The organism is Alkalihalophilus pseudofirmus, assembly GCF_029094545.1.
Classification (GTDB): Bacteria; Bacillota; Bacilli; order Bacillales; family Bacillaceae_D; genus Alkalihalophilus; species Alkalihalophilus pseudofirmus.
The window spans coordinates 57672-173014 of sequence record NZ_CP117835.1; the positions used below are offsets into that span (position 1 = coordinate 57672).

The 115343-nt window shown below is 42.8% G+C and carries 116 protein-coding genes, 15 tRNA genes, 9 rRNA genes and 2 other annotated features (1 of these 142 only partly in view); of the genes, 137 read left to right on the top strand and 3 right to left on the bottom strand.

Annotated features, from left to right (window positions below; genetic code table 11):
• Nucleotides 1–43: 43 nt before the first annotated feature.
• The 127 genes from veg (at nucleotide 44) to PQ478_RS00895 (ending at nucleotide 106333) form a co-directional block, all read left to right on the top strand.
• Nucleotides 44–307 (top strand): biofilm formation stimulator Veg, encoded by a 264-nt coding sequence (veg, locus tag PQ478_RS00265; protein ID WP_012957064.1) that lies wholly within the window; start codon nucleotides 44–46, stop codon nucleotides 305–307.
• 173 nt (nucleotides 308–480) lie between these two features.
• On the top strand, nucleotides 481–666 hold the full coding sequence (locus tag PQ478_RS00270) for a small, acid-soluble spore protein, alpha/beta type (protein WP_012957065.1): 186 nt from the start codon (nucleotides 481–483) through the stop codon (nucleotides 664–666).
• 148 nt (nucleotides 667–814) lie between these two features.
• Nucleotides 815–1669 (top strand): 4-(cytidine 5'-diphospho)-2-C-methyl-D-erythritol kinase, encoded by an 855-nt coding sequence (gene ispE, locus PQ478_RS00275; protein WP_075684072.1) that lies wholly within the window; start codon nucleotides 815–817, stop codon nucleotides 1667–1669.
• Between the two features lie 67 nt (nucleotides 1670–1736).
• Nucleotides 1737–2588, top strand: coding sequence for a pur operon repressor (purR, locus tag PQ478_RS00280; protein WP_022627960.1), 852 nt, complete (start codon nucleotides 1737–1739; stop codon nucleotides 2586–2588).
• Nucleotides 2585–2959 (top strand): RidA family protein, encoded by a 375-nt coding sequence (locus PQ478_RS00285; protein WP_012957069.1) that lies wholly within the window; start codon nucleotides 2585–2587, stop codon nucleotides 2957–2959. The genes purR and PQ478_RS00285 overlap by 4 nt, the downstream gene beginning before the upstream one ends.
• A gap of 176 nt (nucleotides 2960–3135) precedes the next feature.
• Nucleotides 3136–3429 carry a septation regulator SpoVG gene (gene spoVG, locus PQ478_RS00290; RefSeq protein WP_012957070.1) on the top strand — a complete coding sequence of 98 codons (294 nt, stop codon included), beginning with the start codon at nucleotides 3136–3138 and terminating at the stop codon, nucleotides 3427–3429.
• Between the two features lie 242 nt (nucleotides 3430–3671).
• Entirely contained in the window at nucleotides 3672–5030 is a 1359-nt protein-coding gene (gene glmU, locus PQ478_RS00295) for a bifunctional UDP-N-acetylglucosamine diphosphorylase/glucosamine-1-phosphate N-acetyltransferase GlmU (protein ID WP_075684070.1), read from the top strand.
• A 70-nt stretch (nucleotides 5031–5100) separates the two neighbouring features.
• Nucleotides 5101–6051, top strand: a complete 951-nt coding sequence (locus tag PQ478_RS00300) for a ribose-phosphate diphosphokinase (RefSeq protein WP_012957072.1) — start codon at nucleotides 5101–5103, stop codon at nucleotides 6049–6051.
• Between the two features lie 138 nt (nucleotides 6052–6189).
• The gene (locus PQ478_RS00305) at nucleotides 6190–6825 is read left to right on the top strand and encodes a 50S ribosomal protein L25/general stress protein Ctc (RefSeq protein WP_289236918.1); all 636 of its coding nucleotides are present in this window, start codon (nucleotides 6190–6192) and stop codon (nucleotides 6823–6825) included.
• 89 nt (nucleotides 6826–6914) lie between these two features.
• A complete protein-coding gene (pth, locus tag PQ478_RS00310; RefSeq protein ID WP_290428914.1) occupies nucleotides 6915–7472 on the top strand; it encodes an aminoacyl-tRNA hydrolase in 558 nt (185 codons plus the stop codon).
• 93 nt (nucleotides 7473–7565) lie between these two features.
• Nucleotides 7566–7793 (top strand): anti-sigma-F factor Fin, encoded by a 228-nt coding sequence (fin, locus tag PQ478_RS00315; RefSeq protein WP_075684067.1) that lies wholly within the window; start codon nucleotides 7566–7568, stop codon nucleotides 7791–7793.
• A gap of 283 nt (nucleotides 7794–8076) precedes the next feature.
• On the top strand, nucleotides 8077–11619 hold the full coding sequence (gene mfd / locus PQ478_RS00320; protein WP_289235526.1) for a transcription-repair coupling factor: 3543 nt from the start codon (nucleotides 8077–8079) through the stop codon (nucleotides 11617–11619).
• Nucleotides 11620–11796: 177 nt separating this feature from the next.
• Nucleotides 11797–12336, top strand: a complete 540-nt coding sequence (gene spoVT / locus PQ478_RS00325) for a stage V sporulation protein T (protein WP_012957077.1) — start codon at nucleotides 11797–11799, stop codon at nucleotides 12334–12336.
• A gap of 180 nt (nucleotides 12337–12516) precedes the next feature.
• Nucleotides 12517–14112 carry a putative polysaccharide biosynthesis protein gene (locus PQ478_RS00330; protein WP_289235527.1) on the top strand — a complete coding sequence of 532 codons (1596 nt, stop codon included), beginning with the start codon at nucleotides 12517–12519 and terminating at the stop codon, nucleotides 14110–14112.
• A 12-nt stretch (nucleotides 14113–14124) separates the two neighbouring features.
• The gene (gene yabN / locus PQ478_RS00335; RefSeq protein ID WP_289235528.1) at nucleotides 14125–15582 is read left to right on the top strand and encodes a bifunctional methyltransferase/pyrophosphohydrolase YabN; all 1458 of its coding nucleotides are present in this window, start codon (nucleotides 14125–14127) and stop codon (nucleotides 15580–15582) included.
• A 13-nt stretch (nucleotides 15583–15595) separates the two neighbouring features.
• Nucleotides 15596–15868 (top strand): RNA-binding S4 domain-containing protein, encoded by a 273-nt coding sequence (locus PQ478_RS00340; RefSeq protein ID WP_012957080.1) that lies wholly within the window; start codon nucleotides 15596–15598, stop codon nucleotides 15866–15868.
• Between the two features lie 92 nt (nucleotides 15869–15960).
• On the top strand, nucleotides 15961–16272 hold the full coding sequence (yabP, locus tag PQ478_RS00345; RefSeq protein WP_075684063.1) for a sporulation protein YabP: 312 nt from the start codon (nucleotides 15961–15963) through the stop codon (nucleotides 16270–16272).
• Nucleotides 16269–16850 (top strand): spore cortex biosynthesis protein YabQ, encoded by a 582-nt coding sequence (gene yabQ, locus PQ478_RS00350; RefSeq protein ID WP_289235529.1) that lies wholly within the window; start codon nucleotides 16269–16271, stop codon nucleotides 16848–16850. Before yabP ends, yabQ begins: the two co-directional genes overlap by 4 nt.
• Before the next feature lie 13 nt (nucleotides 16851–16863).
• On the top strand, nucleotides 16864–17244 hold the full coding sequence (locus PQ478_RS00355; RefSeq protein WP_012957083.1) for an FtsB family cell division protein: 381 nt from the start codon (nucleotides 16864–16866) through the stop codon (nucleotides 17242–17244).
• A gap of 73 nt (nucleotides 17245–17317) precedes the next feature.
• Nucleotides 17318–17797 carry a S1 domain-containing RNA-binding protein gene (locus PQ478_RS00360; RefSeq protein ID WP_012957084.1) on the top strand — a complete coding sequence of 160 codons (480 nt, stop codon included), beginning with the start codon at nucleotides 17318–17320 and terminating at the stop codon, nucleotides 17795–17797.
• A gap of 187 nt (nucleotides 17798–17984) precedes the next feature.
• Nucleotides 17985–18061, top strand: a tRNA-Met gene (locus tag PQ478_RS00365).
• Nucleotides 18062–18363: 302 nt separating this feature from the next.
• On the top strand, nucleotides 18364–20856 hold the full coding sequence (gene spoIIE / locus PQ478_RS00370) for a stage II sporulation protein E (RefSeq protein WP_012957085.1): 2493 nt from the start codon (nucleotides 18364–18366) through the stop codon (nucleotides 20854–20856).
• Between the two features lie 107 nt (nucleotides 20857–20963).
• Complete coding sequence (locus tag PQ478_RS00375; RefSeq protein WP_012957086.1) at nucleotides 20964–21704, top strand: vWA domain-containing protein; 741 nt, start codon at nucleotides 20964–20966, stop codon at nucleotides 21702–21704.
• Nucleotides 21667–22677 (top strand): serine/threonine protein kinase PrkT, encoded by a 1011-nt coding sequence (gene prkT, locus PQ478_RS00380; protein WP_289235530.1) that lies wholly within the window; start codon nucleotides 21667–21669, stop codon nucleotides 22675–22677. The genes PQ478_RS00375 and prkT overlap by 38 nt, the downstream gene beginning before the upstream one ends.
• 99 nt (nucleotides 22678–22776) lie before the next feature.
• Nucleotides 22777–23526, top strand: a complete 750-nt coding sequence (locus tag PQ478_RS00385; protein ID WP_012957088.1) for a threonine/serine exporter family protein — start codon at nucleotides 22777–22779, stop codon at nucleotides 23524–23526.
• A gap of 12 nt (nucleotides 23527–23538) precedes the next feature.
• Nucleotides 23539–23988 (top strand): threonine/serine exporter family protein, encoded by a 450-nt coding sequence (locus tag PQ478_RS00390; protein WP_012957089.1) that lies wholly within the window; start codon nucleotides 23539–23541, stop codon nucleotides 23986–23988.
• Nucleotides 23969–25366, top strand: coding sequence for a tRNA lysidine(34) synthetase TilS (gene tilS, locus PQ478_RS00395; protein WP_289235531.1), 1398 nt, complete (start codon nucleotides 23969–23971; stop codon nucleotides 25364–25366). The genes PQ478_RS00390 and tilS overlap by 20 nt, the downstream gene beginning before the upstream one ends.
• Nucleotides 25367–25430: 64 nt before the next feature.
• Entirely contained in the window at nucleotides 25431–25970 is a 540-nt protein-coding gene (hpt, locus tag PQ478_RS00400; protein WP_012957091.1) for a hypoxanthine phosphoribosyltransferase, read from the top strand.
• A gap of 69 nt (nucleotides 25971–26039) precedes the next feature.
• Nucleotides 26040–28079, top strand: coding sequence for an ATP-dependent zinc metalloprotease FtsH (gene ftsH, locus PQ478_RS00405; RefSeq protein ID WP_289235532.1), 2040 nt, complete (start codon nucleotides 26040–26042; stop codon nucleotides 28077–28079).
• A 135-nt stretch (nucleotides 28080–28214) separates the two neighbouring features.
• Entirely contained in the window at nucleotides 28215–29000 is a 786-nt protein-coding gene (locus tag PQ478_RS00410) for a type III pantothenate kinase (protein WP_012957093.1), read from the top strand.
• 16 nt (nucleotides 29001–29016) lie between these two features.
• Entirely contained in the window at nucleotides 29017–29895 is an 879-nt protein-coding gene (gene hslO / locus PQ478_RS00415; RefSeq protein WP_289235533.1) for an Hsp33 family molecular chaperone HslO, read from the top strand.
• Nucleotides 29896–29996: 101 nt separating this feature from the next.
• Nucleotides 29997–30920 carry a cysteine synthase A gene (gene cysK / locus PQ478_RS00420; RefSeq protein ID WP_289235534.1) on the top strand — a complete coding sequence of 308 codons (924 nt, stop codon included), beginning with the start codon at nucleotides 29997–29999 and terminating at the stop codon, nucleotides 30918–30920.
• A 138-nt stretch (nucleotides 30921–31058) separates the two neighbouring features.
• Nucleotides 31059–32525: an aminodeoxychorismate synthase, component I gene (gene pabB, locus PQ478_RS00425; RefSeq protein WP_435521064.1), complete on the top strand. Its 1467-nt coding sequence runs from the start codon at nucleotides 31059–31061 to the stop codon at nucleotides 32523–32525.
• A gap of 22 nt (nucleotides 32526–32547) precedes the next feature.
• On the top strand, nucleotides 32548–33132 hold the full coding sequence (gene pabA / locus PQ478_RS00430) for an aminodeoxychorismate/anthranilate synthase component II (protein ID WP_289235535.1): 585 nt from the start codon (nucleotides 32548–32550) through the stop codon (nucleotides 33130–33132).
• Nucleotides 33129–33986: an aminodeoxychorismate lyase gene (gene pabC / locus PQ478_RS00435; protein ID WP_289235536.1), complete on the top strand. Its 858-nt coding sequence runs from the start codon at nucleotides 33129–33131 to the stop codon at nucleotides 33984–33986. Before pabA ends, pabC begins: the two co-directional genes overlap by 4 nt.
• A 33-nt stretch (nucleotides 33987–34019) precedes the next feature.
• The gene (folP, locus tag PQ478_RS00440; RefSeq protein WP_238457444.1) at nucleotides 34020–34781 is read left to right on the top strand and encodes a dihydropteroate synthase; all 762 of its coding nucleotides are present in this window, start codon (nucleotides 34020–34022) and stop codon (nucleotides 34779–34781) included.
• Between the two features lie 2 nt (nucleotides 34782–34783).
• Entirely contained in the window at nucleotides 34784–35152 is a 369-nt protein-coding gene (gene folB / locus PQ478_RS00445; RefSeq protein WP_075684050.1) for a dihydroneopterin aldolase, read from the top strand.
• Entirely contained in the window at nucleotides 35142–35669 is a 528-nt protein-coding gene (folK, locus tag PQ478_RS00450) for a 2-amino-4-hydroxy-6-hydroxymethyldihydropteridine diphosphokinase (RefSeq protein ID WP_075684049.1), read from the top strand. The genes folB and folK overlap by 11 nt, the downstream gene beginning before the upstream one ends.
• Nucleotides 35621–35824 carry a helix-turn-helix domain-containing protein gene (locus PQ478_RS00455; protein ID WP_022627982.1) on the top strand — a complete coding sequence of 68 codons (204 nt, stop codon included), beginning with the start codon at nucleotides 35621–35623 and terminating at the stop codon, nucleotides 35822–35824. The genes folK and PQ478_RS00455 overlap by 49 nt, the downstream gene beginning before the upstream one ends.
• 27 nt (nucleotides 35825–35851) lie before the next feature.
• A complete protein-coding gene (dusB, locus tag PQ478_RS00460) occupies nucleotides 35852–36853 on the top strand; it encodes a tRNA dihydrouridine synthase DusB (RefSeq protein WP_012957103.1) in 1002 nt (333 codons plus the stop codon).
• Between the two features lie 241 nt (nucleotides 36854–37094).
• Nucleotides 37095–38594, top strand: a complete 1500-nt coding sequence (gene lysS, locus PQ478_RS00465; protein ID WP_289235537.1) for a lysine--tRNA ligase — start codon at nucleotides 37095–37097, stop codon at nucleotides 38592–38594.
• A gap of 374 nt (nucleotides 38595–38968) precedes the next feature.
• Nucleotides 38969–40520 (top strand): 16S ribosomal RNA (locus PQ478_RS00470).
• 242 nt (nucleotides 40521–40762) lie between these two features.
• A 23S ribosomal RNA gene (locus tag PQ478_RS00475) occupies nucleotides 40763–43702 on the top strand.
• A gap of 78 nt (nucleotides 43703–43780) precedes the next feature.
• Nucleotides 43781–43896: ribosomal RNA gene (rrf, locus tag PQ478_RS00480) — 5S ribosomal RNA — on the top strand.
• Nucleotides 43897–43903: 7 nt separating this feature from the next.
• Nucleotides 43904–43979 (top strand) — tRNA-Val (locus tag PQ478_RS00485).
• A gap of 5 nt (nucleotides 43980–43984) precedes the next feature.
• Nucleotides 43985–44057: transfer RNA gene (locus PQ478_RS00490), tRNA-Thr, on the top strand.
• A gap of 12 nt (nucleotides 44058–44069) precedes the next feature.
• Nucleotides 44070–44145, top strand: a tRNA-Lys gene (locus PQ478_RS00495).
• A gap of 9 nt (nucleotides 44146–44154) precedes the next feature.
• Nucleotides 44155–44236 (top strand) — tRNA-Leu (locus tag PQ478_RS00500).
• Nucleotides 44237–44244: 8 nt separating this feature from the next.
• Nucleotides 44245–44319 (top strand) — tRNA-Gly (locus PQ478_RS00505).
• Between the two features lie 40 nt (nucleotides 44320–44359).
• Nucleotides 44360–44448, top strand: a tRNA-Leu gene (locus PQ478_RS00510).
• Nucleotides 44449–44452: 4 nt separating this feature from the next.
• A tRNA-Arg gene (locus PQ478_RS00515) sits at nucleotides 44453–44529 on the top strand.
• A 16-nt stretch (nucleotides 44530–44545) separates the two neighbouring features.
• Nucleotides 44546–44622, top strand: a tRNA-Pro gene (locus tag PQ478_RS00520).
• Nucleotides 44623–44629: 7 nt separating this feature from the next.
• Nucleotides 44630–44705 (top strand) — tRNA-Ala (locus tag PQ478_RS00525).
• Between the two features lie 163 nt (nucleotides 44706–44868).
• A 16S ribosomal RNA gene (locus PQ478_RS00530) occupies nucleotides 44869–46420 on the top strand.
• A gap of 363 nt (nucleotides 46421–46783) precedes the next feature.
• Nucleotides 46784–49723: ribosomal RNA gene (locus PQ478_RS00535) — 23S ribosomal RNA — on the top strand.
• Between the two features lie 183 nt (nucleotides 49724–49906).
• Nucleotides 49907–50022, top strand: a 5S ribosomal RNA gene (gene rrf, locus PQ478_RS00540).
• Together the 16S, 23S and 5S rRNA genes with 9 tRNA genes alongside form the textbook arrangement of a ribosomal RNA operon.
• Before the next feature lie 433 nt (nucleotides 50023–50455).
• Entirely contained in the window at nucleotides 50456–50926 is a 471-nt protein-coding gene (locus PQ478_RS00545) for a CtsR family transcriptional regulator (protein ID WP_012957105.1), read from the top strand.
• A gap of 102 nt (nucleotides 50927–51028) precedes the next feature.
• Complete coding sequence (gene mcsA, locus PQ478_RS00550) at nucleotides 51029–51562, top strand: protein-arginine kinase activator protein McsA (protein WP_012957106.1); 534 nt, start codon at nucleotides 51029–51031, stop codon at nucleotides 51560–51562.
• 4 nt (nucleotides 51563–51566) lie between these two features.
• A complete protein-coding gene (gene mcsB, locus PQ478_RS00555; protein WP_012957107.1) occupies nucleotides 51567–52643 on the top strand; it encodes a protein-arginine kinase McsB in 1077 nt (358 codons plus the stop codon).
• A 17-nt stretch (nucleotides 52644–52660) separates the two neighbouring features.
• Entirely contained in the window at nucleotides 52661–55102 is a 2442-nt protein-coding gene (gene clpC, locus PQ478_RS00560) for an ATP-dependent protease ATP-binding subunit ClpC (RefSeq protein WP_012957108.1), read from the top strand.
• A gap of 149 nt (nucleotides 55103–55251) precedes the next feature.
• The gene (gene radA / locus PQ478_RS00565) at nucleotides 55252–56628 is read left to right on the top strand and encodes a DNA repair protein RadA (protein ID WP_012957109.1); all 1377 of its coding nucleotides are present in this window, start codon (nucleotides 55252–55254) and stop codon (nucleotides 56626–56628) included.
• Nucleotides 56629–56633: 5 nt separating this feature from the next.
• Nucleotides 56634–57707, top strand: coding sequence for a DNA integrity scanning diadenylate cyclase DisA (gene disA, locus PQ478_RS00570; protein ID WP_289235538.1), 1074 nt, complete (start codon nucleotides 56634–56636; stop codon nucleotides 57705–57707).
• A gap of 146 nt (nucleotides 57708–57853) precedes the next feature.
• Nucleotides 57854–58942: a PIN/TRAM domain-containing protein gene (locus PQ478_RS00575; RefSeq protein ID WP_012957111.1), complete on the top strand. Its 1089-nt coding sequence runs from the start codon at nucleotides 57854–57856 to the stop codon at nucleotides 58940–58942.
• Nucleotides 58943–59169: 227 nt separating this feature from the next.
• Nucleotides 59170–59874, top strand: coding sequence for a 2-C-methyl-D-erythritol 4-phosphate cytidylyltransferase (gene ispD, locus PQ478_RS00580; RefSeq protein WP_289235539.1), 705 nt, complete (start codon nucleotides 59170–59172; stop codon nucleotides 59872–59874).
• A 1-nt stretch (nucleotide 59875) separates the two neighbouring features.
• On the top strand, nucleotides 59876–60355 hold the full coding sequence (gene ispF / locus PQ478_RS00585; protein ID WP_012957113.1) for a 2-C-methyl-D-erythritol 2,4-cyclodiphosphate synthase: 480 nt from the start codon (nucleotides 59876–59878) through the stop codon (nucleotides 60353–60355).
• 93 nt (nucleotides 60356–60448) lie between these two features.
• Nucleotides 60449–61903 carry a glutamate--tRNA ligase gene (gene gltX, locus PQ478_RS00590; RefSeq protein WP_289235540.1) on the top strand — a complete coding sequence of 485 codons (1455 nt, stop codon included), beginning with the start codon at nucleotides 60449–60451 and terminating at the stop codon, nucleotides 61901–61903.
• A gap of 5 nt (nucleotides 61904–61908) precedes the next feature.
• Nucleotides 61909–62138, top strand: a binding site (T-box leader).
• 68 nt (nucleotides 62139–62206) lie between these two features.
• On the top strand, nucleotides 62207–62857 hold the full coding sequence (cysE, locus tag PQ478_RS00595; protein ID WP_022630038.1) for a serine O-acetyltransferase: 651 nt from the start codon (nucleotides 62207–62209) through the stop codon (nucleotides 62855–62857).
• A gap of 54 nt (nucleotides 62858–62911) precedes the next feature.
• Complete coding sequence (cysS, locus tag PQ478_RS00600; protein WP_075683994.1) at nucleotides 62912–64309, top strand: cysteine--tRNA ligase; 1398 nt, start codon at nucleotides 62912–62914, stop codon at nucleotides 64307–64309.
• Between the two features lies 1 nt (nucleotide 64310).
• Nucleotides 64311–64718, top strand: coding sequence for a Mini-ribonuclease 3 (locus PQ478_RS00605; protein ID WP_012957117.1), 408 nt, complete (start codon nucleotides 64311–64313; stop codon nucleotides 64716–64718).
• Nucleotides 64719–64751: 33 nt separating this feature from the next.
• Nucleotides 64752–65501: a 23S rRNA (guanosine(2251)-2'-O)-methyltransferase RlmB gene (rlmB, locus tag PQ478_RS00610; protein WP_012957118.1), complete on the top strand. Its 750-nt coding sequence runs from the start codon at nucleotides 64752–64754 to the stop codon at nucleotides 65499–65501.
• Nucleotide 65502: 1 nt separating this feature from the next.
• Entirely contained in the window at nucleotides 65503–66015 is a 513-nt protein-coding gene (locus PQ478_RS00615; RefSeq protein ID WP_012957119.1) for an NYN domain-containing protein, read from the top strand.
• Between the two features lie 82 nt (nucleotides 66016–66097).
• The gene (gene sigH / locus PQ478_RS00620; RefSeq protein WP_012957120.1) at nucleotides 66098–66745 is read left to right on the top strand and encodes an RNA polymerase sporulation sigma factor SigH; all 648 of its coding nucleotides are present in this window, start codon (nucleotides 66098–66100) and stop codon (nucleotides 66743–66745) included.
• Between the two features lie 163 nt (nucleotides 66746–66908).
• A complete protein-coding gene (rpmG, locus tag PQ478_RS00625) occupies nucleotides 66909–67058 on the top strand; it encodes a 50S ribosomal protein L33 (RefSeq protein ID WP_012957121.1) in 150 nt (49 codons plus the stop codon).
• A gap of 272 nt (nucleotides 67059–67330) precedes the next feature.
• Nucleotides 67331–67525, top strand: a complete 195-nt coding sequence (gene secE / locus PQ478_RS00630; protein ID WP_012957122.1) for a preprotein translocase subunit SecE — start codon at nucleotides 67331–67333, stop codon at nucleotides 67523–67525.
• A 75-nt stretch (nucleotides 67526–67600) separates the two neighbouring features.
• Entirely contained in the window at nucleotides 67601–68134 is a 534-nt protein-coding gene (gene nusG, locus PQ478_RS00635) for a transcription termination/antitermination protein NusG (protein WP_012957123.1), read from the top strand.
• 159 nt (nucleotides 68135–68293) lie between these two features.
• Nucleotides 68294–68719, top strand: coding sequence for a 50S ribosomal protein L11 (gene rplK, locus PQ478_RS00640; protein WP_012957124.1), 426 nt, complete (start codon nucleotides 68294–68296; stop codon nucleotides 68717–68719).
• Between the two features lie 78 nt (nucleotides 68720–68797).
• Nucleotides 68798–69538, top strand: coding sequence for a 50S ribosomal protein L1 (gene rplA / locus PQ478_RS00645; protein ID WP_075683995.1), 741 nt, complete (start codon nucleotides 68798–68800; stop codon nucleotides 69536–69538).
• 58 nt (nucleotides 69539–69596) lie between these two features.
• Nucleotides 69597–69730, top strand: a sequence feature (ribosomal protein L10 leader region).
• A 38-nt stretch (nucleotides 69731–69768) separates the two neighbouring features.
• The gene (rplJ, locus tag PQ478_RS00650; protein WP_022630045.1) at nucleotides 69769–70266 is read left to right on the top strand and encodes a 50S ribosomal protein L10; all 498 of its coding nucleotides are present in this window, start codon (nucleotides 69769–69771) and stop codon (nucleotides 70264–70266) included.
• A gap of 65 nt (nucleotides 70267–70331) precedes the next feature.
• Entirely contained in the window at nucleotides 70332–70694 is a 363-nt protein-coding gene (gene rplL / locus PQ478_RS00655; RefSeq protein ID WP_012957127.1) for a 50S ribosomal protein L7/L12, read from the top strand.
• 123 nt (nucleotides 70695–70817) lie between these two features.
• Nucleotides 70818–71423, top strand: coding sequence for a class I SAM-dependent methyltransferase (locus PQ478_RS00660; protein WP_289235541.1), 606 nt, complete (start codon nucleotides 70818–70820; stop codon nucleotides 71421–71423).
• 352 nt (nucleotides 71424–71775) lie between these two features.
• Nucleotides 71776–75318 carry a DNA-directed RNA polymerase subunit beta gene (gene rpoB / locus PQ478_RS00665; RefSeq protein ID WP_075683997.1) on the top strand — a complete coding sequence of 1181 codons (3543 nt, stop codon included), beginning with the start codon at nucleotides 71776–71778 and terminating at the stop codon, nucleotides 75316–75318.
• Nucleotides 75319–75469: 151 nt separating this feature from the next.
• On the top strand, nucleotides 75470–79090 hold the full coding sequence (gene rpoC / locus PQ478_RS00670; protein WP_289235542.1) for a DNA-directed RNA polymerase subunit beta': 3621 nt from the start codon (nucleotides 75470–75472) through the stop codon (nucleotides 79088–79090).
• Nucleotides 79091–79178: 88 nt separating this feature from the next.
• On the top strand, nucleotides 79179–79427 hold the full coding sequence (locus tag PQ478_RS00675) for a 50S ribosomal protein L7ae-like protein (RefSeq protein ID WP_022630050.1): 249 nt from the start codon (nucleotides 79179–79181) through the stop codon (nucleotides 79425–79427).
• A gap of 110 nt (nucleotides 79428–79537) precedes the next feature.
• Nucleotides 79538–79957 carry a 30S ribosomal protein S12 gene (gene rpsL / locus PQ478_RS00680; RefSeq protein WP_012957132.1) on the top strand — a complete coding sequence of 140 codons (420 nt, stop codon included), beginning with the start codon at nucleotides 79538–79540 and terminating at the stop codon, nucleotides 79955–79957.
• Between the two features lie 41 nt (nucleotides 79958–79998).
• The gene (gene rpsG, locus PQ478_RS00685; protein ID WP_012957133.1) at nucleotides 79999–80469 is read left to right on the top strand and encodes a 30S ribosomal protein S7; all 471 of its coding nucleotides are present in this window, start codon (nucleotides 79999–80001) and stop codon (nucleotides 80467–80469) included.
• A gap of 51 nt (nucleotides 80470–80520) precedes the next feature.
• Nucleotides 80521–82599, top strand: a complete 2079-nt coding sequence (gene fusA, locus PQ478_RS00690) for an elongation factor G (protein ID WP_289235543.1) — start codon at nucleotides 80521–80523, stop codon at nucleotides 82597–82599.
• Between the two features lie 127 nt (nucleotides 82600–82726).
• The gene (gene tuf / locus PQ478_RS00695) at nucleotides 82727–83917 is read left to right on the top strand and encodes an elongation factor Tu (RefSeq protein WP_012957135.1); all 1191 of its coding nucleotides are present in this window, start codon (nucleotides 82727–82729) and stop codon (nucleotides 83915–83917) included.
• A 300-nt stretch (nucleotides 83918–84217) separates the two neighbouring features.
• A complete protein-coding gene (gene rpsJ / locus PQ478_RS00700) occupies nucleotides 84218–84526 on the top strand; it encodes a 30S ribosomal protein S10 (RefSeq protein ID WP_012957136.1) in 309 nt (102 codons plus the stop codon).
• A 93-nt stretch (nucleotides 84527–84619) separates the two neighbouring features.
• On the top strand, nucleotides 84620–85246 hold the full coding sequence (rplC, locus tag PQ478_RS00705) for a 50S ribosomal protein L3 (protein WP_012957137.1): 627 nt from the start codon (nucleotides 84620–84622) through the stop codon (nucleotides 85244–85246).
• A gap of 25 nt (nucleotides 85247–85271) precedes the next feature.
• On the top strand, nucleotides 85272–85895 hold the full coding sequence (gene rplD / locus PQ478_RS00710) for a 50S ribosomal protein L4 (protein ID WP_022630053.1): 624 nt from the start codon (nucleotides 85272–85274) through the stop codon (nucleotides 85893–85895).
• A complete protein-coding gene (gene rplW / locus PQ478_RS00715; protein WP_012957139.1) occupies nucleotides 85895–86185 on the top strand; it encodes a 50S ribosomal protein L23 in 291 nt (96 codons plus the stop codon). Before rplD ends, rplW begins: the two co-directional genes overlap by 1 nt.
• 27 nt (nucleotides 86186–86212) lie before the next feature.
• The gene (gene rplB, locus PQ478_RS00720; RefSeq protein WP_012957140.1) at nucleotides 86213–87043 is read left to right on the top strand and encodes a 50S ribosomal protein L2; all 831 of its coding nucleotides are present in this window, start codon (nucleotides 86213–86215) and stop codon (nucleotides 87041–87043) included.
• Nucleotides 87044–87103: 60 nt separating this feature from the next.
• On the top strand, nucleotides 87104–87382 hold the full coding sequence (rpsS, locus tag PQ478_RS00725; RefSeq protein WP_012957141.1) for a 30S ribosomal protein S19: 279 nt from the start codon (nucleotides 87104–87106) through the stop codon (nucleotides 87380–87382).
• Between the two features lie 26 nt (nucleotides 87383–87408).
• The gene (gene rplV / locus PQ478_RS00730; protein ID WP_012957142.1) at nucleotides 87409–87750 is read left to right on the top strand and encodes a 50S ribosomal protein L22; all 342 of its coding nucleotides are present in this window, start codon (nucleotides 87409–87411) and stop codon (nucleotides 87748–87750) included.
• A gap of 3 nt (nucleotides 87751–87753) precedes the next feature.
• Nucleotides 87754–88413 carry a 30S ribosomal protein S3 gene (rpsC, locus tag PQ478_RS00735; protein ID WP_012957143.1) on the top strand — a complete coding sequence of 220 codons (660 nt, stop codon included), beginning with the start codon at nucleotides 87754–87756 and terminating at the stop codon, nucleotides 88411–88413.
• Nucleotides 88414–88415: 2 nt separating this feature from the next.
• On the top strand, nucleotides 88416–88850 hold the full coding sequence (gene rplP, locus PQ478_RS00740; protein WP_012957144.1) for a 50S ribosomal protein L16: 435 nt from the start codon (nucleotides 88416–88418) through the stop codon (nucleotides 88848–88850).
• On the top strand, nucleotides 88840–89043 hold the full coding sequence (gene rpmC, locus PQ478_RS00745) for a 50S ribosomal protein L29 (RefSeq protein WP_003322618.1): 204 nt from the start codon (nucleotides 88840–88842) through the stop codon (nucleotides 89041–89043). Before rplP ends, rpmC begins: the two co-directional genes overlap by 11 nt.
• 16 nt (nucleotides 89044–89059) lie before the next feature.
• Entirely contained in the window at nucleotides 89060–89320 is a 261-nt protein-coding gene (gene rpsQ, locus PQ478_RS00750; protein ID WP_012957145.1) for a 30S ribosomal protein S17, read from the top strand.
• Nucleotides 89321–89353: 33 nt separating this feature from the next.
• A complete protein-coding gene (rplN, locus tag PQ478_RS00755; protein ID WP_012957146.1) occupies nucleotides 89354–89722 on the top strand; it encodes a 50S ribosomal protein L14 in 369 nt (122 codons plus the stop codon).
• Between the two features lie 47 nt (nucleotides 89723–89769).
• Nucleotides 89770–90081, top strand: a complete 312-nt coding sequence (rplX, locus tag PQ478_RS00760) for a 50S ribosomal protein L24 (protein ID WP_031311928.1) — start codon at nucleotides 89770–89772, stop codon at nucleotides 90079–90081.
• Between the two features lie 26 nt (nucleotides 90082–90107).
• Nucleotides 90108–90647: a 50S ribosomal protein L5 gene (rplE, locus tag PQ478_RS00765; RefSeq protein ID WP_012957148.1), complete on the top strand. Its 540-nt coding sequence runs from the start codon at nucleotides 90108–90110 to the stop codon at nucleotides 90645–90647.
• Between the two features lie 31 nt (nucleotides 90648–90678).
• Nucleotides 90679–90864: a type Z 30S ribosomal protein S14 gene (locus PQ478_RS00770; protein ID WP_012957149.1), complete on the top strand. Its 186-nt coding sequence runs from the start codon at nucleotides 90679–90681 to the stop codon at nucleotides 90862–90864.
• Between the two features lie 29 nt (nucleotides 90865–90893).
• A complete protein-coding gene (gene rpsH / locus PQ478_RS00775; protein ID WP_012957150.1) occupies nucleotides 90894–91292 on the top strand; it encodes a 30S ribosomal protein S8 in 399 nt (132 codons plus the stop codon).
• Between the two features lie 33 nt (nucleotides 91293–91325).
• A complete protein-coding gene (gene rplF / locus PQ478_RS00780) occupies nucleotides 91326–91862 on the top strand; it encodes a 50S ribosomal protein L6 (protein ID WP_012957151.1) in 537 nt (178 codons plus the stop codon).
• 26 nt (nucleotides 91863–91888) lie between these two features.
• Nucleotides 91889–92251, top strand: coding sequence for a 50S ribosomal protein L18 (gene rplR, locus PQ478_RS00785; protein ID WP_012957152.1), 363 nt, complete (start codon nucleotides 91889–91891; stop codon nucleotides 92249–92251).
• A 21-nt stretch (nucleotides 92252–92272) separates the two neighbouring features.
• Nucleotides 92273–92773: a 30S ribosomal protein S5 gene (rpsE, locus tag PQ478_RS00790; RefSeq protein WP_012957153.1), complete on the top strand. Its 501-nt coding sequence runs from the start codon at nucleotides 92273–92275 to the stop codon at nucleotides 92771–92773.
• Nucleotides 92774–92786: 13 nt separating this feature from the next.
• Nucleotides 92787–92975, top strand: a complete 189-nt coding sequence (gene rpmD / locus PQ478_RS00795; protein WP_012957154.1) for a 50S ribosomal protein L30 — start codon at nucleotides 92787–92789, stop codon at nucleotides 92973–92975.
• A gap of 31 nt (nucleotides 92976–93006) precedes the next feature.
• Nucleotides 93007–93447 carry a 50S ribosomal protein L15 gene (gene rplO, locus PQ478_RS00800; protein WP_012957155.1) on the top strand — a complete coding sequence of 147 codons (441 nt, stop codon included), beginning with the start codon at nucleotides 93007–93009 and terminating at the stop codon, nucleotides 93445–93447.
• A complete protein-coding gene (gene secY, locus PQ478_RS00805) occupies nucleotides 93447–94739 on the top strand; it encodes a preprotein translocase subunit SecY (RefSeq protein ID WP_012957156.1) in 1293 nt (430 codons plus the stop codon). The genes rplO and secY overlap by 1 nt, the downstream gene beginning before the upstream one ends.
• A gap of 75 nt (nucleotides 94740–94814) precedes the next feature.
• Entirely contained in the window at nucleotides 94815–95468 is a 654-nt protein-coding gene (locus tag PQ478_RS00810) for an adenylate kinase (protein ID WP_012957157.1), read from the top strand.
• Entirely contained in the window at nucleotides 95465–96211 is a 747-nt protein-coding gene (gene map, locus PQ478_RS00815) for a type I methionyl aminopeptidase (protein WP_012957158.1), read from the top strand. Before PQ478_RS00810 ends, map begins: the two co-directional genes overlap by 4 nt.
• An 18-nt stretch (nucleotides 96212–96229) precedes the next feature.
• Nucleotides 96230–96553, top strand: coding sequence for a KOW domain-containing RNA-binding protein (locus PQ478_RS00820; RefSeq protein WP_012957159.1), 324 nt, complete (start codon nucleotides 96230–96232; stop codon nucleotides 96551–96553).
• A 4-nt stretch (nucleotides 96554–96557) separates the two neighbouring features.
• Nucleotides 96558–96776, top strand: a complete 219-nt coding sequence (infA, locus tag PQ478_RS00825) for a translation initiation factor IF-1 (RefSeq protein ID WP_010896341.1) — start codon at nucleotides 96558–96560, stop codon at nucleotides 96774–96776.
• Nucleotides 96777–96876: 100 nt separating this feature from the next.
• Nucleotides 96877–96990 (top strand): 50S ribosomal protein L36, encoded by a 114-nt coding sequence (rpmJ, locus tag PQ478_RS00830; protein ID WP_003322638.1) that lies wholly within the window; start codon nucleotides 96877–96879, stop codon nucleotides 96988–96990.
• A 22-nt stretch (nucleotides 96991–97012) separates the two neighbouring features.
• Nucleotides 97013–97378, top strand: a complete 366-nt coding sequence (rpsM, locus tag PQ478_RS00835) for a 30S ribosomal protein S13 (protein ID WP_012957160.1) — start codon at nucleotides 97013–97015, stop codon at nucleotides 97376–97378.
• Between the two features lie 20 nt (nucleotides 97379–97398).
• Complete coding sequence (rpsK, locus tag PQ478_RS00840) at nucleotides 97399–97791, top strand: 30S ribosomal protein S11 (RefSeq protein WP_012957161.1); 393 nt, start codon at nucleotides 97399–97401, stop codon at nucleotides 97789–97791.
• A gap of 167 nt (nucleotides 97792–97958) precedes the next feature.
• Nucleotides 97959–98903, top strand: coding sequence for a DNA-directed RNA polymerase subunit alpha (locus tag PQ478_RS00845; RefSeq protein WP_012957162.1), 945 nt, complete (start codon nucleotides 97959–97961; stop codon nucleotides 98901–98903).
• 92 nt (nucleotides 98904–98995) lie between these two features.
• Nucleotides 98996–99358 (top strand): 50S ribosomal protein L17, encoded by a 363-nt coding sequence (rplQ, locus tag PQ478_RS00850; protein WP_012957163.1) that lies wholly within the window; start codon nucleotides 98996–98998, stop codon nucleotides 99356–99358.
• Between the two features lie 185 nt (nucleotides 99359–99543).
• The gene (locus PQ478_RS00855; RefSeq protein ID WP_289235544.1) at nucleotides 99544–100380 is read left to right on the top strand and encodes an energy-coupling factor transporter ATPase; all 837 of its coding nucleotides are present in this window, start codon (nucleotides 99544–99546) and stop codon (nucleotides 100378–100380) included.
• Nucleotides 100356–101228, top strand: coding sequence for an energy-coupling factor ABC transporter ATP-binding protein (locus PQ478_RS00860; protein ID WP_289235545.1), 873 nt, complete (start codon nucleotides 100356–100358; stop codon nucleotides 101226–101228). The genes PQ478_RS00855 and PQ478_RS00860 overlap by 25 nt, the downstream gene beginning before the upstream one ends.
• A 2-nt stretch (nucleotides 101229–101230) precedes the next feature.
• Nucleotides 101231–102031 (top strand): energy-coupling factor transporter transmembrane component T family protein, encoded by an 801-nt coding sequence (locus PQ478_RS00865; protein WP_289235546.1) that lies wholly within the window; start codon nucleotides 101231–101233, stop codon nucleotides 102029–102031.
• A 10-nt stretch (nucleotides 102032–102041) separates the two neighbouring features.
• Complete coding sequence (gene truA, locus PQ478_RS00870; RefSeq protein ID WP_289235547.1) at nucleotides 102042–102785, top strand: tRNA pseudouridine(38-40) synthase TruA; 744 nt, start codon at nucleotides 102042–102044, stop codon at nucleotides 102783–102785.
• A gap of 200 nt (nucleotides 102786–102985) precedes the next feature.
• Nucleotides 102986–103423 (top strand): 50S ribosomal protein L13, encoded by a 438-nt coding sequence (gene rplM / locus PQ478_RS00875; protein WP_022630061.1) that lies wholly within the window; start codon nucleotides 102986–102988, stop codon nucleotides 103421–103423.
• Nucleotides 103424–103443: 20 nt separating this feature from the next.
• Nucleotides 103444–103836 carry a 30S ribosomal protein S9 gene (gene rpsI, locus PQ478_RS00880; RefSeq protein ID WP_012957169.1) on the top strand — a complete coding sequence of 131 codons (393 nt, stop codon included), beginning with the start codon at nucleotides 103444–103446 and terminating at the stop codon, nucleotides 103834–103836.
• A gap of 142 nt (nucleotides 103837–103978) precedes the next feature.
• Complete coding sequence (locus tag PQ478_RS00885) at nucleotides 103979–104416, top strand: YbaK family protein (RefSeq protein WP_289235548.1); 438 nt, start codon at nucleotides 103979–103981, stop codon at nucleotides 104414–104416.
• Between the two features lie 62 nt (nucleotides 104417–104478).
• A complete protein-coding gene (gene cwlD, locus PQ478_RS00890; RefSeq protein WP_289235549.1) occupies nucleotides 104479–105192 on the top strand; it encodes an N-acetylmuramoyl-L-alanine amidase CwlD in 714 nt (237 codons plus the stop codon).
• An 85-nt stretch (nucleotides 105193–105277) separates the two neighbouring features.
• Nucleotides 105278–106333 carry an Mrp/NBP35 family ATP-binding protein gene (locus PQ478_RS00895; RefSeq protein WP_022630064.1) on the top strand — a complete coding sequence of 352 codons (1056 nt, stop codon included), beginning with the start codon at nucleotides 105278–105280 and terminating at the stop codon, nucleotides 106331–106333.
• A 27-nt stretch (nucleotides 106334–106360) separates the two neighbouring features.
• Here PQ478_RS00895 and gerD read toward each other — a convergent pair whose 3' ends face one another.
• A complete protein-coding gene (gene gerD / locus PQ478_RS00900) occupies nucleotides 106361–107020 on the bottom strand; it encodes a spore germination lipoprotein GerD (RefSeq protein ID WP_289235550.1) in 660 nt (219 codons plus the stop codon).
• Between the two features lie 145 nt (nucleotides 107021–107165).
• Here gerD and PQ478_RS00905 point away from each other — a divergent pair, with 145 nt between their 5' ends.
• The gene (locus tag PQ478_RS00905) at nucleotides 107166–107771 is read left to right on the top strand and encodes a KinB-signaling pathway activation protein (protein WP_075684011.1); all 606 of its coding nucleotides are present in this window, start codon (nucleotides 107166–107168) and stop codon (nucleotides 107769–107771) included.
• Nucleotides 107772–107792: 21 nt separating this feature from the next.
• Here PQ478_RS00905 and pdaB read toward each other — a convergent pair whose 3' ends face one another.
• Nucleotides 107793–108554, bottom strand: coding sequence for a polysaccharide deacetylase family sporulation protein PdaB (gene pdaB / locus PQ478_RS00910; protein ID WP_012957180.1), 762 nt, complete (start codon nucleotides 108552–108554; stop codon nucleotides 107793–107795).
• A gap of 173 nt (nucleotides 108555–108727) precedes the next feature.
• On the opposite strand from pdaB, the gene PQ478_RS00915 reads away from it, so the two are divergent.
• From PQ478_RS00915 to PQ478_RS00940, 6 genes are all read left to right on the top strand, one after another.
• Nucleotides 108728–108955: a hypothetical protein gene (locus tag PQ478_RS00915; protein WP_022630068.1), complete on the top strand. Its 228-nt coding sequence runs from the start codon at nucleotides 108728–108730 to the stop codon at nucleotides 108953–108955.
• Between the two features lie 308 nt (nucleotides 108956–109263).
• Nucleotides 109264–110815 (top strand): 16S ribosomal RNA (locus PQ478_RS00920).
• 242 nt (nucleotides 110816–111057) lie between these two features.
• Nucleotides 111058–113997, top strand: a 23S ribosomal RNA gene (locus PQ478_RS00925).
• Nucleotides 113998–114180: 183 nt separating this feature from the next.
• A 5S ribosomal RNA gene (gene rrf / locus PQ478_RS00930) occupies nucleotides 114181–114296 on the top strand.
• A gap of 12 nt (nucleotides 114297–114308) precedes the next feature.
• Nucleotides 114309–114383 (top strand) — tRNA-Asn (locus PQ478_RS00935).
• A 7-nt stretch (nucleotides 114384–114390) separates the two neighbouring features.
• A tRNA-Thr gene (locus PQ478_RS00940) sits at nucleotides 114391–114466 on the top strand.
• Between the two features lie 235 nt (nucleotides 114467–114701).
• Here PQ478_RS00940 and PQ478_RS00945 read toward each other — a convergent pair.
• Nucleotides 114702–114890 carry an Rpn/YhgA-type helix-turn-helix domain-containing protein gene (locus PQ478_RS00945; protein ID WP_289235551.1) on the bottom strand — a complete coding sequence of 63 codons (189 nt, stop codon included), beginning with the start codon at nucleotides 114888–114890 and terminating at the stop codon, nucleotides 114702–114704.
• A gap of 189 nt (nucleotides 114891–115079) precedes the next feature.
• Between PQ478_RS00945 and PQ478_RS00950 the strand changes: the two genes are divergently transcribed.
• From PQ478_RS00950 to PQ478_RS00960, 3 genes are all read left to right on the top strand, one after another.
• Nucleotides 115080–115154 (top strand) — tRNA-Glu (locus PQ478_RS00950).
• 46 nt (nucleotides 115155–115200) lie between these two features.
• A tRNA-Val gene (locus tag PQ478_RS00955) sits at nucleotides 115201–115276 on the top strand.
• A gap of 3 nt (nucleotides 115277–115279) precedes the next feature.
• Nucleotides 115280–115343 (top strand) — tRNA-Thr (locus PQ478_RS00960); it runs 9 nt beyond the window's last position.

Sequence of the window (115343 nt, forward strand, 5' to 3'; positions counted from 1 at the left end):
TAAGCGTGCTATACTACATATAAGAGTGAGGTGGGGTGTAATAATGGGAAAAACGTTGATAGACATTAAGCGTGCACTTGATGCCAATGTTGGTAAACGGATTACAATTAAAGCCAATGGCGGCCGTCGTAAAACGATGGAGCGTTCTGGGCTTTTAGAAGAAACATACCCTTCAGTTTTCATCGTGAAATTAGATGAACAACAGAATGCATTTGAACGTGTATCGTATAGTTACGCAGATATCTTAACTGAAACTGTGGAACTTATGTTATGTGATGAGGGTGAAAGTGCCCAAGCCCTTAAGTAAGTCCAACATAGAATCATCATAGATGACATACAGTGACTCCCTAATGCCAGCATTAGGGAGTCATCTTTTTTTGTATGAAGCACAAGCTATAACTGTCGTCACAAATGTTGACGGCTTGGATTATAGGGTTTGATATTGTTTCGTTAGCGATTTCTTATAAGGAGCTGATTATCGTGAGCAGAAGACGTGGTGTGATGTCTGAGCAATTCAAAGAAGAGCTGGCGCGTGAGCTTGGCTTTTATGATACGGTTCAAAAAGAAGGCTGGGGCGGTATCCGCTCAAGAGATGCTGGAAACATGGTCAAACGAGCAGTAGAGATAGCTGAGAGGCAGTTAGCGGAGCAAGAGGGGTCAAAATAAAGGAAATGAAGGCCGGGGCATCTGCCTCGGCTTTTTATACACCTAGACTAGGGCCCGTTTCTAGTATAAAAATGTCGTTGCTGTGGTATGTTGGTGGAACAAGTGATAAAATAACGTAAGCAAATGGATAGTATAGAAGGTGACAAAGGTGAAATGTTCAGTTAAAGCTCCTGCGAAGATTAATTTATCATTAGATGCAATTAGAAAAAGAGAAGATGGCTATCATGAAGTAGAAATGATTATGACCACAGTAGACCTTGCTGACCGTATTGATTTGACCTTGACTGAAGACGGAAAAATCAAGGTGGATGTGTCAGAAGGCTTTGTACCTAGCGATCATCGTAATTTAGCTTATCAAGCGGCTTCACTGCTTCAAGAACGATATCAAGTGAAGCAAGGTGTATCCATTTATATTACAAAGCGAATTCCGGTTGCTGCGGGACTTGCTGGGGGCAGCAGTGACGCTGCTGCAACATTAAAAGGGTTAAATGACCTTTGGGCACTTGGATTAAGTCTGGATGAACTGGCTCGTATCGGTGCAGAAATTGGTTCGGACGTTTCTTTTTGTGTATATGGAGGAACGGCATTAGCAACCGGCCGTGGAGAGATTATTACACATATCGAATCACCGCCATCTTGCTGGGTCATTCTTGCCAAGCCGCCAATCGGGGTATCTACAGCAGATGTTTACAAAAGATTAAAGGTAGAAGAAGTAGAACATGCTAAAACAGAAGAGATGATTAAAGCGATTAAGAATCAAGATTTTAATGGAATTTGTGATCATCTACATAATGTTCTTGAGACGGTCACTCTCGAAATGCATCCGGAAGTCCGCCATATAAAAGAACAGATGCAGCGTTTTGGTGCGGACGGCGTATTGATGAGCGGAAGCGGTCCGACGGTATTTGGCTTAGTTGAAAAAGAGTCTAGGCTGCATAGAGTGTATAACGGCTTGCGTGGTTTCTGTAGTGATGTGCATGCAGTTCGATTAATTCGTTCCTAGTCTACTTGCTAAAAACCGTACAAAAGTGATATCTTATAAGTAATCATTCGGTTTTAGTGGGGGTATTATGAAAAAATTAAAGCGAAGCGGACGGCTGGTCGATATGACTTACTACATGCTGCAACATCCGCATGAAGTAATATCACTTACGTATTTTGCAGAAAGATATCAATCGGCTAAATCATCGATAAGTGAGGATTTAGTCATTGTTAAAGAAATATTTGAGCAAGAAGGCTATGGCACGCTTTTGACCATTCCAGGTGCAAGCGGCGGTGTGAAGTTCATGCCAAAGGTAGGCAAAGAAGAAGCGAGTCAGATTGTCGATGAAGTCATCGAGCAATTAGCCGTGGCAGACCGTATTTTGCCTGGCGGTTATTTATATTTGATGGATTTATTAGGCAGTCCTCGTTTCATTCGTGATGTCGGGAGACTATTTGCCTCAGTCCTCGCTCATAAAAAAATTGATGCGGTTATGACTGTCGCAACAAAAGGGATTCCGCTTGCATATGCGGTAGCCGAATATTTAGATGTGCCTGTCAGTATCGTAAGGCGGGATCACCGTGTGACGGAAGGATCCATGGTAAGTATCAATTATGTTTCAGGGTCTTCAAAGCGTATTCAGACGATGACACTTGCTAGAAGAAGCTTGGCTCCAGGTTCAAGAGTCTTCATTGTCGATGATTTTATGAAAGCTGGCGGAACGATTCGTGGTATGATGGATTTATTAGAGGAGTTTCAAGCTGAACTGGTTGGTATTGGGGTTTTAGTTGAATCAGAAGAAGTAGAAGAACGCCTTGTCGATGAATATATGTCGATTACCCGTTTATCCGATGTGAATGTCAAAGAAAAGACCATTGAAGTGGAAGCGGGCAATGTACTTGAAAAACTTGTACCGATTGCAGAGGAGGAATTATCATGAAAGTAGTTCACACAAACAACGCGCCAGATGCTATTGGCCCATACTCACAAGGAATTATTGTAAACAATATGTTTTACAGCTCAGGTCAGATTCCGTTGACTGCAGATGGAGACTTGATTAACGGCACAGTGGAAGAACAAACGCATCAAGTATTCAAAAATCTTAAAGCGGTTCTAGAAGAAGCAGGTGCTTCACTTGAGTCTGTAGTAAAAGCAACTGTATTTATTAAAGATATGAATGATTTCCCTCGCATTAACGAGGTATACGGCGAATATTTCAACAATCACAAACCTGCTCGATCTTGCGTAGAGGTTGCGCGTCTTCCAAAAGACGTTCTTGTTGAAATTGAAGTGATTGCTTTAGTTAAATAAGAATCAGACATTTTGAAGACTATGCTCTGTGCATGGTCTTTTTTGTGCAGTGAAATAAATAGGTATAACGGCTAAAATAAAAAGATTATAAATTTTCTTTCTATAAAAGAAGGAAATAGTCATTTTACAGAGAATTGTTATAGCATGAATAATCTACTTTTATAGGTGGTGACAACATGCAGGTAACAGATGTGAGATTACGTCGAGTGAATACAGAAGGCCGGATGCGCGCGATTGCATCCATTACGATTGATCATGAATTTGTGGTTCATGATATCCGTGTAATTGATGGAAACAATGGTTTATTTGTAGCAATGCCAAGTAAACGCACACCTGATGGAGAGTTTAGAGATATTGCTCACCCTATCTCTTCTCGTACACGTGATAAAATTCAAACGGCTGTTCTAAGCGAGTACGAACGAGCTGGAGAATTAGAAGAAGTTGAATATGAGGAAGCTGGTGCTTCGTAGAACCTTCTGAGCCTATCATTTTTGATAGGCTTTTTATTTTTGGTTTAGCTTTTTTATAACAAGGTGATCAGCCTACCATAATTTTTTACTTTGTCGTGGTCTCGTTCCCTCTGCCACGCTGTTAAAGTGAAAAGTTCAAGAAGCTGACATATCCAGTTTGATACAACTGGTGAACAGTCCTTGAAAAGACAGCGGTTTTAGGATATATTCGTAATGGAAAAAGGAACACTTGGGGGGAAACCATGAGTAATCGGTTTGCGGTTATTTTAGCAGCAGGTCAAGGAACGAGAATGAAATCAAAACTTTATAAAGTGCTTCATCCTGTAAATGGAAAGCCAATGGTTCAACATGTCGTTGATCAAGTCTTAGCGCTTGGCTTTGATGAAACAGTCACAATCGTAGGTCACGGAGCAGAAGTAGTACAAGAGCAGCTTGGTGATCAAGTGAAGTATGCTGTCCAAACAGAACAACTTGGAACCGGTCATGCAGTTATGCAAGCAGAAGATATTCTTGCAGATAAAAAAGGGGTTACGGTTGTTTTATGTGGAGATACACCACTTTTAACGTCTGAAACGATTGAGAAGCTTTTAGCTCATCATGAACAAGAAGGGGCTAAAGCATCTATTCTAACAGCTCTAGCAGATGATCCAACGGGTTACGGACGTATCGTTCGCAATAATGAAGGGCTTGTTGAACGAATTGTTGAGCATAAAGATGCGACAGAAGAAGAGAAGAATATTCAAGAAATTAATACAGGAACGTACTGCTTTGACAATGAGGCTTTATTTGCTTCGTTAAAAAATGTCGGAAATGATAACGCGCAAGGCGAATATTATCTGCCGGATGTAATTGAGATCTTGCAGCAGCAAGGCGAAGTCATTGCGGCTTATCAAACACCTAAGTTTGAGGAAACGCTTGGAGTGAATGATCGAGTTGCTTTAGCACAAGCAGAGCAAATCATGAAACAACGTACGAATGAACATTGGATGCGCCAAGGGGTAACCCTGATTGATCCAGATCACACGTATATTTCTACAGATGCTACGATCGGTCAAGATACAGTGATTTATCCGGGAACCGTTATCAAAGGTGATGTGACAATTGGATCTGAGTGCGTGATCGGCCCTCATTCTGAGATTAAAGACAGTAAAATTGGCGATCGTACAACGATCCGTCAGTCGGTCGTCCATGACAGTGAGGCAGGGACCGATGTGGCAATTGGACCGTTTGCTCATATCAGACCAAAATCAGAAATCGGCAACGAGGTACGTATCGGAAACTTTGTTGAAGTGAAGAAATCTACACTTGGCAATCGCAGCAAAGCCTCTCATTTAAGTTATATTGGAGATGCTGAGATCGGTGAAGATGTGAATTTCAGCTGTGGTGCCGTAACGGTAAATTATGACGGTAAAAATAAATTTTTAACAAAGATTGAAGACGGTGCTTTTGTAGGTTGTAACGCCAATTTGATTGCACCGGTTACAGTCGGTAAAAATGCCCTCGTTGCAGCGGGTTCGACAATTACAGATGATGTACCTGGCGAAGCGTTATCGATCGCCCGTGCTCGTCAAACAAATAAAGAAGGCTATCAAAAGAAATAATACGTGTTAAAAGTGCCATGCACAAAACAAGTGAGTGTATTGATACATTATTATCTGGAGGGTATTTATAATGGCTAAATATGGTGATCCAAGCTTAAAGGTTTTTACATTAAACTCAAATAAGGACTTAGCTCATGAAATCTCAGAGCATATCGGAGTTCCTCTTGGGAAAAGTTCTGTAACTCGTTTTAGTGATGGAGAAGTTCAAATTAATATCGAAGAAAGTATTCGCGGCTGTGATGTGTATTTGATTCAATCTACATCAGCTCCAGCAAATGAACATATTATGGAGCTGTTAATTATGATTGATGCAATGAAACGTGCATCAGCTAAAACAATTAATGTTGTGATGCCGTACTACGGTTATGCACGTCAAGACCGTAAAGCACGTGCGCGTGAGCCGATCACTGCAAAGCTTGTAGCGAACCTTATTGAAACAGCTGGTGCTACGCGAGTATTAACTCTTGATTTACATGCTACTCAAATTCAAGGCTTCTTCGATATTCCAGTTGATCAGTTAATGGGTGTACCTATTTTAGCCGACTATTTCCAAGAAAAGCAGCTTGATGATATTGTTGTCGTTTCTCCAGATCATGGCGGAGTTGTTCGTGCACGTAAAATGGCTGATCGCTTAAAAGCACCAATTGCTATTATTGATAAACGCCGTCCTAAGCCGAATGTAGCCGAAGTGATGAATATTGTCGGTAACATTGAAGGCAAAACAGCGATTATTATTGACGATATTATTGATACAGCAGGCACAATTACATTAGCTGCTAATGCCTTAGTAGAACACGGTGCAAAAGAAGTGTATGCATGTTGTACGCACCCTGTATTATCAGGCCCTGCTATGGAGCGTATTGATAACTCTAAGATTAAGGAATTAGTAGTTACAAATACGATTCCGTTAGATGAAGATAAGAAGATTGAAAAGGTTACTCCGCTTTCAGTTGCTGCATTAATGGGTGAGGCAATTATCCGTGTTCATGAGCACGCATCAGTAAGTAAGCTATTTGATTAATAGAAACATTGTACAGCGGAGATTTTTGCAAGTGTAATGCTGTTTAAATGAGATAATTTCATAAAAAGCCGTTTTAAATCGATGTAATTAGGGAACAAAGTATATAGACGCAATGGAATCTAATTAGAGGTGATAATGATGGCAACAACATTACAAGCTAATCCACGTACAGACTTAACAGGTTCTGCAACAAGACAGATTCGAAAAGATGGACATGTTCCAGCTATATTATATGGTAATAAGATTGAGAGTAAGCCGGTATATGTAGAAAGTGTAGAATTTTTAAAGACGGTTCGTGAGGTAGGAAAGAATGGATTGTTTTCTTTAAGTGTTGATGGAAGCAAACATCAAGTCATGATCCATGATGTACAAATCGATCCGCTTAAAAATGAGTATGTACACGTTGATTTCTTTGAAGTCGATATGAAATCAGAGATTGATGCTGATGTACCTGTACGCTTAAAAGGTGAAGCGCCGGGAACAAAAGAAGGCGGCGTGCTGTCTCATTTGCTTTATGATATTTCAGTGAAATGTCTTCCTAATGATATTCCAGAGGAAATCGAAGTTGATGTATCTGGGTTGAATATTGGTGATTCAATTCAGATTACAGACTTACGTGATAAAGTCTCTGTTGATATTACAAATGAAGACGAAGAAACAGTTGTGACAGTCCAGCCTCCTACAGTAGTAGAAGAGACGGATGAAGAAGCTGATTCAGATGAAGAGCCAGAAGTAATTAATCAAGACGATTCTGATTCAGATAAAGAAGAATAATAAGCGAATAAGATGTTGTTTACGTTTAAAAAGGTATAGCCGCGAGGTTATACCTTTTTAGGGCGTTGCAACTGAAAGGTTGTGACAAGGTGAAAGTAGTCGTGGGGCTTGGTAACCCTGGCGCAAAGTATGCAGGGACTCGTCATAATATTGGTTTTGATATTATTGATTATTGTGCAAAAGAGCTTGGGGTAGAACTTAATCAAGCTAAGTTCAAGGGAGTGTATGGCACAAAGGTAATCAATGGGGAAAAAGTATTCTTCTTAAAACCCCTTACTTACATGAACTTATCTGGAGAGTCGGTAAGGCCTCTCCTTGATTATTTTAATATCGATATTGAGGATTTAGTCGTCATTTACGATGATTTGGATTTGCCGGCTGGAAAGATCCGTCTGCGTCAAAAAGGCAGCGCTGGTGGTCATAACGGTATTAAATCGCTTATCCAACATCTAGGAACGGATAAATTTAAACGAATTCGAGTTGGGATCGATCGACCTAAAAACGGCGAACCTATTGTTAATTATGTATTAGGAACGTATCATCCTGATGAACGAGAAGCAGTGAATGAATCGATCGTACAAGCAGCTAAAGCCGTAGAAGCTTGGACTGAGAAAACTTTTCTAGAGGTAATGAACCAATTTAATTAATTGTCCCATTATGCATGAACGTTGGTGCATAGGCTCCTTATGACATGATCATACTGAAGGTATAAGAGTATGTGAAGTGAGGAGGGGCATTTTATGGCTATTCATTATTATTGCAGACATTGCAAAACGAATATTGGTCAGCTAGAAAGCCACACAGATGCTACGTCACTTGGTTTTGACCATTTAACGTCTAATGAAAGACAAGATATGTTATCATATCAAACAAATGGAGATCTCTATGTGAACGTAGTGTGTGATGATTGCGAAGAAGCTTTAACGAGAAATCCTGATTTTTATGAATTAGATACATTTATTCAATAATAGCAATCAATAATAGCAATTAATATGGGCTGTTATAAGCTTCAGGAAGTGCTTTGGCAATATGCCAAAGCGTTTTTCTGTTTTGAAATTTTAATAAGTGGCAGGTAAGTGCTATTATAAGTCGAACATAGTTATAAATAAAACGATTATGCGAATTGGTATGCTTATATGAAAATGAAAGTCTGCTAAAGACAAAAAAGTTGATTTGTTTTGTCATACTACTTAAAAAGGCAGAGTAGCAATAAACAAAGTAGAATAGGTGTTGAATAACAGGGGGAACAACATGTTAGGATTGCAAAAGTATTTTCTAGTAAATGATGAGGTTAAAGCGGTTTCATCTAGTGTTGAAGCTGGAATGAAAGAGCAGCTGCTCTCAGGCTTAACAGGTTCTAGCCGGACGCTGTTAATGGCTGCTTTATACAAGGAAACGAAAAAGACGCAAGTAATCATTACTCATAATCTTTTTCAAGCACAGAAGGTGTATGAGGATTTAATTGACTTAGTAGGAGAAGAGGACGTTCATCTTTATCCAGTTAATGAGCTTATTTCCTCGGAAATTGCCATTGCTAGTCCTGAAATGAAATCACAGCGTTTAGACGTATTAAATAAATTAGTAGCTGGCTTTGAAGGGATTATCATTGTTCCTTTAGCAGGGATAAGAAGGTTGCTGCCTCCAACTTACTTATGGAAGGACAGCCAATTAAATATCTCTGTTGGCCGGGATATCGGCGAGATCCATAATGTGATTACAAAATTGGTTATGATGGGGTTTGAGCGTGTGGATATGGTGTCATCTCCAGGAGAGTTCAGTGTGCGAGGGGGCATTATTGATATTTATCCTTTAACTGAATCAAACCCTATCCGTGTCGAATTATTTGATACTGAAATTGATTCAATCAGAACGTTTCTCATTGAAACGCAGCGCTCTGAAAAAGAATTGAAAGAAATCACCATCGGACCAGCCGAAGAGGTTATTTTACAAGATCAGCATTACCAACACGCAGCTAACAGGCTCCAAGAACAGCTGTCAGCTACCTTAAAGAAAGTAAAAGCTAAACAAACTAAAGAAAAGCTGTCTCAAAATATTTCTTATGAAATTGGTCAGCTCAAACAGCGCTCGAGCTTCCAAGGTATGTATAAATACATGTCTTTTTACTATGAGGTAAAGAGTACGTTACTCTCTTATCTGCCAGATGATGCATTGATTATTATTGATGAGATGAGCCGGGTTAAAGAGATGGCAGACAACTTAGAGAAAGAAGAAGCAGAATGGAGCACGGCCCTCCTAGCGCAGGGAGAGACAGTACATGAAGCAACAATGTCACTAGATGCACTAGAGGGTATGAAAAAGTCTTCTCATTCGATTGTTTATTTATCGTTATTCTTAAAGCACATTCCATCAACGAGCCCAGAAAATGTGGTGAATTTCACGTGTAAATCGATGCAAAACTTTCATGGGCAAATGCAGCTTCTGCAATCAGAAGTAAAGCGCTGGCAAAAATCCGGCTATGCGATTGTATTTTTAGCGGGCTCTAAAGACCGTGCGCAACGACTTGCATTAAACTTAGATGAAGAAGGGATAGACGCTCATGTAGTAGAGAGGGCGACGGAGCTTACTGAAAATACGGTTCACTTAATGGTTGGCCAGTTAAACAGTGGTTTTGAGCTGCCGTCTCATAAGCTTGTCGTCATTACTGAGGAAGAAGTATACGCCAAGCAGAAAAAACGTGTACAGCGTAATAAGCAAAAGTTATCAAATGCAGAGCGTATTAAAAGCTACTCCGAATTAAAGGTCGGAGATTTAGTCGTTCATACGAACCACGGGATCGGTAAATATTTAGGTGTTGAAACGCTTGAAATCAACGGCCTGCACAAAGACTATCTGCACTTGCGTTACGCTGGTGATGATAAACTTTACGTACCTGTTGAGCAAATTGATCAAGTGCAAAAGTATGTAGGGTCAGAAGAAAAAGATCCTAAAATTTATGCACTGGGCGGAAATGACTGGAAGAAAGTGAAGAAGCGAGTTCAATCTTCAGTCGAAGACATAGCGGATGATTTAATTAAATTATATGCCGAACGTGAAGCAAGCAAGGGCTATGCCTACTCAAAAGATGGGGCTGAACAAGCTGATTTTGAAGGAACATTTCCATATCAAGAAACGGAAGATCAAATCAGAGCAGTGGAAGAAATTAAAGAAGATATGGAAAAAGAAAGACCGATGGACCGCCTGTTGTGCGGGGATGTAGGGTATGGGAAGACTGAAGTTGCTATACGAGCTGCTTTTAAAGCCATTATGGATGGCAAACAGGTAGCTATATTAGTTCCTACCACCATTTTAGCTCAACAGCATTACGAAACGATTAAAGAACGATTTTCTGATTTTCCAATTAATATTGGAGTCCTTAGCCGTTTTCGCTCAAGAAAAGAACAAACAGAGACGCTGAAAGGCTTGAAAGCAGGTTCTGTTGATTTAATCGTTGGTACACACCGTCTGCTTTCAAAAGATATTGTTTTTAAAGATCTCGGTCTTCTAATTGTTGATGAAGAACAGCGCTTTGGGGTCACTCATAAAGAAAAGATTAAACAATTGAAGGCAAATATTGATGTTCTTACATTAACAGCGACACCTATACCGCGTACGCTCCATATGTCCATGCTTGGAGTTCGTGATTTATCCGTTATTGAGACACCGCCTGAGAACCGCTTTCCGGTTCAAACGTATGTGGTCGAATATAATGCCTCGCTTATCAGGGAAGCTATTGAGCGTGAATTAACGCGAGGCGGTCAAGTGTATTTCCTCTACAACAGAGTTGAAGATATTGAGCGGATGACAGAACAGATCTCGATGCTTGTTCCTGATGCAAAAGTGTCGTTTGCCCACGGTCAGATGAATGAACGGGAACTTGAGTCTATTATGCTTGATTTCTTAGAAGGAAACAGCGATGTTCTTGTCACAACCACAATTATTGAAACGGGAGTAGATATCCCGAATGTAAATACGCTGATCATCAATGACGCAGATAAAATGGGACTTTCACAGCTTTATCAAATTAGAGGGCGGGTTGGACGTTCTAACCGAGTTGCTTATGCGTACTTTACGTATCAGCGTGACAAAGTGCTGACTGAGGTCGCTGAAAAAAGACTCCAAGCCATTAAAGAGTTCACAGAACTTGGGTCAGGATTTAAAATTGCCATGCGCGATTTAACGATCCGCGGAGCTGGTAACCTGCTTGGTGCACAGCAGCATGGCTTTATTGAATCGGTCGGGTTTGACTTGTACTCTCAAATGCTTAAAGAAGCGATTGAAGAGCGTAAAGGGGATAAACCGAAAGAGCCTCCATTCCAAGTTGAGATGGATATTAAAGTGGATGCTTATATACCAGAGAGCTATATTCAAGATGCTAAGCAGAAAATTGAAATGTATAAACGATTTAAAGGCTGTGAGACAATAGAAGATCTCGCTGATTTAAAAGATGAAATGTTTGATCGTTTCGGCGAATATCCAAAGCAGGTTGAGTATCTCCTGCGTCTCACAGAAATCAAGCTGCGTGCCACTAAGGAGCGAGTCGAATCGATTGTAGAAGCGAAAAATCAAATCGATATTTTATTCTCGCCTGAAACATCAGAAGAGATGGACGGGGCGATGTTATTTGAAATGGCGCATACCTTAGGCAGAGAGGTAACTCTTGGTACGTCTGGTGAAAAAATTAAATTTGTCATTAAAACAAAAAATATCGACGATGAAAAGCTAATCAGTAAAGTTGAATCAATCCTGCAAAGCATTCCAAAGAGCAGAAAGCAAACAACAAGTAATACGGTTTAAAAAATGGGTGTGCCCTTACTTTCGATGAAGATGTAAGCAATAGAGGTAAACAAATTCTTGAATTGGTGAATAGTTCTTTTTATTAAACGGATAATAGTAGTATGAAGCGATGATTTCACACTTTTAAACGTAGACACATCAAGACTATTACATCTTCAGAAAGTGGGGCACAGCAGCATGAAAGCAACTGGCATAGTACGACGTATTGATGATTTAGGTCGTGTCGTAATCCCGAAAGAAATCCGCAGAACCCTTCGTATCCGTGAAGGAGATCCTCTTGAGATCTTTGTTGATCGTGACGGAGAAGTCATCTTGAAAAAGTATTCTCCGATCTCAGAGCTTGGTGATTTTGCAAAAGAGTACGCAGAGGCGTTGTATGACAGCCTAAATCACCATGTGTTGATCGCTGATCGTGATACATATATCGCGGTGGCAGGCGCATCGAAAAAAGAGTTCTCTAATAAAGCAATCGGAGAAATTGTCGAGATGGCAATGGATGACCGAAAGTCTAAGCTTGAAGCTAACTCTGGTGAGTACAACTTAGTTGGAGATCATACTGACAGTCTTAAAGGATTTGTCGTGGCTCCGATTATTGCAAATGGAGATCCTATTGGGGCTGTTGTTATTTTCAATAAAGAACAAAGCTTGAATGGATCGCTAGAACAAAAGCTTGCAGAGACTGCAGCTAGCTTTTTAGCTCGTCAAATGGAACATTAAAAGTCAAAGCTTGTCTCCTGTATGGGAGGACAAGCTTTTTCCTTTTCATTAACCTTAAATTCATTAATCTTAAACCACTAACCTTAATTCACTAACCGTAAAATATGCGGGGTAATACTTGGTTTCATTCCCCAATTTTATTATGATAAGGAAAGGTATATAAGTGGAGGAGGACAACATTTGCAACAAGAACAAAGCCATCAGCTGATTAAAGGTGCGATGGCGTTATCTGCTGCTGCTTTGTTTGCGAAAATATTGAGCGCAGGGTATAGAATCCCCTATCAAAATATAGCGGGTGATATTGGATTTTATGTGTATCAGCAGCTTTATCCTTTTTATGGTTTGGTCATGCTTTTGTCTATGTATGGATTTCCGGTGGTCATCTCAAAACGAGTGGCTGAACTAGAAGCAGCAGGACAAGTACAGAGGGCGAGGCTGACAGTGGCGGTTTCCTTTTATGGCTTACTCGTTCTAGCTGCAGCAGCGTGGGCTGCTATGTACTTTAGTGCACCGCTGTTAGCGCAAGTTATGGGAGATACGCAATTAACTGCACCGCTGCGTGCAGTGAGTTTAACATTTTGGTTTATTCCTTTTTTAAGTGTAGGAAGAGGCCTTCACCAAGCAAGGCGTGAATTGCTTCCGACAGCGATCTCTCACATCAGCGAACAGTTTGTCCGAGTTGCGATGATTATTATTTTTGTTGTCGTGATTATGAGTCAAACGGCTAACCCGTATGATGCAGGCAAAGGGGCAGTATATGGGTCCTTAATCGGGGGAGTTGTTGGTGTGATTGTAATTATTTTCTTATCAAAATCTATCGCTTGGACGGAATGGCTGAAGGTGAGTGGGGCATCACTCAAGGAAGTGTTATCCATCCACTCCTTGCTTTTTAAACAAGGTATTTTCATTTGTATCAGTGCGCTATTATTTATTTTTATTCAATTTATTGATGCCTTTACGATGATTCCACTCCTTCAAAACTTTGGATTAATAGGAGAGCATGCCTATGCTGCTAAAGGAGTGTATGATCGCGGGCAGCCGTTATTACAGCTTGGGACCATTGTGACAACCACATTCTCATTGGCTCTCGTGCCGCTGATCGCACAAGCAATCGCCGCAAAGGAAAGAGAAAAAGCAGGTCTTTACCGTGATTTAGCTATGCGGTTAACGTTATTTATCGGCGGAGCAGCTTCTATCGGACTTTTTATGATCATTGAACCGGCTAATATTATGTTATATGGTAATTCCCGTGGTTCTGAAGTTTTGGCTGTTTTAGCCTTCGCTATATTCTTTAGCTCGATTTATTTAACAACGGCTGCCATCTTGCAAGGATATGGTTATGTTCATATACCAGCTTGGGTTATGGGCCTTGGTATTCTCGTGAAGCTTGGGCTTAATATTCTTTTGGTCCCTGTTATAGGAACGCTAGGAAGTGCCGTGTCAACGGTTGCAGCTATTGCATGCATGGCGCTTGTTCAATTGGTAATAATTAGAAAGCTTGAAGGCTTTGTCATAAGATCGAATCAGTACTACTGGCTGTTTTTTGGCGCAATGATTTTGCTTATTGTCGTAACGTTTATATGGGGTGGATTGGTATCTTACCTGTTTGATATGGAAGGAAGCAGAATTCAAGCAGCTGCAGTCGCCTTATCAACCGTGATGGCTGGAGGTGCAGTGATCGGGTGGTACTTCTTCTTTTTACCGATTCTTAAGGAGGAAGAATGGCAGGCTGTACCGAAATTAAATAAGCTGCGCTTAAAGGTGCGCAGAAGATAAGAGGGATAAGACATGAGTACAATTAATATTATAGGGCTCGGAGCGGGAGATTTAGAGCAGATGCCGCTTGGGGTGTATCGTCACTTGAAGCAAGCAGAAGTGCTGTATGTCCGCACAGAAGACCATCCTGTTTTAGGCGAGCTGCGTCATGAAGGTGTTACGTTTCAATCGTTTGATCATGTATATGAGCAGTTTGATCAATTTGAAGATGTATACCGAAGCATCACTGCGCAGCTTATAGAGGCCGCATCAGAAGGATCTATTACTTATGCAGTGCCGGGGCATCCCTTTGTCGCTGAGAGGACGATCCAATTATTACTCGATGAAACGAAGGATAAAGAGATCCATCTTGAATTTTTAGGCGGGCAAAGCTTTCTTGACCCGATGTATAATGCTCTTAAAATTGATCCGATTGAAGGGTGTCAGATCGTTGATGGAACGGCACTAAATCGAGATGAGCTTGAACTGACTCACCACATCATTATTGTCCAAGTATATGATTCGATGATTGCATCTGATGTGAAATTAACATTAATGGAGCGACTGCCTGATGATTATGAAGTCGTTATTGCAACAGCAGTCGGATCAGCTAAAGAACAACTGACTAAGGTTCCTTTATATGAACTAGATCATGCAACCACATTAAATAATTTAACTGCGGTCTACGTGCCCCCTGTTAAAGATGGGGCCTTACTGGCTGCAGAGTTTACAAGATTACGTGAAGTCATAGCGGCACTCAGAGGACCAGATGGGTGCCCGTGGGATAAAAAACAGACGCATCAATCATTAAAGAAGTACCTCATTGAAGAAGCGTACGAGGTGCTAGAAGCGATTGATGAAGAGGATGATGATCATCTTATTGAAGAGCTTGGAGATGTCCTTTTGCAAGTCATGCTTCATGCTCAAATTGGAGAAGATGAAGGCTGGTTCTCTATCGGTGATATCATCGAATCAACTACAGAGAAAATGATTCGCCGCCATCCGCATGTATTTGGAAATGAGCGTGCAGAAGATGCAGAAGCTGTGCTTGCAAATTGGGAAGAGATTAAGAAGGCTGAAAAAGGGAACAAAGAAGAGAGCATGCTAGATGGGATTCCAAAAGGTCTGCCGTCTCTGATGACAGCAGATCAGCTTCAGAAAAAAGCAGCCCGTGTAGGTTTTGATTGGGATGATGTTCAGCCGATGTGGGATAAGCTTACTGAAGAGCTTGCCGAATTCCGTGAAGAAGTGGGTGCAGGCGATAAAGAAAATATGGAAAAAGAGCTGGGTGATATTTTGTTTGTGATTGTTAATATCGCGCGCTTTTATAAAATAAATTCAGAAGAAGCACTGCGCTTAACAAATCAAAAATTTAAAAATCGTTTTACTTACATTGAACAGCAGGTGAAGAATACGAACAAAGAAATGACAGATTGCACGTTAGAAGAGCTTGATCAGCTTTGGGACGAATCTAAATCTACTTATAAATAGGGGAGAGACACATATGAGACTAGATAAATTTTTGAAAGTATCTCGTTTAATTAAACGACGCACACTAGCTAAAGAAGTATGTGACCAAGGCCGAATCAGCATAAATGGCCAGCAAGCGAAAGCAGGGTCAAATGTGAAGGCTGGAGATGAACTGGTAGTTAGGTTCGGTCAGAAGCTAGTAACGGTAGAAATTAATGAAGTTAAAGAAACGAGCCGTAAAGAAGAGGCAGGTTCCATGTATACGATAGTAAAAGAAGAATCTTTAAAAGATAATCACTCACTGTAAGAAAGTAGGAACAAGCCCCGTAATAGGAGCTTGTTCTATTTTATTTGCTCTGTTCATACACATGTGGTAAAGAACAGAGAGGGGAAGATAAAATGACGGAACAATATGAGTTTGGAACTCCAATGGGGCGGGAAAGAAAGAATAATGATCATGATATTACCCTGCGCGGGAGAAAACAATTAGATATTACTGGTGTAAAACAAGTAGAGAGCTTTGATAATGAAGAGTTTCTGTTGGAAACAGTAATGGGATTTTTATCAGTTAGAGGGCGTAATCTTCATATGAAAAACCTTAATGTTGAACTCGGTCTTGTGTCCATCGAAGGGAAAATTGATGACTTTGTCTATCTTGATCAGAGCCAGCAAGATAAATCCAAAGGGTTCTTTGGGAAGCTATTCAAGTGAGTCTGACGGTTCAATTTTACACAATGGTATCAATGGCTGCGATGGGCATTTGGCTCGGTGCAGCGATTGATACGTATGGACGCTTCCTTCGAAAACGACGCTCCTTTCACTGGTTGACGGCCTTAAAAGATGTATTATTTTGGCTGATTCAAGGGCTGATCGTTTTTTATGTACTCCTTGAATCAAATCATGGTGAAGTCAGGTTTTATGTATTTTTAGCTATTTTATGCGGCTACGCCTGCTATAAAGCGCTGCTTCAGAACACTTATCAGCGCTTATTAGAAGTAATTATTCGTTTATCTATTGCTTTTTACCGGTTTGTCACAAATTTGTTCAATATCCTACTTATTGTTCCTATAAAGTACGTATTGAAACTGCTTTATACGTTAGGTATGATGGTAGTAACTGCTATTGTGGCTATCTTTTTATTTATCTTCAGAATCATCTGGAGGCCGTTAAGATGGGCCTTGCGTTTAATCGGAAAAGCCACACGAATAGATAGAGCTTATAAAAAACTTTCGCCTTATTTTTTGAAAATAAAGGAATATATAAAGGCGATGCGGAAAAAGAAAGAGTAAGGAGGGGATAAAAATGGTCACAAAGCGTTCGTCAACCGTGCGAGAAATGGATTCACAGTACATTGAAAAGCGGGAGCAGGAACTTGAGTTTCAAGCAAAGAAACGCAGAGGGTTGATTCGTAGATTAAGTGTGCTGGGTATTTTCGGATTTATACTCGCTGGAATTGCATCTGTGACATTTTATGCCCAAGCATCAACCATAAATGAAAAACAAGAAGAAAAGCAGGCTCTTGAACAAGAGCTTGAGTTATTGAAAGCAGAGGAAAAGAGACTTGAACAAGAAATCATTAACTATAATGATCTGGACTATATAGCAGAGATTGCGAGAAGGGATTATTATTTGTCCAAGCCTGGGGAAACATTGTTTAAACTTCCAGATTCTTCAGCTGATTGACACCTTTTTTTTCATTCGGGTATAATGTAGGAAACGAATATTTACAGATTTCTTAAGGAGGATCTATTTTTTCATGTCAATTGAAGTAGGCAGCAAGTTGCAGGGTAAGGTTACTGGAATTACAAATTTTGGAGCGTTTGTTGAGTTACCGGGTGGTTCTACCGGCCTTGTACACATCAGTGAAGTTGCTGATAATTACGTTAAGGATATTAATGAGTTTTTAAAGGTTGGAGAAGAAGTTACAGTTAAGGTTGTAAATGTGGAGAAGGATGGAAAGATCGGTTTATCCATTCGTAAAGCAAAAGACCGTCCGGAAGGTTCCGAAAGACCTGCACGTCCTAGTCGTCCAAGCCCATCAGGACGTCCGCCGCGTCCGCAAGGCGGCGGAAGAGGTCCACAAGGTGGAAATCGCGGTCCTCGGACAAACAGCAGACCAGCACCATCATTTGAAGATAAAATGAGTCGTTTCTTAAAAGATAGTGAGGAGCGTCTTTCAACCATCAAGCGTCAAACGGAGTCTAAGCGTGGCGGTCGTGGCGCTCGCCGTGGTTAACTTGCTGTCAGCTTCTTTATACAAATAAAAGACAAGCAGAAATGCTTGTCTTTTATTTTTCATAGAACGTTGTATAGACTGGTCTAAAAAAGAATATAAAAAAATGATTTAAATGGGTTGACTCTTTTAAAAGAAGGGTGTATAGTAATACTTGTCGTTAATGACACGTTGATGACACACAATATATGGCGGTGTAGCTCAGCTGGCTAGAGCGTACGGTTCATACCCGTGAGGTCGTGGGTTCGACTCCCTCCGCCGCTACCATATACATATTCAAACTTGGATCTATTCAGATTCAAGTTTTTTTGTGCTCTCGTAAGTGGGCAGTTTCCCAATAGAACCATTTTAAACAAAGAACTTTTCCTCATCTTTCTTCAGCATATCCCCCCATCTCCTAGCAAATGAGTGATTTATCCTGTTCATTTTGCTTAAACCTGTTGTATTTAATCCTCTTTTAGCAGAATTAAGTCGAACGATTCTTTTCTTGCCAAACCTTAATATGACAAAAAATGAAAGACTATTCTGTTTATAATGAAACCACGATTCTAATATGGGTGGTGGGTATGATGATAAGGAAGGCGGCTAAAGAAATGATTGAACCTGCTCGCAGTGTAATGGTTCACGAAAGATTAATCAGTTTTACGAGTGGAATGCTCACAAAAGCCGGCAAGACGACGCAAGCGATTTTTTACCAATGGGGCCTGCTCGTTGCGGTTGTAGGTTTTTTACTTGGACGAGCCATGATTTTATCTGAACTGACACCGTTTGTTCTTCCGTTTTTAGCTGCTGTATATATGTTGAAACGAGAGAAGGCGGGTATCGCTGCTCTAGCATTAATGGCTGGGGCGCTAACGAGTTACCATGGCAGCATTGCCTTTGTCATCGTAGCGATCTTCTTATATGTTCTGATGCAAAAAGTGGTTGGGAGGTATGTAGATAAAACGACAAAAGCTTTGCCGTATACGGTGTTTGCAGCAAGTATGACAGCGAGGCTGGGTTTAGTGTTTATCTTAGAAGGAACGATTACTAATTATGCTCTTATGATGGCAACAGTTGAAGCTGGGCTCAGTTTTATTCTTACTATGATTTTCCTGCAAAGTGTACCTCTAGTCACATCAAGAAAAGTGAAGCAGCCGCTTCGAAATGAAGAGATTGTCTGTTTAATTATCTTATTAGCATCTGTTATGACAGGGACGGTTGGCTGGGTCATTTATGATGTAACAGTGGAACATGTATTAGCTCGCTATCTTGTGTTAATTTTTGCTTTTGTAGGTGGTGCAGCAATTGGGTCGACTGTTGGTGTCGTAACAGGTTTAATATTAAGCCTCGCTAGTGTGGCAAGCTTGTATCAAATGAGCTTACTTGCATTTTCTGGCTTGCTTGGCGGGTTATTAAAAGACGGCAAAAAGATTGGAGTCGGTATAGGGTTATTAGTTGGTACCTTATTAATTGGACTATACGGAGAAGGGGGTACGAATCTAGGAGTCACTTTGCTCGAATCTCTTGCCGCAATTGCAATATTTATGCTCACACCAAGAGATCTTATCGGCAAGCTGGCGAGATATATTCCAGGCACAACTGAGTACTCCAAAGAGCAGCAGCAATATTTGCGAAAAATTAGAGATGTAACAGCAGGCAGAGTGGAACAGTTCTCTACACTTTTTCAAACACTATCACAAAGCTTCCAAACTTCACCTGATACGGATATTCCAGAAGATGCAGAGAGGGAGGTTGACTACTTCTTAAGTAATGTAACAGAAAAAACATGTCAAACATGCTTCAAAAAAGAAAAGTGCTGGGTGCAGAACTTCTCTTCCACTTATGAGTCTATGCAAAAGCTTATGAAAGAAACCGAGGAGCGTGGTGAAGTGACAAGTCAGCTGCTTTTATCAGAATGGAAAAAGCAGTGCATCAAACCAGAGAAGGTCATTCAAGCCATTGAACATGAACATGGTCACTTCCAAGCGAATCAAAAGTTAAAAAGACAAGTACTTGAGAGCCGTAAGCTAGTAGCAGACCAACTGTTAGGCGTCTCGAGAGTTATGGGTGATTTTGCAAAAGAAATTCAAAAGGAAAAGCAGGCCCATCATCATCAAGAAGAGCAAATGCTAGAAGCACTAAGAGGGGTCGGCCTCGAAGTTGGCCATATTGATATCTATAATCTAGAGAAAGGGAATATTGAGATTGAAATGAGCATTTCTTTTGATCAGGGACATGGACAAGCAGAGAAGATTATTGCCCCAATGCTTTCTGATCTATTAAAAGAAACGATTGTCGTAAAAGCAGAGCAGGCGTCCTATTACCCGAATGGTTATAGTCATATTTCATTTAGTTCCGCGAAAAAATTTGTCATAGAAACAGGAATTGCAAATGTAGCTAAAGGGGGAGCATACGTCTCTGGAGACAGTTATTCTACAATTGAGCTTGGCGCCGGAAAATACGCGATAGCTATTAGTGACGGAATGGGAAATGGAGAGCGTGCTCACCTAGAGAGTAATGAAACGCTTCAGTTGCTGCAGAAGGTCCTGCAATCAGGGATTGAAGAGACCGTTGCGATAAAGTCAGTGAACTCAGTTTTATCACTGAGAACAACAGATGAGATCTTTTCCACCCTCGACTTAGCTATGATTGACTTACAAGATGCTACCGCACGTTTCTTGAAAATAGGATCCATTCCAAGCTTTATTAAGAGAGGAGATAAAGTCATTAAAATTGAGGCAAGCAATCTGCCCATGGGTATTATTCAAGAGTTTGATGTGGATGTCGTAAGTGAGCAGTTAAAGCCAGGAGATCTATTAATTATGATGAGTGATGGAATATTTGAAGCGCCAAAGCATGTAGAAAACAAAGAAATGTGGGTTAGACGCATGATAAATGAGCTTGATACAACGGATCCTCAGCAAGTAGCTGATGTCATGTTAGAAAAAGTCATACGATCTGGCCGAGGGATGATTGAAGATGATATGACTATTATTGTAGCGGAAGTGAAGCGCAATACACCGAAGTGGGCAGCCATTCCGCTCTATAAGTCTCCTAAGTTATTAAGAAAGAGAGCATAACATCTCAGGCAGAGGTAATATTCCCCAATTTAATAAATACTAAACGTATAAATCCTCTTCAGGTGGTGAATGATGGTAACATTCAGTTTACTTGGAGGGGATCAGTTTTGAGTAGAGGTACGTTAAAGCAAATTTTATTGTTAACAGATGGTCACTCAAATCAAGGAGAAGATCCAGTTGCTATTGCGGCGCTTGCTAAAGAGCAAGGTATTACGGTGAATGTAATTGGGGTAGTAGATGAGAATCATTTAAATAAACAAGGAATTGATGAAATTGAAGCAATTGCCCTGGCGGGTGGCGGGGTCAGCCAAATTGTCTATGCAAAGCAGCTCGCAAAAACCGTCCAGATGGTGACTAGAAAAGCGATGACTCAAACCTTACACGGGGTAGTAAATAAAGAGCTGCAGCAGATTTTAGGTAAAGACCAAGAAATGGAAGATCTCTCTCCCGAAAAAAGAGGTCAAGTAATGGAAGTGGTAGATGAATTAGGAGAAACCATTCATCTGGATGTTCTTATTTTAGTAGATACGAGTGCAAGTATGAATAATAAACTGCCAATGGTTCAAGAGGCTTTAACAGATCTTTCTATCAGCCTCACATCACGTATGGGTGAAAATCGATTTGCACTTTATGCATTTCCCGGGAAAAGACGTGAGGTTGACCGTTTACTAGATTGGACACCTCAGCTTCAGTCTCTTACTGGTGTATTCCATAAACTATCATCAGGCGGTATTACGCCTACAGGTCCAGCATTGCAAGCAGCATTGCAAAAGTTTTCAAAAGGCGGTTCAAGAAGGAGTTTGATGGCTGGTGATGAAGAACAGCTCTTCAGAGAATCTGGCATATAAGCTGACTGCCGGGACAAGGCTGCTTGGTAAATGGCATCAAGAACGGTACAAGATCGTACGTTCTCTCGGGTCTGGAGCGACTGGGAAAGTATATCTGGCCGAATCGGTTCACGGGCTGGTAGCTCTTAAAGTAGGAATTGATAACATGGCTATTACATCAGAGGTAAATGTATTAAAGCACTTTGAGAAGGTCCAAGGACAAACGCTTGGACCTTCTTTACTAGATGTAGATGATGCAGTAGTGGGCGGGGTGACCCTTCCTTTTTATGCGATGGAATACTTAGACGGCCAGGAGCTGATTACGTATTTATCCAATAAAGGGGCAGAATGGTTCGGTCTCTTAATCATTCAGCTGTTAGGAGATTTAGATAAGCTCCACCAAGCTGGATGGGCCTTTGGAGATTTAAAACCTGATAATTTACTAGTAGTAGGCCCGCCTGCTCGTATACGGTGGCTTGATGTCGGGGGTACAACCTTACTCGGCCGTTCAATCAAAGAATACACAGAGTTTTATGACCGTGGGTATTGGGGATGCGGGACAAGAGTAGCTGAGCCGAGCTATGATCTTTTTAGTGTGGCTATGATTATGATAAACTGCGCCTATCCTAAGCGATTTGATAAAAAAGGCGATAAGCCGATTGTTTTGTTAAAAGAAAAGGTCGATCAAAGCAGCTATTTAGGCCCGTATCAACATGTCATTTATAAAGCATTGCAGGGTAAATACGCTCATGCAGCCGACATGAGAAAAGATATGGTTGAAGCTGTATCAAATGCTTCTTCTTATAAGGCACCAAAACAAAAAACGGCTGTTCGGAGTAAAGCTAAATCAAGAAGTAGACAAAAGCCGGTCAAAAAACAGGTGAAGATGCAAAAACAGAAAAAGAAAAAACCATCTTACTTTGTTGAAATCTTCCTCGTCTGCTCTTTTATTCTTTTAGCATATATCCTATACTTATTTGGACAAATGATGTAGGGTTCCTTTACGAGGTTAATGTTTGCATTAACTGATAGCTCTTCTGAATGAAGAAGGCTGATTGGAGCTGCTAATTGAGTAGAACGGGGGGTGCAAGGCATGAATGCAGATCGGATGATGGACATTTGTATGCTCGCTGGAGAAATCATGCTGACTTACGGTGCAGAAACATACCGTGTAGAAGAGACGCTTGAGCGTATGGCTAAGTCTGCCGGGTTTAAAAATGTGCATAGCTTTGTCACCACGACAGGAATTTTTCTTTCGTTTGATGTAGAAGGCAATGATGTCATGCAGATGATCCGTGTCGATGATCGGATGCAGGATTTAAATAAGGTTTCTCTTGTTAACCAATTATCGAGGGAGTTCGTAAGCGGCCTATTGGACGGGGATGAGGCATATAAAAAATTAGAGGAAATTGCTAAAGCCCCGATGAATTATTCTCCATGGCTTCTACATATTGCTTCAGGTGTAGCAGGAGGGGCTTTTTCGTATTTATTCGGCGGGAACTTATTTGATACGATTCCAGCCTTTATTGCAGGCTTTGCGGCTAGCTTTAGTGTAGTAGCATTACAGGAGTATATGAAGGTCAAATTTTTTGCTGAATTTATGTCTGCATTTTTGGGAGGCGCAGTAGCTATTCTTCTAGTGTTGCTTGGCTTAGGTGAAAACTTAGACCAAGTGATTATTGGAACGTTAATGCCGCTTGTCCCAGGTGTTCCTCTTACAAATGCTGTGCGTGATTTGATGTCTGGAGATTTAATAGCCGGAGTCAGCCGCGGAGCAGAGGCTGTGATTACAGCATTATCAATAGCAACAGGCATTGCATTAGCTATAGCCTTGCTGTTATAAGGAGGGATACCAATGATAGTAGAACTTATCTTTTGTTTTATGGCAACCGTTGCCTTTGGAGTCATCTTTAATGTTCCTTATAAAGTTATTTGGCTTGGCGGATTGATCGGATCTGTGGCGTGGTTTATTTATTCTACCTTACCTAACTGGGATATATCCGTAATTTTTGCAACAGCGATTGCATCACTTGTAAGTGCCACCATCTCACATTTCTTAGCCAAAAGATACCGAGTACCGGTGACCACTTTTAGTATTCCAGGAATTATACCACTCGTACCGGGAAGCCGAGCTTATTTTACCATGCTTGCTTTTGTGGATGGAAATTACATCGAGGGACTTCAGCTTGGAATTGAAACGATGCTCCAAGCAGGGGCGATTGCTGCAGGTCTTGTGTTTGCGTTGTCGGTTTTCTCATTTGGTAAAGGGGGTATAGGGCAGCGGTATGAATCAAGACGTTCATGATTTTATTATAAAACATAAACTATTAAATGAAGTACAAACCGTTTTTGTTGCCGTGTCCGGAGGTCCTGATTCTATGGCACTTCTCCATTACTTAATAAAACGGCGTGAGATGTACGGGATAGAAGTTGAGGCTGTCCATGTTAATCATCAACTGAGGGGCGCTGAATCAGTTGATGACGAGCAGTACGTGCGAAATTTTTGCACAGAGCATAACATTCCTTTACATACTAAGAAAATGGATGTACAAACATTCGCTGCACAAAACAAAATGGGGACGCAAAAAGCAGCCAGCGAACTAAGGTATCATTGGTTTGATGAATGGTTAGAAAATCGCCCGCATTCATGTATAGCTACCGCTCATCATGGTGATGATCAAACGGAAACGATCTTAATGACTATGGTGCGGGGAGGAAACTTGCTTGTCCCGTCAGGAATTAATGTGAAGAGAATTCTTCAAAACGGGTTTGTAATTCGCCCGTTTTTGGGAATAACAAAAGAAGAAATCGAGCATTATTGTAAGAGGGAAGGAATCACCCCGCGTATAGATTCGAGCAATCATTCAATGAAGTACACAAGAAATCGGTACAGACAACAGATTATGCCCTTTATTAAGTCCGAAAACCCATCTGTGCACATTCATATGCAACGTTTTCAAGAGTGGCAGCGTGATGATCAGAGCTATTTAATGGAGTTAGCAGAAGAGGCATTTAAGTCAATTGTTGTCAAAAAAAGTGAACAATCCATTACAATTTCGATTGAAGCAACAGAACGTCTGCGCTTCCCTTTACAAAGAAGGGTGATTCATCTAATATTAAGGTATCTTTACGGGAAAAATTCACCATCTAGTACATCTATACATATCGAGCAGATTATCCGCTTGCTCAACAGGCAGGAACCGTCTAAAGAACTTCATTTAGCAAACGGTCTTTTTGTATACCTTAGCTATGACTGCTGCCACTTTACCCTAAAGCCGCAAATAAAAGAAGAACAACCTCTTGTTCCTCTAACGGTGCCGGGAAAAACAGATACTGCTGCCGGAACATTCACTTCCTATTATCTAGAGACTTCGGACATACCTGAAGATCAAAAGCATATGCTTCACTTAGATGCTGATAAGGTAGTATTCCCTCTTTCTATTAGAGGTGTACTGCCGGGTGATCGAATCTCACTTAGAGGAATGTCTGGCACGAAAAAAGTAAACCGGCTGTATATAGACCGGAAAGTGGATTCTGCGGTAAGAAAGGTATGGCCTTTGCTAGTCGATGGAAGCGGGGAATTATTATGGGTTCCTCTTTTGCATCGATCAAAAAGTGCAGTCATCACGGATCAGACGAAGCGTGTACTTGTATTAGTATTTGTACCATGTATTAGTATTTGACCAAATGATGAGTTTTTTTTGTTTCATGATTATAAGTCCATTACAGGAGGGGCATTTTAAATTGATGAGGGACGAAATTAAAGAAGTATTAATCTCAGAAGAAGAAATTCAAGAAAAAGTGAAAGAGTTAGGAAAGGCGATTACAGAAGAATATGATGGTCGTTTTCCTTTAGTAGTAGGAGTTTTAAAAGGCGCAATGCCGTTTATGGGTGATTTAACAAAGCGTATAGACACACATCTTGAAATGGACTTTATGGATGTTTCAAGCTACGGTGCTGGTATGGTTTCTTCAGGTGAAGTGAAGATTCTAAAAGACTTAGATACATCTGTTGAAGGCCGTGATGTATTAATTCTTGAAGACATTATTGATAGCGGCTTAACGTTAAGCTATTTGATTAAGCTTTTCCACTACCGTAAAGCGAAGTCAGTGAAAGTAGTTACTTTACTTGATAAGCCGGACGGAAGAAAGGTTGACCTTGTTCCAGATATGGCTGGTTTTACAGTGCCAGATGCATTTGTTGTTGGATACGGGCTAGATTATGCTGAGCGTTATCGTAACCTGCCGTATATCGGTGTGTTAAAGCCAGAGATCTACGAGAGTTAATATTTGAGTGGTAAAGATTACTTATGATACGATAAACGAAGCTATAATGCCCGTCGGAGGAGGTCAAGGATGAATCGGATATTCCGTAATACGATTTTTTATTTACTCATTTTCCTAGTCATTGTCGGGATTGTGAGTGTATTCAACTCTGATCAAACAGAAACAGAGAACGTATCGTTTAATGAATTTGCTGAAAGGCTTGAGAATGGTCAGGTTCAAGAATTATCAGTGAAACCTGAGAGACAAGTGTACTTAGTGCGCGGTCAATTTAATGATCAAGCTGAAGATGAGTTTTTCCAAACGTATGCTCTACGCAGCGAGCAGACTGCTGAACTTTTATTTAATGCAGAAGACCCAACAGGAACACCATTTAATTTAGAAATTGAGCCGGCTGATGAGACGAGCGGGTGGGTTCAATTTTTCACAGGGATTATTCCGTTTATCATTATCTTTATTCTCTTCTTCTTCTTACTAAGTCAAGCTCAAGGCGGCGGCAGCCGAGTGATGAACTTTGGTAAAAGTAAGGCGAAAATGGTTAATGAAGATAAGAAAAAAGCGAAATTTAAAGATGTTGCTGGTGCAGATGAGGAGAAACAAGAGCTTGTAGAAGTTGTTGAGTTCTTAAAAGACCCTCGTAAATTCTCTGCAATTGGCGCTCGTATTCCAAAAGGGGTGCTTTTAGTAGGACCTCCGGGTACAGGTAAAACATTACTTGCTCGTGCAGTAGCTGGTGAAGCTGGCGTACCGTTCTTCTCAATTAGTGGTTCAGACTTCGTTGAGATGTTTGTCGGTGTCGGTGCATCCCGTGTACGTGATTTATTTGAAAATGCGAAGAAAAACGCCCCATGTATCATCTTTATTGATGAGATTGATGCAGTAGGTCGTCAGCGTGGAGCTGGACTTGGCGGCGGACATGATGAGCGTGAACAAACATTAAACCAATTACTTGTTGAGATGGATGGCTTCAGCGCAAACGAAGGAATTATCATTATTGCGGCTACAAACCGTGCGGATATTCTAGATCCAGCCCTTCTTCGCCCAGGCCGTTTTGACCGTCAAATTCAAGTTAACCGTCCAGATGTAAATGGACGTGAGGAAGTATTAAAGGTTCACGCAAGAAACAAACCTTTAAATGATGATGTAAACTTAAAGACCATTGCTACAAGAACACCTGGCTTCTCAGGGGCTGATCTTGAAAACCTGCTAAATGAAGCAGCGTTAGTGGCAGCAAGACATGATCACACGAAGATCAGCATGATTCATATTGAAGAAGCGATTGACCGGGTAATTGCAGGGCCGGCTAAAAAGAGCCGTGTTATTTCACCGAAAGAAAAGAAAATTGTTGCATGGCATGAAGCTGGACATACCGTTGTAGGTGTGAAGCTCGAGAATGCTGACATGGTTCATAAAGTAACTATCGTCCCTCGTGGTATGGCGGGAGGATATGCGGTTATGCTTCCTAAAGAAGACCGTTATTTCATGACACAGCCAGAGCTTCTTGATAAGATTATCGGACTCTTAGGTGGTCGTGTGGCGGAAGAAGTAACCTTTGGAGAAGTAAGTACGGGTGCTCATAATGATTTCCAACGAGCTACCGGTATAGCTAGAAAAATGGTTACAGAATACGGAATGAGTGAAAAGCTCGGTCCGATGCAGTTTATTTCTGGGTCTGGCGGTCAAGTATTCCTTGGTCGCGATATTCAAAATGAGCAGAACTACAGTGATGCGATTGCTCATGAGATTGACTTAGAAGTACAACGTATTATTAAAGAATGTTACGCACGTTGTAAACAAATTCTTCTTGAAAATAAAGACAGTCTTGATCTTGTAGCGAAAACGTTACTTGATATGGAGACGTTAGATGCGGAGCAAATTAAATCATTGGTGCATGAAGGAAAACTTCCTGATGATCATCATTTAAACGCTCACCTTGAAAAAGAGAAAGCATCGGAGTCAGATGTGAAAGTGAACATCAACTCTAAAAAAGAAGAAACACCGCAAGTAGAGGCTGAACAGCCGCAGGAACCAAACACAGATGAGCCGATTGAAAAAGATCCATCGGTGGAGGATAATCGTTCGTTTGAAGATGATAATAAAAAGAATGATTAATCTTTTTGATGAAAGGGAGGGTGTCGGAATCGACATCCTCTTTTCTTTCGTTTAAACTTAAATTCAGTTGTTTGGCCACATATAAATTAGATTCAAATCTGTACTAGGTTTGACCAGAGATAAGAGGTGAGGCAGATGATTCTGGTGGCAGATGTAGGGAATTCAAACATTGCCTTAGGTGTATATAGAAAACATGAATTAATCTATCATTGGCGTATAGCAACGAGCAGGCAAAAATCCGAAGACGAATATGCGATGACCATTAAAGCATTATTTGAGGACAAGGGCTTGCCCTTTGAATCGATTGAAGGAATTATTATCTCTTCAGTCGTCCCGCCTATCATGTATACACTCGAGCAAATGTGCAAGAGATATTTTAAATTAAATCCTATGATCATTGGTCCTGGAATAAAGACAGGGTTGAACATAAAATATGATAACCCGCGCGAAGTAGGGGCAGATCGAATTGTCAATGCAGTTGCCGCTATAGAGTTATACGGCTCGCCGCTTGTGATTGTGGATTTTGGCACAGCTACAACTTACTGCTATATAAACGAGCAAAAACAATATATGGGCGGGGCCATCGCACCCGGCATCTCGATTTCAACAGAAGCCCTATATACAAAGGCTTCAAAACTGCCGCGAATTGAAATAGCGAAGCCTGTGGATGTGCTGGGAAAAAATACGGTACACGCGATGCAAGCAGGGATATTTTTTGGTTATGTCGGTCAAGTTGATGGGATTGTCGGCCGCATGAAGGAACAATCAAAAGAAACTCCTGCTGTTATTGCGACAGGAGGGTTAGCGAGCCTTATCTCTACAGAAGCTAAAAGTATTGATGTGGTTGATCCCTTACTGACATTAAAAGGCTTAAGGATTATTTATGAGAAAAATAAAGAACAACATAAAAACAATTTCTAAATAAAGGAGAATTACAATGAGTGATTATTTAGTAAAAGCAACAGGGTTTGAAGGCAAAGTTCGTGCATATGCATTAGTAGCGACGGATATGATTAATGAGGCAGTTAGAAGACAAGGGACATGGCCGACTGCATCAGCTGCTTTAGGGCGTGCGATGATGGCAAGCACAATGATGGGAGCCATGTTAAAAGGTGATGCTAAATTAACGGTGAAGATTGAAGGCCGCGGTCCGATTGGAGCTATTATTGTAGATACTAATACAAAAGGAGAATCTCGCGGTTATGTAACGAATCCTCAAACACATTTCGACCTTAACGAGCACGGGAAACTTGATGTAGCTCGTGCAGTAGGTACGGATGGCTATTTATCAGTTGTAAAAGATATCGGTATGAGAGATAACTTTACTGGGAGTGTTCCGATTGTATCAGGAGAACTTGGGGAAGATTTCACGTATTATTTCGCTTCTTCAGAACAAACTCCATCGTCAGTTGGTGTAGGGGTTCTGGTAAATCCAGACAACTCTATTTTGGCTGCGGGCGGATTTATTATTCAATTAATGCCAGGTGCGGATGATGAAGTCATTTCTGAAATCGAAAAACGACTAAACTCGATTCCTCCTATTTCAAAGCTTGTAGAAGCAGGTATGCCGCCAGAAGAAATGTTAAAAGCGCTGCTTGGTGATGATAATGTTAAGTTTTTAGATAATATGCCGGTTGCTTTCTCATGTGCATGCTCTAAAGAACGTGTAGCGAATGCTATTACGAGTCTTGGTGCAGAAGAAATTCAAGAAATGATTGACGAAGACGGGGGAGCTGAAACTCGCTGTAACTTCTGTAATGAAGTCTATGCGTTTGATGTCGCTGAGCTAGAGAAATTACTAACAGAAACTAAATAAATTGGAAATTGGGCTTTTTATTGATTGACTTATCTGAAAACGTCTGCTAACATTATTTATACAAAACCTATGAATTTACTTGGGATTAGGAGGCGCTATCCATGAAAGTTGTTCAATCGATTACGGAGTTAATTGGCAACACGCCGCTAGTAAAATTAAATCGTCTTGTTACTGATAAGCACGCCGAGGTGTATTTGAAATTAGAATTTATGAACCCAGGGAGCAGTGTAAAGGATCGTATTGGATTAGCAATGATCGAAGCTGCAGAAAAAGATGGGACATTAAAACCTGGAGATACAATTGTTGAACCGACAAGTGGTAACACAGGAATTGGATTAGCAATGGTCGCAGCTGCCAAAGGATATAAAACAAAATTAGTAATGCCTGAGACAATGAGTATGGAGCGTCGTAACTTGTTACGCGCTTATGGAGCTGAGCTTGTTCTAACGCCAGGACCAGAAGGGATGGGCGGTGCGATCCGTAAAGCGACAGAGCTCGCAAAAGAAAACGGCTACTTCATGCCGCAGCAATTTGAAAATGATGCCAACCCTAAAATCCATCGTGAGACGACAGGAAAAGAGCTTCTAGAGCAAGTAGACGGGCAGCTAGATGGATTTGTTTCTGGAATTGGAACAGGCGGTACGATTACAGGTGCCGGCGGTTTCTTGAAAGAACATTTTCCAAACCTGCATATTGCAGCAGTAGAACCTCAAGATTCGCCAATCTTATCAGGTGGAAACCCAGGACCTCATAAGATTCAAGGAATTGGTGCGGGCTTTGTCCCTGATATTCTAGATACCGCTGTATATGATGAAGTCATTCAAGTATCAACTGAGCAAGCATTTGAATATGCTCGTCGTGCAGCAAGAGAAGAAGGGATCCTTGGAGGCATTTCATCTGGGGCGGCCATTTACTCTGCGCTTCAATTAGCTGAAAAGCTTGGACCGGGTAAAAAGGTAGTAGCGATTATTCCTTCAAATGGTGAACGCTACTTAAGTACACCACTTTATCAATTCGAAGATTAATTAAGACAAACAGCCGCGCCTTTTGGTGAGGCTGTTTTTTCTTATAGGCCGTTTCCATTATTAGTCGGCTCTCTTACTCGGTCTTGTTCTTTTCTTCTATTTCGTTGTCATGTAGAATGGATAGTAGAAAGAAATGAAATGAACGGAGTGAAGCCGTTGGAACGGAATGGCCTATCAAAAGAAAAGATGAATTGGACCGCAAAGGCGAGTTCTTTTTCATTAAGCAAAGAAAAATGGTTTGAAGCATATAAACAATTATCTAATGAAAAACCCCATCACGTCCTTTTAGAAAGCGGGCGCGGCGGTCAATACAGTATTATAGGACTTGATCCGTTTGCGATTGTGGAAGGGAAGGGCGAGGTTCTTACTGTTAAACGGGGGAACGAAATCGAGACGAAAAAAGGGAAACTTCTCGATTCATTAAAAGAGGTTATGGCGCCTTACCGGACAGCTGTATTGCCAGATACACCTTCTTTTCAAGGAGGGGCGATTGGTTACTTAAGCTATGATATTGTCCGGGAAATCGAAAAGCTTCCTCATATATCAGACGATGATCTAGGTCTGCCTGATCTTTACTTTATGCTTTTTCATGATGTATTTATTTATGAGCATAAGGAAGAGCAGATGTGGGCCATTGTTCATGGAGAACAAGATCATGTAAGTGAGTTAGAGGAAAGATTAAAGCATTACGAAGAATTATGGACAAAGACGTCTGCTGAAACAACTTGGGGTTATGAGGCTAGGGAAGCTAATCCTGATGCAGGTGCTTCGATGAGTGAAGAGGAGTTTGGGGCTGCAGTAGAAAAAATTAAAGAGTACATTGCAGCTGGAGATGTTTTTCAGGTGAATCTCTCGGTGAGACAGTCTAAAGGGCTTAGGTGCGAACCGATGCATGTGTATGAGACACTGCGAAAATTGAATCCATCTCCATACATGAGCTATTTCGAAACGCCGGATGTCCAATTTGTTAGTGCTTCACCAGAACTGCTCGTAAAAAAGCAAGGAATGGAAGTGAGTACGCGTCCGATTGCAGGAACGCGCTCACGTGGAAAAAATGAAGAAGAAGACAGAGAGCTTGCTGCGACTTTAATAGAAAATGAAAAAGAACGAGCTGAACATGTGATGCTTGTGGATTTAGAGAGAAATGATTTAGGGCGTGTTTGTGAGTACGGCACTGTCGAAGTAAACGAGTTAATGGTGATTGAAAAGTATTCACACGTGATGCATATCGTCTCTAATGTGCGCGGGATGCTCAATGATCAATACGATTTGTATGAGGTCATACGAGCGACTTTTCCTGGAGGAACAATTACGGGTGCACCAAAAGTACGGACGATGGAAATTATCGAAGAGCTAGAGCCTGTAAGAAGAGGTATTTACACAGGGTCGATCGGCTGGATTGGGTTTAACGATGAAATGGAGTTGAATATTACAATCCGGACGATGGTGTGTAAGGATGGGCAGGCTCATGTGCAGGCGGGAGCAGGAATTGTAATTGATTCAAACCCTAAGCATGAGTATAAGGAATCATTAAAGAAAGCAAGAGCATTGTGGCATGCCCTTGAGTTGAGTGAAGAAGAGTTGAGTTCGAAATTAAATAGCTAGTTGAGCTGAGGAGGAACTATTTATGATTATTATGATTGATAACTATGATTCTTTTACGTATAACTTGGTGCAGTATTTAGGGGAGATGGGAGAAGAGTTGATTGTTAAGCGTAACGATCAGATTACAATTGAAGAAATTGAAGAACTTAACCCTGATTACTTAATGATTTCACCTGGACCTTGCAGTCCTAATGAGGCGGGGATCAGCCTTGAGGCAATCCGTTACTTTGCTGGTAAAATTCCTATCTTCGGTGTATGTCTCGGTCATCAATCGATTGCTCAAGTGTTTGGTGGAGATGTGATTCGTGCAGAGCGCTTAATGCATGGTAAAACCTCTTTAGTCCATCATAATGAGAAAACAATCTTTAAAAATATTCCTACGCCGCTAACAGCTACTCGTTACCACTCGTTAATTGTAAAAAGAGAAACGCTGCCTGAATGCTTTGAGGTTACAGCTGAAACGGAAGCGGGAGAAATTATGGCGATTCGTCATAAAGAGCTGGCGATTGAAGGTGTTCAATTCCATCCGGAGTCGATTATGACTGATGCAGGGAAAGTTTTATTACGTAACTTTGTTAAGACATATCGCAAGGAACCAGTAGAATGATGATGTATGTAGATGGTGAACTCGTTTCAGGCGAACAAGCGAAAGTGTCTGTTTTTGACCATGGTTACATGTATGGACTAGGGTTGTTTGAGACATTTCGCGTGTATAATGGTCATCCTTTTCTATTGGATGACCATTTTCGCCGTTTGCAAGAAGGATTACATATGCTTGGCATAGAGTGGGAGATGAACCGTCAAGATATGAGCCGTGTCATCGATCAGCTGATCAATGCCAATCAATATCAAGATCAAGATGTGTATGTAAGGTGGAACGTTTCTGCAGGCGATAAGGGACTTGGGCTTTATACGGGGCAATACACTGAACCTGTAACCGTAGTGTATACCAAGTCGCTCCCTGAACAGATGGGCCGAGAAAAACAAGGTGTTATTTTAAAGACGAGACGCAATACACCTGAAACGAAGGTGCGGTTGAAGTCACATCACTATTTGAATAATATAATGGCTAAACGTGAAATAGGATCAGATCCTTCAGTTGAAGGCATTTTTTTAACGGAAGATGGCTATCTAGCAGAGGGGATTGTTTCGAACTTATTCTGGGTAAAGAACGGTATCGTGTATACCCCCTCTATTGAAACGGGTATTCTGAATGGTATAACGAGGCAGTTTGTAATCAAGATATTTGAAGACAGCGGGTATATCGTAAATGCAGGAAAGTTTCCAAAAGAAGAGCTTTATGAGGCCGATGAAGTGTTTGTGACCAATTCTATACAAGAAGTTGTCTCTCTTACAAGTATCGACCGCCATACGTATGATTCAAAACAAACCATAACGAGAGAGCTGCAACAAAGGTACAAGCTATACAGCAAAAAGCTTTGGAGCAAGAGTGAGTTATAAGGAGGGTGCACCGTGGGTAAACGTACAAAAATTATGGGGATTTTGAATGCAACCCCAGATTCCTTTTCTGATGGCGGTAAATATAACGATGTCGAAGCAGCTAAAAGAAGAGCGTTGGAAATGATTGAGCAAGGTGCTGATATTATTGATATTGGCGGAGAATCAACTCGTCCTGGCTTTGAAAAAGTCGAAGCGGATGAAGAGCTTGCGAGAGTCATTCCGGTTATTGAAGCCGTAAGAGGAGTGACAGATGTTCCGATCTCAATTGATACGTATAAAGCGTACGTAGCTCGGGAAGCCATTAAGGCGGGTGCAACGATCATTAATGATGTATGGGGAGCTAAGGCTGATCCACTGATGGCTCAAGTAGCAGCTGACACCGGTGTTGAAATTATTTTGATGCACAATCGTGACAATACAGAGTACACAGATCTACTTCTAGATATGAAACAAGATATAGAAGAGAGTATCGCTTTATGCCATCAAGCTGGCGTTAAAGATGAGAAAATCATTTTAGATCCGGGCATCGGCTTTGCTAAAACGTACGAGCAAAATCTTGAAGTGATGCGTAGGCTTGATGAATTTACCGCTTTAGGGTACCCCGTTCTTTTAGGCACTTCTAGAAAAAGGTTTATTGCAAAAACATTAGACCTCCCTGTTGATGAACGTGTTGAAGGAACTGGCGCTACGGTATGCTTAGGTATAGCTAAAGGCTGTGAAATTGTACGTGTACACGATGTTCTTGAAATGAGCAGAATGGCAAAGATGATGGATGCAATGCTGGGAGGCGAATGATAATGGATAAAATCTATATGGATGGATTAGAATTTTACGGCTATCATGGGGTCTTTAAAGAAGAAAATAAACTAGGGCAGCGCTTTTATGTAGACTTAACTCTAGAGCTGGATTTAAAGAAGGCTTCTGCATCTGACAATATTAATGAAACCATTAATTACGGCGAGGTTTATAAAAAGGTAAAAGAAATTGTTGAAGGAGAGCCCTATAAGCTGGTAGAAACGGTTGCTGAGAAGATTGCGGCTGACTTGCTTGGCTCATATCAACGCCTAGAAAGGTGCACGGTGAAGCTTATTAAGCCTGATCCGCCTATTCCTGGTCACTATAAATCTGTTGCGGTTGAAATCACAAGGGGGAAAAATGAAGCATAATGTCTATATTGCTCTCGGCTCAAATATTGGGGACCGAGCTGCCTATCTTGAAGAAGCGATCGATCGGCTGGATAAAGAAGAGGATATTAAAGTTGTTAAAAGATCTTCTATCTATGAAACGGAACCTGTAGGGTATGTCGATCAACAGTCATTTTTAAATATGGTTATACAAGCTAAGACGAATTTAAGTCCAGAGAAATTATTGGAGATGACTCAATCAATAGAAGATACATGCGGACGCAAGCGCGATATCAGGTGGGGACCAAGAACAATTGATCTTGACATTCTCCTTTTCGATCAACAAAATATGAAAGTAGAGAACCTATGCATACCCCATCCTAGAATGTGGGAACGTGCATTCGTAATCGTGCCATTATATGAACTTAACTCTGAACTTTATTTTCAATCACGTAATCAAACGATAAAAGATATATACGAGGCGTTGCCAGATAAAGAGGGTGTAAACGTATGGAAATCGAGAGTTGGGGCAGAAGGATCAGAGCATTTCGAAAGCTAAAAGGTTTTACCCAGCAGCGATTTGCTAAAGAGATGGGGATATCTGTTTCTGTCTTAGGTGAAGTAGAGCGAGGCAGCAGAGAACCTGATGAAAAAATGCTTGAGAAAGTAACATCGGTTTTAAATATAACGAAGCAAGATTTAATCCAAAGGTGATCAGACAAAACCTAGAGGTGAATTGAAGTGTTAAAGATCGGTAATATTGAAATGAAGAACCAAGTTGTCCTTGCACCGATGGCGGGAGTTTGTAATCCGGCTTTCCGTTTAATTGCTAAGGAATTTGGTGCCGGCTTAGTATGTGCGGAGATGGTGAGTGATAAAGCGATTCTACACAAAAATGAGAGATCTCTAAGCATGCTTTATGTAGATGATCGCGAAAAGCCTCTAAGCCTGCAAATTTTTGGCGGGGAAAAAGAAACGCTTGTTGAGGCAGCTAAGTTTGTTGATAAAAATACAAATGCAGATATTATTGATATCAACATGGGCTGTCCTGTCCCAAAAATCACTAAATGTGATGCAGGCGCGAGATGGCTGCTTGATCCGAATAAAATTTATGAAATGGTTGCAGCGACAGTAGATGCCGTTGATAAACCGGTAACAGTTAAGATGCGTATCGGCTGGGATGAGGATCATATCTTTGCAGTTGAAAACGCGCGTGCAGTTGAACGTGCAGGGGGAAGTGCGGTCGCTGTTCATGGTCGTACTCGTGTCCAGATGTATGAAGGGCATGCAGATTGGAACATCATTAAAGAAGTAAAAGATGCTGTAAATATTCCTGTAATCGGAAATGGCGATGTGCAGTCTCCACAAGATGCTCGTCGTATGATAGATGAAATAGGGGTAGATGGTGTTATGATAGGTCGTGCTGCACTAGGAAACCCATGGATGCTTTATCGTACAGTGAAGTATCTTGAAAATGGGGAGCTAATGCCTGATCCTACTCCGCGTGAGAAGATCGACGTGTGCATGATTCACTTAGATCGCTTAATTGCTCTAAGAGGTGAATCTGTTGCTGTGCGGGAAATGAGAAAGCACGCAGCATGGTATTTGAAAGGGTTGCGCGGCGGCGGCCGTATTAGAGATCAAATTAACATGTTCGAATCAAGAGATGATGTAGCGAAAACATTGTATGATTATATTGACCAGCTAGAAGAGGAAATGGCTAATGAGTCAATTGTCGTTTGACTTTAAGTGAATAATTAACTATAATGCGTTTGAGTTTATGAAACTGCCAGCTAACCCCTGGCAGTTTTTCTATGTCAAAAAAACCTGTATAATGATAACTGATAAGTTAATCTCGAGTAGCAAATCATTAAGTTCGATTGGTTGACTTAAAGGATAAGTGTAATCTGGTTATAGAACAAAAAAGATTTGATTATAATGAGTTCACAATATGGACTCATAAAATAGAGGAGATGAAAAAGTAATGAGCCAAGAGGTCGAATTAAATGATTTACTTGCCGTACGAAGAGACAAGCTTTCTCAATTAGAAGCACAAGGAGCAAACCCGTTCGGCGGCCGCTTTGAGAGAACCCATACAGCCAAAACAATGGAGAGTACATTTGCAGAGTTATCTAAAGAAGAATTAGAAGAGCAAGGTCATGAAGTAACGCTAGCTGGACGTATTATGACTAAGCGTGGAAAAGGGAAAGCTGGTTTTGCCCACATCCAAGACTTATCTGGTCAAGTTCAAATTTATGTTCGTAAGGATGCTGTGGGTGAAGAGCAGTATGATCTTTTCACTTCTATTGATATTGGAGATATTGTAGGTGTAACAGGTACGGCTTTCAAAACAAAAGTAGGAGAGTTGTCGGTTAAAGTAACTAATTTTCAAATTCTCTCTAAGTCATTACGCCCGCTTCCAGACAAATTTCACGGCTTAAAAGACATTGAGCAGCGTTACCGTCAACGTTATGTAGACTTAATTATGAACCCGGAAGTACGTGACACGTTTGTATTACGTAGTAAAATATTGCAATCTATGCGTCGTTACCTAGATAATCGTGGATTCCTAGAAGTTGAAACTCCTACTATGCACTCTATTGCAGGGGGAGCATCTGCGCGTCCTTTTGTCACGCATCACAATGCGTTAGACATGACTTTATATATGCGTATTGCTATTGAGCTTCACCTGAAGCGTCTTATTGTAGGCGGCATGGAGAAAGTATATGAGATCGGCCGTGTATTCCGTAATGAAGGGGTATCTACTAGACATAACCCAGAGTTTACAATGATTGAGTTATATGAAGCTTATGCAGACTATCAAGACATTATGGAGCTCACAGAAGAACTTGTCGCCCATATTGCTAGGGAAGTATTAGGGACAACGAAGGTCACATACGGTGAGTATGAAGTAGACCTAGAGCCTAAGTGGACTCGTGTGCATATGGTGGATGCTATTAAAGAAAAGAGCGGCGTTGATTTCTGGCCTGAAATGACTGATGAGGAAGCTCGTGCTCTTGCAAAAGAACACAAGGTACCGGTAAAAGAAACAATGACATACGGCCACGTTGTTAATGAGTTCTTTGAACACTTTGTTGAAGAGTCGCTTATTCAGCCTACATTTATATACGGCCACCCAACAGCCATCTCTCCTCTAGCTAAGAAAAATCCTGAAGACGAGCGTTTCACAGATCGTTTTGAGTTGTTTATTGTCGGACGTGAGCACGCGAATGCCTTCTCTGAGTTAAATGACCCTATTGATCAGCGCCAGCGCTTTGAGCAGCAGCTGGTTGAGCGCGAACAAGGCGATGATGAAGCTCATATGATGGATGAGGACTTTGTAGAGTCTCTTGAATATGGAATGCCTCCTACTGGTGGACTAGGGATCGGTATTGACCGTTTAGTAATGTTACTAACTAATTCGCCGTCTATTCGTGACGTGCTGCTATTCCCGCAAATGAGAAATCGTGAACATAGTGAATAAACGTAAAAAGTCCAGGTCATTATGACCTGGACTTTTTCTCTTTTTATTGGTTTAGTCTGTCGTTTAACGGGTAAGGCCGTTATAATGGAGGAAATCTTAGCTTTCAAAAAAACTTTTAAAAAAGTTTATAAAAACAGTTGCAACTTTTTATCCAGGGTGATATATTATTACTTGTCGCTGAGACAACAACGAAACAAACAACAGCGATTGAAAAAACTTCTAAAAAAGATCTTGACGCTGGCGATTGAAAGTGTTAAGATAGTAAAGTCGCCAATGAGCGGCGGACAAGTTCTTTGAAAACTGAACAAAAGCCAAGCGAAATAGAGATACATGATATCTCGTCAATGAATTATTTTTGAGCTTAATCAAACACTTTTATGGAGAGTTTGATCCTGGCTCAGGACGAACGCTGGCGGCGTGCCTAATACATGCAAGTCGAGCGGACTGATGGGAGCTTGCTCCCTGATGTTAGCGGCGGACGGGTGAGTAACACGTGGGCAACCTGCCTGTAAGACTGGGATAACTCCGGGAAACCGGGGCTAATACCGGATAACCCGTTCCACCTCATGGTGGAGCGGTAAAAGATGGCCTCTGGCTATCACTTACAGATGGGCCCGCGGCGCATTAGCTAGTTGGTAAGGTAACGGCTTACCAAGGCGACGATGCGTAGCCGACCTGAGAGGGTGATCGGCCACACTGGGACTGAGACACGGCCCAGACTCCTACGGGAGGCAGCAGTAGGGAATCTTCCGCAATGGACGAAAGTCTGACGGAGCAACGCCGCGTGAGTGATGAAGGTTTTCGGATCGTAAAGCTCTGTTGTTAGGGAAGAACAAGTGCCGTTTGAATAAGGCGGCACCTTGACGGTACCTAACCAGAAAGCCACGGCTAACTACGTGCCAGCAGCCGCGGTAATACGTAGGTGGCAAGCGTTGTCCGGAATTATTGGGCGTAAAGCGCGCGCAGGCGGTCTCTTAAGTCTGATGTGAAAGCCCACGGCTCAACCGTGGAGGGTCATTGGAAACTGGGAGACTTGAGTACAGAAGAGGAGAGTGGAATTCCACGTGTAGCGGTGAAATGCGTAGATATGTGGAGGAACACCAGTGGCGAAGGCGACTCTCTGGTCTGTAACTGACGCTGAGGCGCGAAAGCGTGGGGAGCAAACAGGATTAGATACCCTGGTAGTCCACGCCGTAAACGATGAGTGCTAGGTGTTAGGGGTTTCGATGCCCTTAGTGCCGAAGTTAACACATTAAGCACTCCGCCTGGGGAGTACGACCGCAAGGTTGAAACTCAAAGGAATTGACGGGGGCCCGCACAAGCAGTGGAGCATGTGGTTTAATTCGAAGCAACGCGAAGAACCTTACCAGGTCTTGACATCCTTTGACCACTCTAGAGATAGAGCTTTCCCCTTCGGGGGACAAAGTGACAGGTGGTGCATGGTTGTCGTCAGCTCGTGTCGTGAGATGTTGGGTTAAGTCCCGCAACGAGCGCAACCCTTGATCTTAGTTGCCAGCATTCAGTTGGGCACTCTAAGGTGACTGCCGGTGACAAACCGGAGGAAGGTGGGGATGACGTCAAATCATCATGCCCCTTATGACCTGGGCTACACACGTGCTACAATGGATGGTACAAAGGGCTGCAAAACCGCGAGGTTGAGCGAATCCCATAAAGCCATTCTCAGTTCGGATTGTAGGCTGCAACTCGCCTACATGAAGCCGGAATTGCTAGTAATCGCGGATCAGCATGCCGCGGTGAATACGTTCCCGGGCCTTGTACACACCGCCCGTCACACCACGAGAGTTTGTAACACCCGAAGTCGGTGAGGTAACCTTTTGGAGCCAGCCGCCTAAGGTGGGACAGATGATTGGGGTGAAGTCGTAACAAGGTAGCCGTATCGGAAGGTGCGGCTGGATCACCTCCTTTCTATGGAGTATTTAACTCTAGTCGATGTATGATCTTACGATCATATACGCTTTGGATCTTTTGTTCAGTTTTGAAGGAACTATCCTTCAATTAGATACTAATTCTCACCAAGTTGAGTAAGGGTTAGTACTTGGTTCTTTGAAAACTAGATAATGAAATGTAAACATATTTGTTCATCGGTATCTTTTAATAGAGAAGATTGAACGAGCATGTCAAGAATTCAACAACCTTTTTTAAATTTTGGTTAAGTTAGAAAGGGCGCACGGTGAATGCCTTGGCACTAGGAGCCGAAGAAGGACGCGACGAACGGCGAAACGCCTCGGGGAGCTGTAAGTGAGCTTTGATCCGAGGATATCCGAATGGGGGAACCCACTATTCGTAATGGAATAGTACCCATACCTGAATACATAGGGTATGAGGAGGCAGACCTGGGGAACTGAAACATCTAAGTACCCAGAGGAAGAGAAAGCAAATGCGATTACCTGAGTAGCGGCGAGCGAAACGGTATCAGCCCAAACCAAGAGGCTTGCCTCTTGGGGTTGTAGGACACTCTATACGGAGTTACAAAGAAATAGGATAGGCGAAGCGATCTGGAAAGGTCCGCGACACAAGGTAACAGCCCTGTAGTCGAAATTCTATTTCCTCCTGAGTGGATCCTGAGTACGGCGGGACACGTGAAACCCCGTCGGAATCCGGGAGGACCATCTCCCAAGGCTAAATACTCCCTAGTGACCGATAGTGAACCAGTACCGTGAGGGAAAGGTGAAAAGCACCCCGGAAGGGGAGTGAAACAGATCCTGAAACCGTGTGCCTACAACTAGTTGGAGCCCGTTAATGGGTGACAGCGTGCCTTTTGTAGAATGAACCGGCGAGTTACGATGTCGTGCAAGGTTAAGCTGATAAGGCGGAGCCGTAGCGAAAGCGAGTCTGAATAGGGCGAATGAGTACGCCGTCGTAGACCCGAAACCGTGTGATCTACCCATGTCCAGGGTGAAGTTCAGGTAACACTGAATGGAGGCCCGAACCCACGCATGTTGAAAAATGCGGGGATGAGGTGTGGGTAGGGGTGAAATGCCAATCGAACTCGGAAATAGCTGGTTCTCCCCGAAATAGCTTTAGGGCTAGCCTCGAGGTTGAGAGTTTTGGAGGTAGAGCACTGATTGGACTAGGGGTCCCCACAGGATTACCGAATTCAGTCAAACTCCGAATGCCAAAAACTTTTACTCGGGAGTCAGACTGCGAGTGCTAAGATCCGTAGTCAAGAGGGAAACAGCCCAGACCATCAGCTAAGGTCCCAAAGTATACGTTAAGTGGAAAAGGATGTGGAGTTGCCCAGACAACCAGGATGTTGGCTTAGAAGCAGCCACCATTTAAAGAGTGCGTAATAGCTCACTGGTCGAGTGACTCTGCGCCGAAAATGTACCGGGGCTAAACGTATCACCGAAGCTATGGATTGACACCTTAGGTGTCAGTGGTAGGGGAGCGTTCTAAGTGCAGCGAAGTCAGATCGTGAGGACTGGTGGAGCGCTTAGAAGTGAGAATGCCGGTATGAGTAGCGAAAAGAGGGGTGAGAATCCCCTCCGTCGAAAGCCCAAGGTTTCCTGAGGAAGGCTCGTCCGCTCAGGGTAAGTCGGGACCTAAGCCGAGGCTGAAAAGCGTAGGCGATGGACAACAGGTTGAAATTCCTGTACCACCTCCTCACCGTTTGAGTAATGGGGGGACGCAGTAAGGTAGGGTAAGCGCACTGATGGATATGTGCGTCCAAGCAATTAGGCTGAGAAGTAGGCAAATCCGCTTCTCGTGAAGGCTGAGTTGTGATGGCGAGGGAAATTTAGTACCGAAGTTCCTGATCCTCCACTGCCAAGAAAAGCCTCTAGCGAGGTGAGAGGTGCCCGTACCGCAAACCGACACAGGTAGGCGAGAAGAGAATTCTAAGACGCTCGGGAGAACTCTCGTTAAGGAACTCGGCAAAATGACCCCGTAACTTCGGGAGAAGGGGTGCTCTGGTAGGGTGTATGCCCGAGAGAGCCGCAGTGAAAAGATCCAAGCGACTGTTTAGCAAAAACACAGGTCTCTGCGAAGCCGCAAGGCGAAGTATAGGGGCTGACACCTGCCCGGTGCTGGAAGGTTAAGAGGAGGGGTTATCCCTTACGGGAGAAGCTCTGAATTGAAGCCCCAGTAAACGGCGGCCGTAACTATAACGGTCCTAAGGTAGCGAAATTCCTTGTCGGGTAAGTTCCGACCCGCACGAATGGTGTAACGACTTGGATACTGTCTCAACGAGAGACCCGGTGAAATTATAGTACCTGTGAAGATGCAGGTTACCCGCGACAGGACGGAAAGACCCCATGGAGCTTTACTGTAGCTTGATATTGGATGTTGGTACAGTTTGTACAGGATAGGTAGGAGCCTTGGAAGTCGGAGCGCCAGCTTCGATGGAGGCGTCGGTGGGATACTACCCTGACTGTGCTGACATTCTAACCTCGAGCCGTGATCCGGTTCAGGGACAGTGTCAGGTGGGCAGTTTGACTGGGGCGGTCGCCTCCTAAACAGTAACGGAGGCGCCCAAAGGTTCCCTCAGAATGGTTGGAAATCATTCGTAGAGTGCAAAGGCAAAAGGGAGCTTGACTGCGAGACCTACAAGTCGAGCAGGGACGAAAGTCGGGCTTAGTGATCCGGTGGTTCCGCATGGAAGGGCCATCGCTCAACGGATAAAAGCTACCCTGGGGATAACAGGCTTATCTCCCCCAAGAGTCCACATCGACGGGGAGGTTTGGCACCTCGATGTCGGCTCATCGCATCCTGGGGCTGAAGTAGGTCCCAAGGGTTGGGCTGTTCGCCCATTAAAGCGGTACGCGAGCTGGGTTCAGAACGTCGTGAGACAGTTCGGTCCCTATCCGTCGCGGGCGTAGGAAATTTGAGAGGAGCTGTCCTTAGTACGAGAGGACCGGGATGGACACACCGCTGGTGTACCAGTTGTTCCGCCAGGAGCATCGCTGGGTAGCTACGTGTGGACGGGATAAGTGCTGAAAGCATCTAAGCATGAAGCCCCCCTCAAGATGAGATTTCCCATGGAGTTAATCCAGTAAGACCCCTTAGAGATGATGAGGTTGATAGGTCTGGTGTGGAAGCATGGCGACATGTGGAGCTGACAGATACTAATCGGTCGAGGACTTATCCAAATTATTCTTGACATATGTTTACACATTATCTAGTTTTGAGAGAACCATCTCAAACATTCACTGTAAAGTGAATCATAGTCTGGTGGCGATAGCAAAGAGGTCACACCCGTTCCCATGCCGAACACGGTCGTTAAGCTCTTTTGCGCCGATGGTAGTTGGGGGCTTCCCCCTGTGAGAGTAGGACGTTGCCAGGCATAAATCGGAGGATTAGCTCAGCTGGGAGAGCACCTGCCTTACAAGCAGGGGGTCGGCGGTTCGAACCCGTCATCCTCCACCATATATGCCGGTCTAGCTCAATTGGTAGAGCAACTGACTTGTAATCAGTAGGTTGGGGGTTCAAGTCCTCTGGCCGGCACTCTTTTAAGAAGAGCCATTAGCTCAGTTGGTAGAGCATCTGACTTTTAATCAGAGGGTCGAAGGTTCGAGTCCTTCATGGCTCACCATTTTAATATGCGGGTGTGGCGGAATTGGCAGACGCGCTAGACTTAGGATCTAGTGTCTTATGACGTGGGGGTTCGACTCCCTTCACCCGCATTTTATTCGCGGAAGTAGTTCAGTGGTAGAACACCACCTTGCCAAGGTGGGGGTCGCGAGTTCGAATCTCGTCTTCCGCTCCATATACTTTCAATTGTATATTGTTATTTAGCAGTAAGTCCTGCCGGGGTGGTGGAATTGGCAGACACACAGGACTTAAAATCCTGCGGTAGGTGACTACCGTGCCGGTTCAAGTCCGGCCCTCGGCACCATATTGCGCCCTTAGCTCAGCTGGATAGAGTGTTTGACTACGAATCAAAAGGTCGGGAGTTCGAATCTCTCAGGGCGCACCATCTTATCTTAATATAACGGGAAGTGGCTCAGCTTGGTAGAGCACCTGGTTTGGGACCAGGGGGTCGCAGGTTCAAATCCTGTCTTCCCGACCATTATATTGGGGCCTTAGCTCAGCTGGGAGAGCGCCTGCCTTGCACGCAGGAGGTCAGCGGTTCGATCCCGCTAGGCTCCACCAATAATTTTTTAAAAAACTTCTTGACTCTCTATAATCAGGGTGTTAAGATAGTAAAGTCGCCAATGAGCGGCGGACAAGTTCTTTGAAAACTGAACAAAAGCCAAGCGAAATAGAGATACATGATATCTCGTCAATGAATTATTTTTGAGCTTAATCAAACACTTTTATGGAGAGTTTGATCCTGGCTCAGGACGAACGCTGGCGGCGTGCCTAATACATGCAAGTCGAGCGGACTGATGGGAGCTTGCTCCCTGATGTTAGCGGCGGACGGGTGAGTAACACGTGGGCAACCTGCCTGTAAGACTGGGATAACTCCGGGAAACCGGGGCTAATACCGGATAACCCGTTCCACCTCATGGTGGAGCGGTAAAAGATGGCCTCTGGCTATCACTTACAGATGGGCCCGCGGCGCATTAGCTAGTTGGTAAGGTAACGGCTTACCAAGGCGACGATGCGTAGCCGACCTGAGAGGGTGATCGGCCACACTGGGACTGAGACACGGCCCAGACTCCTACGGGAGGCAGCAGTAGGGAATCTTCCGCAATGGACGAAAGTCTGACGGAGCAACGCCGCGTGAGTGATGAAGGTTTTCGGATCGTAAAGCTCTGTTGTTAGGGAAGAACAAGTGCCGTTTGAATAAGGCGGCACCTTGACGGTACCTAACCAGAAAGCCACGGCTAACTACGTGCCAGCAGCCGCGGTAATACGTAGGTGGCAAGCGTTGTCCGGAATTATTGGGCGTAAAGCGCGCGCAGGCGGTCTCTTAAGTCTGATGTGAAAGCCCACGGCTCAACCGTGGAGGGTCATTGGAAACTGGGAGACTTGAGTACAGAAGAGGAGAGTGGAATTCCACGTGTAGCGGTGAAATGCGTAGATATGTGGAGGAACACCAGTGGCGAAGGCGACTCTCTGGTCTGTAACTGACGCTGAGGCGCGAAAGCGTGGGGAGCAAACAGGATTAGATACCCTGGTAGTCCACGCCGTAAACGATGAGTGCTAGGTGTTAGGGGTTTCGATGCCCTTAGTGCCGAAGTTAACACATTAAGCACTCCGCCTGGGGAGTACGACCGCAAGGTTGAAACTCAAAGGAATTGACGGGGGCCCGCACAAGCAGTGGAGCATGTGGTTTAATTCGAAGCAACGCGAAGAACCTTACCAGGTCTTGACATCCTTTGACCACTCTAGAGATAGAGCTTTCCCCTTCGGGGGACAAAGTGACAGGTGGTGCATGGTTGTCGTCAGCTCGTGTCGTGAGATGTTGGGTTAAGTCCCGCAACGAGCGCAACCCTTGATCTTAGTTGCCAGCATTCAGTTGGGCACTCTAAGGTGACTGCCGGTGACAAACCGGAGGAAGGTGGGGATGACGTCAAATCATCATGCCCCTTATGACCTGGGCTACACACGTGCTACAATGGATGGTACAAAGGGCTGCAAAACCGCGAGGTTGAGCGAATCCCATAAAGCCATTCTCAGTTCGGATTGTAGGCTGCAACTCGCCTACATGAAGCCGGAATTGCTAGTAATCGCGGATCAGCATGCCGCGGTGAATACGTTCCCGGGCCTTGTACACACCGCCCGTCACACCACGAGAGTTTGTAACACCCGAAGTCGGTGAGGTAACCTTTTGGAGCCAGCCGCCTAAGGTGGGACAGATGATTGGGGTGAAGTCGTAACAAGGTAGCCGTATCGGAAGGTGCGGCTGGATCACCTCCTTTCTATGGAGTATTTAACTCTAGTCGATGTATGATCTTACGATCATATACGCTTTGGATCTTTTGTTCAGTTTTGAAGGAACTATCCTTCAATTAGATACTAATTCTCACCAAGTTGAGTAAGGGTTAGTACTTGGTTCTTTGAAAACTAGATAATGAAAACGGACAAAGAGAAACGAGAAGATCGAGGATACGATCAAATGAGTGCTCGGATCGTACATCGGTACGTGAGAACACGAATTGTGAAGTAGACGAAGAGATTCGAAGTTTATCTGAAGTCCATGTAAACATATTTGTTCATCGGTATCTTTTAATAGAGAAGATTGAACGAGCATGTCAAGAATTCAACAACCTTTTTTAAATTTTGGTTAAGTTAGAAAGGGCGCACGGTGAATGCCTTGGCACTAGGAGCCGAAGAAGGACGCGACGAACGGCGAAACGCCTCGGGGAGCTGTAAGTGAGCTTTGATCCGAGGATATCCGAATGGGGGAACCCACTATTCGTAATGGAATAGTACCCATACCTGAATACATAGGGTATGAGGAGGCAGACCTGGGGAACTGAAACATCTAAGTACCCAGAGGAAGAGAAAGCAAATGCGATTACCTGAGTAGCGGCGAGCGAAACGGTATCAGCCCAAACCAAGAGGCTTGCCTCTTGGGGTTGTAGGACACTCTATACGGAGTTACAAAGAAATAGGATAGGCGAAGCGATCTGGAAAGGTCCGCGACACAAGGTAACAGCCCTGTAGTCGAAATTCTATTTCCTCCTGAGTGGATCCTGAGTACGGCGGGACACGTGAAACCCCGTCGGAATCCGGGAGGACCATCTCCCAAGGCTAAATACTCCCTAGTGACCGATAGTGAACCAGTACCGTGAGGGAAAGGTGAAAAGCACCCCGGAAGGGGAGTGAAACAGATCCTGAAACCGTGTGCCTACAACTAGTTGGAGCCCGTTAATGGGTGACAGCGTGCCTTTTGTAGAATGAACCGGCGAGTTACGATGTCGTGCAAGGTTAAGCTGATAAGGCGGAGCCGTAGCGAAAGCGAGTCTGAATAGGGCGAATGAGTACGCCGTCGTAGACCCGAAACCGTGTGATCTACCCATGTCCAGGGTGAAGTTCAGGTAACACTGAATGGAGGCCCGAACCCACGCATGTTGAAAAATGCGGGGATGAGGTGTGGGTAGGGGTGAAATGCCAATCGAACTCGGAAATAGCTGGTTCTCCCCGAAATAGCTTTAGGGCTAGCCTCGAGGTTGAGAGTTTTGGAGGTAGAGCACTGATTGGACTAGGGGTCCCCACAGGATTACCGAATTCAGTCAAACTCCGAATGCCAAAAACTTTTACTCGGGAGTCAGACTGCGAGTGCTAAGATCCGTAGTCAAGAGGGAAACAGCCCAGACCATCAGCTAAGGTCCCAAAGTATACGTTAAGTGGAAAAGGATGTGGAGTTGCCCAGACAACCAGGATGTTGGCTTAGAAGCAGCCACCATTTAAAGAGTGCGTAATAGCTCACTGGTCGAGTGACTCTGCGCCGAAAATGTACCGGGGCTAAACGTATCACCGAAGCTATGGATTGACACCTTAGGTGTCAGTGGTAGGGGAGCGTTCTAAGTGCAGCGAAGTCAGATCGTGAGGACTGGTGGAGCGCTTAGAAGTGAGAATGCCGGTATGAGTAGCGAAAAGAGGGGTGAGAATCCCCTCCGTCGAAAGCCCAAGGTTTCCTGAGGAAGGCTCGTCCGCTCAGGGTAAGTCGGGACCTAAGCCGAGGCTGAAAAGCGTAGGCGATGGACAACAGGTTGAAATTCCTGTACCACCTCCTCACCGTTTGAGTAATGGGGGGACGCAGTAAGGTAGGGTAAGCGCACTGATGGATATGTGCGTCCAAGCAATTAGGCTGAGAAGTAGGCAAATCCGCTTCTCGTGAAGGCTGAGTTGTGATGGCGAGGGAAATTTAGTACCGAAGTTCCTGATCCTCCACTGCCAAGAAAAGCCTCTAGCGAGGTGAGAGGTGCCCGTACCGCAAACCGACACAGGTAGGCGAGAAGAGAATTCTAAGACGCTCGGGAGAACTCTCGTTAAGGAACTCGGCAAAATGACCCCGTAACTTCGGGAGAAGGGGTGCTCTGGTAGGGTGTATGCCCGAGAGAGCCGCAGTGAAAAGATCCAAGCGACTGTTTAGCAAAAACACAGGTCTCTGCGAAGCCGCAAGGCGAAGTATAGGGGCTGACACCTGCCCGGTGCTGGAAGGTTAAGAGGAGGGGTTATCCCTTACGGGAGAAGCTCTGAATTGAAGCCCCAGTAAACGGCGGCCGTAACTATAACGGTCCTAAGGTAGCGAAATTCCTTGTCGGGTAAGTTCCGACCCGCACGAATGGTGTAACGACTTGGATACTGTCTCAACGAGAGACCCGGTGAAATTATAGTACCTGTGAAGATGCAGGTTACCCGCGACAGGACGGAAAGACCCCATGGAGCTTTACTGTAGCTTGATATTGGATGTTGGTACAGTTTGTACAGGATAGGTAGGAGCCTTGGAAGTCGGAGCGCCAGCTTCGATGGAGGCGTCGGTGGGATACTACCCTGACTGTGCTGACATTCTAACCTCGAGCCGTGATCCGGTTCAGGGACAGTGTCAGGTGGGCAGTTTGACTGGGGCGGTCGCCTCCTAAACAGTAACGGAGGCGCCCAAAGGTTCCCTCAGAATGGTTGGAAATCATTCGTAGAGTGCAAAGGCAAAAGGGAGCTTGACTGCGAGACCTACAAGTCGAGCAGGGACGAAAGTCGGGCTTAGTGATCCGGTGGTTCCGCATGGAAGGGCCATCGCTCAACGGATAAAAGCTACCCTGGGGATAACAGGCTTATCTCCCCCAAGAGTCCACATCGACGGGGAGGTTTGGCACCTCGATGTCGGCTCATCGCATCCTGGGGCTGAAGTAGGTCCCAAGGGTTGGGCTGTTCGCCCATTAAAGCGGTACGCGAGCTGGGTTCAGAACGTCGTGAGACAGTTCGGTCCCTATCCGTCGCGGGCGTAGGAAATTTGAGAGGAGCTGTCCTTAGTACGAGAGGACCGGGATGGACACACCGCTGGTGTACCAGTTGTTCCGCCAGGAGCATCGCTGGGTAGCTACGTGTGGACGGGATAAGTGCTGAAAGCATCTAAGCATGAAGCCCCCCTCAAGATGAGATTTCCCATGGAGTTAATCCAGTAAGACCCCTTAGAGATGATGAGGTTGATAGGTCTGGTGTGGAAGCATGGCGACATGTGGAGCTGACAGATACTAATCGGTCGAGGACTTATCCAAATTATTCTTGACATATGTTTACACATTATCTAGTTTTGAGAGAACCATCTCAAACATTTACAAAGAGGATCGAACAGTTCGAGGAAGCGACGAAGTGAATGCCCGGAGCGTATCAAGCATACGTGAGGACATGAATGAGGAAGCTGACGAAGAAATATGAAGATCATCTGAAGTAAATCATAGTCTGGTGGCGATAGCAAAGAGGTCACACCCGTTCCCATGCCGAACACGGTCGTTAAGCTCTTTTGCGCCGATGGTAGTTGGGGGCTTCCCCCTGTGAGAGTAGGACGTTGCCAGGCACCTAAACCATTCCTTAAAGGAATGGTTTTTTTGTGCGTATAAGATACATTGCAATCTATTCGCTAATCGCCTGACGCAATTACTCGCTGAACCGGCGTATACCATCCTCACTCCTCAATCATCCTCCTTAATCTCTAATGTCTTCCCTTCTTCCTTGCCATAATCTAAAGTATATTCGAATAACAGCTGCTATCTAAAATTAAAATCTTTGGCCTTAACGGAATTAATAATAATAATGATTAGTCTATTCATATATAGGGAATAGAGAAAGAATTACTTAACCAATTACATATTCCATGTAGAGATTGATGAGTCATTGGCTATACTAGCTTGTGTGACGTCAAATAGTTGCACTTTTACAACAGATTGATTATAATATCTTCAAAGTCAAAGATAGTCAAAGTCAAAATGGGAGAGAGGAGGCGTCTATGATTGAGGAACATATCGGATATTATTGAAAATTACCTTAAGTCAACTTTAATGAAAAGTAAAGATGATTTGCTTGAAATAAAACGAAGCGAATTAGCAAAACAATTTGAATGTGTGCCCTCTCAAATTAATTATGTGATTAGTACTCGTTTCACAATAGAAAAAGGTTATATTGTGGAAAGCAAACGAGGCGGTGGCGGGTACATTCGAATTATTAAAGTGAAGCCTCATGACGATCTAGCTCTCTTCGAACAGGTCATGAATGTAATTGGAACAAAAATTGATCAACAGACAGCAGAAAATGTGATACTGCGGCTTCTAGAAGAAGGGGCTATCTCTAAAAGGGAAGCAAATCTTATGGTAAGTGTAGTAGACCGATCATTATTCCAAACAACGGTCACTCATCGAGATGAAATAAGAGCAAACCTTCTAAAAGCAATGCTCGAAACATTAACTTATAAACAAGACCGTTAATAGAAATTCGTTAGAAGACTTACCTTAATCGATCTTCCTTTAATCGATAACTGTCTAATATCAAACCTGTTTAATATCGAAAAGTGAGTGAGGTGTTATGCGATGAAATGCCAAGAATGTGGTGAAAGAGAGGCGACATTGCATTTTACGAAAATTGTTAACGGGAAAAAAGCAGAATTTCATATATGTGAACACTGTGCACGAGAAAAAGGAGAGCACATCCCAGGCTCTAACAGCTTCTCTATCCATCAATTACTATCTGGGCTGCTTCATTTAGATAAACCTATTAATACAAGTCAAGATAAGGTTAATAGACCTAAAGAGCTGGTTTGTCACAATTGCGGAATGAAGTATGAACAGTTCACCCGTACAGGAAGATTTGGCTGTGCGGCCTGCTATAAGAGTTTCGAAGATAAATTGGATCCTATTCTAAAAAGGGTACATAGTGGAAACCACACTCACTCTGGAAAGATTCCCGTAAGAGTAGGCGGAGGAATTCAGCTTCAACGAGAAATTGACTCATTGAAAGCTCAAATGAAGCAGTATATTGAACGTGAAGAATTTGAGCAGGCAGCAGAGACCCGTGACCAAATTCGAGCGCTTGAAGAACAAAAAAAGAATCAAGGAGAGGGGTGAGAAGATGTCACTCCAGAAATTTATCTCAGAAGCAATTAGTCCTTGGATGAAAAAAGATGGTGCAGATTCGGATATTGTCTTGAGCAGCCGAATAAGATTAGCTAGAAACCTAAAAGAATATAAGTTCCCTTTGTTAGCTACCATGGAAGAATCAAGCGCAGTAGTAAAGCAGGTTAAAGAGTCATTGCTTACAGATGACAACCAAGAGACTGGTCCGCTTGAACTTGTGTTAATGGAAGATTTAAAAGCTAACGAAAAAAGAGTTTTAGTAGAGAAGCACTTGATCAGCCCCAACTTAGCGGAACAATCAAAACATGGTGCTGTGATCCTAAGTGAAGATGAGTCGGTAAGTATTATGATTAATGAAGAAGATCATCTTCGAATTCAATGTCTTTTTCCTGGGTTTCAATTAACGAAAGGGTTAGAGGCAGCTAGTAGATTGGATGATTGGATTGAAGAAAGAGTGACCTATGCTTTTGATGAAAAAAGAGGTTATTTAACCAGCTGCCCGACAAATGTTGGGACAGGGTTAAGAGCTTCAGTGATGATGCACCTTCCAGCGCTTGCGATGACACGTCAATTAAATAAAATTTTACCGGCAATTAATCAATTAGGATTAGTTGTTAGAGGAATTTACGGGGAAGGTAGCGAAGCTTTAGGTAACCTATTTCAAGTTTCAAACCAATTAACTCTCGGAAAATCTGAACAAGATATCGTTGAAGACCTGCGAGATGTAGTGATGCAGTTGATTCAACAAGAACGTGCAGCACGAGAAGTGTTAATGCAAAGTTCGAAATTACAGCTAGAAGACAGGGTGTACCGCTCTTACGGGATCCTTTCTTATAGTCGAGTAATTGAATCAAAAGAAGCTACTCAGCGATTGTCTGATGTCAGATTAGGTATTGATGTTGGTCTGCTTGAGAATGTTTCTGCAAATATTTTAAATGAGTTAATGATCCTAACTCAGCCGGGCTTTTTGCAGCAGTACGCAGGCGAAGTGTTATCGCCGGATTTACGAGATGAGCGGCGTGCAACTCTCATCCGTGAACGATTAAAGCTTGAGAACGATACGAACGAATAAACGTGGAGGTGGCGCCAATGATGTTTGGACGTTTAACAGAACGAGCTCAGAAGGTATTAGCATTAGCACAAGAGGAAGCCATTCGATTAGGTCATAATAATATTGGTACAGAGCATGTACTGCTCGGTCTGATCAGAGAAGGAGAAGGAATTGCTGCTAAAGCGTTGCAAGCCCTTGGATTAGGTTCAGAAAAAATCCAAAAAGAAGTAGAGACATTAATCGGAAAAGGCCAAGAAGGGTCTAAAACGATACATTATACACCCCGTGCCAAAAAGGTAATTGAGCTTTCTATGGATGAAGCGAGAAAGCTTGGACACTCTTATGTCGGCACAGAACATATCCTTTTAGGGTTAATTAGAGAAGGAGAGGGTGTTGCAGCAAGAGTATTAAATAATCTTGGTGTAAGCCTCAATAAAGCACGTCAGCAAGTACTGCAGTTACTAGGCAGCAATGAGGTTGGCAGCTCTTCACAACAAGGAGGAAGTGCTACTCATGCTAACACACCGACACTTGACAGCTTAGCTCGAGACTTAACTGCTATTGCCCGTGAAGAGTCACTTGACCCTGTTATTGGACGAAGTAAAGAGATTGAGCGTGTAATCCAAGTACTTAGTCGTCGTACAAAAAACAACCCTGTTTTAATCGGGGAGCCTGGTGTTGGTAAAACGGCGATTGCTGAAGGATTGGCACAAGCTATTGTTGCAAATGAAGTTCCTGAAACACTGCGCAACAAACGTGTGATGACACTCGATATGGGTACAGTAGTAGCTGGTACAAAATATCGTGGTGAATTCGAAGACCGCTTAAAGAAAGTGATGGATGAGATTCGTCAAGCGGGCAATGTCATTTTATTCATTGATGAGCTGCACACATTAATTGGAGCAGGTGGAGCAGAAGGTGCCATTGATGCTTCTAATATCTTAAAGCCTTCACTAGCACGTGGAGAACTTCAATGTATCGGTGCGACAACTCTTGATGAATACCGTAAGTATATTGAAAAAGATGCAGCGCTTGAGCGTCGTTTCCAGCCAATTCAAGTAAATGAGCCGACGCTAGAGGAGTCGATCTTAATCTTAAAAGGTCTCCGTGATCGTTATGAAGCACATCACCGTGTAACAATTACAGATGAGGCGATTGAAGAGTCTGTTAAAATGTCAGATCGCTACATTTCAGATCGTTTCTTACCTGACAAAGCCATTGATTTAATTGACGAGGCTGCATCAAAAGTGAGACTGCGTTCTTACACAGCACCTCCAAACTTAAAAGAGCTTGAAGGTCGTCTTGAGGAAACGCGTAAAGAAAAAGATGCTGCCGTTCAAAGCCAAGAATTTGAAAAAGCAGCTTCTCTTCGTGACACTGAACAGCGTTTGCGTGAAGAACTTGAAGAAATGAAGAACGAGTGGAAGAAAAAGCAAGGGCAAGAGGATACCGAAGTTGTCGTTGAAGATATTGCCCAAGTCGTTGCTAGCTGGACTGGAATTCCTGTATCAAAGCTAGCCGAGGAAGAAACAGAAAGATTGCTTAAGATGGAGAAAATTCTTCATGAGCGTGTAGTAGGCCAAGAAGAAGCGGTTATATCTATTTCTAAAGCAGTAAGGCGTGCTCGTGCAGGCTTAAAGGATCCTAAACGTCCAATTGGTTCATTTATATTCCTAGGGCCGACTGGTGTTGGTAAAACAGAATTGGCACGTGCAGTAGCCGAGACATTATTTGGAGATGAAGATGCAGTTATTCGTATCGACATGTCTGAGTATATGGAAAAGCACGCAACAAGCCGTTTAGTAGGTTCTCCTCCGGGATATGTAGGACATGAGGACGGCGGACAGTTAACGGAGAAAGTTCGTCGCAAGCCGTACTCTGTAATTCTTTTAGATGAAATTGAAAAAGCTCATCCGGAAGTATTTAATATTTTATTACAAGTGCTTGAGGATGGACGATTAACAGATTCTAAAGGCCGTACGGTAGACTTCCGCAATACAGCAATCATCATGACATCCAACGTTGGTGCTAGTACGTTAAAACGTAATAAGTATCTTGGGTTTACAACGGAAAGTGAAGGGCAAGAGTATAAAGATATGAAAGGAAAGGTGATGGCTGAGCTTAAACGAAGCTTCCGTCCTGAATTCCTTAACCGTATCGATGAAATTATTGTCTTCCATTCACTAGAGAAAAAGCATGTGCGTGAAATTATCACATTAATGGCAGATCAATTAAAGCAGCGCTTGAAAGAGCAGGGCATTGATTTTGAACTTACTGAGGCTGCAAAAGATAAGATTACTGACCTTGGTTATGATCCCGAGTACGGTGCGCGTCCATTACGCCGTGCGCTTCAAAAGCAAGTAGAAGACCGTCTCTCAGAAGAACTTCTTAAAGGAACGATCTTCAAAGGGCAGAAGGCGATCATTGATGTAAAAGATGATGAGCTTGTTGTAGAAACGCGTGAAAGTGCGCAAGTATAAATAATCGACTAAATTCGGGAAAGAAAAGCCGAGGGACAGACATAATCCCTCGGCTTTTCACCATAGAGATAGTAGTACCTCCTCTTTCACGTTTGTCTCCTTTCTCTGTTACAATAAGAGTAGAAGAAGTAAGGAAGTGAGGAAGGTTAATGGCAAAGAAAAAAACAAAGTTCGTTTGTCAGGAATGCGGCTATGAATCAGCCAAGTGGATGGGGAAATGTCCTGGATGTCAAGGCTGGAACACCATGGTCGAAGAGTTTGAACCAAGTGCCAAACAATCTAGCCGGAGTTATGTCACTTCAGGGGCAGCCCAAGGCACGAAACCGCAAGCGATCACAACCATTGTTAGTGAAACAGAAGCTAGAATGAGCACGACGATGGTCGAGTTAAATCGTGTACTCGGCGGAGGGATTGTACCTGGCTCTCTTGTATTAGTAGGCGGTGACCCCGGAATAGGCAAGTCTACTTTATTACTCCAATTATCAGCGAAGCTCGCTGCTACAAATGAAAAAGTCCTCTATATCTCTGGTGAGGAATCTGTAAAGCAGACCAAACTGCGGGCTGATCGGTTAAATGTATCGTCATCTAACCTTTATGTATTAGCTGAAACGGATCTTAGCTTTATTGAACGAGCTATTGATCAAGTCGAACCCGCCCTCGTCATTATCGATTCCATTCAAACCGTTTACCAAGATGAGATTGCCTCTGCACCAGGAAGTGTGGCACAAGTAAGAGAATGTACTGCAGCCTTTATGAAAATAGCCAAGACACGCGGGATTGCGATCTTTATCGTAGGTCATGTGACCAAACAGGGTTCGATAGCTGGACCGAAGCTTCTTGAACATATGGTCGATTCCGTTTTATATTTCGAAGGCGAGCGTCATCATACATATCGAATTCTTCGTGCTGTGAAAAATCGTTTCGGTTCGACGAATGAGATGGGGATCTTTGAAATGAAGGAATTAGGATTGGAAGAAGTGTTGAATCCTTCTGAGATATTCTTAGAGGAACGCTCAAAAGGAGCAGCAGGATCGATCGTTGTCGCATCAATGGAAGGTACGAGGCCTGTATTAGTCGAACTGCAAGCACTTATTTCTCCAACCAGTTTTGGGAATCCTAGACGAATGGCAACAGGAATTGATCATAACCGTGTATCACTGTTAATGGCTGTTTTAGAAAAGCGTGTAGGTCTCTTGCTGCAGAATCAAGATGCCTACCTTAATGTGGCAGGCGGTGTTCGCTTAGATGAACCTGCTATTGATTTAGCGATTGCATTAAGTATCGCATCTAGCTTCCGTAACCAAGTGACAAGCCCAACAGATGTGGCGATCGGAGAGATTGGATTAACCGGCGAAATACGTAGGGTGTCACGGATTGAACAGCGTGTGAATGAGGCAGCTAAATTAGGGTTTAAGCGTGCTATTATACCTGAGAAGAATCTTGGAGGCTGGAGTGTTCCAAAAGAGATTCAAGTAGTAGGCGTACCAACGTTAGAGCGTGCGCTTGAGGTAGCTTTAGGGAGGTAAGTCGTATGGATGAAAGGAAAAAAGAGGGCTTTATTCAAAGTGTATTAAAACTTGTAGCCCCTGGTACTGCTCTACGTGCAGGAATCGATAATGTACTTCGAGCTAAAACAGGGGGCTTAATTGTTCTTGGTTATAATAATGAGATGATGAATATTGTAGATGGGGGCTTCTTTATTAATTGTGATTTCTCCCCTGCTTACTTATATGAGCTGGCTAAAATGGACGGTGCCATCATTTTAAGTGAGGATGGGAAACGTATTTTGTATGCGAACACTCAGCTTGTTCCTAATAACGGGATTGAATCAAATGAAACAGGAATCCGCCATAGAACAGCCGAGCGTGTAGCAAAACAAACGGGCAACCTTGTTATTTCGATCTCTCAGCGTCGTAATGTTATCACTCTATATCAAGGAGAGAACCGCTATTCTCTTAAAGATATTGGGGTTATCTTAACGAAGGCAAACCAAGCGATTCAAACACTTGAAAAGTATAAAGTGGTTCTTGACCAAGGGATAACAAATTTAGGAGCATTGGAATTTGAACAGCTGGTTACATTCCACGAGGTAACTCAAGTAATTCACCGAGTGCAGATGGTGCTGCGAATTAAAAGAGAGATCTTGAATTACGTCAATGAACTTGGTGATGAGGGCAGATTGATTACTATGCAGTTAAATGAGCTGGTATCAAATATTGAAAAAGAAGCGATTTATCTGCTGAAAGATTATGTGAAGGATAGAAAGCAAGATGAGTTCGATACGTTGCGAGAGCTGACAAAGTCTCAGACAGAAGATCTGCTTGATGAACATGAAATTGTGAAGGTACTCGGTTACGGAAAAAATGTGAATGTTCAAGAACAAGCAGTGTCACCAAGAGGGTTCCGGATCCTGCACAGAATCCCAAGACTGCCGCCAGCAATTATTAATAACCTGATTGATAAGTACGGCAATTTATCGAGCATCATGTTTGCGAGTATCGAGGAGCTTGATGAGGTCGAAGGGATCGGAGAAGCACGTGCTAAAATGATAAAAGATGGTCTTCAAAGGATTCAAGAACAGTTGTTTGTAGATCGTCATATCTAAGGATGATTAAGTTATCTGAATTGACAGAATTTTATTCGTTTGTTACGTTTTAAGTAACATTTTATCATGGAATTTTATGTGAAATTAAGTTTGCTAGGTTTCAATTATGGAAACTTGTCTATAATAATTGAAGGAGGTGAAGCTGAATGCTGAGATGGATTGTGCAATTGTTTTTCATTTTAATGGGTGGGACCTTAGGGTTTTTATTTGTTCCTGAACTGATTCAGGTGATCAACTTTGGTGAAACGCCAGCTTGGTTAATGAGTCCTTATGCAGGTGCTGTAATTGGAGCCGTTATTCTTTTTGTTACCACTTTCTGGTTAGCTGACTATATCGTAAATCTTATGAAACTTGTAGAAGAAGCGATTGTCAAAGCTCCTGTTACAGATGTTTTATTTGGCTCGATGGGATTGATTATTGGACTAATTGTTGCGTATTTAATAGGTATTCCTCTAAATGTTATTCAAATCCCTGTCGTAAGTACGATTGTTCCTATCTTTGTAACGATATTCTTAGGGTATTTCGGTTTCCAGATTGGTTTTAAGAAGCGTGATGAATTAATTAATTTGTTCACGCGAAACATAGGAAAAGATAAAAAGAAAGAAGAGGAAGAGCGTGCTAGCGGCAGTCAGCTGAAAATTCTTGATACGAGTGTCATTATTGATGGCCGCATTGCTGATATTTGCAAGACAGGTTTTCTAGAAGGGACTTTAGTGATCCCGGAATTCGTCTTAGAAGAGCTCCAGCATATTGCTGATTCCTCAGATGTATTAAAGCGCAATAGAGGCCGCCGAGGATTAGATATTTTAAATAAAATCCAAAAAGAATTACCGATAAATGTTGAGATCTATGAAGGTGACTTTGAAGAGATTCAAGAGGTTGACAGTAAGCTTGTGAAATTAGCTAAACTTTCTTCAGGTATGGTTGTAACAAATGATTTCAATTTGAATAAAGTTTGTGAACTGCAAGGTGTGTCGGTCTTAAATATTAATGACCTGGCGAATGCTGTTAAACCAGTTGTTCTTCCAGGTGAAGAACTGAATGTTCAAGTGATTAAAGATGGAAAAGAACAGCATCAAGGCGTCGCTTATTTAGATGACGGCACAATGATTGTCGTAGAAGGTGGACGCGATCATATAGGAAAGAATCTTGATGTAGTAGTCACAAGTGTTCTGCAAACCAGCGCAGGGCGGATGATTTTCGCAAAACCTAAACTGTTAGAAAAAGCTCTGTAAATAAATAGATGAAGCACCTGCCTCTAAGCGTTGATTCAGATGGAAGGTGCTTTTCTTTTTTAGGTTAACTTTCTCTTTTTGCTTCATTACGAGTAGGGTGGCTGATTAATCATGGCAAATTTTATGCGTGTATTCTTAAAATCATGATAAAATAAAAGGCAATAAAATGATGCCGCAGCAGTAGTTTTGTCTTTTGTTGCATCGAGGAGAAGTAGAGGTATACAAACATGAACTATAGTGTAGTCATTCCTGCTGCAGGACAAGGGAAAAGAATGCGGGCAGGAAAGAACAAACAATTTATCTTTCTTAAGAATGAGCCGATTATTGTCCATACGCTTCGTGTTTTTATAGAAGACTCATGGTGCAGACGCATTGTTCTTGTAGTTAATAAAGATGATCGCCGCGAAATGGAAAAGTTAATCTCTACCTTTAAGGGAGAGAAGCTGATTGAATTGGTTGATGGAGGTACAGAGCGCCAGCAAAGTGTAAAATGTGGAATTGATGCTATTTTTGACACAAGGGATGAGGAAAAAGAAGAAATCGTATTAGTTCACGACGGGGCCAGACCTTTTATCAAGCAAGAAGTCATTCACCGGCTTGTGCAAGCAGCGGCAATTGATAAGGCTGCAACCGTAGCTGTACCTATGAAAGATACGGTGAAAAGAGTAAGAGATATGACAGTGGTGGAGACGATGGACCGCTCTGAACTATGGTCGATTCAAACACCGCAAGCTTTTCAGCTAGTTACCATAAAAGAAGCGCATGATAAGGCAGAGGATGCGAATCAATTAGGTACAGATGATGCGAGCCTTATTGAATGGGCAGGCAGGTCAGTGACGGTTGTTGAAGGCGATTATACAAATATAAAGCTTACCACCCCTGAAGATCTGCTTTTTGCAGAAGCGATATTGGCACATAAGGAGAGAGTATAGGATGATTCGAATAGGACAAGGATATGATGTGCATCAATTAGTAGAAGGAAGACCTCTCATTATCGGCGGAATCACAATCCCGTATGAGAAAGGTTTGCTTGGTCATTCTGATGCAGATGTGCTGCTTCACACCATTGCGGATGCTGTTCTTGGAGCAGTGGCAGAAGGTGATATCGGCAAACATTTTCCAGATACTGACCCTGAGTTTAAAGATGCAGATTCAGCGAAACTTTTAACTCATGTATGGGGAATTGTAAAGGAGAAGGGGTATGAATTAGGCAATATTGATTGCACGATTATTGCCCAAAAACCAAAAATGGCTCCTCATATAAATGAGATGAGACAGCGCATTGCGGAGCTTCTTGAAGCAGATATCAGTCAAGTTAACGTGAAAGCCACAACTACCGAGAAGCTTGGTTTCACAGGCCGCGGCGAAGGTATTGCTTCACTAGCAACGGTGCTTTTGACAAAGTCATCTTAATTCTTTTAGGCAAGTCTAAAAAGAGTGACGCAGGATTATAGGAACAATGCTACAATAAAAAGCATACTATTTTAGAAATGGAAGGTGCATGAAATGGGTAGTGAAGTGAGAGTACGTTTTGCTCCTAGTCCGACGGGGCATTTACATATTGGTGGTGCCCGCTCGGCATTATTTAATTATTTATTTGCAAAAAGCCAAGGCGGAAAGTTTATCCTTCGCATTGAGGATACAGATCAAGCCCGCAATGTAGAGACTGCGACAGAAAAATTAATGGACAGTTTGAAGTGGCTTGGAATTGAGTGGGATGAGAGTGTTGACGTAGGAGGCGAATATGGTCCTTACAGTTGTATGGAGCGTATTGACCTATACAAAGAATATATTCAAAAGCTTATTGATGAAGGCAAAGCGTACTACTGCTATATGACGGAAAGCGAGTTAGAAGCAGAGCGTGAAGAGCAGCTTGCACGTGGCGAAACGCCTAAATACAGCGGTCGTGATCGTAACTTGACTGAAAGTGAACGCAAAGCTTACGAAGAAAAGGGCCTCAAGCCTGTTGTTCGTTTCCGCGTGCCTGAGGGTCAGGATATTGTGATCGATGATGCGGTAAGAGGGAAAGTAACATTTGAGTCTGACGGCATTGGTGATTTCGTTATTGCAAGAAAAGACGGCGTGCCGATGTATAACTTTGCTGTGACAGTTGATGATCATTTAATGAAAATCACACATGTCATTCGTGGTGAGGAGCATTTATCTAATACACCGCGCCAAGTAATGCTTTATCAAGCATTTGGCTGGGAAACTCCTCGTTTTGCTCATGCATCATTAATTTTAAATCCTAATCGTCAGAAGATGAGTAAGCGTGATGAGTCGATTATTCAATTTGTGGAACAATATAAAGAGCTTGGTTACATGCCGGAAGCCATTGTGAACTTCCTATCATTACTTGGCTGGTCACCAGTCGGAGAAGAAGAGATCTTCTCTATGAAAGAGCTAGGAGAGCAATTTTCGCTTGACCGTGTAGCAAAGGCTCCTGCTGTATTTGACACAGATAAGCTGACGTGGATGAATAACCAGTATATTAAAGAAGCAGAGCTAGAGAGAGTTCTTGAGCTGACCATTCCTCATCTTGAGAAAGCAGGAAGACTGCCTGAAGATATGAATGAAGAGCGTCTTGAGTGGACAAAACGCTTAGTAAGCCTGCATCAAGAAAAACTCCATTACGGGGCAGAAATTGTTGAGTTAACAGAGTTGTTCTTTAAGGCAGAAATTGATTATAATGAAGAAGCGCAAAACGTACTCGATGAAGAGCAAGTACCTGAAGTGCTGAAGCATTTCTTAAGTGAACTTGAAGAGCTTGACACATTTGAAGCTGCACAGATTAAGGCTGCTATTAAGTCGACTCAAAAAGCGACAGGCCAAAAAGGCAAGAATCTCTTCATGCCAATCCGTGTAGCAACAACCGGCCAGACGCATGGTCCAGATCTTTTAGTTTCAATTGAACTTCTAGGCAAAGCAGTCGTGACAGCTCGCCTTAAAAGTCTTTTATAAATAGTGTTATCGTGTTGAGAGGGAAAAGTAAGGAATATAATTGCTTTTTAGAGAGAACCATCATCGGCTGAAAGTGGTTTAAGCAATGATTTCTGAACATGCACCCTTGAGCCTTTCTCTGAATCACTCCGGTTTAGTAGGGGAAAGCGAGTGGCGTCGTTATATGCCATAGAGATAGTATGAGGGATACTCCCTTTTACTAAAACAGAGTGGAACCGCGCTAGGCGCCTCTGTGCATATGCTGCACAGGGGCGTTTTTATATTTAAAAAAAAGAGATAATTTTCAAAGGGGGAGGAGAAGCGATGAGAAAAATCATACGAACGCTCATGAATGATGTAGATGTGGTGTTTAGTCAGGACCCTGCTGCTAGAAGTCGGGTAGAAGTAATTTTTACCTACTCAGGAGTTCATGCGATCTGGTCACACCGGCTCGCTCATTGGATGTGGAAAAAGAAGTTTTACTTCTTAGCAAGATTGCAATCACAAATCAGTCGCTTTTTCACCGGAATTGAAATTCATCCTGGAGCAGTCATTGGCCAAAGGTTATTTATTGATCACGGCATGGGTGTTGTCATTGGGGAGACTTGTGAGATCGGGGATAATGTGACGATTTACCAAGGTGTAACATTAGGTGGAACAGGGAAGGAAAAAGGCAAGCGCCACCCGACTATAGCAGATGGTGTATTGATTGCATCTGGTGCTAAAGTGTTAGGATCATTTTTAATTGGAGAGAATGCTCGTATAGGAGCAGGTTCGGTTGTGTTAAAGCCTGTACCTCCTAATTCAACCGTAGTAGGGATACCAGGAAAGATTGTTATTCAAGATGGAGTAAAAGTAGAACACGGCTTAAACCATCACCTATTGCCAGATCCTATTGCCGATAAATTAAAAGAGTTAGAAGATGAGGTTCGCGATCTGCGTAAGCAGCTAGAAGAACAAAGACAATCAAAATAGTACTTTACGATTAATAAAACTAATGAATGATTAAAAGTTGAAGGAGTCGATCATATGGCGATTCAGCTATATAACAGCTTAACAAAGAAAAAAGAAACATTTGTACCGATGGAAGAGGGGAAAGTTAAGATGTATGTGTGCGGGCCTACCGTGTATAACTACATCCATATTGGCAATGCAAGACCGCCGATTGTCTATGATATGGTCAGACGTTATTTAGAATATCGCGGGTATGAAGTAGAATTTATCTCTAATTTCACAGATGTAGATGATAAAATCATCCGTGCTGCTCACGAACTTGGAGAAGACGTATTTGCTGTGGCGAATCGTTTCATTGAAGAATACCACAATGATACGTGCGCACTCGGAGTCAAAAAGGCTAATAAACACCCTCGTGTAACAGAGACGATTCCAGAAATTATTGACTTTGTAGCTAAGTTAATTGAAAAAGAATACGCTTATGAGTCGGGGGGAGATGTTTATTTCCGCACAAAGAAATTTGAAGGCTACGGCAAGCTATCTTCTCAATCAATAGATGACCTTCGCTCTGGTGCGAGAATTGAAGTAGATGAGCGAAAAGAAGACCCGCTTGATTTTGTATTATGGAAAGCGGCTAAAGAAGGAGAAGTTTCTTGGGAGAGTCCGTGGGGCGATGGCCGTCCGGGCTGGCACATTGAATGTTCTGCGATGGTGAAGAAATATTTAGGCGATACGATCGATATTCATGCCGGAGGAAAAGATTTATCTTTCCCTCATCATGAAAATGAAATCGCCCAATCGGAAGCTTTAACTGGAAAAACGATGGCAAATTACTGGATGCACAATGGATTTATTAATATAAATAACGAGAAAATGTCGAAATCACTCGGTAATTTTGTTTTAGCACATGATATTATTCGACAGCATTCTGCAGAAGTCGTACGTTTCTTCATGCTGACTGCTCACTATCGCAGCCCGATTAATTTCAGCGACGAACTGCTAGATGGAGCTAAGAATGGATTAGAGCGTCTTCGCACAGCTGTTTCAAGTTTAGAACACCGCTTAGGAGAATCGGCTGATTACGGAGAGAAAGCAGAATGGTTAACGAAAATCTCGCAGCTGAAAGAAACGTTTATTAAGGAAATGGATGATGATTTTAATAGCGCAAACGGCATTGCGGTAATGTTTGACCTTGCTAAAGAGGCGAATCGTTACTTGCGTGAAGAACAAACATCTAAAGAAGTCTTGCATGCATTCATCGCTTTATTTGATGAGTTAGCAAATGTACTAGGGATTGTAGTGCGTACCCAAGCAGAACTTTTAGATACAGAAATAGAAGCCTTGATTGAAGAGCGAAATGAAGCTCGCAGGTCGCGTAACTTTAAGCGTGCAGATGAGATTCGCGATCAGCTGAAGGATCAAGGTATTTTGCTTGAAGACACTGCGCAAGGTGTTAGGTGGAAACGAGGTTAAGATGAAATTAATAGAACCGAATACAGATTTAACACAGCTTAATGCATTAGCGCTTGCCTATATGGGCGACTCGGTATTAGATATGTATATTCGTTACTATCTTATTGCGCAAGGTAAAGTAAGGCCGCATCGGCTGCACGTAGAAGCGACACGCTTTGTATCAGCTAAAGCACAAGCAAAAGTGGTTTACTCATTATTAGATGAAGAATTTTTTACAACGGAAGAAGAGGCCGTGCTAAAGCGCGGCCGCAATGCAAAGTCAGGCTCGATCCCTAAGAATACTGATGCTAATACGTATCGCTATTCTACCGGGTTTGAGGCTGTACTAGGCTATCTTTATTTACAAGGTGAGAATGCACGATTAGATCAAGTGATGGAAAAGGTCGTTGCTATATTGGATGAAAAATAAATAATAAAAGTAAATGGAAGGAGGCGTGAGAGTATGAAACAGGAGTTTATTTTAGGGAAAAATCCGGTCATTGAGGCTCTTCGCGCAGGACATGCTATTAATAAAATTTGGATTGCAGAGGGGTCCAATAAAGGACAAATGACTAAGGTTGTACAGCTGGCAAAAGAGCAAGGCGTCCTAATCCAAAATGCTCCAAAGAAAAAGCTTGAGCAGCTAGTAGACAGCTCCAATCACCAAGGGGTTGTTGCTTCGATTGCTGCCTATGAATATGCAGAGATGGATGATTTGTTTGCACTTGCCGAAAAACGCGGGGAAGAGCCTTTCTTTCTTATTCTAGATGAAATAGAAGATCCTCATAATTTAGGCTCTATCATGCGGACAGCTGATGCCGCAGGAGCACACGGAATTATTATTCCAAAGCGCCGTGCAGTAGGCCTCACGCAGACAGTTGCCAAAGCCTCAACCGGTGCGATTGAGTATATCCCGGTTGTACGCGTAACTAATATTGCAAGAACGATGGATGATTTGAAGAAGAGAGGCTTATGGTTTGCCGGCACAGATGCAAAAGGGAGTGCTGATTACCGTCAAGCTTCATTTGATATGCCCATTGGGTTAGTTATTGGAAGCGAGGGGAAAGGAATCAGCCGCTTAATTAAAGAAAAATGTGACTTTCTGATTCAGATTCCAATGGTAGGACAAGTTACCTCTCTTAATGCATCTGTTGCAGCGAGCCTTTTGATGTATGAAGTGTATAGAAGACGTCATCCATTAGGAAACAAGTAAAATGAAAGATATTCTCCTTGTAGATGGTTACAACATGATTGGAGCATGGCCGGAGCTGAGAGCATTAAAGGATCGTGATCTCGCTCTGGCGCGTGATCGTCTCGTTGAGCGGATGGCTGAGTATCAAGCTTTTACTGGGTATGAGGTGAAGGTCATCTTTGATGCTCATATGGTTGCAGGAATTGGGAAGCAGTATCTTAACTACCGTGTGGATGTGATCTATACGAAAGAAAATGAAACTGCAGATGAGCGAATTGAGAGACTTGTGCTTGATCTAAAACAAATTGATACACGAATTCATGTAGCTACTTCTGACTTTACAGAGCAATCACTAATCTTTGGAAGCGGTGCATTAAGGAAGTCAGCCAGAGAGTTATTAATTGAACTTGAAGTGGCAGATAAAGGGATTGAAGAAAGTGTCGAAACTACACGAAAAAAGCGAGATTCGACAAAACTGCCGCTAAATGAAGAAATGATTGAAATTTTTGAAAGATGGCGTCGAGGCGGCAGATGAGTGGTTGACCGGCTGGAAATCTGTGCTATATAATTATCGTATAATTTGGACAACATCCAAGGTCGGGGGGATTGTCGTGCACATGGACCTTCAAGAAACGGTAACAAAGCTCAGTTATGATCAAGTTGATGATGATGTGTTAGTGGAACAAGTGCGTATGGGGGATAGTGGTGCTCTTGAGTTTCTGATCAACAAGTACAAGAATTTTGTACGAGCAAAAGCTCGGTCGTATTTTTTGATAGGAGCAGATCATGAGGACATTGTCCAAGAAGGTATGATAGGTCTTTATAAAGCTGTCCGAGATTTTAAAGGGGACAAGCTTGCATCATTCAAGGCATTTGCAGAACTATGTATTACCCGTCAAATCATTACCGCAATCAAGACAGCTACGAGACAAAAGCATATTCCGCTTAACTCGTATGTTTCACTTGATAAGCCGCTTTATGATGAAGAGTCAGACCGTACATTATTGGATGTAATCTGTGGAAGTCGAGTAACCAATCCAGAAGATCTATTAATCAACCAAGAAGAGTTTGAAGATATCGAGCTTAAAATGGGAGAAATCTTAAGTGAACTCGAGCGACAAGTGTTAATGCACTACCTCGATGGAAGATCCTATCAAGAAATTTCTGAAGATCTGAACCGTCATGTAAAATCAATAGATAATGCCCTGCAGCGTGTAAAGCGTAAGCTAGAGCGTTATGTAGAGTTAAAAGGTATTACGCTATAAGGAGCAATAGAGCCTGGTTCTATGTCAACCAGGTTCTTTTTCTTGTAGGATGCCAGGTGGTGAATCTATCAGCCAATCAGTTGGTATCACTAGAAGCAATTGACACTTAATAGTTGCTATGCTACAGTTAAAGAGTGTGTATACAGCTGTACGGAGGTGCCTGATGCGTAATAAAGTAATACTAGCCTGTGAGATTTGTCATTCAAGAAATTATACAACCCAAAAGAATAAACTAACTCACGTTAACCGCATTGAGGTGAAGAAGTTCTGTAAGTTGTGCAATGAGCACACTCTTCATCGTGAAACCAAGTAATACAGATGGAGCGGTTCTTTTTTTGGCTTTTTTTACACCTTAGCTTGGATGAAACTTAAGCAGATATATTAACCATATATAAAAACTTGAGCGGATATAGAAATAAAAAGACAAAGGTGAAAAGTTTTGCTTCACGGTAAAGCCTCTAAAATAAGACAAGCTTTGCCTATGGATGGGACGTTGGTTTGGTCTTGTTTATGTGCTGACATAAACAATTTCGGAATAGATACGCATTTATTTGTCTATATTGATTGGTGCTGGAGGTGTCTGCCATGGCTGGCGGCGAAAAGAACATTGGTAAGTTTTTTAAAGATGTCGTACTTGAGATGAAACGTGTATCGTGGCCTACTCGTAAAGAATTAACTCGCTACACTTGGGTGGTTCTTGGTACGGTTGCGTTTATTACTGTTTTCTTTGCAATTGTAGACTACGGAATCTCTTCTGTTGTTCGTTTATTGCTCGGATAAACCAGCTGGATAGCTTTCAGTCTTGGTTAAGTATGGTTGAGAGAAGGAGGGAAGGACAAAACCGTCCTATTAAACATGGAGAAAAATTGGTATGTGGTTCATACGTATTCAGGCTATGAAAATAAAGTAAAAGCAAACTTGGAAAAACGTGTTGAGTCAATGGATATGACTGACAAAATTTTCCGAGTGCTTGTTCCTGTTGAAGAAGAAACAGAAGTGAAAAACGGGAAAACGAAGCAAGTGACAAAAAAGGTATTTCCTGGTTATGTTATTGTTGAGATGGTCATGACAGACGATTCATGGTATGTTGTACGTAACACACCTGGAGTAACTGGCTTTGTCGGCTCTTCGGGTGCGGGTTCAAAACCTACAGCGTTATTACCTGAAGAAGCAGAAGCGATCTTGAAACAAATGGGTGTAAGTGAGCCTAAAGCTGATCTTGATTTTGAATTAAAAGAATCAGTTAAGGTGAAGGAAGGTCCATTTGCTAACTTTATCGGATCGATTGAAGAAATTTATTTGGACAAGCAAAAGATTAAAGTGCATGTAAATATGTTCGGTCGTGAAACCCCGGTAGAGCTTGAATTTGATCAAGTTGAAAAGATTTAATTCAAAAAAACTTGAAAGTTATCTCTGAAGGTGATAAAATCTTCATGTTTGATAATGGTTTTACTACATGAACCATCGGGTGCATGATTGCATCCGTTTTTTGAGTGGGAGGGTGTAGACACCCGGATAACCACATCACGGACTAAGGAGGTGTGTCACGTGGCTAAAAAGGTAATTAAAATGGTTAAATTACAAATTCCTGCTGGTAAAGCTAATCCAGCGCCGCCGGTTGGTCCTGCATTAGGTCAAGCAGGTGTTAATATTATGGGATTCTGTAAAGAATTTAACGCTCGTACTTCAGATCAAGCGGGTCTTATCATCCCGGTAGAAATTACGGTATTTGAAGACCGTTCGTTTACATTCATCACTAAAACTCCGCCTGCTGCTGTTCTTCTTAAGAAGGCTGCTGGTATCGAGTCAGGTTCTGGTGAGCCTCACATTAAGAAAGTTGCAACAGTTAAGCGTGATAAAGTACGCGAGATTGCTGAAACGAAGATGCCAGACCTAAACGCAGCTGATGTTGAAGCAGCTATGCGTATGGTTGAAGGTACTGCACGTAGCATGGGTATCGTGATTGAAGACTAATTTGTAACATTGTTTTTTATGGAGGTTGCGATGAGGAAACCCCTCTTTACCTAAGTTTTAGGTTCGCAACCTTTAATAGTGGGAGGTACTACCGCTAAAACCACATTCGAGGAGGAAATTAGCATGGCTAAAAAAGGTAAAAAATATCAAGATGCTGTAAAGCTGGTAGACCGCGATGCGGCATATCTTGCTGATGAAGCAATTGAATTAGTAAAGAAAACTGCTACAGCTAAATTCGATGAAACAGTTGAAGTTGCTGTACGTCTAGGTGTTGACCCTAAGAAAGCAGATCAACAAATCCGTGGAGCTGTTGTTCTTCCAAACGGAACAGGTAAAACTCAACGCGTTCTTGTATTTGCTAAAGGTGAAAAAGCGAAAGAAGCTGAAGCTGCTGGCGCTGATTATGTAGGTGATGAGGATTTCATCAACAAGATCAACCAAGGTTGGTTCGAGTTTGATGTAATCGTAGCGACTCCTGACATGATGGCACAAGTTGGTAAGCTTGGTCGTGTTCTTGGACCAAAAGGCTTAATGCCAAACCCTAAGACTGGTACAGTAACATTTGATGTTCAAAAAGCTGTTAATGAAATCAAGGCTGGTAAAGTAGAATACCGTGTTGATAAAGCTGGTAACATCCACGTACCAATCGGTAAAGTATCGTTCGAAACAGAAAAACTTGTTGAGAACTTCACAACTATTATTGAAACATTAGTGAAAGCAAAACCTTCTGCTGCTAAAGGAACATACATGAAGAATGTTGCTGTAGCATCAACTATGGGACCTGGTGTACGCGTTAACGCTTCATCAATTGCAAAGTAATTATTGACTTTCAATAATTAGTAAAGTATACTCTTAAGAGTGCTTTGGCACGACTAAGATAAAAATGAACATCATACCGTAGACAGTAGGTGCATTGATTGCTTAATTTCCTACCGAGGTAAGCTTATAGATTCAGTGTAACTGACATCAATAATGCCCTCATGTCTACATGGGGGCTTTTTATATTCGCTTCTTGACGGTATGGTATAAAAACCATGGGAGGTGTAAGGATGAGCGTACTAGAACAAAAGAAACAAATCGTATCTGATATCGCTGATAAGCTACGTGATAATAAAGCAACTATTGTTGTTGACTACCGTGGTCTTAACGTTGCTGAAGTAACTGAACTTCGTAAGCAGCTTCGTGAAGCAGGCGTTGAGTTCAAAGTTTACAAAAACTCTTTGACTCGTCGTGCGGCTGATGCAGCTGAGCTTTCTGAGCTTAACGAACAGCTTGTTGGACCGAACGCTGTTGCTTTCAGTGCAGAGGATGTAATTGCTCCTGCAAAGGTGCTAAACGAATTTGCTAAGAAGCATGATGCTCTTGAGATCAAAGCTGGTGTTATTGAAGGACGCGTTGCTTCGGTTGAAGAGATCAAAGCTCTTGCTGAACTTCCATCACGCGAAGGTCTACTTTCTATGCTTGCGAACGTACTTCAAGCTCCAATGCGTGGTTTCGCATTAGTTACGAAGGCTGTTGCAGAGCAAAAAGAAGAAAAAGGCGCGTAAGCTGACGCTTGTTCGCTAACGTTTTACAAAAACTAAAAAACTTATTTATATAGGAGGATTTCAAAATGACTAAAGAACAAATCATTGAAGCAGTTAAAGAAATGACTGTTTTAGAACTTAACGACCTTGTTAAAGCAATCGAAGAAGAATTTGGTGTAACTGCAGCTGCTCCTGTAGCTGTAGCAGGTGGAGCTGCTGAGGGTGGCGCTGCTGAGCAAACTGAATTTGACCTAATCCTAACTTCTGCTGGTGGTTCAAAAATCGGCGTAATCAAAGTTGTTCGTGAAATCACTGGTCTTGGTCTTAAAGAAGCTAAAGCTTTAGTTGATGGTGCTCCATCTCCAGTTAAAGAAGGTATCGCTAAAGAAGAAGCTGAAGAAATGAAAGCTAAACTTGAAGATGCTGGCGCTTCTGTAGAAGTTAAGTAATAAATCTTCAAAAAAGACTCGCATCTATGCGGGTCTTTTTTTCTTCTAAATAACAGGTTTTGATTATAGTAAATGAGATCAAAATAGGTGATAGAAGTGTTGATGAAAGTGAGGGATTCATAAGTGTCTGGTCATTATTATTCAAATGATCCTAAAGTAGAAAGTGATGAAAAAACATGGTCATTTGAACTGAAAGGGAAGACGTACAGATTCACATCTGATAGAGGTGTCTTTTCAAAGAAGGAAGTGGATTTTGGGAGTCGTCTTTTAATCGATGCATTTACAATGCCTGAAGTGAGCGGGGCGCTATTAGATGTCGGTTGTGGATATGGGCCGATTGGTCTAGCTGTTGCCTCTATCGATAAAGAGCGTGAAGTTCATATGGTAGATGTAAATGTGAGAGCATTAGATCTTGCTCGAAAAAATGCTATGAATAACGGAATATCGAACGTGGACATCTATGAAAGTGACACGCTCGGCCAAGTGAAAGGCGACCAGTATGCTGCGATCTTAACTAATCCTCCTATTCGTGCCGGAAAGAAAGTGGTTCACGAGATTTTTGAACAGGCACATGGGCGCCTTAAAAATGGAGGCTGCCTGTGGGTAGTTATTCAAAAGAAGCAAGGTGCTCCTTCAGCAATGGAGAAAATAGAAGGGTTATTTGGAAATGTAGAAGTAGTAGAAAAGAAAAAGGGATACTTCATTTTATCTGCAAAAAAAATTGACTGAGTATCTACTTTGTGATATTGTTATTTAATGCGTATAACTACCTATTTTTCGTAAAGTCTATCTTTTTTTATTCTGTATAGCATTGGAGAAATATGGTTATACTAGTATAATCGAACGAATGGATGGAAAATGTGGTTTTATTAAACGAAGCCATTTTTTCTTTTTGTGCGTGAAGACTATGTCAGGTAATACAAGCTTTAAGCTTATATGAGTTGTGTGAGAATGCGGCAGTATAAGTGTGTACGCAATCTATAAAAATGTTTAATCTGCAATCTTTTCTTATGATCTATAGGGAGAGAGTAGATGAAGTCATTTTTAGATACTATAACGCGAGATTTGAGGGGTGAATCAGTTGACAGGTCAACTTGTTCAGTATGGACGCCACCGCCAACGTAGAAGCTATGCAAGAATTAACGAAGTGTTGGAGTTGCCAAACTTAATTGAGATTCAAACAGCTTCTTATCAATGGTTTCTTGATGAGGGTTTAAGAGAAATGTTCCAAGACATTTCCCCGATTCAAGACTTCACAGGAAATTTAGTTTTAGAGTTTATTGATTACAGTCTTGGGGAGCCCAAATACCCGGTAGATGAATCAAAAGAGCGTGATGTGACGTTCGCTGCTCCTTTACGAGTTAAAGTCCGTCTTATTAATAAAGAGACTGGTGAAGTGAAGGAACAAGAAGTATTCATGGGTGACTTCCCATTAATGACAGAGACTGGCACATTCGTCATTAACGGGGCAGAGCGTGTTATCGTTTCTCAGTTAGTACGTTCTCCAAGTGTGTACTACAGTCAAAAGACTGACAAGAATGGGAAGAAAGGTTTCACCGCTACTGTTATTCCAAACCGCGGAGCATGGTTAGAGCTTGAAACCGATGCGAAGGACATTGTGTATGTCCGTATTGACCGCACAAGAAAGATTCCAGTGACGGTTCTTTTGCGTGCCTTAGGGTTTGGGTCTGATCAAGAGATCATTGATCTATTAGGTGAAGATGAGTATCTTCGTAATTCCCTAGAGAAAGATAATACAGATAGCACGGAAAAGGCATTGCTTGAAATCTATGAGCGTCTTCGTCCGGGTGAACCACCAACAGTAGAAAATGCAAAGAGCTTGCTTGATTCTCGCTTCTTTGATCCTAAGCGCTATGATCTAGCGAATGTTGGTCGTTACAAGATTAACAAAAAGCTTCATATTAAAAACCGTTTATTCAACCAGCGTTTAGCAGAAACGTTAGTGGATCCTGAGACGGGTGAAGTAATTGCTGAGGAAGGTACGCTTCTAGATCGTCGTACGCTAGACCGTATTCTGCCTAACTTAGAAAATAACATTGGTTTCCGTACAGCTCGTGCATCAGGCGGAGTAGTAGAAGACAGCGAAATTGATCTGCAATCTATTAAGATTTATGCTCCAGATGACCAAGAGGGTGAGCAAGTGATCCGTATCATCGGTAATGGCTTAGTAGAGCGTGAAGTGAAACATATCACTCCAGCTGATATTATCGCATCTATTAACTACTTCTTTAACTTACTGCATGGTGTCGGTGATACAGATGATATCGACCACCTAGGTAACCGTCGTCTTCGTTCAGTAGGGGAATTACTGCAAAATCAATTCCGTATCGGTTTATCTCGTATGGAGCGTGTTGTACGTGAGCGTATGTCTATTCAAGATCCGAATATGATTACGCCTCAAGCTCTTATCAATATCCGTCCGGTTATTGCCTCTATTAAAGAGTTCTTCGGAAGCTCTCAGCTTTCTCAATTTATGGACCAAACGAACCCGCTAGCTGAGTTGACACATAAGCGTCGTCTATCAGCATTAGGGCCTGGTGGTTTAACACGTGAGCGTGCTGGATTTGAAGTGCGTGACGTTCACTACTCTCACTATGGTCGTATGTGTCCAATTGAAACTCCTGAGGGACCGAACATTGGATTGATTAACTCATTATCTTCTTATGCGAAGGTAAATGAATTTGGTTTTATGGAAACACCGTACCGTCGTGTGGATCCTGAAACTGGAAAAGTAACAGCACAAATTGATTATCTAACAGCAGATGAAGAGGATAACTATGTTGTCGCTCAGGCAAATGCTCGTCTAGCTGATGATGGATCATTTGTAGATGATAATATCATTGCTCGTTTCCGTGGGGAGAACACTGTTGTCCCACGTGAGCGTTTAGATTATATGGATGTATCTCCTAAGCAGGTAGTTTCAGCGGCGACGTCATGTATTCCGTTCTTAGAAAATGATGACTCCAACCGTGCACTTATGGGAGCGAACATGCAACGTCAAGCTGTTCCTCTACTTATTCCTGAGGCACCGCTTGTTGGTACAGGTATGGAGCATGTATCTGCTAAAGATTCAGGTGCTGCGATTGTATCGAAGCATCCTGGTGTAGTAGAGCGTGTAACAGCTAAAGAAATCTGGGTTCGCAGAACTGAAGAAGTAGATGGTAAACAAGTGAAGGGTGACCTTGACAAATACCGTCTTCAAAAGTTTATTCGCTCGAACCAAGGTACAAGCTACAACCAACGTCCGATCGTTCGTGAAGGCGATGTGATTGAAAAACGTGAAATCCTTGCTGATGGTCCATCAATGGAAAGCGGAGAAATGGCATTAGGCCGTAACGTACTTGTTGGATTCATGACATGGGATGGTTATAACTATGAGGATGCGATCATTTTAAGTGAGCGCCTTGTAAAAGATGACGTATATACATCTGTTCACATTGAAGAGTATGAGTCAGAAGCTCGTGATACGAAGCTTGGACCTGAAGAAATTACTCGTGATATTCCAAACGTCGGTGAAGACGCGCTTAAGAACTTGGATGAGCGAGGAATTATCCGTGTGGGTGCTGAAGTAAAAGACGGCGACATTCTGGTTGGTAAAGTTACGCCAAAAGGGGTTACAGAACTAACAGCTGAGGAGCGTCTATTACATGCAATCTTCGGTGAAAAAGCTCGTGAAGTACGTGATACGTCACTACGTGCACCGCATGGCGGCGACGGAATTGTACTAGATGTGAAGATCTTTAACCGTGAAGACGGCGATGAGCTTCCTCCTGGTGTGAATCAGCTTGTACGTGTATACATCGTACAAAAGCGTAAGATCAACCAAGGAGATAAGATGGCCGGACGACATGGTAACAAAGGGGTTATCTCTCGTATCTTGCCAGAAGAGGATATGCCTTTCCTTCCAGATGGAACACCAATCGATATCATGTTAAACCCACTAGGGGTACCATCTCGTATGAACATCGGACAGGTGCTTGAGCTTCATTTAGGTATGGCAGCTCGTAAACTTGGCATCCATGTTGCTTCTCCTGTATTTGACGGAGCGAATGAGGAAGATGTTTGGGGTACACTAGAGGAAGCTGGTATGGCACGTGATGGTAAGACAGTCCTTTATGATGGACGTACCGGGGAGCCGTTTGATAACCGTGTGTCAGTAGGGATCATGTACATGATCAAGCTTGCCCACATGGTAGATGATAAGCTTCACGCTCGTTCAACTGGACCATACTCACTCGTTACACAACAGCCGCTTGGTGGTAAAGCACAATTTGGTGGACAGCGTTTCGGTGAGATGGAGGTTTGGGCACTTGAGGCCTATGGAGCTGCTTACACTTTACAAGAAATCTTAACTGTTAAGTCTGATGACGTTGTCGGACGTGTTAAGACGTATGAAGCAATTGTTAAAGGTGAAAATGTTCCTGAGCCAGGTGTACCTGAATCATTTAAAGTTCTTATCAAAGAGCTTCAATCACTCGGTATGGATGTGAAGATGCTCTCAAGTAACGAGGAAGAGATTGAGATGAGAGAGCTTGATGATGAAGATGAACAGACTTCAGAAAAGCTTAACTTGAATCTTGAATCAAGCGAATCAAACGTATAACGAATAAAAGTATAGAAAAAAGCGATGCGGGGGCTAGATGTACTAGTTCCCATGTTGCTGTCTTACCCTCTTTAACATATTAAAAAGAGAATATAGATACTTTCATTTGCGTGTTCTATAAGACATGGAAATCAAAAGGGAGGTTGGCCCCTTGATAGATGTAAATAACTTCGAATATATGAAAATTGGTCTTGCTTCACCGAACAAGATTCGTTCTTGGTCACGTGGGGAAGTAAAGAAACCAGAAACGATTAACTATCGTACACTTAAACCTGAGAAAGACGGCTTATTCTGTGAGCGTATTTTCGGACCTCAAAAGGACTGGGAATGTCACTGTGGTAAATATAAGCGTGTCCGTTATAAAGGTGTTGTCTGCGATCGTTGTGGTGTAGAGGTTACACGTGCAAAAGTTCGTCGTGAACGTATGGGTCATATTGAGCTTGCTGCACCTGTTTCTCACATTTGGTACTTCAAAGGAATTCCGAGCCGTATGGGCCTAGTGCTTGATATGTCTCCTCGTTCGCTTGAAGAAGTCATTTACTTCGCTTCATACGTAGTAACTGACCCAGGTGAGACGCCGCTTGAGAAAAAGCAGCTTCTATCTGAGAAAGAGTACCGCACATACCGTGATAAATACGGCCGCTCATTCACTGCTGCTATGGGAGCAGAAGCGATCCGTAAGCTTTTAGCTGATATCGACCTTGAAAAAGAAGTTGATGGGCTGAAAGAAGAGCTGTTAACTGCTCAAGGGCAACGTCGTACGCGTGCGATTAAACGTCTAGAAGTATTAGAAGCGTTCCGTAATTCAGGAAACGAACCTTCTTGGATGATTTTAGATGTACTTCCGGTTATTCCGCCAGAATTACGTCCAATGGTTCAGCTTGATGGTGGTCGTTTTGCTACTTCTGACTTAAATGACCTTTATCGTCGTGTAATTAACCGTAACAATCGTTTGAAGCGCCTTCTAGATTTAGGAGCTCCAAATATTATTGTCCAGAATGAAAAGCGTATGCTTCAAGAAGCAGTAGATGCATTGATTGATAATGGCCGCCGCGGACGTCCGGTAACAGGACCAGGTAACCGTCCATTAAAATCTTTATCTCATATGCTTAAAGGGAAACAAGGACGTTTCCGTCAAAACTTACTAGGTAAACGTGTTGACTACTCTGGTCGTTCGGTTATCGTAGTAGGTCCGAATTTAAAGATGTATCAGTGCGGACTTCCAAAAGAGATGGCACTAGAGCTATTTAAGCCATTTGTTATGAAGGAGCTTGTAAGTAAAGGTCTTGCTCATAACATTAAGAGTGCTAAGCGTAAGGTAGAGCGCGTTCAACCTGAGGTGTGGGATGTACTTGAAGAAGTAATCCGTGAGCACCCAGTACTATTAAATCGTGCCCCTACTCTTCACCGTCTTGGTATCCAAGCATTTGAGCCAACTTTAGTTGAAGGTCGTGCAATTAAGCTTCACCCGCTCGTATGTACAGCATATAACGCTGACTTTGATGGTGACCAAATGGCTGTTCACGTACCGTTATCAGCAGAAGCACAAGCAGAAGCGCGTCTTTTAATGCTTGCAGCTCAAAACATCTTGAACCCGAAAGATGGTAAGCCGGTTGTTACTCCGTCTCAGGATATGGTATTAGGTAACTACTACCTGACAATGGAGCGTGAGGAAGCAAAAGGTACAGGTTCTATCTTTAAAGATACAAATGAAGCATTGATTGCGTATCAAAATGGATATGTGCATCTTCACACACGTGTAGCAATTCCTGTTGCCTCACTCGGTAAAACAACATTTACAGAAGACCAAGAAGATAAATTGTTATTAACGACTGTAGGGAAGTTAATTTTCAATGAAATTCTTCCTCCGTCATTCCCATACATCAATGAGCCGACTGCAGTGAACTTAGAGGTGGAAACGCCAGCTAAATACATTGTACCAAGCACTACAGATGTAGCGAAGTTGTTTGAAGAGCGTGAAGTTGTAGCGCCATTTAAGAAAGGCTTCCTAGGAAATATCATCGCTGAAGTATTTAAGAAGTTTAAGATCACTGAGACTTCTAAGATGCTTGACCGAATGAAAGACTTAGGATTTAAGTACTCAACGAAAGCTGGTATTACTGTTGGGGTAGCCGATATCGTTGTACTTGCAGAGAAAAAAGAAATCCTTGCTGAAGCTGAAATTAAAGTTGAGAAGGTATTAAAGCAATTCCGCCGTGGTCTTATCACAGAGGAAGAGCGCTATGACCGTGTTATCTCAGTTTGGAGTGAAGCGAAGGATGTTATCCAGAATAAATTAATGGGAACTCTTGATAAACGCAACCCAATCTTTATGATGAGTGACTCAGGTGCCCGTGGTAACGCATCAAACTTTACGCAGCTTGCAGGTATGCGTGGTCTGATGGCTAACCCGTCTGGTCGAATCATTGAGCTTCCGATCAAATCAAGTTTCCGTGAAGGTTTAACGGTACTCGAGTACTTCATCTCTACTCACGGTGCGCGTAAAGGTCTTGCCGATACAGCCTTAAAGACTGCCGATTCAGGTTACCTGACTCGTCGTCTAGTAGATGTTGCACAAGATGTAATTGTACGTGAAAAAGACTGTGGTACAGATCGTGGACTATTAGTCGGTGCGATTAAAGAAGGAAACGAAATTATTGAAGGACTGTATGACCGTTTACTCGGCCGTGTAGCATTCAAGACTGTTCGTCATCCTGAAACAAATGAAGTTCTTATTAAAAAGAATGGACTTATTACAGAGGATGTCGCTAAAGTAATTCTAGATGCAGGAATTGAAGAAATGACAATCCGTTCTGTCTTCACTTGTAATACACGCCATGGTGTGTGTAAGCAATGTTACGGCCGCAACCTTGCGACAGGAAGCGACGTCGAAGTTGGGGAAGCAGTTGGAATTATCGCTGCTCAATCAATCGGTGAACCGGGAACTCAGCTTACAATGCGTACGTTCCATACAGGTGGGGTAGCAGGAGACGATATCACTCAAGGTCTTCCGCGTATCCAAGAGATTTTCGAAGCTCGTAATCCTAAAGGTCAAGCAGTTATCTCTGAAATTGAAGGGGAAGTTGTTGACTTTAAAGAAGGCGACAAGCGTGAAGTTACTGTCCGCAGCGAAATGGAGAGCATTAACTATGCGATTCCTTACGGTGCAAGAATTAAAGTGGCTGTCGGCGATTATGTAAAAGCCGGCGAAAGCTTAACAGAAGGTTCGATCGATCCGAAAGAACTTCTAAAAGTTCGTGGTATGGACGGTGTTCAAGAGTATCTCTTACGCGAAGTTCAAAAAGTATACCGTATGCAAGGGGTAGAAATTGGCGATAAGCACGTTGAGGTTATGGTTCGTCAAATGCTTCGTAAAATTCGTGTGGTGGATGCAGGGGAAACAAATGTACTTCCAGGTTCCCTTATTGAAATCCAACACTTCAACGATGAGAACGCAAAAGTGTTACTTGAAGGCAAACGCCCTGCTACAGGTCGTCCAGTACTTCTTGGTATCACAAAAGCTTCTCTTGAAACGGATTCCTTCTTATCAGCTGCTTCGTTCCAAGAAACGACTCGTGTCTTAACTGATGCAGCAATTAAAGGAAAACGTGATGAGTTGCTAGGTCTTAAAGAAAATGTTATTATCGGTAAGTTGGTTCCAGCGGGAACTGGTATGGACCGCTACCGCCACTTGAATATTTTATCTACTCATGATGATAATCAAGAAGAAGCGGAAGCTGCTGTACTAGAAGAAGTAGGAACTCACGAATAAAAACTATTAATAAGTGGTTGACACACATATATCAGGGTGATAAGATATCAAAGTGTGCCTCAGAACCTGTTGCTTTGGAGGATGAACAATGTCTTATGAAAAAGTAAAGCAGGCTAGTAACCTTATTATAGGTACTAAGCAAACATTAAAGGCGCTAGAGATCGGTGAGGTTTGTGAACTGGTTGTAGCAGAAGATGCTGATACTCGTGTTGTATACAAAGTTGAAGCGTTAGCGAAGTCAAAGCAAATCCCGGTTTATTATGTTGACTCAATGAAAAAGCTTGGTAAAGCTTGTGGCATTGAAGTCGGTGCAGCCACTGTTGCTTTAAGGAAGTAATCGTGTTTTTGCCATTCGGGGCGATCCGCATGGCAAAAACTTTACTTTTGCCTAAATATGAACCACCAGGATCAGTGGTCTTATCTTTTTAAAAGAGAGGAGGAAAAATAATGCCTACTATTAACCAATTAATCCGTAAAGGACGCGTTGCTAAAGTTAAGAATTCTGATTCACCAGCACTTAACAAAGGGTACAACAGCTTTAAGAAGAATCAAACAAACCTTTCTTCTCCTCAAAAGCGTGGTGTTTGTACTCGTGTTGGTACAATGACTCCGAAGAAACCGAACTCGGCTCTTCGTAAGTATGCACGTGTTCGTTTAACGAACCAAATTGAGGTAACGGCATACATCCCAGGTATCGGTCACAACCTACAAGAGCACAGTGTTGTTCTTATCCGTGGCGGCCGTGTAAAAGATTTACCAGGGGTTCGTTACCACATCGTACGTGGTGCGCTTGATACAGCAGGTGTACAAAATCGTATGCAAGGACGTTCTAAGTATGGTACAAAGCGTCCAAAAGATAAAAAGTAATTAAAAAAATAATTGTTTAAATGTTGAAAGGAGGGGAAACAATGCCTCGTAAAGGTCCAGTTACTCGTCGCGATGTATTACCAGATCCTATTTATAATTCAAAACTAGTTACACGTCTAATCAACCGTATTATGGTTGATGGAAAGCGTGGGGTTGCTCAAACAATCCTATATAATGCGTTTGAATTAGTGAAGGAACGTAGCGGAAAAGACCCTATGGAAGTATTTGATCAAGCGCTTAAGAACATTATGCCTGTTCTTGAAGTTAAAGCTCGTCGTGTTGGTGGTGCTAACTACCAAGTGCCGATCGAAGTTAAGCCTGAGCGTCGTACAACTTTAGGTCTTCGTTGGTTAGTAAACTATTCACGTCTTCGTGGAGAAAAAACGATGGAAGAGCGTTTAGCTTATGAAATCTTAGATGCTGCTAACAACGCTGGTGCTTCTGTTAAGAAGCGTGAAGATACTCATAAGATGGCTGAAGCGAACAAAGCGTTTGCTCACTATCGTTGGTAAGATTTTATTCTTATTAAATAAATCGTATGAAATAGGAAGGAGAAATACCCCATGGCAAGAGAGTTCTCCTTAAAAGATACGCGTAATATCGGCATCATGGCTCACATCGATGCCGGTAAAACAACTACTACAGAGCGCGTACTTTTTTACACAGGTCGTATTCATAAAATTGGTGAAACGCACGAAGGTGCTTCACAAATGGACTGGATGGCACAGGAGCAAGAACGTGGTATCACGATCACTTCTGCTGCTACAACGGCTGCTTGGAAAGACCATCGTATTAACATCATTGATACACCAGGACACGTAGACTTCACAGTTGAAGTTGAACGTTCATTACGTGTATTAGATGGTGCTGTAGCGGTATTAGATGCTCAATCGGGTGTTGAACCACAAACAGAAACAGTATGGCGTCAAGCAACAACTTATGGTGTACCACGTGTCGTTTTCGTTAACAAAATGGACAAGACTGGTGCAGACTTCTTGTACTCTGTTGGAACGATTCATGATCGTCTTCAAGCAAATGCACACCCTATCCAATTACCAATTGGTGCTGAGGATGATTTCAATGGTATCATTGATCTTATCGAAATGGTTGCATACTTCTATGAAGATGACCTAGGTACTCGTACTGAAGCGAAAGAAATTCCTGAAGAGTATAAAGAACAAGCTCAAGAATATCGTGAGAAATTAGTTGAAGCAGCTGCTGAACTAGATGAAGAACTCATGATGAAATACTTAGAGGGCGAAGAGTTAACGAATGATGAACTCAAGGCTGCAATCCGTAAAGGTACTTGTAACGTTGAATTCTACCCAGTTATCTGTGGTTCTGCATTCAAAAACAAAGGTGTTCAATTAATGCTTGATGCAGTACTTGATTACCTTCCTTCACCACTTGATGTACCTGCAATTAAAGGTACAGTACCTGACTCTGAAGAAGAAGTAACTCGTGAACCTGGTGATGACAACCCGTTTTCAGCACTTGCGTTTAAAGTTATGACTGACCCATTTGTAGGTAAGTTAACATTCTTCCGTGTTTACTCTGGTACACTAGATTCAGGTTCTTATGTTAAGAACTCAACTAAGGATAAGCGCGAGCGTGTTGGTCGTATCCTTCAAATGCATGCAAACTCACGTGAGGAAATCTCTACGGTTTACTCTGGTGATATCGCTGCTGCTGTTGGTCTAAAAGATACAACAACTGGTGACACTCTATGTGATGAAAAGAATCTTGTTATTCTTGAGTCAATGGAATTCCCAGAGCCGGTTATCTCATTATCAGTAGAGCCAAAGTCTAAAGCTGACCAAGATAAGATGGGTATGGCATTAGCTAAGCTCGCTGAGGAAGATCCAACTTTCCGTACTGAAACAAACGAAGAAACTGGTCAAACGATTATTTCTGGTATGGGTGAACTTCACCTTGATATCATCGTTGACCGTATGAAACGTGAGTTTAAAGTAGAGGCTAACGTTGGTGCTCCACAAGTATCTTACCGTGAAACGATCCGTCAAACGGCTCAAGTTGAAGGTAAGTTCGTTCGTCAATCTGGTGGTCGTGGACAATTTGGTCACGTTTGGGTAGAATTCTCTCCAAACGAAGAGGGTGCAGGTTTCGAATTCGAAAATGCAATCGTCGGTGGATCAGTTCCTCGTGAATACATCGGATCTGTAGAACAAGGTATTGAAGAAGCTCTTGGCAACGGTATGGTTGCTGGATACCCTGTAATCGACATTAAAGCGAAGCTTTATGATGGTTCTTACCATGATGTCGATTCAAGTGAGATGGCGTTTAAAATTGCTGCATCTATGGCACTTAAAAACGCTAAAACTAAGTGTAAGCCAGTATTACTTGAGCCATTAATGAAAGTTGAAGTTGTTATTCCTGAAGAGTACATGGGTGATGTAATGGGTGACGTTACAGCACGTCGTGGACGCGTTGAGGGTATGGAAGCACGCGGTAACGCACAAACAGTTAAAGCGTTCGTTCCACTAGCTGAAATGTTCGGGTATGCAACATCATTACGTTCACGTACTCAAGGACGCGGAACGTACTCAATGTTCTTTGACCACTACGAAGAAGTTCCTAAGAGCGTAGCGGAAGAGATCATTAAAAAGCAAAACGGTCAGTAATAACGTTTTGTAATTGTTTCATACAACGTTTTGTTGTAAGCTAAGAAAGGTGATATTCGTATGGATATGGCACCTTTCTTATTCATAAAAAAACTTACTATTGTTTATTTAAGGGAGGAAATTAATCATGGGTAAAGAAAAATTCGACCGCTCGAAAACGCATGCCAATATCGGTACTATTGGACACGTTGACCATGGTAAAACAACTTTAACAGCTGCAATCACAACTGTACTTGCTAAGCGTTCTGGTAAAGGTGCTGCAATGGCGTATGACGCTATCGATGGTGCTCCAGAAGAGCGTGAGCGCGGTATCACAATCTCAACTGCACACGTTGAGTACGAAACTGATAACCGTCACTATGCACACGTTGACTGCCCAGGACATGCTGACTATGTTAAAAACATGATCACTGGTGCTGCACAAATGGACGGCGGTATCTTAGTAGTATCTGCTGCTGATGGCCCAATGCCGCAAACTCGTGAGCACATCCTTCTTTCTCGTCAAGTAGGTGTACCTTACCTTGTTGTATTCTTAAACAAATGTGACATGGTAGATGACGAAGAGCTACTTGAATTAGTAGAAATGGAAGTACGTGACCTTCTTTCTGAGTATGACTTCCCTGGTGACGATGTACCTGTTATCCAAGGTTCTGCTCTTAAAGCACTTGAAGGTGACGAAGCATACGAAGAAAAAATTATCGAACTTATGGCTGCTGTAGATGATTACATCCCTACTCCAGAGCGCGATAAAGAAAAGCCATTCATGATGCCAGTTGAGGATGTATTCTCAATCACTGGTCGTGGTACGGTTGCTACTGGTCGTGTAGAGCGTGGACAACTTAATGTTGGTGACGTAATTGACATCATCGGTTTAGCAGAAGAGCCATCTTCTACTACTTGTACAGGAGTAGAAATGTTCCGCAAGCTTCTTGACTATGCTGAAGCTGGTGACAACATTGGTGCACTTCTTCGTGGGGTTTCACGTGACCAAGTTCAACGTGGACAAGTACTTGCTAAGCCAGGTAGTATTACTCCACACACAAACTTCAAAGCTGAAGTTTATGTTCTTTCAAAAGAAGAGGGTGGACGTCACACTCCATTCTTCTCAAACTACCGTCCTCAGTTCTACTTCCGTACAACTGATGTAACTGGAATCATCAACCTTCCAGAAGGTGTTGAGATGGTAATGCCTGGTGACAACATCGAAATGACTGTTGAACTAATTTCACCAATCGCAATCGAAGAAGGTACTAAGTTCTCTATCCGTGAGGGTGGACGTACTGTAGGTGCTGGTGTCGTAGCTACAATCACTAAGTAATTATATTACTTTCTGATAGAAAGCATCTTGGTCTTCCAAGGTGCTTTCTTTTTTTATGCAATTAATTTCGATAAAACCTTGCAATTATTCATAGGTGTCGTTATAATAGTAGGAGTGTGCCCAACATAAAAACTTTTACTTGATTTAGGTCATGTACCTATGTATAATGTTGAATGTTGGTCATTGGCAGCGATGATGTGGAAGGTTGCTGATACACCCGGCCCCTTTGCCATGGCAGGGTGTAGGAAATTTTCACGGAGTATGTCTGTTTATAAAATGGACGATAAAGGAGGGGCTATAATGGCAAAGCAAAAGATTCGTATTCGTTTAAAGGCGTATGATCATCGTGTTCTTGATCAATCAGCAGAGAAGATTGTAGACACTGCAAAGCGTTCAGGTGCTAATGTATCTGGTCCGATTCCACTTCCAACTGAGAAGTCGGTTTACACAGTTCTTCGTGCGGTTCACAAGTACAAAGATTCTCGTGAGCAATTCGAGATGCGTACGCACAAACGTTTGATTGATATCGTGAATCCAACTCCACAAACTGTGGATGCTCTTATGCGTTTGGATTTACCGTCTGGCGTAGACATCGAAATCAAACTATAAATCTGTATGATCAATTAGTGAATATAGACTTTTATATGTAAGTATATAAAAATGGCAAACAAAAAATTCGAGTTATATTAGGAGGTGTAACGGATGACCAAAGGAATCTTAGGTAGAAAAATCGGTATGACACAAGTGTTTGCTGAAAATGGTGAAGTCATCCCAGTAACAGTTATCGAAGCTGAGCCAAACGTGGTTCTTCAAAAGAAAACTGTTGAGTCTGATGGATACGAAGCAATCCAAATCGGATTTGCTGACCAAAAGAAATCAAATACTAACAAGCCTCAAGAAGGACATGCTGCAAAAGCTAACACAGCTCCTAAGCGCTTCATGAAGGAAATCCGTAACTTCGACGCTTCTCTTGAAGTGGGTAACGAAGTTAAAGTTGACACATTTACAGCTGGAGACGTAGTAGACGTAACAGGAACATCTAAGGGGAAAGGTTTCCAAGGTGCTATCAAGCGTCATAACCAATCTCGCGGACCGATGTCTCATGGTTCACGTTACCACCGTCGCCCAGGTTCAATGGGTCCTGTAGCTCCAAACCGTGTATTCAAAGGTAAACTATTACCTGGACGTATGGGTGGAGAAACAGTAACAGTACAAAACCTTGAAATCGTAAAAGTTGATACAGACCGTAATCTTCTATTAGTTAAAGGTAACGTACCTGGCGCTAAAAAGAGCTACGTATCTGTACAAAGTGCGGTTAAAGCAAAATAAAGATTGAAAGAAAGGAGGACACATCATGCCGAAAGTAGCAGTATTTAACCAAGCTGGTTCACAAGTAGGAGATATCGAATTATCTGATTCGATTTTTGGCATTGAGCCAAACGCAAGTGTACTTCATGATGCAGTAGTAATGCAGCAAGCATCTCTACGTCAAGGTACACACAAAACAAAAGGACGTTCAGAAGTACGCGGCGGCGGCCGTAAACCATGGCGTCAAAAAGGAACAGGTCGTGCTCGTCAAGGTTCGATCCGTTCACCACAATGGGTAGGCGGTGGAGTTGTTTTTGGACCAACACCACGCAGCTATAGCTACAAGCTACCTAAAAAAGTTCGTCGTCTTGCAATCAAATCTGCTCTATCAAGCAAATTGAAAGCAGCAGAAATCGTTGTTTTAGACAACCTACAACTAGATGCTCCAAAAACAAAAGATATGGCTAACGTATTAAATGGCCTTTCTGTTGACAGCAAAGCTCTTGTTGTGACAGCTGATTATAATGAAACAGTTGCATTATCTACACGTAACCTTCCTGGTGTAACATTTGTTACTGCAGAAGGAGTAAACGTTCTTGATGTGCTGAAGCATGATAAGCTTGTCATCACTAAAGACGCAGTTGCAAAAGTAGAGGAGGTGCTTGCGTAATGTCAAACGCTCGTGATATCATTAAGCGCCCCGTAATTACTGAACGTTCAACTGACCTTATGGGTGAGAAAAAATACACGTTCGAAGTAGACGTTCGTGCTAATAAAACTCAAATTAAAGATGCTCTTGAAGAGATCTTTGAAGTTAAGGTTGCTAAAGTTAACACAATGAACTACAAAGGTAAGTCTAAGAGATTTGGACGTTACACGGGTTACACAGCTCGTCGTAAAAAAGCCATTGTTACATTAACACCTGAGAGCAAAGAACTCGAATTCTTCGAAGGTGTATAAGTTTAAAAGCGAAGGAGGGAACTGAACATGGCGATTAAAAAGTATAAACCGACCAGTGCCGGTCGTCGTGGTATGTCCGTATCAGATTTTGCGGAAATCACAACTGACAAACCGGAAAAGTCGTTACTTGCTCCTTTACACAAAAAAGGCGGCCGTAACAACCAAGGTAAATTAACTGTACGTCACCAAGGTGGCGGACACAAACGTCAATACCGTGTGATTGACTTCAAACGTACTAAAGATGGAATTCCAGGACGCGTTGCTACGATCGAATACGATCCAAACCGTTCTGCTAACATCGCACTAATCAACTATGTTGATGGTGAAAAGCGTTACATCTTAGCGCCAAAAGGTCTTAAAGTTGACATGATGATTGAATCAGGTGCTGAAGCGGATATCAAAGTAGGTAATGCGTTACCTCTTAAAAACATCCCAGTTGGTACTGTAATTCACAACATCGAACTTAAGCCTGGTAAAGGTGGACAATTAGTTCGTTCTGCTGGTACAGAAGCTCAACTTCTTGGTAAAGAAGGAGATTATGTATTAGTACGTTTAAACTCTGGTGAGACTCGTTATATCCTTGCTACTTGTCGTGCGACAATTGGTCAAGTAGGTAACGTTGAACATGAACTTATCAACATTGGTAAAGCAGGTCGTTCACGTTGGTTAGGCAAACGTCCAACTGTTCGTGGATCTGTTATGAACCCTAACGATCACCCACATGGTGGTGGTGAAGGTAAAGCACCAATCGGACGTAAGTCTCCAATGTCTCCTTGGGGTAAACCAACACTTGGTTACAAAACTCGTAAGAAGAACAAAGGATCTGACAAGTACATCGTACGTCGTCGTAAAAAATAACGGGGTTTGGCTGCGGTTCTCGCGTAGAACCGTGGGCGAATCACGAAGGGAGGTTTTCTCATGGGTCGTAGTTTGAAAAAAGGACCTTTCGTTGATGATCATTTAATGAAAAAGGTCGAAGCTCATAACGAAGCTAATGACAAGAAAGTGATCAAAACTTGGTCTCGTCGTTCAACAATTTTCCCTGAGTTCATCGGGCACACTATCGCAGTATATGATGGCCGTAAGCATGTTCCAGTTTACATTTCTGAAGACATGGTAGGACACAAACTTGGTGAGTTTGCACCTACGCGTACGTATAAAGGTCATGCTGCTGATGATAAGAAAACAAGACGTTAAGGTTAGTTAGAGAGGAGGTCCTATCCATGCAAGCTAAAGCTGTAGCAAAACAAGTGCGTATTGCTCCTCGTAAAGTGCGTTTAGTTGTTGACTTGATTCGTGGAAAGCAAGTAGGTGAGGCGATTGCTATTCTTCGTCACACACCAAAAGCTGGTTCACCTGTTGTAGAAAAGCTTCTAAACTCTGCAATTGCGAATGCTGAGCATAACTATGAAATGGAGCCAAACAACCTTGTAATTAGTGAAGCGTATGTAGACGAAGGTGTTACTTTAAAACGTTTCCGTCCACGTGCGATGGGACGTGCGAGCCGTATTAACAAGCGCACTAGCCACATTACACTGGTTGTAACTGAAAAGAAGGAGGGATAAAGCGTGGGTCAAAAGATTAATCCTACTGGACTTCGAGTTGGCGTTATCAAAGACTGGGAGTCAAAATGGTACGCTGAGAAAGATTATGCTGATCTACTACACGAAGATATCAAAATTCGTGAGTATATTGAAAAACGCTTAAAAGACGCTTCTGTGTCTAAAGTAGAAATCGAACGTGCTGCAAATCGCGTAAATGTTACAGTTTCTACTGCTAAACCAGGAATGGTGATCGGAAAAGGCGGTTCTGAAGTTGAAGCTTTACGTAAAGCACTTAACGAATTAACTGGCAAACGCGTTCACATCAACATTTTTGAAGTTAAGCAAGCTGATTTAGATGCTAAATTAGTAGCTGAAAACATTGCTCGTCAATTAGAAAATCGTATTTCGTTCCGTCGTGCTATGAAACAAGCGATCCAACGTACAATGCGTTCAGGTGCAAAAGGTATTAAAACTCAAGTATCTGGTCGTCTTGGTGGCGCTGATATTGCACGTGCAGAACACTATAGCGAAGGAACAGTTCCACTTCACACACTTCGTGCTGATATCGACTACGGTACAGCTGAAGCTGATACAACTTACGGTAAGCTAGGCATCAAGATCTGGATTTATCGTGGTGAAGTCCTTCCAACGAAAGGAACGAACAAAGAGGAAGGAGGCAACTAATCATGTTAATGCCAAAACGTGTGAAATATCGTCGTGAACATCGCGGAAAAATGCGCGGTCGTGCAAAAGGCGGTACAGAAGTACACTTCGGTGAGTATGGTCTTCAAGCGCTTGAAGCTTCTTGGATCACTAACCGTCAAATCGAAGCAGCGCGTATTGCTATGACACGTTATATGAAACGTGGTGGTAAAGTTTGGATCAAGATCTTCCCATCTAAGCCTTACACTGCTAAGCCACTTGAAGTTCGAATGGGTTCTGGTAAAGGTGCTCCTGAGGGCTGGGTTGCTGTAGTTAAGCCTGGAAAGATTATGTTTGAAATCTCTGGTGTTTCTGAGGAAGTTGCTCGTGAAGCTTTACGTCTAGCTTCTCATAAATTACCGGTAAAATGTAAATTCGTAAAACGCGAAGAAGTGGGTGGTGACGCAAATGAAAGCTAATGATATTCGTAACTTAACCACTGCTGAAATTGAGCAAAAGACGAAATCACTTAAAGAAGAGTTGTTCAACCTTCGCTTTCAACTAGCGACTGGTCAATTGGATAATCCAGCCCGCATTCGTGAAGTTCGTAAAGCAATTGCTCGTGCGAAGACAGTATTGCGTGAACGTGAGCTTGGAATTAACAACGGCTAAAAAGGAGGTTTGCTAAATGGAACGCAACCAACGTAAGGTATATACAGGGCGCGTTGTTTCTGACAAAATGGATAAAACAATTTCTGTTCTTGTTGAAACATACAAAAAAGACCGCCTTTATGGAAAGCGCGTAAAATACTCTAAGAAGTTAAAAGCGCATGATGAAGAAAACGCTGCTAAAATTGGCGACGTTGTTCGCATCATGGAAACTCGTCCGCTTTCAAAAGATAAACGTTTCCGCTTAGTTGAAATCGTAGAAGAAGCGGTAATCATTTAATAGAAGTTCTCGATTGAAGGGAGGTAAGATCGCATGATTCAACAAGAATCCCGTTTAAAAGTTGCTGATAACTCTGGTGCTCGTGAAGTACTATGTATTAAAGTATTAGGTGGTTCTGGCCGTAAGACAGCTAATGTTGGTGATGTTATCGTTTGTTCTGTGAAACAAGCAACACCAGGTGGCGTTGTCAAGAAAGGTGAAGTTGTGAGAGCAGTAATCGTTCGTTCTAAGAGCGGCGTACGTCGTAACGATGGTTCATACATCAAGTTTGATGAGAACGCAGCAGTTATCGTACGTGACGATAAGAGCCCACGCGGAACTCGTATTTTCGGACCAGTAGCACGTGAACTTCGTGACAACCAATTCATGAAGATTGTGTCTCTTGCTCCAGAAGTTCTTTAATAGATATTAACGGAAGGCCCTGTCAAGGAGGTGCGAACATGGCGAAGATGCATGTCAAAAAAGGTGACACAGTTAAGGTCATCTCTGGTAAAGACAAAGGGAAACAAGGTGTAATCTTAGAAGCTTTTCCTAAGAAGAATCGTGTTCTTGTAGAGGGCGTAAACATTGTGAAGAAACACGCAAAGCCATCTCAAGATAATCCACAAGGTGGAATCTTGAATCAAGAAGCGCCAATTCATTCTTCAAACGTTATGCCTGTAGATCCTAAGTCTGGTGAACCTACTCGTGTAGGACACAAAATTGAGAACGGCAAAAAAGTACGTATTGCTAAGAAGTCTGGCGAAGCATTAGATAAGTAGTCAGTGTGTGAAAGGAGGTCAATCGTATGAATCGTTTAAAAGAGAAGTATTCAACTGAAATCGTTCCTTCTCTAGTAGAGAAGTTCAACTACTCATCTGTTATGGCGGTGCCGAAACTTGAGAAAATCGTTGTAAACATGGGTGTTGGTGATGCTGTATCTAACGCAAAAGCTTTAGATAAAGCTGTAGAAGAATTAGCTGAGATCACTGGTCAAAAGCCATTAATCACAAAAGCTAAAAAATCAATCGCTGGTTTTAAACTTCGTGAAGGTATGCCTATCGGTGCGAAAGTAACTCTTCGTGGTGAGCGCATGTACCAATTTCTTGATAAGTTAGTTTCTGTTTCACTTCCACGTGTACGTGACTTCCGCGGTGTTTCTAAAAAAGCATTCGACGGTCGCGGTAACTACACACTAGGTGTGAAAGAGCAATTAATCTTCCCTGAAATTGATTACGATAAAGTTGATAAAGTTCGCGGTATGGACGTTGTTATCGTAACAACTGCGAATACAGACGAAGAAGCTCGTGAACTATTAACACAAATGGGAATGCCATTTCAAAAATAATTAAAGTCGTTTCGAAAGAGGAGGGAAAACTTTGGCAAAGAAATCAATGATTGCAAAGCAAAAACGTACACAAAAGTACAAAGTACAAGAGTACACTCGCTGTGAACGTTGCGGTCGTCCTCATTCAGTATTGCGTAAGTTTAAACTTTGCCGGATTTGCTTCAGAGAGCTTGCTCACAAAGGGCAAATTCCTGGTGTGAAGAAAGCTAGTTGGTAAGCCCAAGAACGGGAAGGAGGTAAATAACTATGGTCATGACAGATCCAATTGCAGATATGCTGACTCGTATTCGTAATGCGAACACAGTTCGTCACGAGAAGCTTGAATTACCTGCTTCAAAGGTAAAGAAAGAAATCGCTGATATCCTTAAGCGTGAAGGCTTTATTCGTGACTATGAATATATCGAAGACAATAAGCAAGGTGTAATTCGCATCTTCTTAAAATATGGTGCTACAAATGAGCGTGTAATTACTGGTCTTAAACGTATCAGTAAGCCTGGTCTACGTGTATATGCGAAAGCTGGAGAGCTTCCTCGTGTATTAGGCGGCCTAGGAATCGCGTTAGTTTCTACATCAAACGGTGTAATGACAGACAAGGAAGCACGTCAACAACAAGTAGGCGGAGAAGTATTAGCATACGTTTGGTAATACATTCCTTGAAATGAATGGAGGTGTACAAGAATGTCTCGTATTGGTAATAAACCAGTAGAGGTTCCAGCTGGTGTAACAATCACGCTTGATGGAACACTACTTACGGTTAAAGGTCCTAAAGGTGAACTTAGTCGTAATCTTCACCCGGACATGAAAGTCAATGTAGAAGAAAACCAAGTTACAGTAGAGCGTCCGTCTGAGCACAAGGAGCACAAAGCTCTTCACGGAACTACTCGCAGCTTAATCAATAACATGGTTGAGGGCGTAACGAAAGGCTACGAGCGTGCGCTTGAGCTTATCGGGGTAGGTTATCGTGCAACAAAGTCAGGACAAAAGCTTGTACTTAACGTTGGTTACTCTCACCCAGTTGAAATCACTCCTGAAGCGGGTATCGAAATCGAAGTACCTGCTAACACGAAAGTTATCGTTAAAGGTATCGATAAAGAGCGTGTAGGAGCAGTTGCATCTAATATTCGTTCAGTACGTCTTCCTGAGCCTTACAAAGGTAAAGGTATTCGTTACGAAGGCGAATATGTGCGTCGTAAAGAAGGTAAGACTGGTAAATAATTAATTACGGAAAGGAATGACGTTCAATGATTACGAAGCCTAGCAAAAATTTGGCGCGTAAGAAAAGACACGCTCACGTACGTCGTGCGATCACAGGAACACCTGAACGTCCACGTCTTAATGTTTTCCGTTCATCAAAACACATTTACGCACAGCTTATCGATGACGTAAATGGTGTAACTCTTGCTTCTGCATCTAGCTTAGATAAAGAGCTTGCACTTGAGAACGGTGGAAATAAAGAAGCAGCTAAAGCTGTAGGTGAGCTTGTTGCTAAACGTGCGGTAGAAAACGGTCATAAAGTAGTAGTGTTTGATCGCGGTGGTTATGTATATCACGGTCGTGTACAAACATTAGCAGATGCAGCTCGTGAAGCTGGCCTGCAATTCTAAAGAACAAAGGAGGGAAAACGAATGCGTCGTATTGACCCTAATACGTTGGAACTTGAAGAGAAAGTAGTAGCTGTCAATCGTGTAGCGAAAGTAGTTAAAGGTGGACGTCGTTTCCGCTTTGCTGCATTGGTTGTAGTAGGCGATAAGAACGGCCATGTCGGCTTCGGTATGGGTAAAGCTCAGGAAGTTCCTGAGGCAATCCGTAAAGCGGTAGAAGATGCAAAGAAAAACCTCATTGAAGTACCAGTTGTTGGTACATCAATTCCACACGAGATCATCGGTCACTTTGGTGCAGGGCGCGTATTATTAAAGCCTGCTTCTGAAGGTACTGGAGTAATCGCTGGAGGTCCTGTACGTGCGGTATTAGAACTTGCTGGTGTAGGTGACATTCTTTCTAAATCACTAGGTTCTAACAACCCAATCAACATGGTTCGTGCAACTATGCAAGGACTTAAAGAACTGAAGCGTGCTGAGGAAGTTGCAAAACTTCGCGGTAAATCAGTGGAAGAACTGTTAGGATAAGGAGGGAACGTCAATGGCTAAGAAATTAGAAATTACCCTCACTCGTAGTCTTATCGGTCGTCCGGAAGACCAACGCGTTACAGTGAACACACTTGGATTACGCAAAATGCACCAAACTGTTGTTCAAGAAGATAACGCTGCGATTCGCGGTATGGTAAATAAGGTATCTCACCTTTTAACAGTAAAAGAAATCGAAGCTTAATAGCTTAATTTATACATGAGGAGGTGTCGACATGAAACTTCATGAGTTGAAGCCCGCAGAAGGATCACGTAAAGTACGTAATCGTGTAGGACGTGGTATCGGTTCTGGTAACGGTAAGACATCAGGTAAAGGTCACAAAGGTCAAAACGCTCGTTCTGGCGGTGGCGTACGTCCTGGTTTCGAGGGTGGTCAAAACCCATTATACCGTCGTCTACCAAAACGCGGCTTTACTAACCCGACTCGTAAGGAGTTTACAGTGATTAACCTTGAGACGCTCAATCGTTTTGATGCAGGTACTGAGGTAACACCAGAACTACTTATCGAATCAGGTACAGTAAAGAACGTAAGAAACGGAATCAAGATCCTTGGAAACGGAAAGCTTGAAAAGAACTTAACAGTTAAAGCACATAAGTTTTCTGCATCTGCAGTTGAGGCAATCGAAGCTGCTGGCGGAAAAACTGAGGTGATTTAATGTTCGGGACGATCTCCAACATTATTCGAGTGGGTGACATACGACGTAAGGTTGTTTTCACCCTACTCATGCTCGTTGTCTTTCGGATCGGTAGCTTTATCCCTGTACCAGGGGCAAACAGTGATGTTCTGAACTTCCATGACCAATTGAATGCCTTCGGGTTCTTAAATACTTTTGGTGGTGGAGCACTTGGCAACTTCTCGATTTTCGCAATGGGTATTATGCCATACATCACTGCATCGATTGTGGTTCAGTTGTTGCAAATGGATGTTGTACCTAAGTTTGCCGAGTGGGCTAAAGAGGGGGAAGCTGGCCGACGTAAGCTGGCACAGTTCACCCGATATGGAACGATCGTTTTAGGTTTTGTTCAAGCAATTGGAATGTCTATTGGATTTAACTCCTTTTTCCCAGGATTAATTCCAAATCCAAGTGTTCCAACTTATTTGTTTATTGCACTTGTTCTTACAGCGGGAACAGCATTTCTTATGTGGCTTGGTGAACAAATTACCGCTAAGGGTGTTGGTAATGGTATTTCGATCATTATCTTTGCAGGTATCGCAGCTGGTATTCCAAACGGACTTAACCAATTGTATGCTACACAGATTCAAGATGCTGGCGAACAGCTATTCTTGAGTATCGTTTCATTATTACTACTTGCTTTAGCAATACTAGCTATTATTGTTGGTGTTATCTTTGTTCAACAAGCATTACGCAAGATTCCTGTTCAATACGCAAAACGCTTAGTTGGTCGTAGTCCTGTAGGTGGTCAATCTACACACTTACCATTAAAAGTGAACGGCGCAGGGGTAATTCCGGTTATCTTCGCACTTTCACTATTCATCTTCCCTCCAACAGTTGCCGGGTTCTTCGGAACGGATAATGCAATTGCTGCATGGGTAACAAGAGTATTTGATTATACTCAGCCGGTGGGTATGGTAGTGTATGCATTGCTTATCATTGGATTTACGTACTTCTATACATTTATCCAGGTCAATCCTGAAAAAATGGCCGAGAACCTCAAAAAGCAAGGTGGCTATATTCCAGGAATTCGTCCCGGTAAAACAACTCAAGTGTACTTAACTCGCATTTTATACCGTTTAACGTTTGTCGGAGCATTGTTCCTAGCAACTGTAGCAATTATCCCGGTTTTCTTCACACGATTAATGGGTCTGCCAGCGGCGATTCAAATCGGTGGTACTGGATTATTAATCGTAGTTGGTGTAGCATTAGACACGATGAAACAGATAGAAGGACAGCTTATTAAACGTTCTTATAAAGGCTTTATTAAGTAACAAGGGGAGCAGGGGAGGATCATTTCTTCCCGTTCGCCTTCTGTTGTTAAATCGGAGCGATGGAGGGGATTAGTGATGAATCTTATTTTAATGGGTTTACCAGGAGCAGGTAAAGGTACTCAAGCTGAGCGTATTGTCGAGAAATATGAGGTCCCTCATATCTCTACAGGTGATATGTTTCGAGCTGCCATTAAAGGAGAAACAGAGTTAGGTTTAAAAGCTAAATCGTTTATGGATGCTGGTGAATTAGTGCCGGATGAAGTGACAATTGGCATTGTGAGAGAGCGTCTCTCTAAAGCTGACTGTGAGAAAGGCTTCTTATTAGATGGCTTCCCTCGCACAGTAGCACAAGCAGAAGCATTAGAAGATATGCTTGCTTCAATGGAACGTAAACTTGATTACGTATTAAACATTGATGTACCTGAGCAGCTTTTAATGGATCGTTTAACTGGTAGACGTGTGTCGCCAACTTCAGGTAAGACATACCACATGATCTACAACCCGCCAAAGGTTGAAGGGAAATGTGACGTTGATGGCGGTGAGTTAATCCAACGTGATGACGACAAGCCGGAAACAGTAAAAAAACGTCTTGAAGTAAATCAACAGCAAGCACAGCCACTAATTGACTTCTATACAGAAAAAGGCTATCTTCGTACGATCGATGGAGATCAAGATATCAATAAGGTATTCGAAGACTTAGATGAACTTCTGAAAGGACTCAATGCATGATTATTTGTAAGACAGAACGTGAATTAGAAATCATGCGTGAAGCTGGGAGAATTGTTGCTCTGACTCACCAAGAGTTAAAGCAGCATATCCAACCTGGTATTACTACTAAAGAATTGGATGAGATTGCAGAAAAGTTGATTCGTTCACACGGTGCAACACCCTCATTCAAAGGGTACAATGGATTTACAGGCAGCATCTGTGCTTCAGTAAACGAGGAATTGGTACATGGTATACCCGGTTCTAGAGTGCTTAAGGACGGCGATGTAATTAGTGTTGACATTGGTGCTAAGTTGAATGGGTACCACGGTGACTCCGCTTGGACGTATGCTGTAGGTACAATTTCTGATGAGGATCAACAATTGTTGGACGTCACAGAAAACGCATTATATAAAGGATTGGAACAGGCTAAGCCTGGTGAGAGATTATCAGACATTTCTCATGCAATCCAAACTTATGCTGAGCCGCTCGGTTATTCAATTGTTCGGGAGTATGTAGGCCATGGAGTAGGGCAAGACTTACATGAAGACCCGCAAATCCCACACTATGGACCACCTGGTAAAGGACCTCGTCTAAAGCCTGGAATGGTACTAGCAATTGAACCAATGATTAATGCAGGTTCTCGTTATGTGCGTACACTTGCTGATAACTGGACTGTGGTTACAGTTGACGGCAAAAACTGTGCACACTTTGAGCATACGATTGCAATTACAGAAACAGGGTATGAAATTTTAACAAAACTTTAGATGTAGGTGATGGATGTAATGAACGACTCTGGTCCGAGTCCCGGTATCGGTCAAATTGCTATCGGACAGATAGTGCAAGTCAAAAAAGGTAGAGACGAAGGCAGCTATGCTGTGGTCATTGAGGTCCAAAATGATCGTTATGTCTTGATTGCTGATGGAGATAAGCGTAAAATTGATCGAGCTAAGAAGAAAAACATCAACCATCTAGAATTGTTGAACTACATTGCTCCTGAAATACGTATGAGCGTTGAAGAAACGGGACGTGTTACTAACGGAAAGCTCCGCTATGCACTTAGCGGTTTCCTAAAACAACAACTTGATTTGCTGAAGGAAGGAGAGTAAATTCATGGCCAAAGAGGATGTAATTGAAGTGGAAGGTACGGTCATCGAGCCGCTGCCAAACGCAATGTTTCGTGTAGAGTTAGAGAATGGTCACAAGATCCTTGCTCATGTTTCTGGTAAGATTCGTATGCACTTTATCCGAATCCTTCCTGGAGATAAAGTAACGGTTGAACTATCACCGTATGACTTGACTCGTGGACGAATCACATATCGATACAAATAAACGTTGCGATTTGCTAGCGAGATCTATCCGATAGACTTGCTAGATGTGAATTGAACGATTACAATTAAATGCACTCCGTACCATAAGGAGGTAAACGATAATGAAGGTAAGACCATCAGTCAAGCCAATTTGTGAAAAGTGTAAAGTTATCCGTCGTAAAGGGACGGTTATGGTTATTTGTGAAAACCCTAAACACAAACAAAAACAAGGTTAATATTTAAGGAGGTGCACAGCACATGGCACGTGTCGCAGGTGTAGATATTCCTCGTGATAAGCGAGTGGTTGTATCACTCACTTATATCTATGGAGTTGGAAAAACAAAGTCATCTGAAATTTTAGCGGAAGCTGGCGTATCTGAGGATACTCGCGTTCGTGATTTAACAGAAGAAGAATTAGGTCGTATTCGTGAAGCAGTTGAAGCTCACACAGTTGAGGGTGACCTTCGTCGTGAAGTATCACTTAACATCAAACGCCTAATCGAAATCGGTTCATACCGTGGTATCCGCCACCGTCGTGGTTTACCAGTTCGTGGTCAAAACTCTAAAAACAATGCTCGTACGCGTAAAGGTCCTCGTCGTACAGTAGCAAACAAGAAGAAATAGTAAAGGAGGTCGCATAAAAAATGGCTAAGAAAACGAATACTCGTCCAAAGCGTCGTCAACGTAAAAATGTTGAGGCTGGTGTTGCGCACATCCGTTCAACATTCAACAACACTATTGTGACGATCACTGACACGCACGGCAATGCTATTTCTTGGGCAAGTGCAGGTGCATTAGGATTTAAAGGTTCTCGTAAGTCTACTCCATTCGCAGCGCAAATGGCAGCTGAAACAGCAGCTAAAACAGCAATGGAGCATGGCATGAAAACAATCGAAGTTTCTGTAAAAGGCCCTGGTGCTGGTCGTGAAGCTGCGATTCGTTCACTACAAGCTGTTGGACTTGAAGTTAACATGATCAAAGATGTTACTCCAGTTCCTCATAACGGTTGCCGTCCGCCAAAACGTCGTAGAGTGTAACGAAATCAATCATTGTATAGATTTCCTGAAAGTGTCAATAATGGATGAGACGAATACATCCGATTGACAAAAAGGTGAAACGGTTGGGAACTGCCTAATGGGGATTTCCGGTTAGGCTTTCCTGGCAGTCTACCGGAGTTCGACGTTTTGAAGGAGGGTTTGTTTTAATGATTGAAATCGAAAAGCCAAATATTGAAACGGTTGAAGTTAGTGAAGACGCAAAGTACGGTAAATTTGTCGTTGAGCCACTAGAGCGTGGGTATGGAACGACTCTTGGTAACTCCTTACGTCGTATTCTTTTATCTTCTCTTCCTGGTGCTGCTGTTACTTCAGTTCAAATTGATAGTGTTCTGCACGAATTCTCAACAATTGAAGGTGTTGTAGAAGACGTAACGACTATTATCTTGAACCTTAAGAAACTTGCACTTAAGATTTATTCTGATGAAGAGAAGACGCTAGAGGTAGATGTTCAAGGTGAAGGTGTAGTAACTGCAGGCGATTTAACACATGATAGTGATATCGAAGTGCTAAATCCAGATCTGCATATTGCAACTTTAGCAAAAGGAGCACACTTCCATATGCGCCTTACAGCAAAGCGTGGCCGTGGTTACGCACTTGCTGAAGGGAATAAGAATGACGATCAACCGATTGGTGTTCTTCCTATTGACTCTATTTACACACCGGTATCTCGTGTCAACTATCAAGTTGAAAACACTCGTGTCGGTCAAGTCACCAACTATGACAAACTAACCCTTGATGTGTGGACTGACGGAAGCATTCGCCCAGAAGAGGCTGTGTCACTTGGCGCAAAAATCTTAACTGAGCATCTTAATATTTTTGTAGGCTTAACGGATCAAGCACAAAATGCTGAAATCATGGTCGAAAAAGAAGAAGATCAAAAGGAAAAAGTTCTTGAAATGACGATTGAAGAACTTGATCTTTCTGTTCGTTCTTACAACTGCCTGAAGCGTGCTGGTATCAATACGGTACAAGAGTTAACGCAGAAGTCAGAAGAAGACATGATGAAAGTACGTAACCTTGGACGTAAGTCACTAGAAGAAGTTCAAGAGAAACTTGGCGAACTAGGTTTAGGCCTTCGTAAAGAAGACTAATCCCAGCCTGCTCTTAACTCTTTTAAGGTTTGAAAGTTCTTTTATATCTCTGGCTTAACAGCAAGAGAAGGTAACAAAGGAGGGAAACGAACATGGCATACGCAAAATTAGGTCGTGATAGTGCTGGTCGTAAGGCTCTTTTCCGTGACTTAGCAACTGACCTTATCATTAATGAGCGCATCGAAACGACTGAAGCGAAAGCAAAAGAGCTACGTTCTATCGTTGAGAAAATGATCACTTTAGGGAAGCGTGGAGATCTTCATGCTCGTCGTCAAGCTGCAGCTTTCATTCGTCGTGAAGTAGCTAACGAAGAGACTAACGAAGATGCAATCCAAAAGCTATTCTCTGAAATCGCAACTCGTTACGAGGATCGTCAAGGCGGTTACACTCGTATTCTTAAAGTTGGTCCTCGTCGTGGAGACGGTGCACCAATGGCGATTATTGAACTTGTATAATTAGAGTCTTTAAAGAGTCATTATATGAGGCGACAAAGGGCTGTACAGGATCTGAGCAAGTAACGCTCTGACTCTGGGGGCCCTTTTTTGTTGCTCATATATTTGTCATAGAGAATGGGACCACTCCTATATATTGATTTCATTCGGTTTCATTCGAGTAAAAGACCTTTTGAGGAGGGTTTTATTTGTCTGCTTTTATTGAGCTTAAGGAAGTATCGTTTCAATACGAAGAATCGAAGGATCTAGCGCTTCATGACTTGACGATCTCCTTTAACCGAAAGGAATGGGTGTCCATTCTAGGACGAAATGGATCAGGTAAGTCCACGTTTGGCAGGTTAATCAATGCCTTGCTGACACCGCAGCAAGGCAAGGTGATAGTAGATGGCTTCCATACATCTTCTGAAGAGGAGTTATGGCAAGTGAGAAAGCGTGTCGGTATGATTTTTCAAAATCCAGATCATCAATTCGTTGCAACGACTGTTCGCGATGATATTGCTTTTGGGTTAGAAAATCAGGGGATTCCTCGTGATGAGATAATCTCTCGGATCGAAAAGTACTCTCAATTAATCGGTATCAGTCATCTCTTAGATGCAGAGCCTCACCGCCTATCTGGCGGACAGAAGCAGCGTGTAGCGATTGCTGGCATTATTGCCCTAGAGCCTGATCTAATAATATTTGATGAAGCAACGTCCATGCTTGATCCCTCAGGCCGTAAAGATGTCATGAAAACGATGAAGATGCTTCATGACCGCGGTATGGCTATTATGACGATTACTCATGACATGGAAGAAGCAGTCATGGCTGAACGTGTACTTATCTTTGAAAATGGTCAAATAAAAGCAGATGGTTCACCCAAAGAGGTATTTCAATCGAGTGAACAGTTAGAAGCTGCTGGTTTGAAGGTGCCTTTTTCTGTACGTCTTGCTCATGAGCTAGAACAAAAGGGGATCAGCTTCGAGCAGTTACCTCTGACGGAAGGAGAGTTGGTGCGGGCGTTATGGACATATCATTCAAAGGCGTAGAACATCGGTATATGATTGGGACACCATTTGAAAAAACGGCCTTACATCCTGTAGACCTCTTTATTCCTTCCGGTTCATTTACTGCCATAATTGGCCATACAGGATCAGGTAAGTCTACTCTTATTCAGCATATTAATGGACTCCTTAAGCCAAGTGCAGGAGAGATTGTAATCGGTAAATTTAAACTGAATGCTGATAAAAAGAATAAGCAGCCGTTACGAAATTTAAGGCAGCAGGTTGGTCTTGTTTTTCAATACCCTGAGCATCAGTTGTTTGAAGAAACAGTGGCTAAGGATATTTGTTTTGGGCCGATGAATTACGGAGTAACTGAAGAAGCGGCTATGCGCCGGGTGCGTGAGCTTCTGCCTCTTGTAGGGCTAAATGAAGATGTACTTGAGTCGTCTCCTTTTCAATTAAGCGGCGGACAGATGCGGCGGGTAGCGATAGCTGGAGTCCTTGCCATACGACCTTCTGTGCTTGTATTAGATGAGCCGACAGCTGGCCTTGACCCAGAAGGAAGAGTCCAGATGCTTGAGCTCTTTAATAATTATCATAAGGAATATGGCACGACAACGATTCTTGTTACTCACAGCATGGAGGATGCAGCGAAATATGCTGATCATTTAGTGGTAATGAATAACGGGAAGATTGAGATGTCTGGCAGCCGTGATGAAGTGTTTAAGGAGTCTGAGCGTCTTAGTGAGATAGGGCTTGATTTGCCTGACACTGTTCGACTGCTGGCTCAAGTGAAAAAGAAGTTTAACCTTACTGAGGTTCCTCTGCTTTTTGAAAAAGAAGAAGTGGCTGCATTTCTAGCAGACCTTCTTCACGAGAAAGGAGAGGGCTGATCATGTTTCAAAATGTAATTATCGGCCAGTATGTGCAGGGTAATTCCTTTTTGCATAAACTTGATCCTCGTTCAAAGCTGATTAGTGTCTTTATTTTATTAATCATCATTTTCTTTGCTGATAACTGGTTTTCAAGCTTATTGCTAGTAGGGTTAACTGTCATGTTAATGGCTATCTCAAAGGTTCCGCTTTTATTTTTATATCGCGGGCTCAGGCCGATTTTATGGTTAGTGTTGTTCACTCTCATTCTCCATATCCTCTTGACAAAAGAGGGGCCTGTCCTGATGACGCTCGGTCCGATCGCCATTCATGAGGGCGGTGTAATGAACGGGTTATTTATTGCTACGAGACTGTTAACGCTTGTGATGCTGACATCATTGATCACATTAACAACGAGTCCGATTGATTTAACAGATGGGCTAGAGTCTTTGTTTACCCCGCTTAAAAAAGTTGGGCTGCCGGCACATGAGCTTGCTTTAATGATGTCGATTGCTCTCCGGTTTATCCCAACCTTTATGCAAGAGACGGAAAAGATCTTAAAAGCGCAGATGGCCCGCGGGGTGGATTTTAGTTCTGGTCCGATTTCTAAGCGGGTAAAAGCACTGCTTCCGCTTCTCGTACCGTTGTTTATCAGTGCGTTTAAGAGAGCAGAGGACTTAGCTCTTGCAATGGAAGCGCGCGGCTACAGGGGCGGTGAAGGCCGTACGAAGCTAAGAGTGTTGATGTGGAATGGCAAGGACTCTTTTGTCGTCGTGGCGGCTGTGGTGATTGGCGTTGGAATTATATTGTTACGAAACGGGTAGGTGAAGCGAATTGAACCGTATAGCATGTGTCATCTCGTATGATGGAACGAACTTTTCAGGCTATCAAGTCCAGCCGAATAAACGAACCGTACAAATAGAGATCGAGCAAGCCTTAAAACGTGTGCATAAAGGACAAGAGGTAAGTGTCACTGCCTCTGGCCGTACCGATGCAGGTGTTCATGCCAAAGGCCAAGTCATTCATTTTGACAGCCCGTTTCGTATTCCTGAAGCCCAATGGCCTAAAGCATTAAATGCATGTCTGCCTGATGATATTCGAGTGCTTTCTGCGCGCTATGCAGAGAAGGATTTTCATGCGAGATATCATACAACAGGCAAGGAGTATCGCTATCGTGTGCTGAATGCAGAAGATCCTGATGTATTCAGACGGCATCATACAGCACATGTCTCGTACGCGCTTGATATTGATAAAATGAGACAGGCAGCGGCTTATTTAATTGGCACTCATGACTTCAGCGCGTTTTGTGCAGCAAATACAAGTGTCATAGATAAAGTGCGCACTCTTTACGCAGTCGACATTAACGTACACGAAGATGAACTGCATTTTATTTTGCGCGGGAATGGCTTTCTCTACAATATGGTTCGGATTATTGTCGGCACGCTGCTTGAGGTTGGCTACGGCAAGAGAACAGCAGAGAGTGTGGATACAGCACTTCGTACGTGCAAGCGGGATGATGCTGGAAAAACAGCTCCTCCACAGGGACTTTATCTATGGTCCGTACAATATAATGACTGAAATAAGTTTTCCAGAAAAAAACTTTCTAAAACAACGAACCCTAGTGTAACAAATTGTTGACATTGGGTTTTGATTATTATATGATGTTAGATGGTAATTCTAACACCCACTAGCCCCGGGTAGTAGAATGTTACAAGAGACTTTGGATTTAACACACTTGATTTTAAATTTGAAAGTGAACGTATTTAGGAGGGAAATTCATGCGTACAACATATATGGCAAAGCCAAACGAAGTTGAGCGTAAGTGGTTTGTAGTAGACGCTGAAGGCCAAACTCTTGGTCGTCTAGCTTCTGAAGTTGCTTCTATCCTTCGTGGTAAGCACAAACCAACTTACACTCCGCACGTTGACACTGGTGACCACGTGATCATCATCAACGCAGAGAAAATTGAACTAACAGGTAACAAATTAAACGACAAGATTTACTACCGTCACACAAATCACCCAGGTGGTTTAAAGATGACTAAAGCTGCTGATATGCGTGCTAACAAGCCTGAGCGTATGCTTGAGCTTGCTATCAAAGGAATGCTTCCTAAGAACACGCTTGGACGTAAGCAAGGTATGAAACTTCATGTTTATGCTGGAAGTGAACACAAACAACAAGCTCAAAAACCAGAAGTTTACGAACTTCGCGGTTAATCGATAGGGAGGTTATTATCTTGGCACAAGTACAATACTACGGTACAGGTCGCCGTAAGCACTCTGTTGCGCGCGTACGTTTAGTACCAGGTGATGGTCGTATGATCATTAACGGTCGTGAATTAGATGAATATTTCGGTCTTGATACTCTTAAGCTTATCGCTAAGCAACCACTAGTTGAAACTGGCGTTGAAGGTCAATATGACGTTCACGTTAACGTTGACGGTGGTGGGTACACAGGACAAGCAGGCGCTATCCGTCACGGTGTAGCACGTGCACTACTTGAAGTAGATCCTGAAAACCGCACATCTCTTAAGCGTGCTGGCTTCTTGACTCGTGATGCTCGTATGAAAGAGCGTAAGAAATACGGTCTTAAAGCAGCTCGTCGTGCACCTCAGTTCTCAAAACGTTAATATCGTTTTCAAAAACTCTCATCCAATTTGGGTGGGGGTTTTTTGTTTGCTTAAATCCTTCATCTCCTGACAATTTTTCCACTGCATAGTGACATTTACATTCCTCATACTAATGGCAACATGATTTATGGGAGTGAGGAGAATGGCAGTTGTATCTACCTTTTCAGAAAAAAGGCGCGAAAAGCAGTGGAAATTTGAACGTGGGGTATTAAGGCAGCTCTCGTTAAAGCAGTTAAAAGAAGATGTGCATGAGCATTTTAAGCCAGTTGTTCCATTTTATTTCTTATCTCATCCTTTTTTACTTGATCCTTGTATGGACATGGCTATTGATGCTTACTTAGTGGGAGCAGAATACGGGAGGTTTGGCTACTTAGGAGAGTCCGTTTCAGAAGTCAAGGCAAGATGTGAAGATGAATTAACCGATATTTCCTTTTCCTTGTTTAACCTATTACAAGGGTGGAACGGGGATACAGATTATTTATTAGAGTCACTTAAAATTTCATCTGATGTCTTTATAGACCGTTGGTGGGAAAAAGGATTTAAAGAAGCAGAAAAACGCCACAGACTTAGACTTCATTAAACCATTCATATTTTCCTCCTTGTCCCAATATATATGGGTAGGGATATAAAGGGGGAAGGCTGATGATCAGGTGGATGAGAGGCATAGCGTTTGCGCTCAGTATAGTGGGACTGCTTTTTTTAATACAATATCAATTTATCAGTAAAGATTCGGCGACATGGCATCTGCCCTTATCAGGCAAGATTATAGTCGTTGACCCAGGCCATGGCGGGATTGACGGAGGTGCCGTGTCAAAACAAGGTCTGCTTGAAAAAGAAGTTACATTAGCAATAAGCGAACACCTAAGAGATTATCTTCAAGAAGCAGGTGCACTTGTATTAATGACGAGAGAGGAAGACCGCGATTTAGCAGGGGAGGGAACAAAGAAAATCAGGCATCGTAAAATTGAGGATTTGAAAAGACGGGTTGAGATCGTCAATGAGTCAGAGGCCGATATGTTTGTGACCATCCACCTTAATGCGATTCCTTCACCAAAATGGAGCGGGGCACAAACGTTCTACCATCGCGCAATTCCTGAAAATGAAGGACTGGCCAAATTTGTGCAAGATCAAATTCGGACGAACTTAGAGAATACAGAAAGAATAGCTAAGCCTATTGATAATATTTTCTTATTAAAGAAAGCAGAAATCCCAGGGGTGTTAGTAGAGGCTGGATTCTTATCTCATCCAACAGAAGCGTCGATGCTGCAGACCGAGGCGTATCAAGATAAGGTCGCAGCTTCAATTTACCAAGGAATCATGAGATATTATACGAATGAAGAAGAACCTGTCTCATAATTCTAACGAGGTGGAAACGGATTCACGGTCCTTATGCAGAATATGCTATACTAGGCATATAACTGGTTAAAGGATGGTGTTCATATTGGTAACAGAAACGACAATTGTCGAAGCCTTAAAACGAGTCAAAGATCGTGATTTAAATAAAAGCATCGTCGAAACTGGTGGTGTACGTGAAGTAAAGATTAAAGGCGGAAATGTCAGCGTCAAAATTGCTCTTGCCAAAACAGGCACAGCAGAACAAATGGAAGTGCAGCAGGAAGTAGTTAATGTATTAAAAGGAGAAGGGGCAGAATCTGTAGGCCTGCGCTTTGAAGAGCTGACAGAACAAGAGTTGAAGTCGGCTGGCGGATTAAAAGAAGCGGCATTTGAAGGCCCTTCTATTCTGGCTCCTGACAGTCCAACGACGTTTATTGCGGTAACAAGCGGTAAGGGCGGCGTTGGAAAGTCCACCGTATCTGTTAATGTGGCGACAACACTAGCTCGTCTTGGGAAGCGTGTCGGAATCATTGATGCAGATATCTATGGCTTTAGTGTGCCGGATATGATGGGAATTGAAGAGCGTCCCAAAGTCATTGCAGACCGTATTTATCCTGTAGAACGCTTTGGTGTAAAAGTTATTTCTATGGGCTTCTTTGTTGAAGATAATGCACCAGTGATCTGGCGCGGACCAATGCTTGGTAAAATGCTTAATCAGTTCTTTAGTGATATTGAGTGGGGCGAGCTTGATTACTTAATCCTTGATTTGCCGCCGGGTACAGGTGATGTTGCCCTTGATTTACATACAATGCTTCCTCATTCAAAAGAAATTTTGGTGACAACGCCTCATGCTACAGCAGCCTTTGTAGCTGCACGTGCAGGTACAATGGCTATTAAAACACATCATGAAATTCTTGGTGTCGTTGAGAACATGGCATACTTTGAAAGCAAGACAACAGGAGAGAAAGAATATGTGTTTGGCCGCGGAGGCGGAGAACGTTTAGCAGAAGAGTTAAAAACAGATATTCTTGGCCAAATTCCTCTTGGACAACCTGACATCGATGAAAACGATTTTGCGCCATCTATTTATGCTGAGGATCATCCAAATGGTCTAATTTATAAAGAAATTGCCGAGAAAATTATTGCAAAAATCGAAAAGTAAAAAAAGAAGCCGCTTTGGCTTCTTTTTTTATCCACCTGAAGATTGCTCGCCGCTTCCACTGCCACCGCCGCCTTCTTCTTGTTGCTGTTCCTCTTGCTGTTTCTTCTCTTCCTCTGCTTTGGCTGGATCTTGTTTCTTCATTTGCTCCTCAGCAACACTGCCTAAGATCTCACTAATTTTTGCAACGAAATAAGGACTCTCAAAGGCCTCAGACATAACAGTCATCACTTGCTGGCGGTATTCCTTTGACTTCATAACCTCAAGCACCGTTTCTTCCATTTCGGGATTTTGCAGAACGGTGATCATCATGCCTTGGTATTCAGGGTCTTTCATTAAACCTTTTAGCATCTTTTCATTTTCAGTCTGCATGCTTTCTGCAAAAGTTTTTGCAAACTCAGGATCACGCATCACTTCTTGCCAAAAAGCTCGTCCTTTTTCAGAGGTTAAGGTTTCTTGGATCGTTTCTTTCACATACGCATTGTCCATTACAAGCTCATGACGCATTTCTTCTTCGTTCATAATTTCTTGAATCGCTTGCTTGCCCTCATCGGTCTTAAGCATATCGACCATCATCTTTTTAGTACCTTCATAATCTGTATTATTGCCACCGCTTCCTTCAGCAGTTGCGCAGCTTATTAGTGTAAGTATAGCTGAGCATACAATCAACCCATGAAGAAATTTTTTCATGACAGCTGCTCACCTCCTTCGCTTTGTCATTAATTTGAGATATTTATTAAAAAAATATGCATGAGTAACAGTGAACAACTAGCATTTTTTAATCCTGATTGATACAATCATGACAGTATGTTTAACGATTTTGGAGGAAATGCCAGTGAATAGTCGGAAAGTGGTATATTTATTTTTTTCTACATTGCTTGTAGGAAGTTTAAGTGGAGCAATTGTTGGCTTTATTATTGATTTTGATGTGTATACAGGCGGGGACATTACAAATATGGTAGTCGGGCTCATTTGGCTGCTTGGGATCAGTGCGGCATTTAGCTTAGTAAGTCAAATGGGCTTCTTTGCCTACTTGACGCTGCACCGCTTTGGACTCGGTTTATTTAAATCGGCTAGGCTTTGGAACAGAATACAAGTGGTTCTGATTGCGTTTGTCATTTTTGATTTAATTTATCTGCGGTATATTGCCTTTGCAACAGAAGGTGAGACGATTCTGAACTATACCATTATGCCGGTTTTACTGTTAGCATATGGGCTAGTCATTGCTTACCTTAAAGCAAAAGATACAAATCAAGGAGCATTTATTCCAGCTTTATTTTTCATCGTGGTTGTTACAACGATTGAATGGGTGCCAGCCCTAACGGTAAATGACCCTAAATGGTTATGGATGTATTTTGCACCGCTTATCTCAGCAAATACATGGCAGCTGCTTACTCTTCATAAGCTGACAAATCAACCAAATACGAAAGCTCGAGCATAGTCGCTCGAGCTTTTTTTATTTCTATTTAATTTCTTCGCTTTCAGCTTCAGTGCTTGCCATCAGTTCTTCAACTGAAATAAAAGTAAAACCTTTTTCTTTTAATTGATCAATAACGATAGGGAGGGCTTTATCAGTCTGCTTTACAGAATCTGATGCATGGAACAAAAGAACGTCTCCGGATGTCGTGTTGTTTACGACATTATCTACAATGACATCGACTCCTGGATTTTGATAGTCAAGAGAATCCACGCTCCAATGTACAACACTGTAATCTTGTTTTTCAGCAAGGGCCAGGATTCGTTTATCAAAAGCCCCATTTGGCGGTCTAAGCAACGTTGGCTTTTCGCCAGCTAATTCAGTAAGAACTTGTTTACTCCTCACTAGATCTTTCCTCACCTTTTCATCTTCCCATGAAGTATAGCTCTTATATTGATAGCCATGGCTTCCGATTAAATGACCGGCCTCTTTAATTTGCTTTACTAAATCCGGATACCGCTCGGCCCAGGATGCAGAGACAAAGAACGTTGCTTGATCAACACCCTTTTGAGTTAACACATCAAGGATCGGGCCAACCTGTTTATCTCCCCAGCTTAAGTTAAATGTGAGTGCGATACGGTTATCATCTGTCTCCGCTTTGTAAAACGCCTGTGGTCCTTCTGATGTTGAAAAAACAGGAAGCTGGGCTCGTTCGATATATAAGAACCCTGCAGCAAAAAGTGCCATAACAATAATTAAAGATAATTGCTTCATACGTTTCGCATGAATGACCCAAATAAACTTCATTAATTATCCCCCTCGTCCACCTTTTAGGATAAATTTATGCAAAGTATTAAAACATATGAATAAAAACATTAGGTTTAGAAAACAATTTAGTTAGATGGCACTTGTAAGATATAACCAATTAAAGAAAACGAGTAGATAATGCTGTTGAGTCTCTAAAGGTTGAGGTGTTGCTTGTGTTAGGTTTTTTGTTAAATAGTAAAGAAGTAATTGAAGTGGAATACATGTTGAAAAGAGAGATGGAAGAGCTCTTACTAGATCTATCCGACCCGAGAATAGATGAGGTCGTCAAAAAAGCAATGGAAGAAAAGTATCAAATTGTGTACGGCATCTATAAACGGTTTGTCCCTCCAAATGAGCGAATGAAATACATGCTTCAAAAAAATAAGAAACATACCCAGTGAAAGGGGGAGGCATTGCCTTCCTTTTTCTTTTGCCTTAATTCACTATATGAATGAATAGAAGAAAAATCATTAAAAAATCGTTGACTTCAAAAAATGGACATGCTATATTAGTACATACCGCAAGGGAACAACAAACAACATTGAAAAATATTTCAAAAAAGGTTGTTGACTTCCACGTAAAGATGCGGTAAGATAACTAAGTCGCCAACGAGCGACGGACAAGTTCTTTGAAAACTGAACAAAAGCCAAGCGAAATAGAGATACATGATATCTCGTCAATGAATTATTTTTGAGCTTAATCAAACACTTTTATGGAGAGTTTGATCCTGGCTCAGGACGAACGCTGGCGGCGTGCCTAATACATGCAAGTCGAGCGGACTGATGGGAGCTTGCTCCCTGATGTTAGCGGCGGACGGGTGAGTAACACGTGGGCAACCTGCCTGTAAGACTGGGATAACTCCGGGAAACCGGGGCTAATACCGGATAACCCGTTCCACCTCATGGTGGAGCGGTAAAAGATGGCCTCTGGCTATCACTTACAGATGGGCCCGCGGCGCATTAGCTAGTTGGTAAGGTAACGGCTTACCAAGGCGACGATGCGTAGCCGACCTGAGAGGGTGATCGGCCACACTGGGACTGAGACACGGCCCAGACTCCTACGGGAGGCAGCAGTAGGGAATCTTCCGCAATGGACGAAAGTCTGACGGAGCAACGCCGCGTGAGTGATGAAGGTTTTCGGATCGTAAAGCTCTGTTGTTAGGGAAGAACAAGTGCCGTTTGAATAAGGCGGCACCTTGACGGTACCTAACCAGAAAGCCACGGCTAACTACGTGCCAGCAGCCGCGGTAATACGTAGGTGGCAAGCGTTGTCCGGAATTATTGGGCGTAAAGCGCGCGCAGGCGGTCTCTTAAGTCTGATGTGAAAGCCCACGGCTCAACCGTGGAGGGTCATTGGAAACTGGGAGACTTGAGTACAGAAGAGGAGAGTGGAATTCCACGTGTAGCGGTGAAATGCGTAGATATGTGGAGGAACACCAGTGGCGAAGGCGACTCTCTGGTCTGTAACTGACGCTGAGGCGCGAAAGCGTGGGGAGCAAACAGGATTAGATACCCTGGTAGTCCACGCCGTAAACGATGAGTGCTAGGTGTTAGGGGTTTCGATGCCCTTAGTGCCGAAGTTAACACATTAAGCACTCCGCCTGGGGAGTACGACCGCAAGGTTGAAACTCAAAGGAATTGACGGGGGCCCGCACAAGCAGTGGAGCATGTGGTTTAATTCGAAGCAACGCGAAGAACCTTACCAGGTCTTGACATCCTTTGACCACTCTAGAGATAGAGCTTTCCCCTTCGGGGGACAAAGTGACAGGTGGTGCATGGTTGTCGTCAGCTCGTGTCGTGAGATGTTGGGTTAAGTCCCGCAACGAGCGCAACCCTTGATCTTAGTTGCCAGCATTCAGTTGGGCACTCTAAGGTGACTGCCGGTGACAAACCGGAGGAAGGTGGGGATGACGTCAAATCATCATGCCCCTTATGACCTGGGCTACACACGTGCTACAATGGATGGTACAAAGGGCTGCAAAACCGCGAGGTTGAGCGAATCCCATAAAGCCATTCTCAGTTCGGATTGTAGGCTGCAACTCGCCTACATGAAGCCGGAATTGCTAGTAATCGCGGATCAGCATGCCGCGGTGAATACGTTCCCGGGCCTTGTACACACCGCCCGTCACACCACGAGAGTTTGTAACACCCGAAGTCGGTGAGGTAACCTTTTGGAGCCAGCCGCCTAAGGTGGGACAGATGATTGGGGTGAAGTCGTAACAAGGTAGCCGTATCGGAAGGTGCGGCTGGATCACCTCCTTTCTATGGAGTATTTAACTCTAGTCGATGTATGATCTTACGATCATATACGCTTTGGATCTTTTGTTCAGTTTTGAAGGAACTATCCTTCAATTAGATACTAATTCTCACCAAGTTGAGTAAGAGTTAGTACTTGGTTCTTTGAAAACTAGATAATGAAATGTAAACATATTTGTTCATCGGTATCTTTTAATAGAGAAGATTGAACGAGCATGTCAAGAATTCAACAACCTTTTTTAAATTTTGGTTAAGTTAGAAAGGGCGCACGGTGAATGCCTTGGCACTAGGAGCCGAAGAAGGACGCGACGAACGGCGAAACGCCTCGGGGAGCTGTAAGTGAGCTTTGATCCGAGGATATCCGAATGGGGGAACCCACTATTCGTAATGGAATAGTACCCATACCTGAATACATAGGGTATGAGGAGGCAGACCTGGGGAACTGAAACATCTAAGTACCCAGAGGAAGAGAAAGCAAATGCGATTACCTGAGTAGCGGCGAGCGAAACGGTATCAGCCCAAACCAAGAGGCTTGCCTCTTGGGGTTGTAGGACACTCTATACGGAGTTACAAAGAAATAGGATAGGCGAAGCGATCTGGAAAGGTCCGCGACACAAGGTAACAGCCCTGTAGTCGAAATTCTATTTCCTCCTGAGTGGATCCTGAGTACGGCGGGACACGTGAAACCCCGTCGGAATCCGGGAGGACCATCTCCCAAGGCTAAATACTCCCTAGTGACCGATAGTGAACCAGTACCGTGAGGGAAAGGTGAAAAGCACCCCGGAAGGGGAGTGAAACAGATCCTGAAACCGTGTGCCTACAACTAGTTGGAGCCCGTTAATGGGTGACAGCGTGCCTTTTGTAGAATGAACCGGCGAGTTACGATGTCGTGCAAGGTTAAGCTGATAAGGCGGAGCCGTAGCGAAAGCGAGTCTGAATAGGGCGAATGAGTACGCCGTCGTAGACCCGAAACCGTGTGATCTACCCATGTCCAGGGTGAAGTTCAGGTAACACTGAATGGAGGCCCGAACCCACGCATGTTGAAAAATGCGGGGATGAGGTGTGGGTAGGGGTGAAATGCCAATCGAACTCGGAAATAGCTGGTTCTCCCCGAAATAGCTTTAGGGCTAGCCTCGAGGTTGAGAGTTTTGGAGGTAGAGCACTGATTGGACTAGGGGTCCCCACAGGATTACCGAATTCAGTCAAACTCCGAATGCCAAAAACTTTTACTCGGGAGTCAGACTGCGAGTGCTAAGATCCGTAGTCAAGAGGGAAACAGCCCAGACCATCAGCTAAGGTCCCAAAGTATACGTTAAGTGGAAAAGGATGTGGAGTTGCCCAGACAACCAGGATGTTGGCTTAGAAGCAGCCACCATTTAAAGAGTGCGTAATAGCTCACTGGTCGAGTGACTCTGCGCCGAAAATGTACCGGGGCTAAACGTATCACCGAAGCTATGGATTGACACCTTAGGTGTCAGTGGTAGGGGAGCGTTCTAAGTGCAGCGAAGTCAGATCGTGAGGACTGGTGGAGCGCTTAGAAGTGAGAATGCCGGTATGAGTAGCGAAAAGAGGGGTGAGAATCCCCTCCGTCGAAAGCCCAAGGTTTCCTGAGGAAGGCTCGTCCGCTCAGGGTAAGTCGGGACCTAAGCCGAGGCTGAAAAGCGTAGGCGATGGACAACAGGTTGAAATTCCTGTACCACCTCCTCACCGTTTGAGTAATGGGGGGACGCAGTAAGGTAGGGTAAGCGCACTGATGGATATGTGCGTCCAAGCAATTAGGCTGAGAAGTAGGCAAATCCGCTTCTCACGTATGCTGAGTTGTGATGGCGAGGGAAATTTAGTACCGAAGTTCCTGATCCTCCACTGCCAAGAAAAGCCTCTAGCGAGGTGAGAGGTGCCCGTACCGCAAACCGACACAGGTAGGCGAGAAGAGAATTCTAAGACGCTCGGGAGAACTCTCGTTAAGGAACTCGGCAAAATGACCCCGTAACTTCGGGAGAAGGGGTGCTCTGGTAGGGTGTATGCCCGAGAGAGCCGCAGTGAAAAGATCCAAGCGACTGTTTAGCAAAAACACAGGTCTCTGCGAAGCCGCAAGGCGAAGTATAGGGGCTGACACCTGCCCGGTGCTGGAAGGTTAAGAGGAGGGGTTATCCCTTACGGGAGAAGCTCTGAATTGAAGCCCCAGTAAACGGCGGCCGTAACTATAACGGTCCTAAGGTAGCGAAATTCCTTGTCGGGTAAGTTCCGACCCGCACGAATGGTGTAACGACTTGGATACTGTCTCAACGAGAGACCCGGTGAAATTATAGTACCTGTGAAGATGCAGGTTACCCGCGACAGGACGGAAAGACCCCATGGAGCTTTACTGTAGCTTGATATTGGATGTTGGTACAGTTTGTACAGGATAGGTAGGAGCCTTGGAAGTCGGAGCGCCAGCTTCGATGGAGGCGTCGGTGGGATACTACCCTGACTGTGCTGACATTCTAACCTCGAGCCGTGATCCGGTTCAGGGACAGTGTCAGGTGGGCAGTTTGACTGGGGCGGTCGCCTCCTAAACAGTAACGGAGGCGCCCAAAGGTTCCCTCAGAATGGTTGGAAATCATTCGTAGAGTGCAAAGGCAAAAGGGAGCTTGACTGCGAGACCTACAAGTCGAGCAGGGACGAAAGTCGGGCTTAGTGATCCGGTGGTTCCGCATGGAAGGGCCATCGCTCAACGGATAAAAGCTACCCTGGGGATAACAGGCTTATCTCCCCCAAGAGTCCACATCGACGGGGAGGTTTGGCACCTCGATGTCGGCTCATCGCATCCTGGGGCTGAAGTAGGTCCCAAGGGTTGGGCTGTTCGCCCATTAAAGCGGTACGCGAGCTGGGTTCAGAACGTCGTGAGACAGTTCGGTCCCTATCCGTCGCGGGCGTAGGAAATTTGAGAGGAGCTGTCCTTAGTACGAGAGGACCGGGATGGACACACCGCTGGTGTACCAGTTGTTCCGCCAGGAGCATCGCTGGGTAGCTACGTGTGGACGGGATAAGTGCTGAAAGCATCTAAGCATGAAGCCCCCCTCAAGATGAGATTTCCCATGGAGTTAATCCAGTAAGACCCCTTAGAGATGATGAGGTTGATAGGTCTGGTGTGGAAGCATGGCGACATGTGGAGCTGACAGATACTAATCGGTCGAGGACTTATCCAAATTATTCTTGACATATGTTTACACATTATCTAGTTTTGAGAGAACCATCTCAAACATTTACAAAGAGGATCGAACAGTTCGAGGAAGCGACGAAGTGAATGCCCGGAGCGTATCAAGCATACGTGAGGACATGAATGAGGAAGCTGACGAAGAAATGTGAAGATCATCTGAAGTAAATCATAGTCTGGTGGCGATAGCAAAGAGGTCACACCCGTTCCCATGCCGAACACGGTCGTTAAGCTCTTTTGCGCCGATGGTAGTTGGGGGCTTCCCCCTGTGAGAGTAGGACGTTGCCAGGCATTTTTTTACGTTCCACAGTAGCTCAGTGGTAGAGCAATCGGCTGTTAACCGATCGGTCGTAGGTTCGAGTCCTACCTGTGGAGCCATTTTTATGCTTCCATAGCTCAGCAGGTAGAGCACTACCATGGTAAGGTAGGGGTCAGCGGTTCGAATCCGCTTGGAAGCTCCAGAGAGACTTTATCTTATATCTATAGATCAAACCAGCCTGTTGAGGTTGGTTTTTTATTTGTAGAAAAGTATATTTTCACTCTTAATCTTAATATAGTCAACTCAATACAGTAGTTTCTAAAGTCTATAAATTAAAGATAAGCTCCCATTCAGGATTTTGCTCCTGAGAGAGCTTTTTTTAGTGAAATGGGGTTGCTAGCAGGTAGAAGTAGTTGTTGACCAATAAGAGGGCCTCTCTATCGCGTTGAACGGCTTTTTAGCTCTTCATGAGTTAAACCTGTAACAGTTCGCACAAGCTGCAAGTCAATTCCATAATCAATCATTCTTTCAGCCACTTCTAGCCTTGTTTCATTTCTAGCTTGATTTTTAACATATTGAAACTTTTTAATTAAATCCGCCTGCAGTATTTCTTGATCTAGATTCATTAAGATCACTCCATTACGTATGCTATTTATTATAGTATAGCGAATATGCGTTCGTATAATCAATGGTTTTTACAGTAGAATAAAAAAAAGAAAAAAATCTATAAAAAAATGTACAAAAGGGGTTGTCATCGAAAAGAATATTGGATATAATACTTTTTGTCAGCAAGAAACGACACATTCTGAAACAATGGCCCGTTGGTCAAGCGGTTAAGACACCGCCCTTTCACGGCGGTAACACGGGTTCGAATCCCGTACGGGTCACCATTAATTTTATATCATACATAAATGACTTACTTTTAAGACAAGCTATGGAGGATTAGCTCAGCTGGGAGAGCACCTGCCTTACAAGCAGGGGGTCGGCGGTTCGAGCCCGTCATCCTCCACCATATGCCGGTCTAGCTCAATTGGTAGAGCAACTGACTTGTAATCAGTAGGTTGGGGGTTCAAGTCCTC

Coding starts and splice junctions, on each gene's coding strand:
- veg (WP_012957064.1), top strand. CDS start 44: ATGGGAAAAACGTTGATAGACATTAAGCGTGCACTTGATGCCAATGTT.
- purR (WP_022627960.1), top strand. CDS start 1,737: ATGAAAAAATTAAAGCGAAGCGGACGGCTGGTCGATATGACTTACTAC.
- PQ478_RS00285 (WP_012957069.1), top strand. CDS start 2,585: ATGAAAGTAGTTCACACAAACAACGCGCCAGATGCTATTGGCCCATAC.
- spoVG (WP_012957070.1), top strand. CDS start 3,136: ATGCAGGTAACAGATGTGAGATTACGTCGAGTGAATACAGAAGGCCGG.
- glmU (WP_075684070.1), top strand. CDS start 3,672: ATGAGTAATCGGTTTGCGGTTATTTTAGCAGCAGGTCAAGGAACGAGA.
- PQ478_RS00300 (WP_012957072.1), top strand. CDS start 5,101: ATGGCTAAATATGGTGATCCAAGCTTAAAGGTTTTTACATTAAACTCA.
- PQ478_RS00305 (WP_289236918.1), top strand. CDS start 6,190: ATGGCAACAACATTACAAGCTAATCCACGTACAGACTTAACAGGTTCT.
- fin (WP_075684067.1), top strand. CDS start 7,566: ATGGCTATTCATTATTATTGCAGACATTGCAAAACGAATATTGGTCAG.
- mfd (WP_289235526.1), top strand. CDS start 8,077: ATGTTAGGATTGCAAAAGTATTTTCTAGTAAATGATGAGGTTAAAGCG.
- spoVT (WP_012957077.1), top strand. CDS start 11,797: ATGAAAGCAACTGGCATAGTACGACGTATTGATGATTTAGGTCGTGTC.
- yabN (WP_289235528.1), top strand. CDS start 14,125: ATGAGTACAATTAATATTATAGGGCTCGGAGCGGGAGATTTAGAGCAG.
- PQ478_RS00340 (WP_012957080.1), top strand. CDS start 15,596: ATGAGACTAGATAAATTTTTGAAAGTATCTCGTTTAATTAAACGACGC.
- yabP (WP_075684063.1), top strand. CDS start 15,961: ATGACGGAACAATATGAGTTTGGAACTCCAATGGGGCGGGAAAGAAAG.
- PQ478_RS00355 (WP_012957083.1), top strand. CDS start 16,864: ATGGTCACAAAGCGTTCGTCAACCGTGCGAGAAATGGATTCACAGTAC.
- PQ478_RS00360 (WP_012957084.1), top strand. CDS start 17,318: ATGTCAATTGAAGTAGGCAGCAAGTTGCAGGGTAAGGTTACTGGAATT.
- spoIIE (WP_012957085.1), top strand. CDS start 18,364: ATGATAAGGAAGGCGGCTAAAGAAATGATTGAACCTGCTCGCAGTGTA.
- PQ478_RS00385 (WP_012957088.1), top strand. CDS start 22,777: ATGAATGCAGATCGGATGATGGACATTTGTATGCTCGCTGGAGAAATC.
- PQ478_RS00390 (WP_012957089.1), top strand. CDS start 23,539: ATGATAGTAGAACTTATCTTTTGTTTTATGGCAACCGTTGCCTTTGGA.
- tilS (WP_289235531.1), top strand. CDS start 23,969: ATGAATCAAGACGTTCATGATTTTATTATAAAACATAAACTATTAAAT.
- hpt (WP_012957091.1), top strand. CDS start 25,431: ATGAGGGACGAAATTAAAGAAGTATTAATCTCAGAAGAAGAAATTCAA.
- ftsH (WP_289235532.1), top strand. CDS start 26,040: ATGAATCGGATATTCCGTAATACGATTTTTTATTTACTCATTTTCCTA.
- PQ478_RS00410 (WP_012957093.1), top strand. CDS start 28,215: ATGATTCTGGTGGCAGATGTAGGGAATTCAAACATTGCCTTAGGTGTA.
- hslO (WP_289235533.1), top strand. CDS start 29,017: ATGAGTGATTATTTAGTAAAAGCAACAGGGTTTGAAGGCAAAGTTCGT.
- cysK (WP_289235534.1), top strand. CDS start 29,997: ATGAAAGTTGTTCAATCGATTACGGAGTTAATTGGCAACACGCCGCTA.
- pabB (WP_435521064.1), top strand. CDS start 31,059: ATGAACGGAGTGAAGCCGTTGGAACGGAATGGCCTATCAAAAGAAAAG.
- pabA (WP_289235535.1), top strand. CDS start 32,548: ATGATTATTATGATTGATAACTATGATTCTTTTACGTATAACTTGGTG.
- pabC (WP_289235536.1), top strand. CDS start 33,129: ATGATGATGTATGTAGATGGTGAACTCGTTTCAGGCGAACAAGCGAAA.
- folP (WP_238457444.1), top strand. CDS start 34,020: ATGGGGATTTTGAATGCAACCCCAGATTCCTTTTCTGATGGCGGTAAA.
- folB (WP_075684050.1), top strand. CDS start 34,784: ATGGATAAAATCTATATGGATGGATTAGAATTTTACGGCTATCATGGG.
- folK (WP_075684049.1), top strand. CDS start 35,142: ATGAAGCATAATGTCTATATTGCTCTCGGCTCAAATATTGGGGACCGA.
- PQ478_RS00455 (WP_022627982.1), top strand. CDS start 35,621: ATGGAAATCGAGAGTTGGGGCAGAAGGATCAGAGCATTTCGAAAGCTA.
- lysS (WP_289235537.1), top strand. CDS start 37,095: ATGAGCCAAGAGGTCGAATTAAATGATTTACTTGCCGTACGAAGAGAC.
- mcsA (WP_012957106.1), top strand. CDS start 51,029: ATGAAATGCCAAGAATGTGGTGAAAGAGAGGCGACATTGCATTTTACG.
- mcsB (WP_012957107.1), top strand. CDS start 51,567: ATGTCACTCCAGAAATTTATCTCAGAAGCAATTAGTCCTTGGATGAAA.
- clpC (WP_012957108.1), top strand. CDS start 52,661: ATGATGTTTGGACGTTTAACAGAACGAGCTCAGAAGGTATTAGCATTA.
- radA (WP_012957109.1), top strand. CDS start 55,252: ATGGCAAAGAAAAAAACAAAGTTCGTTTGTCAGGAATGCGGCTATGAA.
- disA (WP_289235538.1), top strand. CDS start 56,634: ATGGATGAAAGGAAAAAAGAGGGCTTTATTCAAAGTGTATTAAAACTT.
- PQ478_RS00575 (WP_012957111.1), top strand. CDS start 57,854: ATGCTGAGATGGATTGTGCAATTGTTTTTCATTTTAATGGGTGGGACC.
- ispD (WP_289235539.1), top strand. CDS start 59,170: ATGAACTATAGTGTAGTCATTCCTGCTGCAGGACAAGGGAAAAGAATG.
- ispF (WP_012957113.1), top strand. CDS start 59,876: ATGATTCGAATAGGACAAGGATATGATGTGCATCAATTAGTAGAAGGA.
- gltX (WP_289235540.1), top strand. CDS start 60,449: ATGGGTAGTGAAGTGAGAGTACGTTTTGCTCCTAGTCCGACGGGGCAT.
- cysE (WP_022630038.1), top strand. CDS start 62,207: ATGAGAAAAATCATACGAACGCTCATGAATGATGTAGATGTGGTGTTT.
- cysS (WP_075683994.1), top strand. CDS start 62,912: ATGGCGATTCAGCTATATAACAGCTTAACAAAGAAAAAAGAAACATTT.
- PQ478_RS00605 (WP_012957117.1), top strand. CDS start 64,311: ATGAAATTAATAGAACCGAATACAGATTTAACACAGCTTAATGCATTA.
- rlmB (WP_012957118.1), top strand. CDS start 64,752: ATGAAACAGGAGTTTATTTTAGGGAAAAATCCGGTCATTGAGGCTCTT.
- PQ478_RS00615 (WP_012957119.1), top strand. CDS start 65,503: ATGAAAGATATTCTCCTTGTAGATGGTTACAACATGATTGGAGCATGG.
- sigH (WP_012957120.1), top strand. CDS start 66,098: ATGGACCTTCAAGAAACGGTAACAAAGCTCAGTTATGATCAAGTTGAT.
- rpmG (WP_012957121.1), top strand. CDS start 66,909: ATGCGTAATAAAGTAATACTAGCCTGTGAGATTTGTCATTCAAGAAAT.
- secE (WP_012957122.1), top strand. CDS start 67,331: ATGGCTGGCGGCGAAAAGAACATTGGTAAGTTTTTTAAAGATGTCGTA.
- nusG (WP_012957123.1), top strand. CDS start 67,601: ATGGAGAAAAATTGGTATGTGGTTCATACGTATTCAGGCTATGAAAAT.
- rplJ (WP_022630045.1), top strand. CDS start 69,769: ATGAGCGTACTAGAACAAAAGAAACAAATCGTATCTGATATCGCTGAT.
- rplL (WP_012957127.1), top strand. CDS start 70,332: ATGACTAAAGAACAAATCATTGAAGCAGTTAAAGAAATGACTGTTTTA.
- PQ478_RS00675 (WP_022630050.1), top strand. CDS start 79,179: ATGTCTTATGAAAAAGTAAAGCAGGCTAGTAACCTTATTATAGGTACT.
- rpsL (WP_012957132.1), top strand. CDS start 79,538: ATGCCTACTATTAACCAATTAATCCGTAAAGGACGCGTTGCTAAAGTT.
- rpsG (WP_012957133.1), top strand. CDS start 79,999: ATGCCTCGTAAAGGTCCAGTTACTCGTCGCGATGTATTACCAGATCCT.
- fusA (WP_289235543.1), top strand. CDS start 80,521: ATGGCAAGAGAGTTCTCCTTAAAAGATACGCGTAATATCGGCATCATG.
- tuf (WP_012957135.1), top strand. CDS start 82,727: ATGGGTAAAGAAAAATTCGACCGCTCGAAAACGCATGCCAATATCGGT.
- rpsJ (WP_012957136.1), top strand. CDS start 84,218: ATGGCAAAGCAAAAGATTCGTATTCGTTTAAAGGCGTATGATCATCGT.
- rplC (WP_012957137.1), top strand. CDS start 84,620: ATGACCAAAGGAATCTTAGGTAGAAAAATCGGTATGACACAAGTGTTT.
- rplD (WP_022630053.1), top strand. CDS start 85,272: ATGCCGAAAGTAGCAGTATTTAACCAAGCTGGTTCACAAGTAGGAGAT.
- rplW (WP_012957139.1), top strand. CDS start 85,895: ATGTCAAACGCTCGTGATATCATTAAGCGCCCCGTAATTACTGAACGT.
- rplB (WP_012957140.1), top strand. CDS start 86,213: ATGGCGATTAAAAAGTATAAACCGACCAGTGCCGGTCGTCGTGGTATG.
- rpsS (WP_012957141.1), top strand. CDS start 87,104: ATGGGTCGTAGTTTGAAAAAAGGACCTTTCGTTGATGATCATTTAATG.
- rplV (WP_012957142.1), top strand. CDS start 87,409: ATGCAAGCTAAAGCTGTAGCAAAACAAGTGCGTATTGCTCCTCGTAAA.
- rplP (WP_012957144.1), top strand. CDS start 88,416: ATGTTAATGCCAAAACGTGTGAAATATCGTCGTGAACATCGCGGAAAA.
- rpmC (WP_003322618.1), top strand. CDS start 88,840: ATGAAAGCTAATGATATTCGTAACTTAACCACTGCTGAAATTGAGCAA.
- rpsQ (WP_012957145.1), top strand. CDS start 89,060: ATGGAACGCAACCAACGTAAGGTATATACAGGGCGCGTTGTTTCTGAC.
- rplN (WP_012957146.1), top strand. CDS start 89,354: ATGATTCAACAAGAATCCCGTTTAAAAGTTGCTGATAACTCTGGTGCT.
- rplX (WP_031311928.1), top strand. CDS start 89,770: ATGCATGTCAAAAAAGGTGACACAGTTAAGGTCATCTCTGGTAAAGAC.
- rplE (WP_012957148.1), top strand. CDS start 90,108: ATGAATCGTTTAAAAGAGAAGTATTCAACTGAAATCGTTCCTTCTCTA.
- rpsH (WP_012957150.1), top strand. CDS start 90,894: ATGGTCATGACAGATCCAATTGCAGATATGCTGACTCGTATTCGTAAT.
- rplF (WP_012957151.1), top strand. CDS start 91,326: ATGTCTCGTATTGGTAATAAACCAGTAGAGGTTCCAGCTGGTGTAACA.
- rplR (WP_012957152.1), top strand. CDS start 91,889: ATGATTACGAAGCCTAGCAAAAATTTGGCGCGTAAGAAAAGACACGCT.
- rpsE (WP_012957153.1), top strand. CDS start 92,273: ATGCGTCGTATTGACCCTAATACGTTGGAACTTGAAGAGAAAGTAGTA.
- rpmD (WP_012957154.1), top strand. CDS start 92,787: ATGGCTAAGAAATTAGAAATTACCCTCACTCGTAGTCTTATCGGTCGT.
- rplO (WP_012957155.1), top strand. CDS start 93,007: ATGAAACTTCATGAGTTGAAGCCCGCAGAAGGATCACGTAAAGTACGT.
- secY (WP_012957156.1), top strand. CDS start 93,447: ATGTTCGGGACGATCTCCAACATTATTCGAGTGGGTGACATACGACGT.
- PQ478_RS00810 (WP_012957157.1), top strand. CDS start 94,815: ATGAATCTTATTTTAATGGGTTTACCAGGAGCAGGTAAAGGTACTCAA.
- map (WP_012957158.1), top strand. CDS start 95,465: ATGATTATTTGTAAGACAGAACGTGAATTAGAAATCATGCGTGAAGCT.
- PQ478_RS00820 (WP_012957159.1), top strand. CDS start 96,230: ATGAACGACTCTGGTCCGAGTCCCGGTATCGGTCAAATTGCTATCGGA.
- infA (WP_010896341.1), top strand. CDS start 96,558: ATGGCCAAAGAGGATGTAATTGAAGTGGAAGGTACGGTCATCGAGCCG.
- rpmJ (WP_003322638.1), top strand. CDS start 96,877: ATGAAGGTAAGACCATCAGTCAAGCCAATTTGTGAAAAGTGTAAAGTT.
- rpsM (WP_012957160.1), top strand. CDS start 97,013: ATGGCACGTGTCGCAGGTGTAGATATTCCTCGTGATAAGCGAGTGGTT.
- rpsK (WP_012957161.1), top strand. CDS start 97,399: ATGGCTAAGAAAACGAATACTCGTCCAAAGCGTCGTCAACGTAAAAAT.
- PQ478_RS00845 (WP_012957162.1), top strand. CDS start 97,959: ATGATTGAAATCGAAAAGCCAAATATTGAAACGGTTGAAGTTAGTGAA.
- rplQ (WP_012957163.1), top strand. CDS start 98,996: ATGGCATACGCAAAATTAGGTCGTGATAGTGCTGGTCGTAAGGCTCTT.
- PQ478_RS00860 (WP_289235545.1), top strand. CDS start 100,356: ATGGACATATCATTCAAAGGCGTAGAACATCGGTATATGATTGGGACA.
- PQ478_RS00865 (WP_289235546.1), top strand. CDS start 101,231: ATGTTTCAAAATGTAATTATCGGCCAGTATGTGCAGGGTAATTCCTTT.
- rplM (WP_022630061.1), top strand. CDS start 102,986: ATGCGTACAACATATATGGCAAAGCCAAACGAAGTTGAGCGTAAGTGG.
- PQ478_RS00885 (WP_289235548.1), top strand. CDS start 103,979: ATGGCAGTTGTATCTACCTTTTCAGAAAAAAGGCGCGAAAAGCAGTGG.
- cwlD (WP_289235549.1), top strand. CDS start 104,479: ATGATCAGGTGGATGAGAGGCATAGCGTTTGCGCTCAGTATAGTGGGA.
- gerD (WP_289235550.1), bottom strand. CDS start 107,020: ATGAAAAAATTTCTTCATGGGTTGATTGTATGCTCAGCTATACTTACA.
- pdaB (WP_012957180.1), bottom strand. CDS start 108,554: ATGAAGTTTATTTGGGTCATTCATGCGAAACGTATGAAGCAATTATCT.
- PQ478_RS00945 (WP_289235551.1), bottom strand. CDS start 114,890: ATGAATCTAGATCAAGAAATACTGCAGGCGGATTTAATTAAAAAGTTT.